Raw genomic sequence first — 88,933 nt, 5'->3', positions numbered from 1 at the left:
GCCGGAGGGTTCTTCACTGTTGTTCCAAGTTCTATACAGTTTCCTTGGCCTTCGTCTATAGTCGCGAGACTCGGCTCCCTCTTTTCCCCTTCGCAGGGCCTTTTTGACGACGCGGCAGGATTCACTTCATGTTGCGGCCTGGATTGTTGCTCGCCCGATCTCCGACCGGTACTTTTGTCGATGCGCTTTTACACACAGATTTCGCCATGTGCAAGCATCCTAGCTACAAAGGCGGCTTGGTCCCTCCTTGGGTTGGACTTTCACCAACTAGATAATGCGTGCCTCTGGGCACGCCAACAAAGAAAAAAGCACTGCCTCCCCCTTGCGGCGGGCTGCAGTGCCTGTAAACATTCAACAACTCCATTACTTCGACACCGGAACCGCATCAAAATACTCTTCCAGCGTAATGCCTCTCTCCGCGATGGATGCGGCAATGTCCTTGCCTACATAACGGACATGCCAAGGCTCATACATGTATCCTGTAATGGCCTGCTTGCCTTCAGGATAACGGATGATGAAGCCGTACTCCGCCGCATGGGCTGCAAGCCAATTGGCTTCCTCTGTTCCGGCAAAACAGCTCTCTGCGGCACATTTGCCGTTAGTGCCGGAAAGGTCGATAGCCAAACCCGTCTGATGCTCGCTGTGCCCAGGTACGGCACTGTAGGTGCGGGCCTTCTCTTCCCCATCTTTGGCTACATAATTGTTGAACAACCGGGTCTGTGTAGCTTCTGAACGGTAGCCGGAAACCCCGGCCAGGTGTACGCCGTCTTTCTTGGCTCCTGCGAACATGTTCTCCAGCGCGGTAGCCGCGGCCTTGCGCATCATGCGCTTTTCAATCTTTTCAGAGAAAATAAACGGCACGTCCGGATAGACCAGGTCAGCTGGCTTATAGCCGTCCGGAAGCTTGTACTGCTTATTAATGATTGCCTCCAGGCTCTCCGGCTCCGCAGCCGTAAGCTCCGCCGACGGGTCGCCTGAACCGCTGCTGCCTGCATCCGAAGGTTTATCAGTTGCAGTTGCGGTTGGTGAAGGTTCTGCACTTGCCTGATTGCCTGAATTGTCCGGCTTGTCAGTTGGTGCAGTTGAAGGCTCGCTCCCCGTGTTCGCGCCTGTCTCCTCCGGAGTATCAGAGGCCACGGCTGAAGGCTCAGGAGCTGTGTTTGGCTGTGCCTGAAGATCATTGCCCGCACCAGCAGCCGCTCCCTCTTCCTGTGAAGCCGAAGGCGAAGGTGAGGTGTATTTACCGATTCCCCAGCCCACAGCGATTACGATGATAAATAAAATAACGATTTTCCCAGTCTTAGACATATGCCGTGTTTCCTCCCAGAAAGGTTGATGAATGTTTCACCTGGTGCTCTATCCATTATAGACAAGCATTGTATCCAAAATGTTTCAAAACCTTAAACATAACTAGCCAGGCCAGCAGGCAGGCGAAAAAAAATGTTACCACAGAACGTCAGCCCGTAAGCTGACCGTCCTAGGGTAACACAATACTGAAATCCAGCGCCTTTATCTGGACGAGCCGCGGCCCCCGCGCGAGCCGCCGGAACCGTTGCCACGGCCGCCACGCGATGAGGCATTTCCACCGCCGCTGCGTCCACCCGAGCCAAAGCCGCCTTTGCCGCCCTTGCCGCCTTGGGAGCCTTTGGAGCCGCCGCGTGAGCCGCCGCCTTTGGCTGGCGCTGCCGAACTCCAGCCGCCGGCGTCATTGCTGCGGGCCACATTCGCTCTATGCTTAGGGCTGGCCTGAGCGCCGCCCGGGTTATACCCGCTGCCCGAGCCTGCCCCTTTGGAGGCTCCATAGCTGAAGCCTCCGGCATCCGCGCCACGCGAGACATTGGCGCTGTAGCCGCTGCTTGGGCCGCCACCCGAACCGGCGGCCCCTCTGCCGCCGCGCGGGCCGGCGGCATTCCCTCCGGCTGCAGAACCTGCAGCCGGGTTGCTGCGGGCGTCGAAGCTGCCGTAGCCGCCGCCCGTTCTTGGCTTCGCCGCGCTTTTGCCGGCGGGCCCGCCGTCCCTTGGCGCAGCCGCGCCATAGGCGCTGCGCTTGCCGCCAGCCGCATCGCCGCGGCTGCGTCCTTCTGCAGGCGCGCCCCAGCCGCCTGCTTCCTTGCCACGGCCGCGTCCGCCCGGCCGTGCTCCGGCCTCAGCGCGCGGTGCTCCGCCGCAGCGCCCCTGGCCGCGCCCGCCGCGTCCAGCGCGGGCCGCTTCCGGTGCAGCGTTCTGGCGTCCGCCGCGAGGCGAACCCCCGCCAGCCTGCACAGAGGTGAATTCGCCTACGCCGAATTCATCCTTCTCGTACCGGCGACGGTCCAGCCGCTGGGAAATGCCGTGCTCGATCAGGTCGAGCCCGGCGCGTTCGCGCGGCGAAGAGAACGTGATCGCCAGTCCCTTGCCGCCTGCGCGGCCGGTCCGGCCGATCCGGTGAATGTAGCTGTCCGCATCCAGCGGCAGATCAAAGTTAAAGATATGGGTAATGCCTTCAACGTCCAGACCGCGGGCGGCGACGTCCGTAGCAACCAAAAGCTGCAGCTTAGCTTCGCGGAACCGCTTCATGACCGCTTCGCGTTTACCCTGCGACAAATCGCCGTGCAGCTCGTCGCAATCATACCCGGCCGCTTGCAGCGCTTCATTCAGCTTGGAGACCCGGCGCTTGGTCCGGCAGAAAATAATCGCCAGGTACGGACGGTCCCGCTCGATCAGGGCGATTAGCGCCTCTTCCTTGTTACGGTCCGAGCATTCCACGACCTGCTGGCGGATATTGTCCAGTGGAATAGGTGAACCGCTTTTAATAATGATATCCAGCGGCTCTTTCATGTAGTTGCTGGCCAGCCGTTTAATCGGATCCGGCATCGTCGCAGAGAAGAGCATCGTCTGGCGGCGGTAAGGCACAGCCGTAATAATCGTCTCCACATCCTCCAGGAAGCCCATATGCAGCATTTGGTCGGCTTCATCCAGCACGAGCATTTTGACTCCATTCAGATCGAGGGTTTCCCGGCGCATATGATCCAGCAATCTGCCCGGAGTCCCGATAATCAAATGTCTGCCGCCTTCCAGTTTGCGCAGCTGCTTCTCCACGTCCTGACCGCCGTAAACCGCCAGAATCTTCACGCCGGTATGGCGTGCCAGCTTGCGTGCTTCTTCCGTAATCTGCAGTGCCAGTTCGCGTGTCGGCGCCATGATGAGCGCCTGCGGATACGCCTGCTCCACACGGATCTTGTCCATAATCGGCAGCAGGAACGCGAGTGTCTTCCCTGTTCCCGTCTTGGCTCTGGCAATAACGTCCAGCCCCTGAACCAGCGGCGGAATGGCTTCTTCCTGAACTGGCGTAGGCTTCACAATGCCCTGACCCTGAAGCAGGCCGTTCAATATTTCAGATACTCCCAATTCTTTAAAACCCGGCATAGTCTCCACCTCACAATTTTCTTTAATGTTGTTCAATTCATAACACTATAGTCATCCATTTTCTGGAGTAATGTAGGCATGTTGCAGTTGCCGCCAGCGGCCTATAGCCACATATTCAAGCAGAAACGAATTCCCGTCCTGTTATGGGACGGAACCATTTCAAACAAAAGCGGAAGAACCCCGTCACCCGGAGCCCTTCCGTCTCACTAGCCGCCCTTTGCCCTGCAGATGTGCGGTCCAAGGTTCGGTTTCTGGGGCAGCAGCGATCCACCGGACGTTCAGACGGCATTCCATTTGCGTTCCATTACACTCTTTACGAATAGCTTCTTATAGGATTAAGAAGTTAACCTATATATTGTACTTGATCCAGCAGGGTTTGTGTGCAACTATCGAAGAATATTTATTCGCTAGAATCTCCCTGACTTGAAGATAGAGTACAGCAGCCACAGAATCATCAGTGCGGCAATTACAGAGCCGATCTCAACAATCGGGAAATCCCAGAGCATAGAGGGCTCTCCGCGAAGCGAGGAAGCGACAATCAGACCAGCCATAATGATGCTGAAGGCAAGGAGTACAATGCTGAAGGATAAGCGGTTTCCTACCCGGCTCAGCTTCTGCTCTATTCCCTTCAGCTCCGGCAGCCCAATCTCTACCTTCAGCTTACCCTTGCTGATCAAAGAAGACAGTTGTCTGGCCTGGGCAGGCAGCTCTACCAGACTTTCTGCAAGATCAGCTACTCCGCTGAGAATCTTGCGCTGGAGGCGGCTGCCGCTGAACCGTTGTCTCACCAGCCGCCTTCCGAAAGGCTCAGCCATCTGCACAATGCTGAAGGCCGGATCAAGATTACCGACGACACCCTCCAGCGTCAGCATCGTCTTGCCCAGCATCGCCAGGTCCGGCGGAATAACCAGCCGGTGCTTGCGGGCGATGCCAAAGAGATCGTTCAGTGCCTTGCCGATGCTTACCTGATTGAAAGGAATATCATAATAGGCTTCACGCAGCCGGTCCATATCATCGTGCAGCGCCAGCCGGTCGGCCTCCTCAGGAATGACACCGAGCCGCAGGATGGCCCTCACCATGGAGTCGGTATTCTTCCGCATCAGCGCGATAATCAGCGCCGACAGGTTGTCCTTCATTTCTTCGCTAAGCCGTCCTACCATACCGAAATCAATTAGTGCCAGCTTGCCGTCATCCATCCTCATGACATTCCCGGGATGGGGATCGGCATGAAAAAAACCATGGATAAAGATCTGATTCAGCATCATCTCCACGAGCTGCTGGGCAAGCGCCTTTAGCTTCACGCCCTTCTGCTGCAGCTCCTCACGATGGTTCAGTGTAATTCCTTCCACATATTCCATCGTGAGTATACGGGTAGAACTGTAATCCCAATAAATTGCCGGGATATAGACCTGATCTTGTTCTGTCAGCTGACCTGCAATCCGTTCCGCATTGCGCCCTTCCTGACCGTAGTCCAGTTCGGCCAGCAAGGCGCGGGAGAATTCCTCGACCATCCGGGTAAGTCCGTATTGTTTCGCCCAGTCCATCCTTCTCTCGGCCAGGGCGCCGAGATCCTGTAGAATCTCCAGATCCCTTGTCATGGTCCGCATGACACCAGGACGCTGTATTTTGACCGCTACACTCTGTCCTCCATGCAGGACGGCCCGGTGGACCTGGCCGATGGAAGCTGCAGCGAGCGGGGCATTCTCAAAGTAACTGAACATCTCATCAATAGACTGATCAAGCTCTTGCTCCAAAATATGGCGCGCAGTTTCCGCCGAGAACGGTGGGACACTGTCCTGAAGCTTCACCAGTTCCTGAATAATGGAATCGGGCAGCAGATCAGAGCGGGTGCTGGCCAGTTGGCCCAGCTTCACAAAGGTTGGCCCCAAATCCTCCAGCACCCGGCGGATCCGCTCTCCGAGCGTCAGACTCTCGTGAACCTCCTGGGTAATCATCCGCCGCGGAAGGGACAGCAGGTGGTAGAGGCCGAGTTCCTCCACCATATAACCGAAGCCATGACGCATGAGCGCCATGGCAATAGACCGGTACCGTCCGGCATGTCTTATACGTACCGCCATTTAATCCGTACGCGTTTCCGGCAATGTCTCCTCCGGGGAAGGAGAGCCTTCCAGTTCGGCCACACGGCGTTCCAGGACTGCAATCCGTGCTTCCAGCTCGGCAACGTCACTCTGGACAGGGATCTTAAGTTCTTTTAGCACGCGCTCAACCTGCTCATGAACCGCAGACTTGAACACGCCGCGCTCTTCCTCGCCCCGCTCCACAAGCCGGTCCACCAGAGCCTTGGATTCGGACGGCGCAAGCTCGCCCCTTTTCACCAGCTCTTCGACTACCTTCTCTACCTTTTCCTTGCTGACAATGGTGAGGCCTACTCCTAAAGAGATTGCTTTCTTGAACAAATCACTCATGGCACTTTCCTCCCAATGATTCCAGTTATGGATAAAGTATACCCTTTAGCGGGCAATTTCACAAAGCTTAAGGCTGCTGAAGCCCGTTGTCAGGATCATTATCTGGGAATCCGTGCTGCCCAGGTGGCTGCCCGGAGGATCAGCTGGCGGATCGCCGGATGGGTGAAGGAAGGCTCATGGTGACCAGGCATCAGAAATACTACCCGCCCAAGCCCGAAGCTATGGCACCAGGCCGCCGGCCGCATCTCACCTTCCGCTTCATACTCTAGCAATATGGTTTTGTCCGTAAATGGGTCGAATTCAAAGGTGTACGGCTCCTCATCAAGCTGAAAATCTTCAATACCCTCCGTAATGTCATGCTCCAGCACTTTGAAGTTCAGCGGAGCATACGGCGGATGACCGGTAAATCTGCCGCCGATCAGCTGCGCCAGCTCGTTACGCTTGGCCAGTGAGATTCCGGTATGCAGGACGATCAGTCCGCCGCCGCCGCTTACATAGCTCAGCAGACCGGCAGTCTGCTGGGGGGAGACCGTCTCATTCCATAATTCATTGTATGCGATGCATAGATCATACCCGGCCAGATGCTCGCTGAGCAGCAGCTTTTTATTCTCCGAACACTGAACAATCAGCAGATCATTCAGGATTTCACTAATTTGTTTATCCACACCCTGCAGCGGATGGAACCGGGGATGGGTATAGTCACCCAAAAGCAGACATTTTCTCTTGTCCATAGGGGGCCTCCTCCTTCTTTCTGTATCTGTAGTAGTAATTAATAGCGTTGTGCTGCGATGTACTTGCCAAGCTCCACGAACATGCTGCCCATCCGTTCATGCTCAGGCATCACAATTCGCGTGATCCCTTCGTCTTTCAAGGACTCCGAGGTAATCCGGCCTACAGAAACAGCCAGTACCTTGTCTGCAAAAGCCTGCACGAGTTCCTGCAGCGTCCCCTGCTCCCTGGCATACTGGGCCAGAAAGCGGAATTGCGGAGCACTCGTGAAGGCTACAGCATCGACTCTGCCTTGAGCGATATCGTCATACAAAAGAGCAAGTGCCCCCGGCTCCGGGGGGGTATGGCGGTAAGGCTCCACTTGAAGGACGGATGCTCCAGCATCCTTCAGCCAGGATACCAGATGAGGGGCCGGATCTCCGTGCAGCTGCACCACAACCGATTTGCCGCGCAGATCCCAGCCTTTGAGGCCCCGTATCACTCCGGCTGTACTGCCGTCGTCATCACGCACCTCAGGCTGTAGCCCGCGCTTCTTCAGCGCATTAACGGTCTTGTAGCCACGTGCCGCTATCGGCGCAGCGGAGAGAACCCCGAGAAAGCGATCCTCCAGCTTCATCTGCAATGCCATATCAAACAGGGCTTCCAGCCCCATCCCGGTCGTCAGAATAGCCAGGTCCGGCGGATGAGCGGTCCAGGCGGTGATTCCCTCCCGCAGCGCCTCATCATCCAGAAACACGGTGCCTTGCGCAGGCCGATGCAGTGCGGTGCCACCCATGTTCTGCACCAGCTTGGCCATTTCCTCCGCTTTGCGCGGACCCGCCAGGGCGACGGTAATCCCCTGCAATTGCTCTGCCATATTCCTTTCTCCCCCTCATCAGCCCAAACATTATTGCTTATCAGTATACTTGCAAAGGGCGGAAAAAGAAAAGATGCAAAGCTATTCTTAGCTTATGATTTTGTCGAATACAACCTAAAACGCCCCACGAGCTTCTGCAATTCTTCAGCAAGATGACTAAGATCGGCCGATGAAGATGCGATCTCCTCCACCGAAGCGAGCTGCTCCTCGGCAGCTGCAGAAATCGTCTCCGTATTACCTGCTGCCTCCTGGGAGATTCCTTGGATTTCGCTAATGGCTGCCTGCATACTGACAGCTTCTGCCGTCAGCGTGCCAACGGCTCCTTTCATAGCCTCAATCTTCTCTGCTGCCCCCTTAACGGCTCTGCGGATGCGGGAGAAGGAACGCCCCGTTGAATCCACCGCAAGAATCCCCTCTGACACCTTGCCCCGGGCATCCTCCATCGTCACCGTTGCCTGCTGCATCTCAGCGTTAATGGAAGAAATCTGCTCCGCAATCCTATGCGCCGATTTCTCTGATTCCTCGGCCAGCAAGCGGACCTCCGATGCCACAACAGCGAAGCCCCTGCCCTGCTCACCGGCTCTGGCCGCTTCTATGGAAGCATTGAGAGCCAGAAGATTCGTCTGGCGGGCAATGCCGGTAAGGACACCGACAATTCCGTGAATCTGGCCGGTGCGGTTATTCAGCTTGTCGATCACACCGCTGAGCTCCTCTACCGTTTCATGAATGCCGTTAATTTTGTCTACAACAGTAATCACAGAGTCATTCCCCTCCGCTGCGGACAGCGAGGTTTTATCCATCATTACCGATACCTGCTCCATGAATCCGGAGATTTGCGCCACTTCGTTTGCGGTTGCGGCTGTACTCTCCGTTCCTTTACGCACACTGTGCACCTGCCGCTCCGTGCCTGCCGCTACTTCCTGAATCGCTATTGTTACATGCTCAATGGCCTTGGTTGTCTGTTCCGCCCCGGCGGTTAATTCTTCTGCGGAGGCAGATACATTGTCTGTCATCTCCTGCACGCTGATGATCATATCGCGCAGATTTACGACCATGGAACGGAAATTATCTGCCAGGAGTCCGATTTCATCTCTATGGAAGTCACCAATATCTTCCGAGAGGTCTCCCCGGGCAATAATCTCTGTTGCCTTGCGCAGACGAGTCAGCGGCTTCAGGATAGAGGACACATTGAAATAGATCAGCACCAGTGCGAGCAGCACCGAGATGGAGATTACGATCAGAGCCTTGTCCCTAATCCCGCTCGTGGCAGCAGTCACCTCATTTTTGCTGATGGTCCCCCCGATTCTCCAGCCGGTGAGTTCGTTTACCTGATACGTCATCTTTTTGGGGGCATCCTTGTAGGTATAATCAAATGAACCGCCCTCTCCTTCAAACATCACTTTCACAAAATCAAGCGAGGATTCCTGCCCAATCTTTTCTGTTGGATGTACGAGAAACTTTTTGCTGCTGTCGATAAGGAAGATGTATCCTTCCTGACCCACCTTAATGTCTGTCAGATTCGCCAGCTCAGCCAGGTTGAGGTTCAGAGTCATCACTCCTCCGCCATCTTCAAGCACAGCGGAAATCGCTACTGCTGTTTCATTATTAACCGTCTGGAAAGCCGGTGAAATCACCGCTCCCTTCCCGTGCTTCAGTGCATTTACATAAGCATTCTCCTTGCGCGGGTCATACCCTACCGGGAACTTGACATCCGCGGCATGCACCATCTTCGCCCGGCTGGTTGCGACATAAATATCCAGCACATCAGGGTGAAGCACGGCATACTCCTTCAATCTTTCTTTTACCGCAGCACCAGCGTCTCCAGACTGTTCTCCATTCAGAGCTGCGGAGGAAACCTTCTTGGCAAAATATTGGATATCATCCATTTTGGATTGAATATTCGCGTCAATGATTTCATTTACTGCCGCTACACTTTCCTTAGCATTGTTCATAAGCTGGCCTTCCACTTTGCTGCTGGCTGAATCGTAGGTTTGCCAGCCTATAATCATGCTCGGTACCAGAAGAACAAGCAAATATGTAGTAATCAGCTTCATACGGATGGTTAAACGGGACTTGTGTTTCATATGCATGTTCACGCTCACTTTCTTTTTGGGTCTTAAGTATGAATTGATCTTCAGCCTAATATATAATTATATATCAGCCAAACAAACCCTTTTTTATTTACCAACTCTTCAGTATTATCATACTAATTTGTAGAATTTTTATATAAACACAGCAAAAAGACCGTTTCCATGAAAACGGTCTTTTCTTATATATGTTCATAATTTTCCGGAATTTAATTTTCACTTCCAGCCAGTGCTTAAGACCTCTTACCCATTTTGCTTCTGCAGGACGGACATACCCCTCCAAACACCACATGCGCATGAGTAATCGAATAGCCTGTCTCCTCACTGACCCTGTCTGTCCATTCCTGCGGCACCTGGGTCATGACCTCATCCACCGCGCCGCAAACCTCGCAGAGAATATGCTGATGATCATCGAGACGGGCATCATATCGGCTGGCGGCCTCACCCAGCTTCAATTCGCGGATCATTTGTTTGTCCGACAGATAGCGTAAGGAGTTATATACGGTCCCATAGGCGAGATTATGTCCCTGCTCTACCAGCCGGTTCATTACTTCTGCGGCAGTGGGGTGGTCATGTGAACCCCGGACAATATCATACACGGCTTGACGCTGGGAGGTCAGATTCAGGGTCTTCATCTTTATCATCCTCTAATTTGTTTTTAGATCAAGTATAAATCCAGAGGATGACATAGTCAATCCGTCAGGTCAGCATGCAGAAATACCGCGCGCATTACTTTCATCAGGCATCCCCCCCCTGCACCAGGGTTTCTTTTGACGGGAGTGTGGTAATAAATGAAATGAGTCTTACAGTGATGGAGGAGATTAACATGAAGGAGAATAGGATGAACAGCACACCACAGTTCCCGCAAAGTCTTCCACAATTTCCGCAATCGTTCTGGAGAGCCAGCAGCGAGATACCTTCCTTTCCACCTCTTGCAGAAAACCACGATACCGATGTTGCGATTGTCGGTGGCGGAATTACCGGGATTACCACCGCCTACCTGCTGACCAATGCAGGATATAAGGTGACGCTGCTGGAAGCGGGAGAACTTTTTGCCGGGACTACCGGATTTACAACCGCCAAAATCACCGCCCAGCACGGACTGATCTATCATGATCTGGTCAAGGATTTCGGGGAAGAAGCAGCCCGGCTCTATTTCCAGTCAAACAGTGAGGCATTGGAATGGATCATCCAAACGGCGCAAGAACTGAACCTGTCCTGCGGACTTACACGCGAAACAGCTTATCTCTATGCCGACAAGGGGGATGAGAAGACGCTGAGGCAGCTGGAGGCGGAGTTCGAGGCCTATGGCAAGATCGGACTTCCGGGTGAATGGCAGGATCATATTTCGCTTCCCCTGAGCGTGGACGGTGCCATTAAGCTTCCGGGCCAAGCCCGTTTTCATCCGCTCCACTATCTTAAGGGACTCCTGGACGTTATTGTGGATAAGGGCGGGATGATCTACGAGCATACGATGATTGGAGAACAAGTGAACAAGGATGGTGGCATGCTTACACTGCATACAGAACAAGGAAAGCTTACCATCAGCTGCAGACATGCCGTGTCCGCATCCCACTTTCCTTTTTATGACGGCGGGGCCCTATATTTCTCCCGTCTGCATGCGGAGCGCTCTTACTGTCTGGCTATTGATCCGGAAACCGACTATGAGGGTGGAATGTATCTAAGTGCCGGAACTCCCGCCCGTTCTCTGCGGGCAGTGGAATGGAATGGCAAAAAGCTGGTCATTGTCGGCGGTGACAACCATAAAACCGGACAAGGCATCTGCACCTTTGGCCATTATGAGAATCTGGAGAAGTTCGCCGGGGAGCTACTGGGCATCCGGGGTATTCCCTTCCGGTGGTCGACCCAGGACCTGGTCACTCTGGACCGTGTGCCTTATATCGGCAAAACAGCCGAGGATGAGGAAATCTATATCGCCACCGGCTTCCGTAAATGGGGCATGACCACCGGAACCCTGGCAGCACGCCTGATCGCAGACGGCATCCAGAGGCACAGCAATCCGTACACAGAACTGTATGACCCCTCGCGCTTCAAGCCCCGGCCTTCGATCAAAAACTTCATCGTCCAGAACGCCAATGTCGCCAAGGAGCTGGTCGCAGGCAAAGTAGAGATTATCCATAAGAAGACGCATGATCTGAAGCCGGATCAAGGTGCAGTCGTCTTTCATGACGGCAAGCGCGTTGGGGCCTACCGCGATCCTGAGGGACATCTGCATCTGGTGGATAGAACCTGCACTCATATGGGCTGCGAAACGGAGTGGAACGAGGGAGAACGCTCCTGGGACTGCCCTTGCCACGGCTCCCGCTTCTCTTTTGAAGGAGAGGTGCTGGAAGGTCCGGCGACACTTCCGCTCACCAGGCTGGAGTCCGGGGAGTAAGCTGAAGCAGACCCCTCCTGTCTGAGACGTGATTCTCCCTTCCCGCTCGGGTATAATGGGAGCTGAATAGCAGCCCTATTAATAAGCATTGCAAAGGAGCGTGACGTTAGATCATGGATTTGAGAGGAAAAAGTATTGTCATTACCGGTGCCGGCAAAGGGATCGGCAAAGCTCTGGCTATGGCACTGGCCAAAGAAGGCGCAAATCTGGGGCTGATCTCCAGAACAGCGGCTGATCTGGAGGCGCTGAGATCGGCGCTGACCGAAGTGTATGATGTCAAGGTAAGCATTGCAGTGGCAGACATTGCTGTGCGCGAGGAAGCAGAGCGGGCCGTAGTTGCCCTGCAGAATGACCTTGGTGCGTTCGATGCGCTGATCAACAATGCGGGTATCGCCAAGTTTGGTACTTTTCTGGAGATGGACCCAGCAGATTGGGAACGCCATATGCAGATCAACCTTTTCGGCAGTTACTATGTGACCCGGGCAGCTCTGCCGGCCATGATTGAGCGCAGCAGCGGCAATATCATCAACATCTCCTCCACAGCCGGAGAGCGTGGCTTTGCCACCGGCTCAGCCTACTGTGCTTCCAAGTTCGCGCTCATGGGTATGACTGAAGCGCTGGCACAGGAAGTCCGTAAGCATAACATCCGAGTGGTTGCACTTACCCCAAGCACCGTTAACACCGGACTGGCGGAGAATGCAGGACTGAAGATCGGCGACGAGGACCGGATGATGCAGCCTGAGGATGTAGCCGAGCTAACGCTGGCCGCCTTGAAGCTGCCGGACCGCGTCTTCCTGAAAACTGCAGGGATATGGACTACTAATCCGCAGTAAACAGGGGAGTTAACCTTTCGAAGGAGGACTGGACATGATCGTAGTAACGAATACCATTAAGGTAAAAGAAGGCCATGGAGATGGCCTGGCCAGCCGCTTTGGCCAAGCTAATGGCGTACAGGACATGCCTGGTTTCATCCGCCTGGAGGTATGGCATGGCGCGCCCAAGAACGGTGTAGAAGAACTGAAAATATGCACCACCTGGGAGGATGAGGACGCCCTCAAGGGCTGGACCACCAGCCCGTCCTTCCGCGAATCTCACCGCGGCGCCGGCAAGAACGAGAACATTATTGAAGCCTCGCTCGACAAATACGAGCTGCTGCTCAGCCGTACGCAAGGAGAGTAAGCTTCCGGGTGGTGGAAGGAGCGCGGATCAGACTTCATCTCGCAGAAACCGGGAGTGGCCTGCAGAAACGCCTTCGCTGCGGAGGCAGCGGCGCGCCCAATAACGGCGTTTCTGCCGTTATTGGCTTCAGTTCCGGCAGCGGCGCGCCCAATAACGGCGTTTCTGCCGTTATTGGCTTCAATTCCGGCAGCGGCGCGCCCAATAACGGCGTTTCTGCCGTTATTTAAGCTACCTAAACAGGGATGCCCCGCTGACCTATACGGTTCAGCAAGGCATCCCTGTTGTTATCCAATAGTATCGGAGATGCCGGGTCACGCCTTACTTAAGGCTCCCTGACCCCCATCTCCCAATATGTTCAGGTACTTATCAAACCTCGCTCACAGACAGCGTCCGATCCAGCTCCTTGTGTTTGCCAGGCCAGAAGGACCAGCGGCCCAAGAGTACAGTAATCGCCGGCACCAAGAACGGGCGGACTATAAAGGTGTCCAGCAGCACCCCAATGGCGGTGATGATGCCGAACTGCACCAGCACTTGAATCGGCAGGCTGGCCAGTACCGCAAAGGTTCCGGCCAGAATGAGCCCGGCTGAAGTAATAACCGATCCGGTTTCATTTACGCCCTCGGCAATGGCTTGCTTCAGCGGCATGACCTTACGCTTTTTCCAGATGTTCGAGATCATGAAAATGTTGTAGTCCTCGCCAAGCGCAACCAGGAACACGAAGGAATACAGCGGGATCGCCCCCTGTATGGCGTCTGCCCCCATCATATAATGAATAATAATCCAGCCCAGTCCTAGCGCAGAGAAGAAGGACAGGATTACAGTGGCTACCAGATAAACTGTCGCTACCACAGACCGCAGATAAATTAACAGCAGTATGGTAATCATCCCGATCACGACGGGAATAATCAGATCCGTATCCCGTTCTCCGATTTCTTTGGTATCGTATTGGGTAGCCGTTTGTCCGCTGATCCATACGCTGTCCTTGGCATGGTCCAGACCGGATTCAGCCAGTGCCTGCTCGGTAGATGCCTGTATCGCAGGAATGTGATTCATGGCTTCCAGGGAATACGGATTGCTCTTGAATTCAATATCATAGCCGAGAATATTCTTGTTAACTGCCCCCTGCTGCGGATCGGATACCTTATCGATATAAGAAATGCCGCCAAGGACAACCTTGATATCCTCTCCGTTCACCTTGCCCTGTGTATCAATCATCAGCTTGGCCGGAGCCAGCTCACCGGGAGAGAACTGCTTGCCGATCAGGTCAAAGCCCTGACGCGACTCCATATCCTTCGGAAAGGATGAGAGGATATCATAAGTAAACTTGATCCCGCTGGAAAAGGACGCGAGGACACTCAGAAGGACCACCGTTATGCCAACAATCGCCCAGGGGCGGGAAACAACCAGATCGCCGATTCCTCTTTTACGCGTCGGATTGGGCTGCGGAGCCGGCTTGCCTTTGGCCTTGGCCCGGGCGGCTTCCATCTGCGGAGTGCGCGGAATGAACGGGAAGAAGGATGTCCGGCCAAAGATCGCCAGCAGAGCAGGTACCAGTGTCAGACTGGCAATCCCCATGATCAGAATCGAGACGCTGAACGGAACCGCAAACCGGTGGTACGCGCCATATTTGGCCAGCAGCAGCGCAAACAGCGCCAGCACAACGGTAAATCCGCTCATCGCGATCGCACCGGAGGAATGGGTGATCGCACGCAACAAGGCGTGGCCCTTATGCTCCTCCACCTTCAGCATCTGACGGAACCGGGAAATCAGGAACAGGCAATAGTCCGTACCTGCGCCGAACAGCAGCACAGTCATAATGGAAATAGCCTGGGAATCCACGGTGATCCAGCCCTCCTGGGCCATTTTACCGAGCACAGGGCTGGTAACTCCATAAGCAAAGCCTACCGCTACCAGTGGGATCAAGGCCAGAATTGGTGAACGGTAGATCAGCAGCAGGAACACCAGCACCAGCACAACCGTTGCGATCAGCAGGGATACGTCGGCGTTCTGAAACAGTCCTGTGGCATCGACGGAAATCCCTACCGGTCCCGTTACCCGAAGGCTCAAATCCTTACTGTCTGTCGTCGCCGCAGCCGGGTCGCCGCCCGTTTCTGCGGTTATAATCTTTTTCAATGCTGTTAAAGCATCACTGAGTTGGTCACTGTCAGCCGTCTTATCAAATAACACAGGTGTGACCAGCGTGCTGCCATCCTCTGACAACGAAGCCTTCAGCGCCTGCGGCGGCAGCTGTCCCAGCGGGGGAACGTAGTTCTGATGTGCCAATGGCTGCTTTTCAAGCTTGCTGTAGATAGTGGTGATATGTACCAGGTCCTTCTCAGACATTCCGCCTTCCCTATGCCATACAAGCAAGGCAGGAACGCCGCTGCCGGCCGGGAACTCCCTTTCTGCAACCACAGACGCACGCACCGACTGCGAGTCCCCAGGCAAGTTCGACGCATTGTTCTGCTCCTGTGAGTTCACTGAAGGCCATAACATGGTGAGTGCTCCTATGACCGCAATCCAGACAACAAGAGTAATCCATTTGGTCTTACTGCCTGCCACCCATTTTCCGTAGCCTGACATTCCTTTCATCCTCTCTTCGTACCCACCAGCCCCAAAATGAACCGCGGGTCATTTTTGTTACCTTTATCATATATACCCTAAAAATTTTAATCAAACCTTTTTTTCAAAAGAACACATTATTCATATGTGTATAGCCTATATCTCTATACTTAACTGCAGGCTCTGTGCTGGATCAGATGTTTTTTGTCATTTGTGTGCACATCAAAAAGCCCCCCATTCCCAGCAAGCACTAGCCTGCTGGAAGGAGGAGCCTCTCGTGCGGCAACTGCCGCAGCTGATGAAACTATTCGTCTATATTATGAGTGCTTAGCCTACATCCGGTAGACCTTCATCGGAGAACTGGCTGTTGTACAGATCGGCGTAGAACCCGCCTGCTTCCAGCAGCTCCACATGAGTGCCTTTTTCAATGACACTACCCTGGTTCATCACGAGGATCAGGTCAGCGTCACGGATGGTGGACAGACGGTGGGCGATGACAAAGCTCGTTCTGCCCTTCATCAGCGTATTCATCGCTTTCTGAATTTGCACTTCGGTCCGTGTATCGACGCTGCTTGTCGCTTCATCGAGAATCAGAATGGAAGGATCGGCCAAAATTGCCCGGGCAATGGTCAACAGCTGCTTCTGCCCCTGCGAGATATTGGACGCTTCTTCGTTCAGGATGGTGTTATAGCCCAGCGGCAGTGTACGAATAAAATGATCGGCATGCGCTGCCTTAGCAGCCCGCACCACATCGGCTTCCGTAGCCCCTTCGCGTCCATAAGCGATATTCTCACTGATGGTCCCGTTGAACAGCCACGTATCCTGAAGCACCATCCCGAATTTGCTGCGCAGCTCGTTGCGCTTCATATGGGTAATATTCACACCGTCAATGATAATCTCACCGCCGCTGATTTCATAGAACCGCATCAGCAGGTTAATCAGCGTGGTTTTGCCGGCACCGGTTGGTCCTACAATAGCAATGGTCTGTCCGGGGCTGACTTCAATATTCATGTCTTCAATAAGAATGGCATCTTCTTTGTAGCCAAATTTCACATGACGGAATTCAACCGAACCCTCTTCTGCATCCGCTGGACGTTTGGCCAGGGAAGTACTGACTTCAGGAATCTCCTCTTCTTCATCCAAAAGCTCAAATACACGCTCTGCCGAGGCAATCGTTGATTGGATAATGTTGGCAATGTTGGCCGTCTGCGTAATTGGCATAGTGAACTGGCGCGAATACTGGATAAATGCCTGAATATCTCCGACATCAATAATCTTCTTGGTGACAAAAATACCGCCGACCACACAGACCAGCACATACCCCAGGTTCCCGATGAACATCATCAGCGGCATGATAATCCCAGAGATGAATTGTGCCCGCCAGCCGGAGTCATAGAGTGAATCGTTAATTTTATTGAACTCACCCAGCGAGTGCTTCTCGCGTCCAAAAGCCTTAACGATACGGTGACCCGTGTACATTTCCTCCACATGCCCGTTTAACTGGCCCAACGATTTCTGCTGGCCGATAAAGTAGGTCTGTGAACGTTTGCTGATCCCCATGATAACCACAAAGCTCAGCGGCAGCGTAATTATGGTGATCAGGGTAAGCCAAGGACTGATGGTCAGCATCATAATAATGACCCCGATAATCGTCACAATGGCCGTAATGAGCTGCGTCAAGCTCTGCTGCAGCGTAGTGCTGATATTGTCCACGTCATTGGTCGCGCGGCTCAGAATTTCCCCGTGGGTACGGGAATCAAAATATTTCAGCGGCAGCCGTTCCAGCTTGCTGTTGATCTGCTCGCGCATATCAAAAACAACCTTTTGCGCCACACCGGACATCACATACTGCTGCATATAGCTAAACAATGCGCTGAACAGGTATAGAGCGCCCAGAATAATCAGAATATCGTTAATATAGCCAAAATCAATCTTGGCACCCGGCACGCCCATCAGCTTGCCATATGCGCCTTCAAACAATTTGGTCGTCGCTTTACCCATGATTTTGGGACTGAAAATACTGAATACTGTACTGGCAATCGCCATAACAAATACGATAATGAGCTGCATCTGACGCGGCCGCAGATAGCGGATCAGACGGCGCAGCGTTCCTTTAAAATCCTTGGCCTTTTCAGGAGGCAGTCCCATACCCGGACCGCCCGGGCCACCAGGACCGCGGCCGCCGCCGAAACCGCCTTGCCGGCGGGGAGCTGATTTGCTTGCACTATTCTGTTCACTCATGCTATTTCCTCCTCTGACAGCTGCGAGGATACGATCTCGCGGTACACTTCACTGTTATCCAGCAACTCGCGGTGTGTGCCCATTCCGGCAATCCGGCCGTCATCAATTACAATGATCCGGTCAGCATCCATAACCGTGCTGACCCGCTGGGCAACAATCACTACGGTCGAATCCGTAGTCTCGCCTTTGAGTGCGGCCCGCAGCTTGGCATCCGTCTTGAAGTCAAGCGCCGAGAAGCTGTCGTCGAACAGATACACCTCAGGTTTTCTTACCAATGCACGCGCAATCGATAGACGCTGCTTCTGGCCGCCGGAGACATTACCCCCGCCTTGGGAAATTTCGGAATGGAAGCCGTCTTTCATGGCGGAGATGAAGTCGAAAGCTTGGGCGACTTTGGCCGCATGGACAATTTCTTCGTCTGTAGCATCTTCTTTGCCGTAGCGGATATTCTCACTAACCGTACCCGTGAACAGTACAGCCTTTTGCGGGATATAGCCAATCTTGCTGCGCAATTCCTCCTGTGTCATGTCCCGCACATCGACGCCATCTACACGCACTGCGCCTTCGTCTACATCATAGAACCGCGGAATGATGCTGAGCAGAGTAGATTTACCTGAACCTGTACCCCCGATAATCGCCGTAATCTCACCGGGCTTCGCACTGAAGCTGATGCCTGAGAGTGCTGGCTGTTCGGCACCAGGGTAGGAGAACGATACATTATCGAATTCAACAAAGCCATGCATGTTGTCCCGTCCATCCTTGCGGGTAGCATTGGCAGTGGTTTGGAGCTGTCCAGCGGTTGGATCTGTAATTTCGGGCTGCATATCCAGCACCTCGTTAATACGAAGCGCAGAAGCGGACGCCCGGGGAATCAGCACAAACATCATGGAGACCATGATCAGGGAGAACATAATCTGCATGGCATATTGAATAAAAGCCATCAGCGAGCCGACCTGCAAATCTCCGTCCCCAATCCGGATGCCGCCGTAATACAGAATGGCAATCATCGAGAAGTTCATGACAATCATCATCAGAGGCATTAGACCTGCCATGATTTTATTAACCTTGATGGCCGTATCCGTGAGATCTTTGTTGGCTTCGGTAAACCGCTCGTTCTCATGATTGATCCGGTTAAAGGAACGAATCACCCGGATACCGGTCAGATGCTCGCGCAGCACACGGTTCAATTTGTCCAGCTTGACCTGAATCGCTTTGAACAGTGGCAGACCCTTCATCCCTATGAAGAGAATCGCACCCACCAGCAGCGGAATAACGACCACAAAGATCAGGGAAAGCTTGGCATCCTCCGATACCGCCATGATGATCCCGCCGATCATCATCATCGGGGCACCGATCATCATGCGGAGCATCATTGTCAGTACGGTTTGTACTTGTGTAATATCATTGGTAGTACGTGTAATCAGTGAGGCTGTTCCCAGCTTGTCAAATTCATGCAGGGTGAAGTTCTCCACATGATTGAACATCCGTGAACGGGTATTCTTGCCGAACCCGGCGGCAACTTTGGCCGACAGGTAACTCGCTATGATGGAGCATAAAGCTCCTCCGGCGGCAACCAGCAGCATGAATCCGCCGATTTTCCAAATATAGCTGCGGTCTCCGTGCACAATCCCTTTGTCAACAATGTCACTCATCAGGGTAGGGAGATACAGGTCGCCCATGGACTGCAGGAATACAAGGATCAGCACGGCTGCGATAGCCAGCTTAAAGGGCTTCAATTGTCTCATTAATTTAATCAAGTTTCTCATCTCCGTTCATTTGTAACCGGTCCAAATTAGGCGGCGGATTGTCCTCAACGAATCTGCGCACCTTCAGCAGCAGCTCCGCCAGTTGGTCGCTTTCGTCTTCGCCCAGATACTCCACCAGGTGATTTAGCGTCTGGTTCATGTGATCCTTTGCCCTGCGGGTAATCATTTCTCCCTGTTCCGTCAGCTTGATCCGCACGACCCTGCGGTCGGTTGCATCCGGCATTCGTTCCACCATGTGCTTGGCCTCAAGGCTGTTAATCAACTGTGTGACGGTTGGGGGGGTGAGTCCCATATAACGGCTGATTTCAGAAACCTTCAGTCCCATGGCACCTTCATGCGATCTTTTTGCGATAGATATTAATAAAGTCATCTCACTTGGCTTATGGCCCTCTACCGTGTGCTGCCAGTGTGTTTTGCGCAACTGCCGGAGTGCGGCAAAAAGCTTGTGTGCGACTGGATTTTCATGATTTATCCCAATGCTTCCACCTCGATTTTAATTAGGTTGCCAAATTATTAAATACTATATTAATTAGGTTACCTAATTATATTTTTGGTTCTGCACTTTGTCAATTCATGAATGCGTTATCAATTATTACGGAATGAAGAACACTTTTATAAACATCAAAGACACAAAAAAACCGCCGGAGTGGCGGTTTTTTTGTGTGCCTGGTTGTCCAACCTGCAACGGATCTTAATAACCCATTCCATGCTCCATTATTGTAAATGATCCGCCTGCTGACCCCGTAGTTTCATTAGACACTCCTGGTCCGATTACAATAAAGCTAAATAATGCCAGAACGCTGAATGCCGTTAACAGTGTTTTCTTCATTTTTTCTCAGCTCCCTTATGGTTTCACCATATTTCTTCTGTTGCTGTTCCGTAGCATAGTTCCTGTACGTCTCAAATAAAGTTACACAATCAATCACGTTGCCCGCACCATTCAGCCGAATGGCCAAATGAAGAGACTGAAGAATAGTCTCTACTCCTTGATTATACTGCCCACGGTCCAGAAGGTACATCGAAATCTGGTAACGCAGACGATATAACCGGTCAATATTAATAGGGTCCATAAATTGCTCAAAGCGCACCATTTCACGGGAAAACTGCGCAAGCACTTTATCGACAGAGAAACCGTAACGGTTCGCAGCCTCGACAATAACTACCAATCCGGGCAAAATCTCACCAGGGTTGTTGGCCAAGAAGGCCGAATATGCCGGAAGAGCCGCTTTATTGCCTATCATCATCTCCAGCGTAAAGCTGTTGGCTACTGCAAAAAGGCTGAAGTCCTTAACCACTTCCCGTCCCTCATCATCCAAAATTTCAAACCAGCTTAGGTCAGCATATCCGGCGGTATACTTCTTCGCTTCCTCATATTTACCTTGTTTGGTAAGTGCGGTTGCCTTAGCCAGATAGCCATGACCATAATAGATGACCAGGGGGCGTTCTAAATCCAATTCTTCCTCACGTCTCTTTGATTTCTTCCGAAGTTGTTCCCTGTAAATCCCATTGGCCAGCGCTCTCAATTCATCGGCGAACTTCTCTACGTCCTTCCACTTATGGAGTGTGAAGCAGACGTTAGCCAGCTTCAGCAGTCCATCGAGCTGCATCTTCTCCGGAAGACGCCCGCGATAGGGCTCAAAGGTAATGACCGCACGGAGCTGTTCCTCTTTATCCACTATGGATTCTAGCGACTTGAAGATGCGGTATTGGCAAATAGCCATTCGTTCGGAATAGCTATCCGGCTCGTTATCTACGATAATCCGGTAAAAAACCAGGGATTCCTGAATCTTCCCGCCTGTAAACAACTTCTCTGCCACGGAGTACAGGATATCCAGTGGCTTGGGGTACTCCATAATCCGGTTCAGAACATCTTCGACACAATGCATTTTGCCGATTTCTGCACAGCGGATCAAAAAAGGTTCTACTCTTCTGCGAGAAATCCGCTCCTCACTGAAGCATTCGTCCACATACAGCGGATACAGCCATCCTTCAGGAAATCCGAAAGCTCTGGTGACTGCATCCAGTTGCCCCAGAGACATCGGTTTAGGAGGATTCCCGTGCAGAATTGCACTCAGACTTCCACGGTTCAGACCGGAAACCTTGGCAAACGAAGCGAGATTATGGCCCGAGCGGGACAGATGCTTCTCAATTTCAGAGCGTATGGTCTTCAACTTTGCCTCCACCCGGCACCTCCTCCGTCAATTTCAAGATGAACCTTCTATTAATTGACATTATAGGTGAAGCTTATAGAAAGCACAACAAAATGACCCGAACAAAATGGGGCCATTATTTTCATAAGCTATTATCCCGGGACAAACTACTGCTGTAACGCAGCTTTATTGCGTATTCTCTGGCTCTTGGTATTCTTTCCGAAGGTGTTCACAGTGTTCTTGCGGCTGCGCAGACTCTCCATCATTTTGTTCTGGGCCAGTACAATATAACCGTCCAGCCGTTGGCTGAGCTCCAGGACTACATGATCGCTGAGACTGCGTTCCTGAGCAACCTCCAACAATTCACATCTAAGACTCTCTATAGTAATAAATAACTCATCTTCTCTATATTCTTTTCCAAGTTCAACCGGAGAATTTTGGTAAAGGTTCACGGTTACTCACCTTCTCTCTATCAACTTCTCCCTTATCATAATTCATGATGCCAAAAAACATATTTTGAAAAAAAAGAAAAATATGTCGATCATCACACAAGTGAAATTTTCATGATAGCGACCGTCCCTCTTCTCCGGGCGGGAGGTAACGTTCTCCCAGAACCCCCATGGCAAAATGAATCCATTCGCGTGCCGCAAAGGATAAATAGCGGTCCCGGCGCCAGATCATGCCCAGCTGCCAGGGAATGACTGGCTCGGTCAACGAAACCACAGAAATCCGTGTGCGGTCCATATCCCGGCAGATGGTCTCCGGCAGAAGGGCAATGCCCATTCCCGCTTCAACCATCCGGCTGATCAAATCCCATTGTGAGCTCTCATAGACGACCTTCGGCTGAAAGCCCACCTTTACGCACTCCGTAATAATCCGGTCATGGAGGGCGAAATCTTCCCGGAATAGCACAAACTCCTCCTCCGCCAGTTCCCGAAGCGGCACAGAGGCGGCTCCTGCCAAGCGGTGGCCTGCCGGCACTAGCAGCTCCAGCTTCTCTTCCACAAAGGTGAAGCAGTGGAACAGCGCCGTATTTACCGGCAAAACAATTGCACCGATATCGAGCAGCCCGGTCTCCACATCATCCTCCACCTTTTTGGCTCCGTCCTCATGCAGGCGGATGGTGACGTCCGGGTAGCGGCGGTGAAATTCTCCGATGACTGCTGGGAAGAAGCTTGCACCCACCATGGGCGGCAGCCCGATCCGGATATGCCCCTTCTCCAGATTGCGCAGACTATCCAGTTCTGAGGAAAGGTTAACGAATGATTCCACGATATTCTGCGCTTTGGTCAGCAGGATCTCTCCTGCATCTGTGAGACGAATACTCTTCCCTTCACGGTAAAAGAGGTCGGCTCCCAGCTCCACCTCCAGACCCCGGATCATTTTGCTAATGGTGGGCTGCGAGATGTACAGCGATTCTGCCGCTTTGGAGAAGCTGTTCAGCCTGGCAACCTGGACAAAATACTGCAGCTGGCGGATATCCAAATTTTTCGCCTCCATGTATAGATAAATGGAATGTCACTTATTCAATCTATTCATTTTACCTATGAAAGAAAAGGATGTAAACTTTCAGTAACAAGGAAAGCACACGCTGTCCTCTGAACGAAAGGAGCGAAGCCTTATGAAAAAGCTTGGCATAGGCTTGCTGCAGGTAGCCGGACTCACCGTATTTTCGATGTTGGTTAATTCCTTAACCCCATATCTCCATATTCCCATTCCCGGAAGCATCATCGGCATGATCCTTTTATTCGCACTGCTGGAATCCGGTATCATCCGTCTGAATTGGGTAGAAGTTGGCGCTTCCTGGCTGCTTGCCGAACTGCTGCTGTTCTTTATCCCTTCAGCTATAGGTGTTATGAATTATTCGAAGCTGCTCGAAGCAAACGGCCTTCAAGTGCTGGGAGTTGTGCTCGTAGGCACTTTTGCCGTTATGGCCAGCTCAGGGCTGCTCACGGGAGCCATATTTAAAGTAAAGGAGCGTAGAGGCTCATGATGACCGGACTGCTCTTGCTTGCACTGACCGTCGCTGTGTACCTGCTGGCGAAGCGAATCTACGCTTCCAGTGGCAAAATGTATACCTCCCCGCTCATCATCACGCCATTGCTGGTTATCAGCTTTCTGCTGATGACGGGAATTCCCTATGAATCCTACAATGCGGGAGGAAAATGGCTTTCGGATCTGCTGCAGCCGGCAACCATCGCCTTTGCAATCCCTCTTCATAAAAACTTCAAGGTACTCAAAAAGCACGCCGCCGAAATTGCGGCAGGCGTGCTGTCAGGAACGGTTATGGCCGTGCTCTCCTCGATGCTGCTGGCCAAATGGCTGCATCTAAGCGGCGCCCTGGCAACCAGTCTGGTACCTCGTTCGGTGACTACACCGATCGCCATGAGTATCTCGCAAAGCATCGGCGGCGTTCCCAGCATTACGGCAGTATTCGTGATTCTGACCGGAGTGCTGGGTACACTGATGGGGCCTTCTGTCCTTCGCCTCTTCCGCATTGACAACGAAATTGCGCGCGGTGTATCGCTGGGAACCGCCGCGCACGGTACGGGCACCTCCAAGGCTTTCGAGCTGAGTTCGCTGACCGGCACCATCTCCAGTATCGCGATGATTCTGACCGCGCTGTTCTCCATAGGGCTTGCGCCGGCTCTCCTCGCGGTTTTCCTCCACTAGGCCGCCCCGGCTTGGGCCACAAGACCTGACAACTTACAGAGCTGTCAGGTCTCTTTGTGTGCATGAACTTGCTTACTCACTGTCTGTTCTTACAGTTTCACCGGCAATCCGCTCTGTGCTGATTCATAAGCTGCACATGTCACCTTCAGCGTCTTGTAGCCGTCTTCGTAGTCACTGAGAATACGCGACCGGTCACCGGTCCGCACGGCATGCAGAAAGGCCTCGCTCTCCACCGCGTAGGGGTTGCCTGAATTGGCATATTCCTGGCTGTCGCCGCTGCGCACCTCAAGCAGACGCTCCGGATTCCAATCCAGCAGTCCTTTGTCATTATAAAAGCTAAGTCCTACCCGGCCCACTTCACCCGGCAGCACGCAGGTATTCGAGATATTCGCAACAATGCCATTGTCCAGCTTCAGGGACACCGTCCCTACATCTGCTACAGTTACGCCCTCATGCTGCTCATGCATGATGCGGTTGCCGAACATGCCGTAGACCTCTGTCACCTCTCCGCCCAGATAGCGAAGCAGATCGACGATGTGGGTGGTCTGCTCGGTAAATTGTCCGCCGGACTGCTCCTGATCGCGCCACCAGGCTACACCCGGCATGCCGCCCATCCACTGTCCGACAATCATCCCCACCTTATCCCCGCTAAGTAATTTCTTCAGCCGGGCAATATTCTCCTGATAGCGGAAGTGGTAGCCAACCGAGGTCAAGAGTCCATGCTCCTTAATATCCTGCAGCAGGCTGGCCGGAATCTCCGTACTCGAGCCCAGAGGCTTTTCCACAAAAAAAGGAATATCCCTGCGGATCAGCGCCCGCTCTATCGTTCCATGAGACTGTGGAGGCACACAAACGTACACCGCATCCAGCTTGTGGGCATCCAACATCTCTGTAATTTCCCCATACCCTTCGGCACTGTAGGCACTAGCCATCTCTTCGCCTTTTTGCTTAGTGCTGCCGCAGATGGCCTGGAGCTTCACATCCTCCATTCCTGCCAGCAGGTCGGCATGCACCTTGGAGAACCAGCCCGTTCCTACAATCCCTATATGAAGTGTCATCATTTTACCTCCCGTAAATCTGGATGTATACCTTTTCAAAGATTATACCCGTTCAGGTGCGGATAAGGTAGTCCCGCCACTCTTCGGGCAGCAGGTCCGCATAAGGCTGGTGCAGGAAACGGTCATCCGCCAGCACGATAATCCCGCTGTCACTCTCGCTGCGGATCAGCCGCCCGCCCGCCTGCTGGACCTTGCACATGCCCGGATAGACATAGGCATAGTCAAATCCGTTCTTGCCTTGGGACTGAAAATAGCCGCGCAGCAGATTGCGCTCCAGCCCGACCTGCGGCAGGCCGACGCCGACAATCATTACACCGTTCAGGCGGTCTCCAGGCAAATCGACACCCTCCGAGAAAATCCCGCCAAGCACCGCAAAGCCAAGCAGCGTTTCCGGGTTGTCCGGACGAAACGAAGAGAGGAATTCCTCCCTCGCCTGCTCGCTCATGCCGCTCCCCTGCACCAGAGTCATGATCTCAGGATACTTGTCCGTAAACACCTCGAAGACGTTCTGCAAATACGCGTAGGAAGGAAAAAACACCAGATAGTTCCCCTTTTTCGCAGCCATCCCCCGCAGTGTATCACTGAGCGGCACCAGAGAATAGGCACGGTCATGATAGCGGGTGGATACCGGAAGCACGGACACCTCCCACTGCTCTTTGTGAAAGGGGGAAGCCACACGCAGGCTATAATCCTCCTCCGCCGAACCAATCATGTCCCGGTAATAAGACATGGGCGAGAGTGTCGCAGAGAAGAGAATCTGGCTGCGGAAGCCCTTGGCCATCTGCTGCAGCAGATGCGAGGGGTCCAGATTGAACAACTTCAGGAATACATCACCGCGCCTTACCTCTGCGTAGGTGACATACCGTTCGTCATAAGTCTTCAATGTGCGCAGCATGCCCTGGACTGCATAATAAGTATCCAGCAGGCTGTCTTCCTCTTCATCCGGCAGAGCTACAAGCGAAGAGGATGGACTCAGCAGTTCTAATTCCGCTTCAGCGGCAAAGGCCTCCAGCAGCAGCGGCAAGTCCTCAGGATATTCAGCCCATTGTCCCTCTCCATCTTCACTACAGCTTTTGCGCAGCGCAATGAAAAAAGCATTCACCGCCTTGGACGCAGCACCAAGCTTGCGGTTTACCGTCTTATACTGCCGCTGCAGGCTCAGAAACGGCGCCTTGGTCAGCGAGGCGGAGAACATTTCCCTGCCCCGGTCGACCAGATTATGAGCCTCATCCACCAGCAGCACCGTCTTCTTCTTCCGTTCCTCCGGCAACCGTTTCAGGCTGATCCGGGGATCATAGATATAGTTGTAGTCGCAGATGACCATATCGCAGGCATAAGCCGCATCCAGCGAGAACTCAAACGGGCATACCTCATGCCTCCGGGCATATCCGGCGATGATCTCCTGTGTCATCAGGGTTTCATGCTCCAGCATGTCCAGCAGCGCCGCATTCACCCGGTCATAATAGCCCTCGGCAAACGGGCAGCCCTCCTTGCCGCATTCCTCCCGGAAGCAGGCCTTCTCCTTGGCCGTCAGGGTGATAGCATGCAGATGAAGACCGCCGGCAACCAGCAGCAGGACCGCTTCCTGCGCCGCAAACCGGGTAACCGTCTTGGCGGTCAAATAGAAGATACCTGATATTATCCCTTCACCCAGTGCTTTTACCGCCGGGAAAAGGGTCGACATCGTTTTACCGATGCCTGTGGGTGCCTGGGCGAACAGATTCACACCTTCGGCAGCCGTCTTATAGACGGCGGCAGCGAAATGCCGCTGACCCTGCCGATAGTCCGGGAAGGGAAAGGTCAGACTCCGGATACTCTCATCCCTCAGCGCCCCATGGCGTATCCTCAGTTTCGCATAAGGTGCATACCTTGCAACCGTGTCAGCGGCAAAGGCTGCAAGTTCTTCGCGGGTAGCCTTCCGGTACAGGCTGCGCTGCTCGTCGCTGCCCCTAAGAACATAGGTGAGCTTCACTTCAATTGAAGCAAGCTCCTGCTCAAGTGTGATCATATAGGCATACATTAACGCCTGCGCCCAATGAACCTCCCGCCCTTCCTGGGTGGAATCCAGAGGTCCGGCAATGGATTTGATCTCCTCTACAATCAGAGTGCCATCTTCTCCGGCTAACAGTCCGTCACAGCGCCCATCGATGATGAACAGAAGGTCCTCATAAGGAATCTCCGTCTTGAGATAGACCTCTTTGCGGTCTCCTTCTTTATATTGCTTCTGAATATGCTGGTGAATACGCGTGCCTTCCGCCATGGCTGAGCCGCTCCGGAAACCCGGTTCCAGGCTGCCGCTGCTGAAAGCATATTCCACGAGTGTTCGTACCGAAAGAAATACCTCTGCACAGTCCATGTTTCTTCCTCCTCCACCGCTAACCCCACCTTATTTCCGCCCTTTTCCTCCGGTATACCACCATTAAGCGTTAATCTTCCAGGCTTCACAGGTCTGCATTTCAAATTGCTCTTTACCGGGTGGCTATACGGCATTTCTGATTTTTGACAATCGTCGCCCAGCGCTGCATAATTAGGTCTATTAATAATGGAATTCTTATCTTGTACCTCTTCCTCCTAGCCGGGAATTGGTGTTTATTATGCAGAAAGAAGGCGAAGCTGTGTCATCCTTACCCGTTAAACGATGGCTGTTCAAACCATTCGTGTTTTTCTCCATTCTTTTTATCCTGAAGAGTTTTCTTGCCTGGGGCGTAATCTTTGGGGATTTGGCCTCCTGGAAAACACTCTTAACAGAGATTCCCTTTGTCTGGGCCTTATTTGCCCTGATCGAACGCTTCGCTTCCAAACGGAAGCTTGGCTATTACATGACGGTTAATCTGCTTGTCACCGCAATCTTTTTTGCCGCCATTATGTACTTCAAATATTACGGCGTCATCGTAACTTACCATGCGGCGGAACAGGTCAATCAGGTCACTGCTGTACGTAACAGCGTATTCTCCCTGATGGATCCGTATTATCTGCTGATCTTTGCCGACATCATCGTCCTGGGCTTCTATTTCTTTATTAATAAGAAGGGCCGGACCTACAAGAAGGATAACATTAATCACCGCAACGGAAAACTCTCGCATAGTCTTCTGTTTGCAGTTTCCCTGGCTCTATGCCTGTTCAATATCCTGCCCAACAAGGCCAGTATGAATGAGATCAAGAAGGCGCAGGAGATGGGCATTCTGAATTATGAGGCGTACACGATTTTTGCCAAAGACAAACCTGAGCTTGTGAATGCCAGTGAAATCACCCAGGATGCGATCAACAAGCTGAAGGGAATAGATACCACCGCAGTCCCACCGCTTCAAGGCATAGCCAAGGGCAAAAACCTCATCATTATTCAATTGGAGTCGTTCCAGAGCTTTCTGCTTGGGCTTAAGCTAGACGGACAAGAGATTACACCGAACCTGAACCATCTGATGGAGAACAGTCTGTATTTCCCCAACTTCTATCAAATGGTCGGACAGGGGAATACATCAGATGCCGAATTTGTAGTGAACTCTTCCTTCTATATTCCGCCGCAGGGTGCGGCTACCATGGCTTATGTAGACAAAGAGCTGCCCAGCCTGCCGCGTCTACTGCAGAACAACGGCTATCAGACAGCTACTTTCCATACCAATGATGTGGAGTTCTGGAACCGCGGTGAGCTCTACAGCGCACTCGGCTGGGAACATTATTACGATCATAAGTTCTTCGGAGACGAGGATTCTTTTTTCTTCGGACCCTCTGACGAGGCGCTCTACCGCAAGACCTCTGATAAGCTGAAGGAAATGGATACGGACAGCAAACCTTTTTATGCACAGGTCATTTCAATGTCTGCCCATCATCCATTCACCATTCCTGAGGAAAAATACAAGATGAAGCTGCCGGAGCGGTATGAAGGTACTTTTGTCGGGGATTATGTCCGGGCCCAAAATTATGCGGACTATGCCTTTGGACAGTTCGTGGATGAGCTTAAGGCAAATGGTGTATGGGATGACAGCCTGATCATGGTCTATGGAGACCATATGGGGTTGCCAATCTATTCACTGGATCATGATGATAAGGAATTAATGACGGAAATTTACGGGCATGACTACGAATATGCCAATATGCTCAACATCCCGCTGATTGTCCATGATGAGGGGACGATTCAGCCTCAGACGTTGGATCATGTCGGCGGCGAAGTGGATATCATGCCAACTGCAGCTAGTCTGCTGGGAGTGTCCATGGACAACAACATTCACTTCGGACAGGACATGACAAGCCAGGCCTATAACCTGCTTCCGCAGCGTTATTATCTGCCTACCGGATCCTTTATCGCCAGCTCCGGGCTGCTGATCCCCGGCAACAGCTTTGAGGATAATACGCAATCCCGTCTGGCCTCGGGAAACAAGTCTCCGGCCGGAACCGAGGATGAGTACAACCGCGCGCTGCGCCTGCGCCAGCTCTCGGACAGCTACGTCACGCAGCTCCCGGATAAAGTTAAGGCTGCAGAATAATACGCCATCCAAAAAACAGTCTTGCCTCAACAGAAATATACAAAAGAAACCTCTCCTTTGAAATGGATATGTAGCAACTCCATTTTACTAAAAGAGTGGTTTCTTTTTTTACGTTTAACCGTTGATCAATCTATATCTCAAAGGCTCGATGCATTCCAAATTTAATGTTGTCCATAATAATATTTGCCACATCAGCCGGGATCATGTGGGGTGAATATTCGTACCACCACTTCACCGTAGTCATTGCAGACGATGCAAACAGACGAGTTAATAACTCTTGTTTTTCTGAAAGCTCCTTTTCCTTCCCCGTTTCCGTTCCCTTCCTGTTTTCACAAAGACATTCCCGGGTCCTTCTTTCAAATAACCGCACCATATCTTCATAGATCAATAACTCCATATTTTTATTCCACAAAATAAGATACCAGTCTTTATGATCATACATAAATTCGAGTTGTTTTCTTAAAGCATTCAGTGATTCATTGGTTTGTTTATTCTCCAGATTAAAAGAGGCTAAATTAACATTGTTTGCAAGGTCTCCAAGTGTTGATTTTACGAGTAATTCTCTCAGCTGGTATTTATCCTCATAATACTTGTAGAATGTAGAACGGTTAATTCTGGCTGCAGCCGTAATATCTCTTACAGAAATAGACGAAAAGGTTTTTTGGCGAATGCATGCTTCAAATCCCCGCTTTATATTTTCAATGGTTTTGATCACGCGCAAGTCTGTAATATCCTTCAATAGGGTTCACACTCCAATATGTTCACAATAATCATAGATTGAGAACAACATATTCCATATGATGTGTTGCTTAAGCAACAATCGGGGCAGGCTTTACTGATATTTTTTATATTTTTCCTTAATTATAATATTCATATAAATAGCCATGCACAAGCATAGAAGGAGAAGTTTGTATGTCCAAGAATCGATTGAGCGCAGTATTGGGGATTGAAAAACCAGTAATCCAGGGACCTATGGCTTGGATATCAACAGCACCCTTGGTGGCAGCAGTTTCTGATAACGGGGGACTTGGTGTACTGGGAGTAGGTTTTGCCCCTGCGGAGTTTATTAAGGAACAGATTATAGCTACGAGAAAACTAACGAGTAAGCCTTTTGGTGTTAACGTTATTATGATTCCTGAGCTATTAGATCATGTAACAAAAGTGGTTCTGGAGGAGAAACCGCCTGTAATTTATGCAGATACCTTACTAGGGCTTGATCTGGAATTGTCCAAAAAGTACTTTTCAATCTGGCATGATTTAGGCCTGAAAGTGATTGTGAAAGCAAGCACAATTCAGGACGCCATTACGGCAGAGCAGGCCGGGGCAGATGCAGTGATTGTAAAAGGCTGGGAAGGAGGAGGACATACATCCTATGAGGCAACCACGGTCCTTGTTCCGCAAGCAGCGAACTGTCTATCCATACCTTTAGTAGCCTCCGGCGGTATTGCAGATGGACGGGGAATGGCGGCAGCAATTGCCCTTGGTGCGGATGGTATTGAAATGGGAACAGTTTTTATGTGTGCTGATGAAACAGTAGTGCATCCAAATGTCAAAAATGCCATGATCAAAGCCGGTGATATGGAGACTGTGATCACAGGATATTCAACGGATGAGCCATGCAGACAATTGAAGAACAAACTCTCTGAGGAAATGATCGACATCGAGAACCAATTCAGCAAAACAGAGGCGGCTGTAAAACTGAAAGAGGTTGCTGAAAGTTCTTTGAAAAAGGCCATGCTGGAAGGTGATGTTGAAGAGAAGGGTGCTGTTATGGCGGGACAAATTGTCCCTTTGATCACTGAGGTTAAAAGCGTTAAGGCTATTATAGATGATGTGCTAAGCGGATATCATGCAACCATCTCTAAGCTAGCTGTATTCGAAGTTTAGATAATTGTTTTAGCGACCCGCGGAAAAGCGGTAGTGTCCGTCTTTGGGCCAGGCACCGATTAACAATGGTCCATTCGCGAAGGATCCTCCCCGAGCACAACCGTCTATCCGGCTCCAAAAACAAGAGCTGTCCCAGCAGCCATTTCATGGCTTATGGGATAGCTCATTTGTTATAAAGTCCTTATTATTTTTATCCGGAACGGCAATTCCCCTCCGAAATTAACGCTCCTGCTGCTCCAGCATCAGATAATAGTCAGCCAAATTGCGCAGCTCCTCCGGCTCCAATATGGCTAAATGCTCGCTAAGCAGCAGCAAGTAGCGGTATCTCGCCTCCTCCAGCAGCTTTTCCCCCTTGGCGGTAAGGGTCACAATGACGGCTCTGCGGTCTTGCTCATCCGGCTCGCGCACACTAAGTCCCAGCAGCTCCAGGCGATCCAGCATCACTGTTACCGCACTTGACTTGACCTCCATTTTGTCCGCAAGCTGGATCACACGGGCATTCTGCTCCTGGGCGATCATACGAAGCAGGCCAAATTGCGGCACGGTAAGTCCCATTTCTTTGTGCAAAGACATCTGTGATGTGATTTTCCGCTGTACCTTCCACATGGATAATCCCAAACGTTCTACCAGCGGATCGATGGGTTGCGACATTCCTTTCAGCTCCAGTCCGTTTGTCCTTGATCAAGCGTAACATTATCACAGTCCATGATTCAATGCTTTTATATATGATTTTTTTTACACGATTCGGCATTTCCCGACACAAAAATACTATATTCTCTCAAGCCGCTCATGAGCTATAATCGTAGAAGTGATACAGTAGTATTGCTGAAAACATTAGAAGTAGGGTTGGTGGTAGAAATAATGAAGCTGGCAACAAAATTAACCTGGATGATGCTTATTGTGTTGCTTTTGGTCGGGTCTTCCATTGGATTCTTTGGTTACCGCACCGCTTATCATCAAGTGGATGAGGCTGCTGGAATCGAGCTGGTGGGCTGCGCCAACATCACGACTGGCCTGATTGATCCCGCAGACATTGCGGCACTTGTTGGTGGAGATAACAGCAAGGTGGCTGCTATTGAAGACCGGATCGGCTGGATTGTGGCTCATAAGCCAATTTTTAAAGAAGCATTCATCCTTTCTCTGGACGGTAAGATTCTCGCCGCCGATGCCAGCATGAAGAAAAGAGGCTACAAAGCCGGTGATTCCTTCTACTTCGCAGAAGAAGATAAAGCTATGATAACTACCATGAAGCATTCTGCATACTCCAAAGTATATACCTACCAAGACACCTCGCTCAAAACCGGATATGGCCCCATTTATCAGGATCATGATCCCAGCAAACCCATTATTGCACTGATGGCTATCAATTTCGACGGACCTTTAATTCAGGAACGGACCAAGGATATTATTGTTCAGCCTTTCATTATCGGCGCATCAATTCTGATCGTAGCCATACTCGCCGCTTATCTGTTAATCCGTCGTATGGTCAGTCCGCTTACCAAGCTGTCCGGTTCTGTGAATACCATCGCCCGAGGCGACCTTACCCATGAACCGCTGCTCTTCAAAAGCAAAGATGAAATCGGGACACTGGCCCGCAACTTCAATGATATGACGTTGAGCCTGCGTGAGCTGATCACCCAGGTGAATGACACCTCCATGCTGGTAGCGTCTTCCTCCCAGGAGCTGTCTGCCAGCGCCCAGGAGACGAACCGGGCCGGCGAACACAGTGTGAATGTTACTATTGAGCTTGCCGATGGCGCGAATACCCAGCTGAAGGACCTGGAAGGCAGCTACAAATCCGTGCAGGATATGTCCCGTTTCATCTCCGAGATCGCCGACAATGCCGACAGTGCGAGGGATACTGCTGCGAGCAACGCCCAAAAGGCCCGTCTGGGCCGGCAGTCCATTGACTCCACAACCACACAGATAGGCGTTATGAGCGGAAGCATCCAGGATCTTTCAGACATTATCACTACACTGGGCAGCCACTCCAAAGAGATTGAGAACATTGTCGGCACGATCGCCAGCATTGCCGAAGAAACCAATCTGCTGGCATTGAATGCGGCTATAGAAGCCGCCCGGGCCGGAGAAGAGGGCCGGGGCTTCGCCATTGTCGCCGGCTCCGTCCGCAAGCTGGCTGAGCGTTCCGCCAAGTCTGCCGGACAAATCGGGGAGCTGGTCAGCCTGATTATCAGCCAGATGGACAATGCCGGTGAAACGATGAGACGCTCTACGGAAGAGATGCAGCAAGGGAAGGAACTGATCGTGTCTGCCGGCCAGTCGTTCTCCGAGATCGAAACCTCAGTCTCTGACATGTCTTCCCAAAGCCAGCAGATTTCTGCGACAGTCCGTGAGCTGGGATCCATCTCAGGCGGGCTGGTAGAAGCGATTCAGAATATTGTCAGGATCTCCAATCATACGGCTGAAGGTGCTGAGACCCTCTCCGCCACTTCCCAGGAGCAGCTTGCAGCGATGGAGGAAGTAGAGTCCTCCGCGGCTTTCCTCTCTTCACTGGCGGAGAAGCTTCAGGTTCTGGTAGAGAAGTTCAAGATCTAGGCTTTCATATACAAGCAAAAAGCGCAGAACCCTCGATGAGGTTCTGCGCTTTTTGCTGCCTGAGGCAGGTTATACCTATGTATTTATTACGCCGTATTCTCAATAAACCATTGGCCCAACTCGCTGACTGGCATCGGCCTTCCGTAATAAAAGCCCTGCATCACCCGGCAGCCCAAGGACTGCAGCAGCTCAATCTGCTCAGGTGTCTCCACGCCTTCGGCAACTACCTCCATGTTGAGATTGCTGGCGATGGCAATGATATTGCTGATGATCGCCTTCTTGGAATGCATCTTGCTCTTGCGGATGAATACCTGGTCAATCTTCAGCGTATTCACCGGAATTTCATCCAGATTGCCCAGAGAGGAGAAGCCTGTTCCAAAGTCATCGAGCGATACCCGCACTCCAAGGTTCCGCAGCTTGGAGAGCTGAGCTACCGTCTCTTCCATATTGTTCATAGCGATGGACTCTGTAATTTCCAGTTCCAAAAAGTGAGGTTCCAGACCGGAGCGGACCAGCGCCTCTTCGACCACATCATACAGGGAGCCGCCTTCAAACATCCGGGCGGACATGTTGATGGAGACGGCAACACTCGCCACCTCCGCTTTGTGCCAGAGCATATTCTGGCTGCATACATCATGCAGCATCCAATAGGTAATCGGCACGATCAGCCCGGTTTCCTCCGCAATCGGAATGAATTCGGCAGGTGAAATAATACCGTGTTCCGGATGCCTCCAGCGCAGCAGCGCCTCCAGCCCGACGGTTACATTCATAAGAGAATCCCATTTAGGCTGATATACTACCATGAATTCAGAACGGGCAAGCGCCTTGCGCAGATCCTTCTCCAGCGACATCCTGCGTAGCTGGTTGCGGTTCATTTCCTGATCGAATACGCTGAACTTATTCTTGCCGGAGTCCTTGGAGGTATAGAGTGCCGTGTCGGCAGCCTTCATCAAGGCAGAGCGGTCAATCCCATGGACAGGAGTCATGCTGATGCCTACGCTCGCTGTGACGTACAGCTCATTCCCCTCAATACTGTACGACTTCTTCACTTCTCCTAGGACATGGTGAGCCTCTTCCCGGGCATCTTCCATGGTGCAGACCGGAAGGGCAATCAGAAATTCATCTCCTCCCAGTCGGAAAACCTTGCCCTTGGTACCAATCACATTCCGCAATCTCTCGGCAACTTCCTGCAGCAGCATATCCCCAATATCATGTCCCAGGGTATCGTTAATGGACTTAAAACGGTCCAAATCGACAAAGAACACTGCTCCTGAGGGCCCGCCAAAAAATTCATTTTTGAAGTACCGTTCCAGCCCATGGCGGTTCGGCAGCTCGGTCAACGGATCATGATAGGCCATGCGCTCCAGCCCGTGCCGGTCCAGAAGAACCGCGCCGCCGGATACCGCAAGCATAAATAAAGTGACAAGAGAAACCCCCGTCAGCAGAATGACATTTGTCTGGACGAGAACAGGCCTCGCACCAAGCCAGCTGTTAACCTCCAAATGACTGGCCCGCAAGCTGATGTAATGCATCCCCGTAACCGCGATCCCGATAAACAGCGAGGAGTACAATTTCCAGCGGCTGAACCCGGGATAATCCTTGAACCTGCGAAAGAGGAACACTCCAGTATATGAGGCCAAACAGGCAACAACAACGGATAGCCCCTGGGTGGGCATCTCATAATGGATTCTCCCCCCCATCTTCATGGAGGACATGCCCAAATAATGCATAGCGGAAATTCCGCAGCCGAGAATCATGCCGCTGAGGAACAAACGCCCCGTACTCTGGCGGGGCATAGTGGCAATCCATAGCGACACATAACTGGCAAGCACACTGATGAGCAGCGACAAAACAGCCATGCCCCCTTGATATCTAACCTCGAAGGGCAGGCGGCTGGCCATCAGCCCCACAAAGTGTATGGCCCAAATGCCGCTGCCAAGCACACAAGCTCCGGAGAGCAGCCACAAGCGTCTTACGTTCCCTGCCGAACGGGAAGCCTGTGAGATCAAATTAAGCGCCGAATAAGCTGCAGAAGCAGCTAGCGCAAAAGATAGTAAAACAATCCATATATTATATTGGATTCCCATTTGATCCATAGTCGACCTCTTTACCCGTTTAATTATCATCGTCGCCGCAGTACATGTATGAAGTAAAAAATATATACGAATATCAGATAAATGGAAGAGTGCGGAAATATAGGCCATCCCTGAAAGTTAACTTTAGCTGTATTCTACCCTGTATTTAGTACACTGTCTAAGTAAATACTGGAACTTGAATCCTTTTTTTAGTGTCGGCAAAAAATGTCCATATTTGCGTGTTCGCATCATGCGCCGAGGGTTGGGATTTGTCCGGACTGCGAACCTTTACGAGGAAAGGCTGCGCGCCAAGCCCATACATTTACAGCTGCCAAAATTACCAAATAGATGTAAACCCCCGGTGAGATAAGAGTGAACATATAATGAAGGCCCGCCATTCCCATCAGGATAAAGATCAGTACAAATCCGCTAACTGAGAACTCCTTCTGCTTCGCCGCCTCGTATTTCTCCGAGAACGGAAGCGCCGGCGGCAGCACCCGGAAGCAGATTAACGCAAATAAAGGTAATGCCAGCATTACAGCGGCCAGATCCGGAAGAATCCGGGCTCCGAACAGCCAGAGGAAAACGGCTGACTCCAGAACAAACAACGGAAGCATAAGCCGCAGCAGCGCGGCCTTAAGCATTCCCCGGTACACGGGAGCTGTTTCGGGCAGCGGAATGGTTCTGTAAATCCAGGCACCCTTGTAGCTGGCAGAATAGCGGAGCATTTGTACTACAGTCAGCAGCAGCAGCGCACTGAGATAGATGAACAAATGGGCTTTGGATTCTGTATGCACCGCCGGATCACTGCTCCACACCTGGTTGAATATGAAGATAAAAGGCAGCACTAACGATAACCCGACAGTCGGATACACCTTTAGTTTGAAATCCCGTTCATTTCTCATCATTGCCCAGGTGAACCGGAAGAACATGGCCTCTGCCTTATCCCGGCATAAAAGTTCTGACAACAAGCGGGGATAGCGGCCACTGTCTTTACCGGCAGCCCCCTGCTCCGCCAGCTTCTGCAGGCTCCGTTCGAACAGCGGCATCAGCTTGATATACGTATATAGCAGAATCAGCGGAATGATGACAGCCAGTACCGCCAGCACCGTAAACTCCGTCCCCCTGCTTCCACCCACCAGTACCTCAAACGGAGCAGCAAACCAGGCAGGTGCAATGAAGTATTGCCACCAGACGGGCTGGAAGGAGCCTGTCAGGTCTGTCATATTGAACAGCCGCGGAACCAGCTGGTACCCTACCGCAATCCCGATGGACAAAATAATTTGAATATAGTTGATGATATCCTTGAGTTTTTCCCCGTCAAAGACCCTCATAATCAGCAAATAGAGCAGCGCGGTAATTACAAGAATAAAGCCATCCATCAGCAGAATTTCCACCGCATAGATCAGAAAAAACAGCACCCCTTGTTTAAACAAGGCAACTACGAGCGAGGGTGCCGTCAGGGTTAGCGTCAGCGAAACCAGATAAATCAGAACGTGGAGGCTCTTAGCCATGTTCAGCGTCCTGCGGTCCACCGGCTTGGAGAACAGAATGTTCTTGTCCCGTAAATCCAGCATGACTGAAGAGAAATCAGAGATCAGGGTGGTCGTGATCATAAACATAACAACTGCAAACAGCACACTCATGGTCAGCATGTAGTTGCTATCAGGTACAACGAAGAGGATCAGCATAAGTCCAAGCAATAGATAAATCCACTGTACCCGGAGAGGCGAACCCTCGGTTTCCTGGCCGCTCTTCTGTGTTCCAAGCACTGTCGGTGTCCGCCTTCCGTCCATGGTCAGCTTTACCTGCAGAATGCTGCGCAGCATCTCATAATCCACACCAGCCCTCTTGAATACGCCCCGCAGCCGGTCAAGCAGCTTCAATACCCGGAAATCATTCATGCGTAGCACCTTCTCCAAGAACGGCCACAAACTCGCCGGCGATATCCCGGTACTTATCGAATCCGGTCAGCTGATTAAAGATATCCTCAAGCGACCCTTCCCTGCTCTGCTCCTGAAGCTCTGCGAAGGTTCCGTCCGCCACAATGTCCCCGCCATTGATCAGGATGATCCGGCTGCTGATTTTCTCCACGACATCCATGATATGCGAGGAATAAAAGATCGTTTTGCCTTGCGCCGCCAGTGAAGCGAAGATTTCCTTCACCACCATGACGCTGTTCGCATCGAGGCCGCTGAGCGGTTCATCGAGGAACAGAATATCGGGATCATGCAGCATGCTGGAGATAAGCAGCACCTTCTGTTTCATCCCTTTGGAATAGGAGGCAATCCGCATATCGTAGGCCTTTTCCAAATTCAGCAAGCCCATCAGCCGTTCTGCCTTGGCGTCGGCTTCATTCCGCTTCATGCCATACAGCTCGCCAATGAATGTCAGATACTCCCGAGCGGTCAGGCTGTCATAGAGTTCGGCAATCTCGGGCACATAACCGATTCTCCGCTTGTAGGCGGTATCTCCGTCTGCGATATCCCTGCCAAAAATCCGTACCGAACCCGTGTAGCCTTCCACCAGACCCAGCATGATTTTTACCGTCGTACTCTTGCCTGCCCCATTCGGTCCGATATAGCCGATAATCTGTCCCCTGTAGACTTCGAGGTCGATCCCCCGCAGCACCATCCGGTCACTGTAATTCATCCATAATCCTGATATCGAAATGACCGGTTCTTCGGTCAGTCCCATAACCTGCGCCCCCTTCAAAATTACGTTATCCAATTCCATATTTATGTAATTATTAACACAAATCCTATTCTATCAAATTTCACATCGTCCACCTATAAAGAATTGCAACATGGGTGAAAAGAAAAAAGGAACGGCCAGTGGCCGCTCCATATAGAATCCCTATATTGTATTCTCACTCTGGCTTCAGACTGATTCTCTCCCGCTGCCGTGCGGATGCAAGGCAGGTTTCAAGCAGCAGCATGTTCTGTACCGGGTCATCAGCGGCAACCGCTGGTTCTGCTCCAAAGACAGCTGCAGCAAAATTATCGGCCTGCCGGACGTACGGATTGGCCCCCGTTGCCCGGGCACGTCTGACTTCCCCTGCGGCGTATACAAAAAATTCAGCATCGTCAAATCTGGCATTGAAAGGCATCGGAATCTCGATCCGCCCTTCTGTCCCGAGCACCTCCAGCAGTTGGCGGTTGTAGGCCCACATGCCGCAGTCGAAGATCAGACTGACGCCGCCCGGGAATTCGACCAGCCCGGAAGCCATCATATCTACATGATCATGCTCAGGGGAAAAGATCGCCTGGACTGTAACCGCCTCCGGCTCGGCGCCGAATAACAGCCGCGCCGCAGTGAGCGGATAGCAGCCGACATCGTACAAGGAACCTCCGCCCCATGCCGATTTGAAGCGGATATTCGAGGTGTCTTCGGCATCGTTGTAGGTAAAAGTTCCCCGTATGGACCGCAGTTCACCGATTTCACCACTGGCGATAATCTGCAGCACCTCGGCAATCCGCGGATGATGCCGGTACATATAGGCTTCAGCCAAATGCACCCCCGCCTTCCGGCTGGCTTCCACCATCTCTGCCGCCTCCCGGCTATTCAGGGCAATCGGCTTCTCGCACAGCACATGCTTGCCGGCTTCCGCCGCGCGGATCGCCCATTCCCGGTGCAGATGGTTCGGGAGCGGAATATATACCGCATCAACATTCGGGTCCGCCAACAGCTCCTCATAGCTGCCGTAAGCCTGCGGCACGCCAAATTCCTTAGCGACGGCACTGCTTTTGTCCAGTCCCCGGCTCGCTACCGCCTGAATCACGCCCGACTCCGATTCCTGTATGGCCGGCATGACCGAGCCTGTCGCGATTTGCGCACAGCCCATGATGCCCCAACGCAGCTTTTGTGTCATCGGTATACACCTTCCCATGTCATAGATTTTCTGGCTGTCTCTATTGAAACAATATCACAGAATCCGGCATATCTCTAATAATGGAGGCGGTTATTACAGCAGGACATTCAGCAGAATTGCCGCACCCAGCACCACAATTCGGGCCACGCTCATCAGTACAAAATTTTTGACGGACAGTATGAAGGTGGTCGCCTTCTCCTGCTTGTGGGCAAACTTCGCAATATTCCGGCGCAGCGGAATCAAGGTCAGCAGCAGGAGCGCGGCCAACACCGGATTCACTCCCAACAGCAGCAGCACGACAAGGTCTACATAGGAGACATAGTACAGCAGCTTGAACAGCAGAAGCGCGTTGCTTCGTCCGATATACACAGGCAGCGTGTACCGCCGGTTGTCCATATCATCCTCAATGTCGCAGATATTGTTGGCCAGCATAATTCCGGCAATCCCTAGAATCGCCGGTATGGAGAACCAGAAGAGATACAGCACTTCCAGGATGTTAACGTGCAGACTGACCCAGCCTTCGGAGAACAGGAGCGTCACCACACTTTGATCGGAGTGAATATAGGCCGAGATGAAAATGATCACAAAACCCATAAACAACCCGGAGAACAATTCGCCCAGCGGCATCCGTGAGATCGGTATCGGACCGAATGAGTACAGAATGCCTATCAGGAAGGACAAGCCGCCCAGCAAAAACACCAGCAGTCCGGTTTCGGCTACCAGCGCAATTCCACCGCCTACCGCAAGCACCAGAAGGACAGCAATGGTAACAACGACCGTACTCTCTTTCAGCTTGTGGCGAACGATAGCATTATGCGTTTCATAACCATAGCCATGAGTTTTGGCCGCTTTTTTAAAATCATAATAGTTGTTGATTGCCGTTGTTGCCATGTCAAAGCTGAGCAGGGACACAAACATCAGTACAAAACGCAGTACATAGAAATCCTCAAACCGGTACAAGGCGTACAAGGTCCCCAGCAAAAAAGGCAGCATGCTTGCCACCTTCGTCGGCAGCTCGACAAATCGTAAAAAACTTTTCACATTCACGTCCATACTTCCTTATCTGTCAAATAAATGCGGGGTAGAACAAGGTTTTTCTCCTTCTATTATCATTTAATAATCATTATCATCGAACTATTATACATCAAAATTCGACACATTAGGGAGAAAAGCGCTGCAAAATATTCCCTAATCGTGGTACACTATTCAATATGGTACTTATTTCCTATTCATTTAAATACATTAAAGGGGAGCATCATGAAGCTACGCAAAAAAATGATCATTTTCACTTTTGTTGTTGCCTTGCTTTCCTTAGGGGTTACTTACCTGCTTCTGCACCTCATCATGCTCAACCGCTTCGAGAAGCTGGATGAAGCCGCTCTGAAGGACAGCCTGGCGGATACACTCTCTTCCTACCAGGAGGATCTGCGGGATATGAAGACCGGATTGCTCAATTATTCACTCCGGGATGAGACGTACCGGTTTGTAGAACCGGGCAGTAAGTCCGAAGGTTCCATTGCGGCAGACGATGCTTTTATCCGCAGCACCTTCAATAGGACAACCTATGAAGTGAATCACTTCGATATGATTGCCCTGCTGGACAAGTCGGGACAGCCTCTATATGGAGGAATATATGATTCAAGCCTCAAGAGAATTTCCCTGTTGACACCGGAGCTTCAAACGCTATTAAGGTTGATGAATAGCCGGATACCTGCCTTTTCCGGTGCAAACGACAGTAAGTCCGGGATCGTGATGCTGGATAAAGGCCCAATGCTAATTACACTCACACCTATAGTCAACAGCCTCAGAGATCAACCGGTAATCGGTACCGCCATTGCCGGAAGAATGCTTCACCAGGAGGAAACCACCCATATCCGGGGGGAAGGCTCCTCCAGTATTCAAATTACAAGAGTGAGCTCAGAAGTACTGGCTCAGAGCAAGGGAAATACACTCTGGATGAGTCCGGTCTCCAACAGCATGATGTCGGCTCACACCATCGTAGATGATCTGTTTGGCAATCCGGGCGTGGTCATCACACTGAAGCAGCCCCGCCGGATCTATGAGAGCGGGCAGGAATCCATCTATAGCTTCCGGATATCCTTTTTTCTGATAACCGCTCTGAGCTGCCTATTGAGTCTGGTCTTCGTGAACCGCTCCATTCTGGAAAGGATGTCTTCACTGATTTCAAATATCCGCGCTATTGGCAGCAGTAAGGATCTATCCATCCGGATCCCCAGCACCGGAAAAGATGAATTCAGTGACGTGGAGCATGAGTTCAACCGGATGATTGATTCTCTGGAACAGGCCCAGGATGAGCTCAGGCAGCAATCCACGCTTGATCCGCTAACCCAGCTGCCTAACCGCTCGCTCTTTTTTGCGAAGCTCAACGCTGCGATTGCCGCCGCGAAGGACAGCAGCCGGCAGATTGCGCTCGTCTTTATTGATCTGGACCATTTCAAGACCGTCAATGATACGCTTGGCCATGATTTTGGTGACGCTATGCTCAAAGAAACGGCCTTTCGGATTACACAGGCTGTCGGCCAGCATGATGTGGTGTCACGCCTTGGCGGCGATGAATTCACCATACTCCTCTCAGACATCCCCGATTCCGCTGCGATGGCCACTCAGCTAACGAGTATTCAGGAGGCTCTCTCCATGCCGCATCATATCCAGGGACACCTCCTCTATAACACAGCAAGCATCGGCATCAGCATCTATTCCCAAAATGGGGAGGACGCGGACTATCTGGTGAAGCAGGCCGATCTGGCGATGTTCCATGTCAAGGAGACGGGGAGAAACAACATTTTTCAATACTCCGAAGACCTGGAAAAGAGCATCCGGCGTAAAAAGGTGTTGTCCCAGCTGCTCCTGTCTGCAGCGGCTAAGGATGAGTTTGAGGTGCATTACCAGCCGATTCTCAGAAGTACGGACCTGGAGGTGCACAAAGTGGAAGCCCTTCTGCGCTGGACTACTCCTTCCCATGGGCCCATTTCTCCTGTAGAGTTCATCCCGCTTGCGGAAACGAGCGGCTCCATTGTCGGTATCGGGGGCTGGGTGCTCCGGCAGGTTTGCACTGATTTACAGAAATTCCGCGAGCAAGGCCTATTCCTAACAGCTGCGGTCAACATTTCAGGAGTCCAGCTGATGCAATCCGGGCTGCTGGATCTGCTGCAGGGTTTGCTGAATGAATTCGGGCTGCCCGCCTCCTGCCTGGAACTCGAAATTACGGAGAGTGTACTGGTCTCCGGTGACAGCATCCTCCAGTCGCTGCAGCAGCTTAGGGCGCACGGCTTCCGTATATCGCTCGATGATTTCGGCACCGGATTCTCTTCCTTGAGCTATCTGCGGCGGTTCCCTGTCGATGTAATCAAAATTGACCGTTCCTTTGTCTCCGAAATGACCCCGGCACCCCAAGGCGACGTGCTGGTCAAAGCCATTATCGAGCTAAGCCATAATCTGGGGCTGTGCGTGGTGTCCGAAGGCATTGAGCTGCCGGAGCAGTTCGATATGCTCCGAAGCCTGGGCAGTGACGAGCTGCAGGGCTTCTATATCAGCAAGCCGGTTACAGCCAGGGAAATCCCTCCCTTATTATCACAGGAAAATTCAGAAAATGAACGGTTCCTTTATAGGCAAGGTTCTGGTGATATGATATGATAGGCAAGCTGATAACAGCACCCGCTCCGGGTGCTGTTATCCTATGCGAACACTTTTGAAAATTGGAGGCATTTATTGTTATGTCAGCGCAATCGCCAAACACTCAATCCGTCAAAATCGTCACCGCCGACCCTAGCGCCATCGGCCTGTTCGGATTGGCTATCGTTACCCTGGTCGCTTCTTCACAAAAGCTCGAAATTACAACAGGTCTTAGCTACTGCATCCCATGGGCAATCTTCCTCGGAGCCTTCGCCCAGCTGTTCGCATCCATTCAGGATGCCAAGCACAACAACACTTTCGGCATGACTGCTTTTGGAGCTTATGCATTCTTCTGGTTCGGCATGGCTGCAAGCTGGCTGATCAAGCTCGGAGTATTTGGAACAGTTCTGGCGGAAGGTGTAGATCCCAAACAGCTCGGATTTGTTTTTCTCGGATATCTGGTCTTCACACTATTCATGACGCTTGGTGCGGTAGAAGCAAACCGGGTGCTGCTCATCATCTTTGTGTTAATTGATTTCCTGTTCCTCGGCCTGACCATGGATTCCTTCGGGGTCGCTGCTGAATTCTTCCACAAGCTGGCGGCCTGCTCCGAAATGGCTATTGGTATTGTATCCCTTTACGGCTGCGGCGCATCCGTGCTTAACGCTCATTTTGGCCGCACCTTCCTACCGGTTGGAGCTCCGCTTGGGATCTTCAAAAAATAGTTTTTCCACCGCAACGGATAAATACAATCTGCTCTAAGGCAGAACGTGTTTATCCGTTTTGATTTTGTAGGAACATTGTAAGCTTTTCCCTTGCACAATGACGATAAAAATGACATGCTATAGAAACACCTGCGACATATATCGACATTTTCCTCTGGTGCAGGAACCCGGGCGAAACCTCTTTCAATCTGACGGCGTAGCTGTTTCTACTTGTGACAAATTTAATGTTGAATTTTTTCGATATCGGAGGCAATCCATGGCTTTCATTAATAAAAAGCCCTTAACCATCATCATCGGCTTCTTAGTCGTGCTTCAGCTGTCTCTGTTCTACTATTACTCTCTATCAGTAGAACGGGAATACCGGGCTGAGAAAGCCGATTTGTCCTCACAAGCAGTCATGCTAACATCGAATATTGAAGAACAAGTTTCGATTGTCAAAGGCGTCAGTTCCTTTATTCAAACGGTCGGCTTTGACGCTGATCCAATACTGATTAACCAATATTTAGTCACCACATACCACAATAATTCTAACAACGTTATGAATATCATGATCGCTCCGGACGGCCTCATCCATTATTTATACCCTCTCCCCGGCAATACAGCAATTCTGGGCAAGAGCCTGCTACTGGATTCGGCACTCTCCTCACCCGGGATGATACAGGAAACGATCCGCTCCCGCGGCATTACCATAGACGGACCACGGATACTGGCTCAGGGTGACTACGGTATGGTGATCAGGCAAGCCATCTATGAAAACAGCGCATTTGCCGGCATTGTCTCCGTCACTTTGAAGATTGACAACATCGTGAACCAGCTCCCGCTGAAGAACACCCAAATTTCAGTTACTGCAGACGACCATACCTTTCTGTTCGGCAACCCTTCCCCTGCGGAAGAAACGCAGCTTACAGTTCCTGTTACCGTCTACAATCAGCACTGGCTTATGAGCATCCCAGTACCCTCACAGAAAAAATGGGAGGTGCTGCGCAGCGTACTCTGGATCGACATCGCCTTCTTGCTGGTCATCGCATTTATTCTGTATATCTTCTGGCATCAGAGCCGCTTCAACCGTGAACTGGAACGGGTGGTCAGCATCCGTACACGCGATCTGCGCGTATCCAAACGTCTGTATGAGAAGCTTGCGCATTACGACAGTCTGACTGAAATACCCAACCGGCGTTATTTCATGGACGAATTCGAACGCTTGCTGCAATCTGCAGAGCTGACCCAGACCTATACGCTGTTCTTTTTCGATCTCAACCGGTTCAAGGAAATCAATGATACCCTGGGACACTCCATCGGGGACCAGGTGATCAAGACCCTTGCCAGCCGGCTGAAAGGTGGCCCGCTGCCCTTCAAACTGTTCGCGCGCACCGGCGGTGACGAGTTCGTCATGATCTTCTCAGACCTTCCCCGGGAGGACATTCGCGTCATTGCCGGCCAGATCAGCGGACTGATCTCGGAGACGCTGCTTATTTCCGGCGCGCATTTGAGCTTATCGACCAGTATCGGTGTCTCCCTGTATCCGGAGCATTCGCTGAACAAGGATGATCTGCTGAAGTTCGCAGACATGTCGATGTATCAGGCTAAAACGCTGGAAGACGCCAATTTCTTCATCTTTGACTGGGAACTGCGCGAGAAGCTGGAGCAGAAGACGATGATCGCCAAATATCTGCACTCTGCTCTGGAGCGTGAAGAATTCGTGCTTCATTATCAGCCGCAGATCAACGCCGTTACCGGTAAAATGATTGGCATGGAGGCGCTGATCCGCTGGAACCATCCCGAGAAGGGCCTGATCGGACCGGGGACCTTCATTGCTGCCGTGGAAGAAGCTGGACTGATGATTCAGCTTACGGACTGGGTCATCCGCGAGGTCTGCCGCCAGCTCTGTGAATGGAGAGCGATGGGCTTGCCGCTGCTTCGGACCTCAATCAACATCTCCAACAGCTGGTTCTACAACCGCAACCTGATCGAGAATTTGCTTGCTGTTCTTGACCATCATGGACTGGAGACCAGTGTGCTGGAGTTCGAGATTACGGAGAGCACTGCGCTCCTTGAAGAGCATTATCCGCTGCTGCAGCAGATGCGCGATCATGGCATAGTCGTCTCGATCGATGATTTCGGAACCAAATATTCTTCGCTGAACTACCTGAAGCACTTTCCCGTGAACAAAATCAAGATTGACCGCACCTTCATTACCGGTATCGGTGTCAGTTCGATTGATGAAACGATTATCAAATCCATTGTATTCGTCGCCTCTCAGCTCGGTTATGATCTGATCGCCGAAGGCGTGGAGACGCAGGAACAGCTTGAATTCCTGATTAAGCATAATTGCCCGCATATCCAGGGCTTCTTGTTCTTCCCGCCGCTGCCTCCCGAAGATATTCATAAGGTTGCTTCATAAGCTATAGCCAGTATAATAAGAAGAACCGGCTGTGCCGTCCTTCAGGGGATGGCACAGCCTGATGTTAAGCCGAAAGGATTTTGAGAAACATGAATACGCTAACAACACCGGAATGGATTGCAACCATTGCCTTCGCTCTAATTCTTGCCCTGATCGCATTTCGCGTCATCCGCGGCATGCCGAATATGGCTGGAGATATTACCGCTTTCCGCAAAAGAACTTTGGTCTGGACACAGGTCGCGCTGGTGCTGACAGTTCTCCAGCTCAACTTCAAGGCAGGGGACTGGCGTTTTGGGATCATTCTTGGCCTCATCGTGCTGTTCACCGGCAGTATTTGGCTGGCCGCCCGCCATTATGACCTACGCCGTCCAGAGGTTGTTGAATCTGCTGAGCAGGATGAAGGTAAAGAATAGCAGAAGCTGCTTGACTTCGACCCTATTATCTTATAAGCAGCTCCCGGCAGGGGGCTGTTTTTGTATAAAGATAAGAATTTATAGGCTTCGCGCAATCCATTCTCCCCATCTTTCTTACTGTTCTACTTGATCAAGACTCCATGGATGCCCAATAAGTTCATGCTCAACTAATATTTTAAATTTGTTGTTCTATACCGTAGATTCTATGTACAATAAGCTAAAATAAACATTTCGTTCTATAGGGAGGCATTCTGTGACACACAAAAACAGCCACGGGGTCTACGGCTTCCGCTTCAGTGAGCCTGACCGTCTGTCACTCTGCCATCTTTTCGCAGTCGGACATGAGATCGTGACGGACTCTTCCTATCACTGGAACGGCATGAGCCGTACGGATGGACCACTGCTGCTGTTCCAATATACCGTAGAAGGACACGGAATGTTCGAGACGGATCTGGAGACCCACCGCATCGGGCCGGGCCGGGCGTTCCTGACTGAAATCCCCGGCAGCCACCGTTATTATCATCCCGGTGATTCAGTGCCATGGGAATTCTATTTCCTGCTCTTCCGGCCGAAGTCCCTCCTGCCTCTCTGGGAAGACATTAAGTCCAAGCTCGGAGCCGCTCCGGCCATTGTCCCCGGCAGCAGGCCGATCCGTATCCTGCGCGACATTGCCCGTGAAGCTCATTCGGGAAGAATTTCAGATCCCTACATGGCCTCCTCCCTGCTGCATCAATTCATGATGGAGCTCGGCAGACTCTCTCTGGGCGGACCACGGGACACAGTGGAATGGCCTGCAGCTATTCGGGATTCCGTCCAATTCATCGACACCCATTACAGCTCCATGATCGGCCAAGAGCAGCTTGCCGGGCAAATGGGACTCTCCAAATTCCACCTGCTGCGTACATTTAGCAAATATGTCGGCCTGACCCCCAATGAATACTTGAACCGGACCCGGATTGAACGCGCTGTAGAACTCCTGGGAACCACCGATTGGAGCATTGAGACCATTGCATCCCAGGTCGGATATTCCAGCGGCAGCTACTTTATCAAGGTCTTTCAAAAGATGACGGGCCAGACTCCAGGCTCTTTCCGGTCCGAAAGCGGCGGGTTGAATTACAGCCGTCTCTTTTTCTGAGTTCCCTCCCTCTGCCTAATTTCAAACCATTAAATCCCTTACTTTATTGTGGAATTCAACTTTTGAGGAAGCATACTTCCTCCCTCCATAACCATACTAAAGACATCTTGGATATCCATGGAGGGATAAGAGGAATGGGTAAACGAATGAACCTGCTGATGTTCAGCGGGGAGTATGACAAGGCAATGGCGGCGCTGATTCTAGCTAATACCGCCCGGGATATTGATGTCGAGGTCACGATGTTCTTCACGTTCTGGGGATTGTTCCTGGTCCGCGATCCGGACAAAATGACACTGGAGGATAAAACGATTTACGAAAAGCTCATGGATGTGATTACCCCTAAGGGGCCGGAGCAGCTTCCGCTCTCGCGGATGAATTTCAGCGGCCTTGGGAAGATGATGCTGGAGGAAATGATTGAGGATCAGGGAGCGCCGAAGCTGATCCACTTTTTGAAGGGAGCCCGCAAAAAAAACATCAAGTTCTACGCCTGTAAGCTGAGTGTTGAAATTATGGGCTTCAAGCCGGAAGAGCTCCTGCCCGAGGTCGAGATCATTGATGCCGCCACCTATCTGAAGGACGCGCTTGAAAGCGATATGCAGCTGTTCATCTAGCCAGATCCTTTCCGACTGGTTCTGGGCTTTAACCTATTTCTGCAAGCGGGCATATACTGGGGCCATACGAAGAAACGGCTTCGCCGGCCACTTAAGGACGGTATCCGTTTCAGCGGGAAATATTAGGATGATTGATGATGTGAAACCCATGCATCCTAATATTTTCAAGAAATTATTGGCTGGAGGGATTGTCCGTGCTGAGTATCCACCGCACTTCTACGGCAGAGGAGCCCGTTTCCTTGCAGGAGCATTTCGCAGCTTTTCGCGAGCATACGATTGGGGGCCGGCATGTGATTTCAACGCCCTATGGCCGGCAGCCGCTGCTCTATGCCGACTGGACAGCCAGCGGAAGGCTGTATGAACCCATAGAGCGTAAAATCCAGGAGAGCTTTGGACCCTATGTAAGCAACCCACACACAGAATCCAATACCACGGGGTTGACGATGACCGGGGCCTATAATGAAGCGCGGAGAATTATCAGGGACCATGTGAACGCCGGACCGGGCGATGCTCTGCTTTTCTGCGGCAACGGCACTACGGGCGCAGTGAATAAACTGATGCGCCTGATGGGCCTGAAACTCCCGGAATGGATGCAGGAAGAGTATCTCTGCCCCCCTGAGGACCGCCCGGTCATCTTTGTCAGTCATATGGAGCATCACTCCAATCTGCTCCCGTGGCAGGAAGGCATCGGTGATGTCGTCACCGTCCCTGCCGGTTCAGATGGAACGATGGATCTGCGGCAGCTGGAGCACCTGCTGATGCTCTACCGGAACCGCCGCTTCAAGATCGGCTCCTTCACTGCCTGCTCCAACGTGACCGGTATTCAGACCCCTTATCACAGGCTCGCCGCGGTGATGCACCGCCACGGCGGAGTTTGTTTTGTTGATTTTGCCGCCAGCGCTCCGTATATCCCCATCAACATGCATCCAGATGATCCGCTGGAGAGGCTGGATGCCATCTTCTTCTCGCCACATAAATTTCTGGGCGGCCCCGGCACAGGCGGAGTACTGGTTTTCGATGCAGATTTAAAGAGAGGCCGTCAGCCGGATGAGCCGGGCGGGGGAACGGTGGTATGGGTCGACGCCTGGGGAGGGCGCCGATATATCCATACGGTTGAAGTCGGTGAAGACAGCGGAACTCCGGGGTTCCTGCAAGCCTTCCGTACAGCGCTGTGCCTGAAGCTGAAGGATGCCATGAACGGAGATGGCGGATTCATGATGGAGAGAGAGCACCAGCTGTGCAGCCGGCTGCTCGCCGGACTTGATTCTATCCCGGGCTGCACGATCCTTGCAGGAGAACACACCCGTCGCCATGGGATCGTATCCTTCAATGTACAGGGGATTCATTATAATCTTGTGGTCAAACTGCTTAATGATCGGTTTGGCATCCAGGCACGCGGAGGCTGCTCGTGCGCAGGACCTTATGGCCATCATCTGCTGGGTCTTGACCGGGAACGCTCGCGTGAATTTATCCAGGCGATTCATGCTGGCGACCAGTCGCTTAAGCCGGGTTGGGTCCGCCTCTCCCTGCACCCTATTATGACTGACGGCGAGGTGGAGCGGATGATAGGCGCCGTCGGCAGCATTGCCCGCCACATTGGCGTATGGCAGCAGGATTACCGTTATAACCACACGACTAACAGCTGGCTCCACTTTGCCGAAGAAGGCGGAACCGGGACGGCTGTCCGCGAATTATTCGCGTTGTAGCGATTCACCGGCAGGAAGATTCTCCTCCCTTACCCGCGCGGCCCGGGCGAACCGGGCCTCAATGGCCTTAACCCCCCAGAGTGAGACTCCGATAAAGAGCAGCACGTAGAGGATTTCCCAGGGATGGCGGATGAACCGTTCCATATCGTTTCCGATATAGGACACTGCAAACACCATGATGGCTTTGCCTGCGCACAGCGCAATCAGGTACGAGCGCAGCCGCATCTGGGCCAGCCCGGCAGCCATATTGATTACGACAAACGGTCCGACCGGGAATATGCTGAGCAGAAACACATAGCTGAAGCCGCTGTTACGGACCCAGGTCATGCTCTTTACAACCTTGGGCCGCAGCGCCCACTTGCGCAAGTAGGGGTGCGAGGCGATTTTACGGATAATCAGGAACGTAGTTACACAGCCCGCAACCAGCCCGAGCCAGGAATACAAAAAACCCAGCCACAGCCCGTACACCGCCCCATTGAGTCCCACGATCGCAATCGTTGGCAACGGCGGCACAAAGGACTTCATAAAGGTGAGCCCGACTCCGGGCAGAGGCCCCAGCGACCGGTATTGCTCCAATAGCTGCCGGAGGCGCTCCTCCGTAAGCCATGACATCATATCTAAATAAAACATAGGATTCCGCTCTCCTCATCCATAGTTGAAATGGCTTAACATTGAGCCTCAATTATACAATACTTTTCGCTGGATGCGGTGTCTTGACGCACATCGGATGGACAAGCGGAGAGAAGCCCGGCACGGGAATAGCCAAAAAAGGCCGCGATCCTAAGATCGCAGCCTTGTAACGCTTCTGACAGCTCAGATATGTGTTTCTATGGCGGTAACTGGTTTGATTCCGGCAAAAAGCAGTGTCGTCACATGCTTGCGCGCATCGGCTGTGAGCAGCAGCAGCTCTTGGGAGCTTTTACCCGGTTCGCTGCTGATGAACTTCACTCTCGCTCCGTCCAGATCCTCCTGGATACTGGTAATGGAGTAACCCTGCCGCAGCAACGTGTCAACCTCCTGCCGTTCCTTGTCGAACTCGGCATATGCAGACATTAGACCACCCCTCCGCTGATTTCTGCTTGAGAGGGACGCGGCGCTTCCGCTTCAAAGCGTTTGCGGTGCAGGTATTTGCCGGACCCTGCCTTGCCTACATACTGCTTGTCACGGATGACGAATTCCCCTCTGCTCAGCACAGAGACGGGCTCACCCTGGACCTCCATGCCTTCAAAGGCATTGTAATCCACGTTCATATGATGGGTACTGGCAGAAAGGGTTCTTTTCACAGCAGGGTCGAAAATAACGATATCCGCATCGCTGCCTACAGCAATAGTGCCCTTCTGAGGGAACAGCCCAAACAGCTTGGCGCTGGACGTTGAAATGATATCAACAAATTGATGAAGAGAAATCCGGCCTTTCTGCACACCTTCGGAATAGAGCACGCTGAACCGGTCTTCAATGGTTGGTCCGCCGTTCGGAATTTTTGAGAAGTCACCCAGACCCAGATCCTTCTGCCCCTTGAAGTTAAAAGAGCACTGGTCGGAGCCGATCGTCTGCAGCGTACCGCTCCAGAGCGCATCCCATAGCACATCCTGGTTCCACGCTTCGCGCAGCGGCGGAGACCAGACATATTTGGCCCCCTCGAAGTCCGGCTTCTCAAGGGCCGTCTGATCGAGTACCAGATACTGCGGACAGGTCTCTCCGTAGACACGCAGCCCTTTCCGGCGCGCTTCAGCGATCTTCCAGGCGGCTTCCGCACAGGTTACATGCACCACATAGAGCTGCGAATCGGTCAGCTCTGTCAGAGAAGCAGCCCGGCCGGTAGCTTCACCCTCCAGCTCCGGAGGCCGGGTCAAGGCGTGGTAGATTGGATCGGTATTACCGGCAGCCAAGGCCTGCTCTACCAGATATTCAATCACATCGCCATTCTCAGCATGGACCATCACTAGTGCGCCTTCCCGCTTGGCGGCCTGCAGCGTCTTGTACAGCACGCCGTCGTCGGCCTGGAACGTGTTCTTGTAAGCCATGAACACCTTCAGCGAGGTGATGCCTTCCTTCTCAATAATCTGCGGCAGTTCGCCGAGCACTGTATCGTTCAGCTCTGAGACCATCAGATGAAAGCTGTAGTCTATGACAGCCTTATCCTGCGATTTCCGGTGCCAGGTATCCACAGCCTGCTGCAGCGGCTGGCCTTTGGCAGTCAGGCAGAAGTCAATAACCGTTGTTGTCCCCCCGTAAGCGGCGGCAATGGTTCCGGTCTCGAAGTCGTCGGCGGTTACCGTGCCGCCAAAGGGCATGTCCAGATGGGTATGGGGATCGATGCCTCCTGGAAAGACATAATTGCCGGAAGCGTCAATGATCTCCGCACCCGGCGCTTCCAGATTCAGGCCAATTCCGGTGATTATCCCGTCTTCCACCAGGATATCTCCTTTATAGGTGTCTGCTGCGGTAACTATAATGCCGTTTTTGATGATCTTCTTCATCCTTATACCACCTCCGCTTCCGAGTACGAGCCGTTCAAACCACTGATCACCTGATTCCGCTGATTCCAGGTTAATGGCGCTGCCCCGCTGTCCAGAGCGACCATATCAATTGCACCGTCTGCCGGACAGACAATCGAACACAGATTGCAACCTACACAGTCTTCCTCACGCACTTGCAGAATCGCCTTGCCCTCGGCATTGGTCAGCATCTCGATACATTGATGCGAGGCGTCCTCGCAGGCAATATGGCATTTATTACAGTTGATGCAGTTATCCTCATTAATCCGGGCCACTACTTTATAATTCAGGTCCAGATCGCCCCAGTTGGAGTATTTGGGCACTGACTTGCCGATCAGCTCTGTGACTGAAGCGAGGCCTTTGTCATCCAGATAGTTGTTCAGGCCGTCGATCATCTCCTCGACAATCCGGAACCCGTGATGCATCACCGCCGTGCAGACCTGGATGCCCGTTGAACCCATTAGCATGAACTCCACCACATCCTGCCAGGTGGAGATGCCGCCGATCCCTGAGATCGGCACACCTACACCGCGGTCGCGGGCACATTCAGCGACCATGCTGAGAGCGATCGGCTTCACCGCCGGACCGCAATAACCGCCGTGCGCCCCTTGCCCGCCCACATTCGGAATGGTATTCCAGCTGTGGATATCCACTCCGGCCAGGCTGTTGATCGTATTAATCAGACTGATCGCATCCGCGCCGCCCTTGACAGCGTGGCGGGCCACCACCGTAATGTCGGTAATATTCGGTGTCAGCTTCACAATGACGGGAGTGGTCGCCACTTCCTTCACCCAGGTCGTCTGGGCCTGCACCAGATCAGGCTGCTGGCCGGAGGCAGCGCCCATCCCGCGCTCAGCCATGCCGTGCGGACAGCCGAAGTTAAGCTCCAGCCCGTCTACACCGACAGCCTCGACCCGCTTGACGATTTCATGCCACTTCTCCTGCTTGGGTTCCACCATCAGGGAGGCGATAATCGCATGATTCGGAAACCTTTTCTTCGTTTCATAGATTTCCTTCAGGTTCACCTCAAGCGGACGGTCTGTGATCAGCTCAATGTTGTTAAAGCCCGCTACGCGCTGTCCGTTAAAATGTACAGCTGCAAAACGCGATGAGGTGTTAATCACCGGCTCTCCGAGCGTCTTCCACACCGCACCTCCCCATCCTGCCTCAAAGGCGCGCTGCACTTGGTAGCCTGTATTGGTAGGCGGGGCAGAGGCCAGCCAGAACGGATTGGGTGACTTGATTCCTGCAAGATCAATACTCAAATCTGCCATTAATGTTCCCTCCCAGTCATGTATGTCCGGCAAGAGCAACCGGTCTTGTATTCGCACAGCAACCCCAATTTATACGGCAGAGCCCAGCACGCTATCCTGAAGGCCCGACATTTGCTTCATAATGGCATAAGCAGCATCCTTGCCCTGCTGGGCAGCGGAGACCACCATCGCTTCACCTTTGCCCGAGCCGAAGACGATATCCCCGGCGGCATAGATCTGAGGATCGGAGGTCAGGCCGGTTCGCTCATCGATCTTAACGACGCCCCACTCGTGCTCCAGGCCCAGTGCTTCAATGAGGTCAACCCGCCGTTTCTGCCCGATGGCCACCACCACCGCATCCACCGGCATGAGGAATTCCGAGCCTTCCACAGGCATCGGTGTCAGACGCCCATCCTTGCCAGTCTCTCCGGTCAGCTTCATCTGTACACACTCCAGAGCAGTCACATTGCCCAGCTCATCCCCGATAATCCGCTTGGGCAGGGTCAGCCAGCTGAATTCCACCCCTTCCTGCTTGGCGAATTCATATTCAAAATCATAAGCCGTCATCTCCGCGAGTGTCCGGCGGTAGACCATCTTCACATTCGCCGCTCCCAGCCGTACCGAACAGGTAGCCGCATCAATCGCTGTGTTGCCTGCGCCAATAACGGCGACCCGCTGGCCCATCAGCTCCAGTGCCGGAATGCCTGTCTTTGTGGTTTCCACGAGTTCTATAGCATCATAGACCCCGGAGAGCTTCTCTCCTTCAATACCCAGCGGCGGAACATAGCCCATTCCCGCAGCCAGTACGATGGCATCATACCCGGCCTTCAGTTCTTCCACGGAGATATCAACGCCCACTTTCACCCCTGTACGGATCTCTACGCCCAGCTTCCCGACCTGCTCCACTTCCCACAGGGATATGGACTGCGGCAGCCGGAACGAGACGATTCCGTGTGTATCCAGTCCGCCCGCAAGCTCCTTCGCTTCATAGATCACCACACCATAACCTTCACGCGCCAGTTCTCTGGCCGCAGACAGCCCGGCCGGACCGCCGCCAATCACCGCGACTCTTTTGCCGTTCGGAACGCCCGCCTTAAATAACTCCACCCCGCTGTTGATCGCCCAATCGGTGGCATAGCGCTGCAGCAGCCCGATTTGGATCGGCGCAGAAGCGTCATTCAGCACACACGCCCCTTCGCACAGCTCCTCCGTTGGGCAGACACGTGCGCAGCTTGCGCCCACCGGATTGGCATCCATGATGGTTTGTGCCGAGCCCTTCAGATTGTCCGTGGCAATACGTTTAATGAAAGAAGGAATATTAATGCTGGTCGGGCAGGCCTTGATGCAGGGGGCATCGTAACAATACAGACAACGATTGGATTCTTCGATCGCACCTTTGCGGGTAAGGCCACGTTCAGCCTCGGCGAAACCCCGCATGAACATATCGGGCGTAAATGTGTTTAACGGAGAAGAGTGCTCCATCCGTATCCCTCCTTCTGTATGAGTGGTTTCCGCTTGAACTGCATGTTTGTGTTATATAATATAACATTATTACGAGTATTGCCTTAATATTTTACTTACTTCTCAGGATTATTGTAGTAAAATGAACAATAAACCTAATTTTATTTCTATTTTCTTTTGGTTTAGGTTAACTATCCTAACACGTTATATTGAAACTATAGTAAATTCCATTTTTCGTTACATTAGACAGATTGTCTAATTTCAAAAGTGTATTTTCTACACCAGGCAGGAAGCCGGTCATACGTCAAGCGAGGGGGAAGTTTATGGATTGGGAGCTTGTATTTACGATTCGTGATGCGCTGAAAAGACCGCTGTTCGCCGAAGCAGAAATCGCCGGTGGAAGAACCGGCCTGGGCCGGGCCATCCGCTGGGTGCATGTGCTGGAGAGCGCGAGCTTTGAAAGTCTGATCCACGGGGAAGAGATGATTCTGACCACCGGCATAGGGGCAAGCGTCGATCTGCCCTCTTCCTTATCTTTTATGCAGAATCTGATTGATAAGAACGCAGCCTGCTTATGCATTGAGCTGGGAGCCTATTTCAGCAGCATTCCGCAGGAAATGATTGATCTCGCCAACCAGCATGACTTCCCGCTGATCATTTTCACCCGCACGGTACGCTTTGTAGATATCACCCTTGACCTGCATTCCCTCATTATCAACCGCCATCACCGCATGCTTCAGGAGCTAGAAAGTATCTCCCGTGAGTTCCACCGTCTGACACTAACCTCTCAAGGTGCGCTCAAGGTTCTGCAATTATTATGCAAAAGCACCCGCACGCAAATTGTATATATGCAGCCGCAAGGGAAACCCCTGTTCTTCCCGGCGCTCCCGCCCGAGGAGCAGACTCCGCTCCTGAGCTTCTTCGAAGCCTTCGGTGAAGAGATGGAAGGCGTGCAGCCGGATGCTGCCCCTTATATCCGCGACTACGGCCACAAGACGATTGCCCTGAAGCCGGTAGGCGCGCTCGATCAGACCTGGGCTTATATTCTGATGGTCTGCAATCACAAGCCGCAGGAATTCGACTGTCTGCTGCTTGACTCTGCCTCACTATCCATCGCACAGGAGCTGCTGCGCACACGGTATATGGAGGAACGGAAGCTATTCTCGGAGAATCTGTGGGTGGATGAGCTGATTGGCGGACGGACCCAGGATGACAACCGGCTTAAAGGGCTGGTCGGTCCCGACTTCAATATCGTGAATGAGCTGCCGTACCGCGTGTGCCTGATCGAAATCGAAAATCCCCGCGACGTGAAATGGAACAGCTCGGAGAACGACTGGGAGTCGATCACCTTTCACCTGTCGCTCATCCTACGCTCCATCTTCGAGAAATACTCGCTGCGCCCGCTGATTACACTGAAGAATAACCGCCTCACGGTTATCGCCCTTGATATCCAGTCCAAGCTGCCGGGCAAGCTGCGGCTGCAGCAGGCACTGGATGCGCTGCAGCACATCCGTTCCGACGAGAAGCTGAAGGACCTGCAGCTCGTCATCGGAGTCAGCAAGTCCCACCGGGGTCTGAAACACGCCTATGCCGGTTACCAGGAAGCCGTACAGGCACTGTCTCTATATTCTTGTTATCAGAAGTCAATTCTGTTCTATGAAGAGCTCGGCGTCTTCCAGCTACTGCTGAGCCTGAATGACGGCAAGACACTGGAGAACTTCATCCGCAGCTATCTCGGCCCGCTGATCGACCATGATATGGCCAAAGGAAGCGAGCTGCTGCTGACCCTGCGCGTCTACCTCGACCACGACGGCTCGAAACAGATCGCCGCCCGGAATTTGTTCATCGTCAGACAGTCCCTTTACTACCGGCTGGACAAAATCACCGAGCTGCTGGGTGAAGACTTCATGCTTCCGGAGAACCGCATCTCCATCCAGGTCGCCCTGCGCGCCTATCAGCTTCTGTATCCCGAGAAATTCACTCTGCCCAGCTCCCGTTCAGCACAGCTGTAACGGTGTCGAGGATGAACTGGATATCCGCATCGGTGGAGGATAGCGGAGGCGCAAGGGTAAGCACATTATTGAAGCCAGCTACCGTATCGCCGTTTTTGCCGATGATCAGGCCTTTCGCTTTGCATTCGGCAATAATCCCCTTAACGACAGCCAGATCAGCGGGCTGCTTGGTGACCTTGTCCGCTACCAGTTCAATGCCAATGACAAGTCCGAAGCTGCGGATATCTCCCACCAGCTTATGGTTCAGCAGTTCAGCGAATCCGGCAGTCAGCTTCTTGCCCAGAATATCCGCGCGCTCCACCAGGTTCTCCTGTTCCAGGATTTCCAGATTGCGCAAGGCAAGCGCACAGGCTGCCGGATTACCGCCAAAAGTGTTCACATGGCGGAAATGCCCGTAGTCGTCACTGTTGTCCTTGAAGGCCTCGTAGATATCCTTGCGGACGGCCGTTGCCGACAGTGGAAGGTAGGCACTGGTCAACCCTTTGGCCATGGTGATTATATCCGGTTTCACGCCAAAATTCTGATGCCCGAATTTGCGGCCGGAACGCCCGAAGCCGCAGATCACCTCGTCAATAATCAGCAGGACTCCGTGCTTGCGGCAAATCTCCTGAACCCGGTCCAGATAAACCTGGTGCGGCACAATGACGCCGCCGCCGGTAATGACCGGCTCAATAATAACTGCCGCTACCGTCTCCACGCCTTCCCAGACGATCGTATCCTCAATAGCCTGCGCACTCTGAAGGTTGAATTCCTCCACGGTCATTCCCGCTGGACGTCGGTAGCTGTCCGGCGGGGCTACATGCAGAAACCCGCCGCTCAGCGGCTCGTATTTATATTTCCGCTGCGCCTGGCCGGTGGCCGAGAGCGCACCAAGGGAGCTTCCATGATAGCCCCGGTAGCGGGCGATGAATTTATGACGGTAATGCTGGCCGATCTGCTGCTGGTATTGGCGGGCGATTTTGAAGGCTGCTTCATTGGCTTCTGACCCGCTGTTGGAAAAGAAAATAACATAGTCGCCTTCCAGCCATTCATTCAGCTTCTCAGCTAGGGCAATTGCCGGCATATGGCTCTGCGTGAGCGGGAAATACGGCAGGCTAAGGAGCTGATTGTAAGCCGCCTCTGCCAATTCTTTGCGTCCATAGCCAACATTCACACACCACAGGCCGGACATGCCGTCCAGAAACTTGTTGCCGTCAATATCCGTCACCCATGAGCCGCTTGCTTCTACTGCGATCATCGGCGGATTCTTTTCATTGTAAGGGGTAATATTATGCCACAAATACTGCTGATCCTTTTGAATGGCCCGCTCGCTATCGTTCCCCAGGCTTTGCATGGCACTCTCTCCTCTCAACATTCCATAGTAGTCAATAACGTGCGGTAACCATTTTCTTGCGGGTATAGAACTCTACGCCGTCCCTGCCGTTCGCATGCAGATCTCCATAAAAGGATTTCTTGTAGCCCGAAAAAGGGAAAAAGGCCATCGGCGCAGGCACGCCCAGGTTAACCCCCAGCATTCCCGCATCAATCTCTTCCCGGAATTCCCGGATCGCCTTAGCGCTGTCCGTATAGATGCAGGCTCCATTGGCAAAAGGGGACTGATTGGTCACGGCAATGGCCTCGGCCAGATCTTTGACCCGTACCACAGCCAGCAGCGGCGCAAAAATTTCATCCTGCCAGATCGTCATGCCCGGCTGCACACGGTCGAATATGGTCGGCCCGATGAAGTAACCCGCTCCGGCTGCCGCATGGTCCAGTCTGCCGTCCCGCACCAGCTCCGCCTGTTCCTTAATCCCCGTTTCGATATAAGCGATCGTACGCTCCTTGTTCGATTGGCGTATCACCGGGCCAAGAAAGACTCCCTCATCCTTGCCGTCGCCGATCTTCAGGCCATCAGCAGCTTCACTCAGGCGGCTTACCAGCCTATCTGCGATCTCCTCATGCACAACCACCACAGAGCAGGCCATACAGCGCTCACCTGCTGAGCCAAAGGCGGCGGAAATGATGTTTTTGACCGCGTTATCGAGATCGGCATCAGGCAGTACTATGGAATGGTTCTTAGCCCCTGCCAGGGCCTGCACCCGTTTGCCGAACGATGTTCCGTGCTTATAGACATACTCCGCAACCGGCTGGGAGCCTACAAAGGAAATAGCTTTGACTTCCTCGTGCTCGAGCAGACCGTTCACCACCTCATGCGCCCCGTGCACCACATTCAGCACCCCAGGCGGAAATCCAGCTTCCGCAAACAGCTCGGCCAGCCTGTTCATCAGCAGCGGCGTACGCTCGGAGGGCTTCAGGACAAAGGTGTTGCCGCAGGCGATCGCCAGCGGGAACATCCAGCAGGGCACCATCATCGGGAAGTTGAATGGCGCAATGCCGCCGACCACCCCAAGCGGGTACCGGTACATACCTGACTCGACACCGGTAGCAATGTCCGGCAGCTGACTGCCCATCATCAGTGTGGGAATGCCGGCGGCAAATTCCACACATTCAATGCCGCGCTGCACTTCTCCAAGCGATTCCTCCAGGCTTTTGCCGTTCTCCAGCGTGATCAGTCCGGCCAGCTCGTTCCAGTGCTGAACCAGCAGCTGCTGGTACTGGAAGAAATAGCGGGCCCGGCGCGGTACAGCAACCTTTTTCCAGGAAGAGTACGCCTCTGCCGCCGCTTTCACCGCATCATCCAGCTCCTCCCGGCTGGAGAGCGGCACATAAGCGATGACCTCACCGGTCGCCGGATTGAATACTTCTTCCTGCTGTCCGGAGGAGGACTCCACCCACACCCCATTTACGTAGTTCTTTACTTTCTCCGTTTGCCTTACAAGCAGAGACATCTTCTGCACCTCTTTCCGCCTTCTGGGCTGCTGATTATAATAGATGACCGCCCATCCGGCGGTCATCTATAGGAATATGAGTGTATCCGCGTTATTTTGCCGCCATCTCCACAATTTCGTTCGTATAGGCTTCATCCACCTTGGATGCCGTCTTGATGACGCCGAACTTAAGGGCAATATCTGCCGTCTGCTGGAACGCCGCCGCATCGGTATAACCCATTTTGGAAGCGTCGAAGCCTTCCGGCTGAATCAGCTTGGCAACCTCGGTCATCATCGTCAGCTGATGCTCCCGGGTGGTGCTGCCCTTCTCAGCCAGCTTCATGACACTGTCAACCGCCGCTTCCGGATCGGCAATCGCGTCCTTCCAGCCTTTCAGGGAAGCACGGACAAACTTGGCGGCTGTTTCCTTGTTGGCTTCAAGCCATTCCTTGTTGGCGAAGAGGTTGTCTTCCAGCATAGCCACACCTTCATCATTCATGTCGATTACATTCAGATCCTCTGCCTTGATACCCGATTCCAGCACGACCTGATATTCGTTATAGGTCATGGCCGAAGCCGCGTCGATCTCCCCGCCGAGGAACTGGTCCATCGTGAAGCCCTGCTTGGTAAATTTCAGGTCCTTATTCGAATCCAGTTTGTATTTATCGAAGAGTGCCAGAATCTCGAACTCGTTGCCGCCCATCCAGTTGCCGACCTTCTTGCCCTTCAGGTCAGCCGGTCCGCTGATGCCTGCATCCTTCTTTGATACCAGCACCAGTCCGCTCTTCTGGAAGATTTGCGCAATCTGCACCAGCGGCATTTCCTGCTCCTGGCTGGTCAACAGACTGGCGACCCAGTCTACGCCGATATCCGCCGATCCCCCTGCGACCTGCTGCTCCGGCACAATGTCCGGACCCCCGGGCAGAATTTCAACTTTCAGCCCTTCTTCCGCGTAATAGCCCTTGTCCTGGGCTAGGAAGTAACCGGCGAATTGAGCCTGAGGCACCCATTTCAGCTGCAGCTTGACCGTGACCGGATCTGCAGCGGGTTCCGTTGTTGCCGCCGCTTCCGGCGATGCAGAAGCCTCTGTTCCGGCCGTCGCCTCAGCCGCCGGAGCCGCATTGTTATTATTGCCGCCACACCCTGCCAGCAAAGAAATCATCATGATAAACGCCGCTACCAGCACCCCGCCACGAAACTTGCCCTTCTTCCTGTTCATCAAAATAACTCCCCCTACCCGTTTGAGTTTTCATTTCGGCAAAAGCCACAGCATGGTTACCAGCGTGATGCTCTATGCATACGGCCTGCGGAGGGGTTCTCTGTCTCCCTCTTCGCAGGAACCGGATGTAACGAATTCAGGTATCAGGACCGCTGAGAGGAGTGCCACTTGATGAACACCTTCTCCAGCCGCTCCACAATCAGGTAAAAGAGGACTCCGGCAATGGCTGCCAGCACGATACAGGACCAGCCGAGCGGCATTTTGGCCACTTTGATGGAATTGGAGAGCAGGTAGCCGAGGCCCCGCGAGGAGAAGAAGAATTCCCCGACAATAGCTCCGATCATACTCGCGGTAGCATTGATCTTCAGCGCGGTGAACACATAAGGCAGACTGTTCTGGATCCGCAGGTAGCGGAATACCGCCGGCTTGCCGGCTGCATACGAATGCATCAGATCCAGAGCAAGGGGGTCAACCGCAGCCATGCCCTTGTAGGCATTAATAGCCATCGCCGCCATCGTTGTCGCTGTAACAATTGCGGCCCGGGACCCGATGCCGTCCCCGAACCACAGGTTCATAATCGGAGCAAGCGCCACAATCGGCACAGCGTTCAGCGCAGCCACCAGGGTCAGGCTTCCTCCGCCCCAGCGGGGCCAGGCCGTTGCCGCCAAGGCGATCAGGAGGCCGCAGGCCGAACCGATCAGCATCCCCACCACTGCCTCGGTCAGCGTATAGCCGGTATAGGAGAGCAACAGGCTGAAATGATCCCGTATTGCTTCTGCGATGGCCGAGGGCAATGGAAGCTGATATTTCTTGAGATCAAAGAGCTTGTGGAAGACCTGAACCTCCCAAAGGATCAGAAACAGCACACCGGCCAGCAGGGGCAGAATCACACCCGGATTCAGCCATTTGGATGGCCGCCGGGGACTTCGACGTTTATCAGGATCTGTTGTAATTTCGTTGTTAGTTGATGTGATTGGAGCCGTTGCTGCTTCTTTGCCTGATGATGCAATGAATGGTATATCCCGCACAGTAGTATTGCTCTCCATCAGCGGCTGCCCCCTTTCGGACGGAATTCCGGTTGCCATGGCGCTACCAGGCGTTCCACCAGACTCATCAGCCAATAGCTGGCCATCCCCAGCAAGGCTCCAACAAGCACTGTTGACCAGAACATATACGTATGGGAGGGACCGTAATAGAGATTACGCAGCATGATGACACCGATGCCATGCTGTGCGCCCATGAGCTCCACGAGGATTGCCCCGGTTACTGCGAGCGGAGCTGCAATCTTCAGTCCGCTGAAGAGGCCCGGCAGTGCAGCCGGGAAGCGCAGCTTCCAGTACACTGCCCAGGGCTTGGCAGCATAGGAGTGCATAAGCTCCACCGCCGGCAGATCCACGCTCCGCAGCCCGCGGAGCATATTCAGCGCGACCGGAAAAAAGGTGATGTAGCCGGAGATGATAATCCGCGACACCTGTTCGTCGCGCACAATGCCATAGATGATCGGGGCCAGGCCCAGAATCGGAATCATCTGCGAGGCAACCGCATAAGGGAAGGCAAGCTGTTCAATCGTCTTCGAGAGACTCATCAGCACCGCGAGGACCACTCCGGCCACTGCACCGATCAGAAATCCGACACCTGCATTACCAAAGGTGGCTCCCCCCTCCTTCAAGAGCGTGCCGCTGTACTTCCATAAGGTCGCCGCCACTTCATGAACGTAAGGCAGCTTGGATTGGGCCAGCGGCGTCTTCGCCACATTCAGCAGCCACCAGGACACCGCCTCCCATACCACCAGCAGACCGAAGATCCAGACGAACAGCGGCAGCACGCGGTCCCGCATAAACGTACTGTTCCCCTTCATCTCTACACCCCTTCGAAGCTGTCGCGGATATGGGCGATCAGTTCAAAAAACTGCGGACTGTTTCTCATCTCCGCCGTGCGCGGACGAGGGAGTGGAATATCCACAATCGCGGACAGCCTGCCCGGATGCGGAGATAACACGAACACGCGGTCCGAGAGAAAGATCGACTCGGGAATGCTGTGGGTTACGAAAACAATAGTGCTCTGCACCTTGTTCCAGACGGACAGCAGCTCCTCATTCAGACGCTCGCGGGTGAATTCATCCAGCGCCGAGAACGGTTCATCCATCAGCAGGATCTCCGGCTCCATCGACAGCGCTCTGGCGATGGCAACCCGCTGCTGCATCCCTCCGCTGAGCTGCCACGGATATTTGTCTGCGAAGCCCTGCAGGCCTACAAGATCCAGCAGTTCCAGCGCTTTGTCCTCACGTATGGATTTCTTCACACCCATCAGTTCCAGAGGCAGTGTAATATTATGCTTCACCTTCCGCCAGTCATACAGGACCGGACTCTGGAAGACGATGCCGTATTTTTGGGCCAGACGGGCTTCGCGGGCACTCTTGCCGGCCACCGTAACGTCCCCGCCGGTTGGTGTTATAAGATCTGCCATCAGTCTCAGCAGTGTAGTTTTGCCGCAGCCGGACGGGCCGAGCAGAGAGACGAACTCTCCCTTGGCAATATCCAGGCTCACTTGATGCAGCGCAAGCACATCGGCTGTATCGGTCTGGTAGCGCATCTCTACGTTCTGCAGCTGTATTTCAGGAATTCTTGCCGCGACTAATGACATATCCAGCTCCCCCTTCACTCCTGAATCGGATTTTATTTTCTTATTTATGTTATATAACATAACACAAGTTCGCGCATAACGATTACTTTCCTTCATCCATGTAGGATTAACTAACATGTTACACTTTGCTCCGGTGACTCTCACTAGACAAAAAGTAAAATAGCGTCTGAAAAATTCCGTCACTTTGTCTAGGTGGAGCCTATACAGTATTAAAAATTGAGACTTTTTCCGATAAAGTAGGTATATATCATCATGCGGACAACCTTCATACCAATGATTACACGATCTATGATTGATGCTATCTCACTATATCTTTCGACGATTAGGAGACAATCTGCCTATGCTCAACGCTTATGTCCATCCATGGAGGTCTGAACGATGGGATCCATGATTTCGAATTATATTGTGATTGTTGCGATCTCCGGTGTGCTGAATGTGCTGCTGGCTCTTTTTGCCTATTATAAAAGAACCGATTTCGCAGGAACCCGGGCCTTCATCCTCAGCTCCTTCACTTCAGCAGTCTATACCTTCGGCTTCGCTCTGGAGCTGTCGGGCCGGACCATGCCGGAAATCAGCTTCTGGATTAATGTCGAGTATCTCGGACTGCCCTTCATTGCTCCCTCTAGTCTGATTATGATTATGTATTTTGTTGGACTGGAGCGGCTGATCCAAAAAGGGCTGGTTACCTCGCTCTATGTCATCCCCTTCATCTCCGTCCTGCTCGTATGGACCAACGATTATCATCACTTGTTCTATCAGTCAATGCATTTCCGGGAAGGTGCGCCTACACCGCTGATCGATATCGTGATGGGACCCTGGTATATTGTTCAGGGCAGTCTGACTTTTGGCTGTATGCTTGCGGGCATGTGCCTGATTCTCTGGCAGTGGAACCGGATGAAGCGCGTCTACCGCAGACAGCTGTCCATCATCTTCATCGGGCAGTTTCTCCCGGCTCTGGGGGCATTCCTCTATTTAATGGATGCAACCCCTTATGGGATGGACCCCGTACCCGTGATTATGAGTGTAACCTCGACCCTCTATATATGGGCTATTCTTTCCAGAGGTATGCTGACCGCCGCTCCTATCGCCCGCGAGAATCTCTTCGAGAGCATGCGCGACGGTGTGCTGGTTACGGATCTCTCCGATATGCTGGTGGATTACAACCAGGCCGCTATGGACATGCTGCAGGATCTGGATGCCTCAGCCATCGGCAAGCCTTTGGCCCAGCTCTTCCTTCCAGCGGGGCAGGATGCCGTTGACTATGTCATGAACTCCGATCCGCAGCTCAGTGAAGAGCGTGAGCTGGGCTGGAATATCCACGGTGAAACCCGTTATTACCAGGTCAGATCCTCTCCGGTGCAGAAGCACGATGGACATCTGGTGGGAAGGATGATTATGCTGATTGATGTCACGGAGCGGACACTGCTGCAGGAGAAGCTGCTCCAGCTGGCCACCACCGACAGTCTCACCGGTATTTACAACCGGATGCATTTTATGGAGCTCAGCCGACAGCTTTTGGAGGAAGCTTCACTCAACCTGACGCCGGTCTCAGTGATTTTGCTGGACATCGACTTTTTCAAAAGCATCAACGACCGATATGGCCACCATTATGGAGATATGGCACTGCAGCATATTGTAGCCGTATGCAGCAAGCATTTGCGGGAGGGTGATATTTTCGGGCGTTACGGGGGAGAGGAGTTTGTCCTCTGTCTTCCAGGAACCCCGTTGAAGCAGGCCGCTCTGTTATCTGAAGCGATTCGTGAGGATATTGAGCGCAGCTCCGTCTATACAATTTCCGGGTCCATTCATGTAACAGCAAGCTTCGGAGTGGTGGATTCCTCAAGCAAGAACCTCTCTCTCGAAGAACTGCTCTCCGAAGCCGATCATGCCCTATATACCTCCAAGCGAAATGGGCGTAATGCGGTTCACGTATCCAGCGGCTCCTCTATCACCCATTTCACACCGGTATAAGCGGACCCCAATGATTGCCTGCCGGCGGTGCCACAGCAACGGCGTTTCTGCCGTTGTTTCGGGCAAACCCGTCGGCGGCGCTCCAACAACGGCGTTTCTGCCGTTGTTGCGATGCTAAAACCGTCCTTCACTTAACAGCATAGCCGTTGCGAATTTCCAGTTTAGAGTTGCACGGATGGCCTCATTAGACGCGGCGCCGAGCGAATTGGAAAAAGTGAACTTAATTCGTCCTCACCCACTTCTAAGTAAGCACATGTTGGAAAAAGTAGAACTAATTCGTCCGATTTCCTCCCTTTCAGGTGAATTCGCTTAAATTAAGTCTACTTTTTCCTACTATTCTCTCCGCAGAAGGCTTTTTCGTCTGATTAAGTGGACTAATTCCAACATCAGCAGTTCCTCACACGCTACCCCTTTATCTTTCCTAGTAAGTACAAATGTACAAATCCGTCCATGGGACGTTACATTTCCTATAACAACAATAAGACCCCATTTCTAAGCAGGCTTATCGCTTGCAAAGAAACGGGGCTGTTCTGCGTTAGGCATCTGCCGTTAACGCGCATTATTTATGATGGGCTTTATTTACTCATTTACTCCCGGCCAGAAAATACTCCACACCCTGCAACAAATCAGCCGGCAGCTCCTGGAGCTTCAGATAATCCTTCAGCTCCTTCACTACGCGTTCACGGTTATGCCCGAAAACATCCACAATCCGGGCCAGCCGTTCCCACGGTGCCAGATCGGCACGAAATTCCGCTGTGCTCATCGGTACGCCGTGCGATTCCACAACCCACTGGGCATTATAGCCGTAGGCAAGTCCAAGTAAATTCAGAAAGCCTGTGCTGCTATATTGGCGGGGACCACCGTATACGGAAGGGCCCAGGGCATCCCCCAGAAAGAGGACGTTGTCTTCCTTCACGTGAAGAATACAGGAATCTGCCGAATGGTCACCGCCCACATGGCTCAATTCACAGGTGACTCCACCCAGATCCACATTAATGCTCTCCGTAAATACGATATCCGGCTTCACAACCGTTATGTTCCTGTTGTCCCCGTATTCCAGACGAATATGTTGTGCACTCTCTTCACTGAGGGTTCCGGTTAGAACCAGTTCCTCCAGATCATCGTCCGACCAGCTGCGCCCGGCAAGACTACCCAGCACTTCTGCCGTTCCTTCATGGGCAATGACTGGCACCTTCCAGGCGGACATGCCAAAAGAATGGTCCCAATGCCAATGCGTCAGAACGATTAGCTCCGGCTGTCTCATACCGCGCTTGGCCATTTCCTGGCGGAAGAGCTCCGCGTGGGCTGGCGAATTCCCTGCATCCATCAGCAGGGTGCGCCGTTCCCCCGTAATTGCTGCCAAGATAGGCCGGTCGGTCTCATGCTCCGCATGCATGATCAAAATGTGCGGACTGAGTTGCTGAAATTCATGCTTCATGTATAGCTTCCTTTCTGTGTCCACCTTTATGGCAATGAATAGAGATTACTCTGTATCGTATATCTGCTGCATGATTGGGTGATAACAGCTCCCATAACCCTATAACTGGCTCCGCCGCTTGAACCGCAGCTATATTTCCATGTTGCCTGAATTCCAAATATTAATCAACTGCCTGTTGTTTGTGAATAGCGGTTTTCAGTTTAATAAGAGTTAGCCGATTCATTTAAGCACAGTTCGAGCAGAAGAGGGGGAGATTCCATGATCAAAATCGGGCTAACGGGCTTTGGAGATCACGAGGAGCTGTACGGCAAAATTAAACCGGCTGAACGGCTGCCTGTCTATAGCGCTCATTTCCCCATCGTGGAGATCGACAGTTCTTTCTATGCGGTGCAGCCGGTCAGGAATTACGCCAAATGGGTAGCTCAGACCCCGGATGAATTCCAGTTCATCGTCAAGGCATATCAGGGCATGACCGGACACTTGCGCGGTAAAAAGAATTACTTTGATACCTCTGAAGAGATGTATCACGCTTTTCATGCCTCGATAGAGCCTGTACGGGCAGCCGGAAAGCTGGCTATGGCTCTTTTTCAATTCCCGCCCTGGTTCGACTGTACCAAGGACAACGTGGAGTTTCTGCGCGAGGCCAAGGAAAGGATGCTGGATGTTCCCTCCGCAATTGAATTCCGCAACGAATCCTGGTACAGCCCTGAAATGCGTGACAACACACTGGGCTTCCTGGAGAAGGAGGGCTGGATTCATACAGTGGCAGATGAGCCGCAGGCCGGGTCCGGTTCGATTCCAATCGTGCCGGTGTCCACTTCCTCTGATGCAACTTATGTCCGGCTGCACGGACGCAATATCAGCGGCTGGAACCAGAGCAGTCACCCGGATTGGCGCAAGCTGCGCTACCTGTACCGCTACAGCACCGAAGAGCTGACGGAGTGGCGGGACCGGCTGCTGGAGCTTGAAAAAACATGCCGCGAGCTGTATGTTGTGTTTAATAATAACTCTGGCGGAGACGCCACTGACAATGCAAAAGAGCTGCAGTCGCTGCTCGGAATCGATGGCGGCCTGGCTCCGCGCCAGCTGGATTTATTCTGAATTGCCCGGGTGATGCCTGGAGGTCTACATAATCTCTTCCACTCCTTGCTGAAGCACTAAGCGATACAATACAACCTATCCATCCGTTTCATATCTATGAAGGAGGCTACAGGAAATGAAGAGAAACCATACTATGATGCAATTTTTCGAATGGCATGTCGCAGCGGACGGAGAGCACTGGAAGCGGCTGGCCCAAATGGCTCCTGAGCTGAAAGCAATAGGCATTGATTCCGTATGGGTGCCTCCGGTAACCAAAGCCGTCTCCGCTGAGGATACGGGCTATGGGGTGTACGATCTCTATGATCTGGGCGAGTTCGATCAAAAAGGGACCGTCCGCACGAAATATGGCACCAAACAGGAACTGATCGACGCTATTGCCGAGTGTCTCAAGAACGGCATTGCCGTGTATGTAGACCTCGTCATGAATCATAAAGCAGGCGCAGATGAAACCGAGGTCTTCGAAGTGATTGAGGTAGATCGGAATGACCGCAATAAGGAGATCTCCGAGCCTTTTGAAATCGAGGGTTGGACCAAGTTCACGTTCCCTGGGCGCGATGACGAGTACTCCTCCTTCAAATGGGATCACAACCATTTCAACGGCACCGACTTCGATGCCAAAGGGAAACGAAGCGGAGTCTTCCGGATCAAGGGAGAGAACAAAAACTGGAATCAGAACGTGGATGACGAGTTTGGCAACTACGATTATCTTATGTTCGCAAACATTGACTACAGCCACGAGGAAGTCAAGAACGAGATGCTGGAGTGGGGCAAATGGCTGGTGGATACGCTGCAGTGCAGCGGCTACCGCCTGGATGCCATCAAACATATCAATCATGAATTCATTAAAGAATTCGCAGCAGAAATGACCAGGAAACGCGGCGAGGACTTCTACATCGTCGGGGAATTCTGGAACTCGAATCTCGAAGCTTGCCGGGAATTTCTCAATACGGTTGACTATCAGATTGACCTGTTCGATGTGTCACTGCATTACAAGCTGTATGCGGCTGCACTTGGCGGCAGAGACTTTGATCTGACACATATTTTTGACGGCACGCTGGTGCAGACCCATCCCGGCAATGCCGTGACCTTCGTGGACAACCACGATTCCCAGCCGCATGAAGCACTGGAATCCTGGGTCGGGGACTGGTTCAAGCAGAGCGCCTATGCCCTCATTCTGCTGCGCCGTGACGGATACCCCGTAGTCTTCTACGGAGATTATTACGGTATCGGCGGACCTGCGCCGGTAGATGGCAAAAAAGAAGCCATTGATCCCCTGCTATACGCCCGCTGCCATAAAGCCTACGGTGAGCAGGATGATTACTTCGATCACCCGAACACCATCGGCTGGGTGCGCCGGGGCATCGAAGAGATGGAAGGCTCGGGCTGCGCCGTGGTCATCTCGAACGGAGACAACGGCGAGAAGCGCATGTTCCTCGGTGAAGAGCGGGCTGGGGAAGTATGGGTCGATTTCACCCATAACCGCGGGGAGTCTGTAACGATCGGTAAAGACGGCTGGGCGACGTTCCCGGTGAACGGCGGAAGTGTCTCCGTGTGGGCGCTGCCGGATGCGGAAGAAAAGAAGCCCGCCGCAGAGGCTCAGAATGCCGATCCGAAGGGTACCACGGACAGCGGTACTACGGACGAAGGTACTACAGACAACGGGAATACGAACGGCGAACCTGTCACCGGGGAAAAAGGTAAATGATGCAAAACAGTTAATTTCCGCTTGGAGAATCATAGGAACACTCCCACCTCAGCGATGCTGTGCAGCTTGGATGGAAATATGCCCTATCCGCTATGTAAACTGAAGTGTGATGCACCCTAATGCGAGCGGACTGAAATGGAAAAAGTAAACCTAATTTGCGCTGTCTCATTCCACGCGAGCTTTACTGGTAAAAAGTACACCTAATACTACTAAATTGCTCCATATGTAGGGAATCCATCGAAATTAGATGGACAAAATCCCACTAGTCACCAATGCGGATAGAATTTCGACAAATTTAGTTTTACGAATTCCACTTAGCATATATTTTCACCTATGCACACCGTTCGTTGACCAGTCCGCCATGTGAATAACGCGAGCGTTTCTGTACAAACACGCTAATTCCATTCAGGCTTATCACATGCTGGTACACAAAATTATTTTTTTGAGCCGACTTATAAGATTGCACCAGGCAAGTTCAGCTGGTCCAACAGTCCGGCAAATCCGGCAAATCCGGCAAATCCAGCCCATTTCAACACTGCCGCTCAGCGGCAGGAGTACCTGGGGCTTCACACAAATAGGTGACCCCGGCCATGGCCGGGGTCACCTATTTGTGTGATCTCTTATGTTGTCAGGAACCATCCATTAACGGTTGACCGCTGATTTTCCACCTTCGGTCCAAGTGTCCGGTTCCGTATTCAGGATACGCTCAATCGGATAGACTCTCCATACGGCGGTTACAACGGCAGCACTCAAGACCGCCTTGATAAGGTCACCGGGGATGAACGGCCACATGCCTGCCGTTAATGCCTTGGAGAGAGAAGTCATGCCCGTAGAGTGGGCCAGCCACCATACACCGCCGGGATACACAAGAAGTGCACCGAACAGGAAATTCACCGCCAGCAGCTTCACAAATGTGTATTTATTCTGCCCGATACGCTGCGCAGACAGGCCGATCAGGAAGGCCACCACCGGCCAGGAGAAGATATAGCCTGCCGTTGGTCCAACGAGGACGGACAAGCCTCCGCTTCCGCCCAATACGGGAAATCCGGCTGCAGCCAGCCCAATTACAATCAGCACGGCCAAGGTGCCATAGCGTGCGCCCAAAATGGAACCGGCCAGCATGACTGCCAGCGTCTGCATGGTGATAGGTACGGCTGAGAAAGGCAGTGATATTCTTAAATAGCTAAGTGCGATCATGACTCCGGCGAATAGGGCACTGAAGATCAGGCCGCGAGTCGTCCATTTTTTCATGAGCTGGATTACCCCCATTTTTTTAGGATCACTATATCATCCCCCACCCGATACATCAATCTTAAAATATTTGCTATAATGGGTAGCAATTATCGACTACAGCAGTTAAGGAAGCAGGCACGACAATGATTAGAGCGGAGCAATTGACCTTGTCTTACCGGGACGGCCAGCGCAGACTGCCGGTATTGAAGGGGATTTCCATACATATCAATCGGGGCGAATGGGTGGCCCTAACCGGAGCCAACGGCTGCGGCAAAAGCTCGCTCATCCGCACATTTAACGGTCTGAAGATCCCAACCGGGGGCAGTCTGTCTGCAGCCGGTCTGGATCTGCGTTCACCGGGCAACCGCACAGCTGTCAAGCAGCATATTCAGCTGGTATTTCAGAATCCCGAAGCACAGACGATCGGCTCCACACCGTTTGAGGACATTGCTTTTGGACTGGAAAACCGCGGCTTAAGCAGGGAGGCGATGCTCGCACAGATTGAGAAGGTTCTGCACCAGGTCGGGCTGACTCATAAAGCAGAGGCCGATGTCGCCACCCTCTCGGGTGGTGAACGGCAACGCCTGGCGGTCGCCTGCTGCCTCGCACTGGAGACGGAAATGATCATTTTTGATGAAGTAACCTCCATGCTCGATCCGGCCGGACGGCGGGACATCCTGGAGCTGGCCCGCAAGCTGTGGGAACAGGGGACGACGGTACTCTGGGTGACCCAGCGGATGGAGGAGCTGGCCGAAAGCCCGCGTGTTGCCGTCATGAGCCAAGGCAAAATACTGTATGACGGAGACACGCGGACGCTTTTCTATTCAAGCGGGCTGCCGGATGCTCTCGGCTGGCCCTCCGCGCCGGCCGTCCGTATCGGACAGCTGCTGCAGGCCAAGGGCTGGCCTCTGCACAGCCTGCCCTTGACCGAGAAGGACTTGGAGGCGGTTCTGTGAGGATTCAGGCGAACCACGTATTCTTCAGCTACGACAGACTCCCTGTCCTCACAGATATTAATCTGGACATACGCGAAGGTACGCTGACTGTTCTGTGCGGGGTCACGGGCAGCGGAAAGTCTACGTTGCTGCGCCTCTTGTCGGGCCTTGCAGAGCCGGCTGCCGGCACGATTCTCCTGGACGGCGGCCAGGCTGCTGCCGGGAACGTCTCCATGGTATTCCAGCAGCCGGAGACGCAGCTGTTCGCAGGCAGCGTGCACCAGGAGCTGGAATATGGCCTAGCTGAGCGCGGAGTGCCGGGGCCGCAGCGGCTGGAGCTGATCCGCAGCGCGCTTGCCAGAGTCGGACTGCCCTACGATGAATTCGGCGGGCGCTCGCCCTTCCTGCTGAGCGGCGGCGAGAAGCGGCGGCTCTGCATCGCCGCCGCTATCGCTTCCCTCCCCGGGCTGCTCGTCCTTGACGAGCCCACAGCCGGACTGGACCCGCAGGCGGCCGGGTCCCTGCTGGAGCTGCTGCACGGGCTTCGCCGCAGCGGCTTAACCCTGGTCATCGGCACTCATGACCTTGACAGCTTCCTGCCCATCGCAGATGAGGCGATTGTAATGTCCCAGGGCGCCGTCCATTATAGCGGGCCGGCCTCTACCCTGTCTGCCGATCCGCTTGTGCTGACCGGCGCAGGGCTGGAGCCCCCCGCCTATTCGCGGCTCGGGCACAGACTCCGGCAGCGCGGCCTGCTGGCTGAGCTGCCGGACAGCCTGGACAGCCTGCTCGCAGCGCTTGCAGAGCAGCCGCTTCCCGCACCGCCGGAGGAGGCCCCTCCGGCTTCGGTGCAGATCCCCCGCCTAAGCTGGAGCGGCGGGGAGAACTTGCTGCCCGCCAAAGGGAATATGGCCGGTCGGTCTTCCGCTGCCACGGATATACAAACAGCCTCTGCACGGAAGCCGTGGCAGAGGCTGGACCCCCGCGTCAAATGGCTGGGGATGGTGCTGGGCACACTGGCCGTTCTGGGAATGCAAGCCCTGCTGCCGCTGCTGCTGGCCTCAGGGCTGATTACTGGACTCATGCTCTCTGCCCGCATTCCCTGGCAGAGGACGATCCGTTTCTTCCGTCCGTTCCTGCTGATGTTCCTGTTCCTCTGGCTGCTGTCCGCGCTCACCTGGAGTTCTCCGGATTATAAGCTGGGGCCTGTGGGCCTAAGCCTTGCCGGTATGGAACGGGGCGGACTGAACGTGCTCCGCTTTCTGTTGCTGGTTGCACTCGGTTTCCTGTTCACGGAGACTACCACCGGCGCCCCCTTGCGGGAAGCGCTGGAATGGGGGATAGCCCCGCTCAAAAAGCTGGGCATCCGTACCCGCAACTGGTCGCTGGCGGTGTCCGTCACACTCCAGTTTGTGCCCTGGATTCTCGATAAGCTGGCCCAGCTGCAGCTGGCGCTGAACTCGCGGGGCAGAAAAGCCCGCGGAATGGCCCGCTATACGCCGCGGCAGGTTGCCCTGCTGATTGTCCCCTTGCTCATTCTGGTCATCGGGATGGGCGATGAACTGGCTACCGCAGTTGAATCCCGGGGCTATGACCCTACTAAAGAGCGGACGCCTGCCTACCTTCTGTCCTGGCAGAACCGTGATACGCTCGTCATGCTCTGTATCCTGCTGGCAGCCGCCTTGTTGTGGACGGTCTCGCGGTTCAGCTAAGAATATAACTCAGCATGTATTCCATGTGCGGGTCCGGAGTATGTAACAGAGGGTCTTGCCGGGTCCAGACGCCTGAGATGCCCAGCTCCCGGCACGCGAGCTCGAAGCTGCATGCCGCAATCCCGATATCGATCCGCTGCATCTCAAACCCCAGCTTGTTGCCGCTGTAATTTGGCGTAGGCAGGTAATAGAAATGCACCTGTTTCCTGTCTTCGGACAGCACGACTCTCCAAGGCTGCTTGTTGGAAGCCGACGGGCCCAGCCGGACCATCTCCAGCGGTCCGGCCAGGCTGCCTGCAGCCTCGCGGGTCAGCTCGCGGCCGAATCCGCCATCCTGGAACAGCTCTTCCCAGGGCTTCCTTTGATTCGATTTGGCGATATATCGCATCGCCGAGTCCAGCAGACGCTGCTTTTCGCTTGCATAGCCCAGCGGGGAGATGCAGGGGATAAGTTCTCCCGGCGCAAGATCAATTTCGCGGGAAAAGGACTTACGGTTAAAGGTACCGCCCATCCAGCAGGTTCCAAGGCCCAGGCCGGTCGCATGAAGAATCAGCTTGTGAAAGATATAGCCGAACTCCAGCAGCGCCGTCTCTCCGTTCTGCACCACACCCACCAGATACGCCTGCGGGTTCTTGATGACCCCGTAAGCGCCAAGCTTAACGCCTGTTGCCTCCGCCACACCTCCTTTGACTGTGATCCATTCCACAGAAGCCTTTCCGCCCAAAGGTCCGCGCAGATTCTCCTCCTGTGCCAAATATTCCATTACCGCTGCGCGGGCCTCTTCCCGGATCGGTGTCTGTTCATAAGTGCGGACCGATTTGCGTTTCTCCATAATCTCCATGATGGCGGTTCCCATAATTGTATCCTCCTTTTCATATCAAGCGGACCTGAATCACTTGTTTCTAAATAAAAAGATGGCGCCTGCATCGCGCAGTAGCCATCTCCAATGATGTATATCTATGTTTGCTTGTTCGCGCTCATGAATCCGGTAAAATCAGTATTGCCGATTTCCGCCTAATCGTCCAGGACATATAGCACATGAAGTTTATTTCCGGTCCTTCCCCTCTTCCGGGTAACGGGAGACAAGCCTTACCAGATCAAGTGTCAGAATTGACAGCGTAACCGCGGCCGGATAGGCCAGATATCTGGGTTCCCACTCCGGATTGAACTTCTCCTTATAGCGGCGGAGCCCGGAAAAACCGTACCAGTGGCCACCCCGTATATAAATCAGATGAGCCAGCTTTTCTTCCCGCAGCGCTCCTGAATTGTGCCCTACGCTGGACAGCGGGGCATTGCCCAGATTGAATCTGCTGCTGCCCTGTTCTTTGGCCCACTCCAGCAGACGGAGGAACAAATAGTCCATTGTGCCATTTGGCGTTTTCTTCAGGTGACGCATGAGATCGATTGAAACCGTATTCCCCCCATCATATCCCGGTGCAATGGAGGCAAAAGCCAGCACAGCGCCCTCCTTGCTCCTCAGCAGCGCAATAGGTGCCAGCTGGAGGTACGACGGCTTGAACCAGCCGAGAGAGTAGCCTTTTTCCTTTCGGCCGTTCAGCCATTCCTCAGAGATCCGGCGCAGCTCGTCCAGCAACGCCTCGGAATGAGGCGAAGCCACCACCTCGAATACATATCCCTCCCGCTCAAAGCGGCTTCTTACACTCCGCAGGTCGGAATTCCTTTTGCCACTGAGAGTGAAATTGGCCAGCGGCACCATCGCCTCTTCCCCCAGCTTGAAAAAACGGTAGCCCTGCTCATGATAGACCGGCAGAAAAGCCGGAGTGGCCTGATAGAACACCACAGCAAGCCCGTATAAATCCGCAGCCTGCCGAAATTCACTAATGCCGTCATTGATCAAGTCCAGCGGGCCCAGAGGATCACCCAGTACGACCAGCTTGTCCCGCGCCCGGGAAAAAGCAAACAGCACCTTGCCGCTTTGGGCCCAGTAAAAGCTCTTATCACCCAGGAACAGCATGTGGGTTAAGGCATTCCCGGGATTGCCCTCTAGAAATTTGCTCAATCTGTCCATATCCTTATCCGCGAACAGCTCATCCACCTTGTGGTTAGGCCGAAGGGTAAACAGCATCGTAAGCAGAATCCAGGAGAACACCAGCCCGCCTGCAGCGGTAACCGCCACGTTGCTGTGACGCTGCAGCCACTCGGGATCGACACCCCGGGGAAGATGCTTCAGGAAGCCCCGATGCGCATAGCTGCCCAGCCAGTAGTAGAGCAGTGCTATGAAAGTCGTCAGCGCCAGCCACCACACGGTATTCTGCCGGCTTACCGGCACACTGACCCGGTAGAAGCGCGCCCGTGAGATCCACAGGATGAGCGCTACGAGCAGCAGGAACAGGGCCTCTTCATAATCAAAGCCCTTCGTAAAAGTAAATACAGCTCCCACGAACAGCAGCACGCTGGTCCAAACATAGGCTCTGCGGACCCGCAGCGAAATTCCGCGCGACAGCAGAATGAGCATGAATCCGATCAGCACGGAGAGATGATGCGATATCCGCATCACCGGCAGCGAGAGCAGATCCTCCGTAAGCCTCAGCCGGTACAGGAGCTCGGGCGTGGCTGCTGACAGCAGCAGAATAAGTCCGCTGACAAGCACCAGCTTGCCAAGTGCCCAGACGCCAAGATCGCTCAGGAACGTATATTGGCCCGGCCAGCCCCAGATTTTCTGCCAGCGGTTAAGCGAAGGCTCAATGTTCGCTGTACTACGGTCGGGGTCCTTTTTACTCTGAAGCCCGATTTCCAGTGCGGCCAGTCCCAGGCCAATCAGCCAGGGAATCAGATAATAAAACAGTCTGTAAATAACCAATACGGCCATCGCCTGATCACTCCGGTATCCCAGCTGCGTAAGCCCGAGCAAGGCAATCAGATCGAAAGCGCCGATACCTCCGGGAGCCATGCTGAGAATGCCGGCAATCGCGGCAATTACATAAATACTAAAAACGGTCACGAAATCTACCCCGCCGAGCAGGTGGTTCCCGATCGTCCAGAACGTGATTCCCGCGAACAGCCACTCCAGAAAGGAAGCGCCGACGGAAGCACCTACGGTCAGCCATGGCGTTCGGCCCTGGTCCCGGTTAATCCATCTGGCGAACAGCGACGAACGCTGAACAATAATGAAAAACGGCAAATACAGCGCCATGCCCCAGACTGCGAACACCAGCCAGTGATGCTTGTGCAGCAGCGCGGCCGCCGGAAGCAAGCCAATGATATTGCCCCAGGAGAGCAGCGACAGCCCCGTGATCATCAGCGGTGAGAGAAACACGATGGCGGGCGTAAGAACGGCGGCAGGTATACCGCTTTTTTTGTAGAGAAGCGTCCGTAGGCCGACCCCCGCCAGACCCGCAAACCCGATCAGATTGTTGAAGGTATTCGCAATCCACGAGTAACGGAAAGTGCTCCAGCCCCCGATATTCAGCCGGAAATGGCGCCGGATCAAATAATCATAGCCGCTCATGACGGCAACAGCGAGCAGCGCGACCCCCATCATCTGGGCAATGGCCTCCGCGGGCACACGTTTTAGTTCACGGAGGATCAGTCCCAGATGCACCTGCTTCAGCTCATGCTGTCCCTCCAGATATACAAGAGCTATGATTGCAATCGGTATAAGCGCTCTTACCGCCCTGAGCCGGTAGACCGCTACAATCAGTCTTACGATTTTGAAACGTTCGAGTGTCTGGATCTTGGAGTGCATGTCTTCTCCTGCCTTTACTGCCGGATGATGGACTTAATAAGCCTCTTGCCCTTTTTCATTTCTCCATTATACCAATTCTATGGATGAAAGGCTCATTTTGGAGTGTTTCAAAGGTTAGACTACCCGCAAGTCCCATTACCCTGCACTACAGCGTTAAAAAAATCCATGGCACACCAAAAAGAGGACCCTCTCACGGCAAAGGTGTCCTCTCTTCAGGGGCTGCTTACGATTCAGTTGCTTACTCGCTTTGACAGAACTACACCCGAATGTCAAATCTTCCTTCGCTGTCTGTAGTGGCTGTCGCAATATCCTGCGCGCTTGCAGGCACAAGCGTTTTGCCGCCTGCCGGTTTCTCCGGCGGAGCTGCATTGCCGCTTGCCGAAGAGGAACTCCCGCTCTGAGACTTCTGGGCAATTTGTGCTTCGATCTGTTTGATCTGCTGCTCCAGCTGCTTGGTCTTCGTCTCCTTGGTCTTCTCATCGTCTTTGCTGGAATTAACCTTTTCCAAATCGGCTTCCAGCTTGGCCTTTTGCTTCTCCAATGCAGCGGTATCCGATGCGCTGGAGGAAGTGTAAGCGGTGGAAGATGCCGATGATACAGATGAAATATTCATGCTTGTCCCTCCCTTCACTTTTCCAAGTATAGGCGGTTTAGCCGGGAGGAACGTTAAAATGCGCTGAAAGTTTGCTGAAAGGCATCCGGCCTACCGGGAGATACAATGCACCCATGCATGTAAGCCGAAGACTATATTTTCCCCTGATGGGCCGATACTTCCCCCGAGTTGCCGGGTCCAGCACCTTTTTTTCGCCGGTTCACAAGGGTAACACTCATCAGAATAATCACGAGCCCGGCGATGGTATTGGCATAAACCTGCTCATGCAGAAAAATCACACCCCAGACCAGACCGAATACAGGAACCAGAAAAGTTACGCTGACGGTCTTCACGGCGCCGACATTGCGGATCAGGCGGAAATACAACAGATAGGCTATGGAGGTACAGAAGATGGACAACCCGAGAACCGAATAGACAGCCGGTGCCGACGGCAGATGACGGGGTGCAAAAACAATAGCCAGCGGCAACAGCACCACTGCTGCTCCAAGCTGCTGTCCGGCGGCTAGCGTCAGGGGCTCGAGGCCGTGGCCTACCCGGGAGGCATATAACCCGCCGAACCCATAGGAGAGGGCGGCCCCCAGAGAAAAGAAGACGGATAACAGAATCTTGCCCTCCATTGGAACAGGACTCCAGCCTACCAGAACACCCACTCCAAGCAGCCCGATCACAAGGCCTGCCGACTTGGTGAGTCCCGGCTTCTCCTGCTGGATTCCCCAGGCGGCAAGCGCTGTGAACATTGGGGTTGTGGCATTAAGGATGGCTGCCAGAGAGGCGCTCAGATGCAGCTCCGCCAGGCAGATCAGCGTAAAGGGAAGGGCGGCATTGACCGCCCCAAGCAACAGGAACTGCTTGGCGTGCCGCCAGATGCCCAGTTTCTGACGCTTCAATGCCGCATACAGCAGCAGGACGGCAGCAGCCAGCGTGACACGGAGCTCTGTCGTAAATACCGGTCCCAGCTCAGGCGAAGCGATTCTCATGAACAAAAAGGAAGCGCCCCAGGTAAAAGCCAGCAGCAGCAGAGTTCCAAAATCCTTGCGGCTCACCGGGCACCTCCCGGCTTGCAGAGCAGGAGATAGGACAGAATGGAGCACAGGCCGGTCCCCGCGATGACCATTGCCATGGGCAAGGCAGTCTCACTGCCGCCAAGTCCGACAAGGGGAGCTACACAGCTGCCAAGCAGCAGGGGCAGCAGTCCTAGAAGTGCCGATGCGCTGCCTGCTGCCTCGCCCTGATCCTGCATGGCCAGGGAGAAGCTGGTTGTTCCGACCATGCCCACACTGGAAACCACGGCGAACAAGCAGATCAGGATGGGCACGAGCCCGCCTCCGGACAGAACGGTCAGCAGCAGCAGTACACCGCCCAGCGTGCAGAGCAGCAGGCCGCCCACCAGAAATCTCTGTTCACCGAATCGTCCGGCCAGTCTGCCGGCGACCTGACCCGAAAGGATAATGCCCAGTCCATTTACGGCAAAAATCAGGCTGTACATTTGCGGAGATACCCCAAAAATATTCTGCAAAACAAAGGATGAACCGGAAATATATGCAAACATGGCGGCAGAGACAAATCCCTGAGAGAGGGCATATCCCATAAATCTTCCATTGCCAAGCAGGACAGCGAACGTACGCAGCGTACCGCGAAGCCCGCTCCTGGAACGCCGTTCTTTGGGCAAGGTCTCCGGAAGCCGCAGCAGAATTGTGGCAAAAAAGATCAGGCCGGCGGCAAACAGCACCACGAACACCCCTTGCCACGTTGTCACTCTGAGCAGCTGGCCGCCGATGACCGGGGCCAGGATCGGACCTAGTCCATTGACAATCATCAGCAGGGAAAAGAATTTGGTTAACTCCGAGCCGCTATACAGGTCACGCACCGCCGCGCGCGAGATCACGACTCCTACCGACCCGGCTAACCCCTGGATAAACCGCAGCATCACCAGCAGCCCGATGGAAGGGCTGAACGCACACAGCAAGGAGGAGACTGCATACACCACCATGCCAATGAGCAGTGGGGTGCGGCGGCCATATACGTCGCTCAAAGGTCCGGCTACCAGCTGACCCGAGGCCAGTCCCAGCAAAAAAAAGGTCAGGCTGAGCTGCACCAGCGCAGCTCCGGCGCCAAAATGTGCCCCCAGCGCCGGAAGTGCGGGCAAATACATGTCAATGGACAACGGGCCAATCGCGGAGATAGCCCCCAGAATGACAGCGATCTGCAGCCGCTGCTTCCGTGACGGTCCTTCCGCTTCCAGCACCCTACTATCGATTTTTGTAATCATAAGCAATAATGTCAACCTTTCTGTAGCAATGTAACCTTCATACTACCGATCCTGGTTGGATTATTCAATGCAAAAAACCGCCCGCAGGGGCTTTCAAGTGGCTGATACAGTCACTTGGCAGCGGCCCTGCAGGCGGTTATACAGTCAGACTTGGCGGAAATTACTTTGCTGTTTCAGCCAATCACGGGCACTTTCAGCTTCGGCTGAGCTGAGGCGGTGACCCTGATTGCCCCAATGCATGGTTACCTCTGCACCTGCCTCCCGCAGCAGAGATTCGAGTTCCCCGGTTTCCTCCGCGCGGATGATCGGATCATTTGTGCCTGCTCCGATGAACACCGCAACATCCTTCAAGGATGGCAGGTTCACCCCGCGCAGCGGTACCATCGGATGCAGCAGCACAGCGGAACGGAAGATACTTCCGTAGTGGAACAGCAGGCTGCCGGCGATATTTGCACCGTTGGAGTACCCTACAGCCACCAGATTGCCGGAATCAAAACCATACTTTGCCGCTGCCTCATCCAAAAACTGCTTAACCTCATGGGTGCGGAAGATCAGGTCCTCCTCATCGAAGATGCCTTCAGCCAGCCGCCGGAAATAACGCGGCATGCCATTCTCCAGCACATTCCCCCGGATACCCAGCACCGAAGCACCAGAGGCCAGCAGTTCAGCCAGCGGTAGCAGATCCTGTTCATTGCCGCCTGTACCATGGAACAAGACTAATGTCGGCAAGCGATCATCGGTGCCTTTACGGAAGATATGAATCATCCCTGGTTCACCTCGATTTCGCGGACTTCAAAAGGCGTCAGGTTCTCTTCGATCACCGCACGGTGCGGCTCGAACCAGGCGGGAAGCATCAGCTTCTGTCCCAGCGCATCCGGTGCTTCATCACGGGCAAAGCCTGGAGGATCGGTTGCGATCTCGAAAAGAATTCCGCCTTCCTCACGGAAGTAAATAGCGTTGAAGTACTGGCGGTCCTGCACCGGCGTCGGCTGATAGCCATGGCTCTGCACGTGACGGCCCCATTCCAGATGCTCGGCATCATCTTTGGCCCGCCATGCGATGTGATGGACCGTACCCGTGCCTCCTGCTCCGTGCGGAACCGGCGTTGCCTTCAAATCAATGATGTTGCCCAGATCGCCGGTCGATTGGTAGCGGATGTATCCGTCACCTTCAGCAATGCGCTCGAGGCCGAGTGTACGGGACAGGGTATCTGCTGTTTTTTCCGGATCTGTACTGTAGAGAACGGCACCGCCGAACCCTTTGATGGCATGCTCAGGCGTCACACCGCCAAAGGACCATGTGCTTGGCGCCCCTTCTTCACGTTCAACAAGTTCAATCCGCAATCCGTCGAAATCAGCAAACGAGAGGTAAGACTCGCCAATCCGGCTGACTTCGGTCACCGGGATCTGATAAGCAGCCAGGCGCTGCTTCCAGAATTCCATGGAGCCTACCGGCACTGCATAAGTGGTTACACCCACCTGACCGCCGCCGATGCGGCCTTTGCGGCCCTCAGACCAGGGGAAGAACGTAATGATTGTGCCAGGCGCACCCTGTTCATTTCCGAAATAGAGGTGATATACCTCGGGAGCATCGAAATTGATGGTTTTTTTCACAAGGCGCAGTCCGAGAATTCCGGCATAGAAATCAGCATTGCGCTGTACGTCTCCAACAAAAGCAGTAATATGGTGAATACCTTGAGTTTGCATAGTCATTATAATTACCTCCTGAAATGTTATGTGCAAGAATGATGTTTCAGCGAAAATCAGTTAAAGAACAACGCGTCCAGCGAGATCGATCCCGGTCCGGCCAGTGCAACACCCACCGCAACCACCAGTAGCGTCAGAGGGAACTCGATACCATTCGCTGTGGACCAAAAGCCATTCGGAGCATGTACCTTAACAATGGCGCCCAGCATAGCTGCGGCAATCAGTACGGCAGCCAGAGGTGTCAGCAGCCCGGCTGCGAACAGCAAACCTCCGACAAGCTCCATCAGTCCGGCCAACACCGCCATCAGTACCCCAGGCTTAATCCCAATTGACTCCATCCAGCCACCGGTCCCTTTTGGACCATAGCCGCCGAACCAGCCGAACAGCTTCTGTGAACCATGCCCGATAAACGCAATCCCGATAACCAATCTCATCAACAATAAACCTACACTAACCATTTTAAACACGCTCCATTCTCTTTGTTTTAATTATCTTAACGTTAAGATATTAGGTAAAAATTTTTGGTCTTGCTGTTGTTCCTGACGAACTCTGCTTTCTTATACAATGAGGTTGTTCCTCCGCTATTCCTTGGCAAGGCGTATCTGCTACTCTACCTGCTGTCAGATGCCTTTTGTCTATACGCCTTTGCCAAGCTTCTTCAGCAGTTGAATGGCCTGATCCTTCTCTTCTCCGTTCAGACCACCCATCATACTATGAATGGAATGGACATGACGGGGGAAAATATCATCGAACAATTCGCGTCCCGCATCCGTAATCTCTGCGTAAGTTACGCGCCGGTCCTCGCTGCAGGGAACACGCTTCAACAATCCCCTCTTCTCCAGCTTATCGATGTTATAAGTAATACTGCCGCTGGTGACAAGGATCTTCTCGCCGATCTGCTGCAATGGAATCCGGGTTCTGTGATACAGCACCTCCAGCACCATAAACTCCGCCGAAGCGAGCCCGTGGCTCTTCATATCCTTCACCGCCTGATCCATCAGGCTCTTATACGCCTTAGACAGGACAACGAACAGTTTCAGCGATGCTGCCTGATCTGCAGCCTCTCTATCGGCCGCTATGCTTAATGTCTCCTTGGAATCACTCATCCTTGTTCACCTCCCATCACTTTTTCGTTTATCTTTAAATTAAACATCTTTAAGTTAAGATAAATATAATCCAATCCAGATCACTTGTCAACACCTTCTGCAAAAAATAAATCACCGCGGTTTGACCTGCCTCTAAAAACGGCGTATCCTTTTCCTTGGAAAAGCCGGCTGAAGCCTTGGATATTGATCCGCTGAACTTATGCTTATAGTAAAGTGACTTCTTATAGAAGGAGGCTGGATGATGGAAGCATTCGATAGACAAGCTCCAGGCCCGCACGGTGAAGCAGGGCTTCTACCTGACGCTCCGCGCATCCTGATCGTGACGGCAGTTGCAGCAGAGCAGGACGCGGTCCTGCGCGGCCTGAAGGGCAGCAGCAGGTTCCATGTCATCGCGGCGGGCGCCGGCACCGCCGCAGCGGCGGCTGGAACCGCCGCTGCTCTGGCAGCCGGGAACTACGGCTGCGTCATCAGCGCCGGGATCGGCGGCGGCTTCCCGGGCCGTGCGCCCGTAGGCTCGCTGGTCGTCGCCAGCGAGATGCTTGACGCGGCCCTCGGCGCAGAGACGCCGGAGGGCTTCCGCAGCGCTGCCGAGCTTGGCTTCGGCAGCGTGTCCGTGCCGGCTGATAGCGGCACGGTGCAGGCTCTTGCGGCCGCGCTGGCAGCGGCCGGACTTGCGGTAAGCACGGGAATCGTGCTTACCGTGTCGACGGCGACCGGCACCGCCGGGACGGCCGCCGTTCTGGCCGCGCGCCATCCGGAGGCGGCGGCGGAAGCGATGGAAGGCCACGGGGTTGCCGTGGCCGCCCAGCGCTTCGGGATCGCGGCGCTGGAGCTGCGCGCGATCTCGAACCCGGTCGGCCCGCGTGACCGGGCCGCGTGGAAAATCCCTGAAGCGCTCGATGCGCTCGCGGCAGCAGCCGCTATACTACTGGAGGTGCTGTAATGTCAACAGAGCTGAATATAGCTTTTTCCCCTTGTCCTAATGATACTTTCGTATTTCATGCCTGGGCTCATGGCTTAGTTCCGGATGCGCCCAAGCTGAATGTAACGTTTGCCGATATCGATATCACCAACGGATTGGCTGCGGATGGCACCGGACCGGAGGTGCTCAAAATCTCCTTCGCTGCGCTCCCCTGGGTGCTGGAGAAGTACAAGCTGCTGCCCTGCGGCGGCGCTCTTGGCCGGGGCTGCGGCCCGCTGGTTCTGACCCGCAAGGGCGCTGGCGCTATCAAGCATCCGCGTGAACTGTCGGGACGCCGTATCGCCGTTCCCAGTGAGCGCTCGACCGCCTATCTGCTGTTCCGGCTATGGGCGGCACAGCAGGTGCCGGGCGGCCCAGCCGAGATTGTCGTCCTGCCCTTCGACGAGATCATGCCTGCGGTACGTGACGGGCAGATCGATGCAGGGCTCGTGATTCATGAAGCCCGCTTCACTTATCCGTCCTATGGCCTGAACCTGCTGACCGATCTGGGCAGCTGGTGGGAGAGCGATACCGGGCTGCCCATACCGCTTGGTGCAATTATCGCCCGCCGCGACCTGGACCATGAGGCCATTACCGGCTGGGTCCGCAGCTCACTGCAGTATGCGTGGGATCACCCCACCGATTCCAGAGAATATGTGCTGGACCATGCCCAGGAGCTCTCGCCGGAGGTCGCCAAGTCGCACATTGATCTTTATGTCAATGAGTTCACGATGAACCTCGGAGACGACGGCTACGCCGCAATTTCAGCGCTGCTAAACCGCGCTGCCGCCGAAGGTTTAGTTCCGGCGGTTGACCCCTCGCTGCTGCGGTAGCGTACAGACAACATCCCTGCCGGCTCCCGGACCGCGTGTCAACGCTACGGGAGCCGGCTTATTTTATAACCTGACGGCTGTATGACTACTAATCCTATACTGCAAGCCGAGGCTTGGGTATTTGCCGGCTACAAACGATTTTTATGCTGGCAATCTAGCACCCGCACCCGTATACGTACTCATACTCGTACACGCTCACGTTCACTGTACTCTAACATTTGTCCGGCATAAACGCTGGGAAATCAGCTTCATTTCTCTCCCTGCCATTTGGCATGGCGTCTTAGACTCCTTACAATAGAAGTATTGACCAGCATTTGCGAGGAGGTTTTTGATTATATGATCCCTACCGGCAACAGCAAGCCTAATATTGAACGGTTCCTGGGGTATCAGGACGACTACGACCGCTACCGGCCCGAAGCTCCGCCCATCGTGACCGGGCTGCTGACCAATTACCTGGGCCGCAGGCCTTCACGGGTGGCCGATGTGGGCTGTGGAACCGGGCTGTCCACCTTTCTATGGAAGGATGCCGCGGATGCCGTAACCGGAGTGGAGCCTAACCCAGATATGCTTGGCAAAGCGCTGGAGAAGCTGCATCTCCTCGGCAGCGGGGCAGAAACCCTGTCGTTTGTCCAGGGGTTCTCCAATCAGCTTCCTTTTCCGCCCTGCAGCGTAGACATTATCACCTGCTCGCAGTCGTTCCACTGGATGGACCCGGCCAGCACGCTACAGGAGATCTCCCGCTGTCTGTGTCCGGGCGGCGTATTCGCCGCATATGATTGTGATTGGCCGCTTGCCCTGCAGCCGGATATTGAAGTTCGCTACAATCAGCTGATCGCTGCAGCAGATGATCTGCTGGCCGAGCTACAACCCGCAGCCGAACAGGCGCATAAATGGGACAAAGCAGGCCATTTAGCCAGAATAAAAGCCAGCGGTGCATTTTCTTATGTGCGGGAAATGGTGTTTCATAACATGGAGGACTGCGATGCACAGCGTTATGTCGGACTTACGCTCAGTCAAGGCGGTATCCAAACCGTGCTGAAGCTTGCTCCTGCCGCCCTAGCACAGGATATTGCAGATTTCACAGCAAAGGTGGAGCAATTTTTCCAAGGCCGGACACTGCCTGTGCTGATCAGCTACCGGATGAGGATTGGGGTAAAGTAGCCGGTGTTTGCGGTGTTTGCGGTGTTTGCGGTGTTTGCGGTGTTTGCGGTGTTTGCGGTGTTTGCGGTGTTTGCGGTGTTTGTTTTAGCCCTATCCGCTTGTTTGACCTATAATTCGTGCTTAACCTGTACTTCATGTTTGACCTATACTTTGTGCTTAACCTATACTTATTGAAGCGAGACGAAGAACGTCCCGGTTGCCCTCCAAGGGGAAGCCGGGGCGTTTTCTATTTTTCCAGGGAGAGTGAATCTATTGATATTTGAAGAAGCACATCTGCAATTTATCAAAGGACATTTGACGGACAGACCTGCGGGAGAACGGCGGGGAAGGCTGGAGAGAGGTCATCAGCACGCGGAAACCTTATTCCTGCGCAATGTCTGGTGGCCGCTTCGGGGCACTTTTACAGGGCTTCATCCCGAATACGAGGTGACCGACTGGAGAGGAAGATCCTATTTTGCCGATTTCGCCTGGCTGCCCGGGTATGTGAAGCTGCTCATCGAAATCAAAGGCTTTGCGTCACATGTGCGTGATATGGACAGGCAGAAATACTGCAGCGAGCTCAACCGTGAAACATTTCTGTACGCCATGGGCTACCATGTGATTTCTTTTGCCTATGATGATGTGGAACAACGCCCAGAACTCTGCATGACCTTGCTGCGTATGGTTCTAAGTAAATACCAACCGTCTGAAGCGCCTGTATCGCGCGTTCAGCTGATGGAGCAGGAGGTCATCCGGCTGGCCGTTCAACTGGCACGTCCCATCCGCCCCTTGGATGTGGAGGAGCATTTCGATATTACCTACAAAACGGCGATTCGAATACTTCGCAGTCTGACCGAAAAAGGCTGGCTACTCCCTTCCCCGGACGCCGGGCTGCAAAGAATTGTCCGTTACCAGCTGGTACACGGGGTTCTGGAGTACTTTCATTAGTTGTATTAAGTAGTTTTATTTAGTAGTTTTATTTAGTAGTTTTATTTAGTAGTTTTATTTAGTAGTTTTATTTAGTAGTTTGATTATCGGCGGACTATCGCCAATGGATGCACGAGTTTGTGGGTTTGCGGGTTTGCGGGTTTGCGGGTTCGCGGGTTTGCGGGTTCGCGGGTTCGCGGGCTGCAGTGGTTATGTTTCGAGTAACCTACATGCTATGTACCAGATGGGCCCCTTTATCCGGTTGCTTGTGCTCTCCGATTGTCAGGCTGCGGTCACGTTCAATCAATGATCAACAGTGAAGCGCATTTGTCCTTTAGCCAACATTAGCCAACATTCAATCTCAGAATTAGGTGGAAAAAGGAAATCTACTTTGTACATTTATTTAGTTTCAGGACGTTTATGTGGAAAAAGTAAACTTAAATAGCATCATTTTACTCGAACTTTTGATTTTCGGCTGTTTTAAGTATACTTTTTCCCACTAGCACCCCTTCAAGAGGTGGCACATGGCATTTATATGGAGAAATTCCAACTAAATTGAATACGAAGAATCTACTGAGCAAAGAAAAATAACTCGCCGGTAAAGGGCCGAAGTTTTCAATGGTTAAGGATTACGGGGGTACGGGGGTACGGGGGTACGGG

At 53.1% G+C, this 88,933-nt stretch carries 72 protein-coding genes; 26 read left to right on the top strand and 46 right to left on the bottom strand.

Going from position 1 to position 88,933, the window contains the following annotated elements:
* Window positions 1-363: 363 nt before the first annotated feature.
* From A3844_RS16940 to A3844_RS16905, 8 genes are all read right to left on the bottom strand, one after another.
* Complete coding sequence (locus tag A3844_RS16940; RefSeq protein ID WP_083606903.1) at window positions 364-1,308, bottom strand: M15 family metallopeptidase; 945 nt, start codon at window positions 1,306-1,308, stop codon at window positions 364-366.
* Window positions 1,309-1,509: 201 nt separating this feature from the next.
* A complete protein-coding gene (locus A3844_RS16935; RefSeq protein WP_083606902.1) occupies window positions 1,510-3,405 on the bottom strand; it encodes a DEAD/DEAH box helicase in 1,896 nt (631 codons plus the stop codon).
* A gap of 407 nt (window positions 3,406-3,812) precedes the next feature.
* On the bottom strand, window positions 3,813-5,483 hold the full coding sequence (locus tag A3844_RS16930; RefSeq protein WP_074108024.1) for an ABC1 kinase family protein: 1,671 nt from the start codon (window positions 5,481-5,483) through the stop codon (window positions 3,813-3,815).
* Complete coding sequence (locus A3844_RS16925) at window positions 5,484-5,831, bottom strand: phasin family protein (RefSeq protein WP_074087370.1); 348 nt, start codon at window positions 5,829-5,831, stop codon at window positions 5,484-5,486.
* A gap of 98 nt (window positions 5,832-5,929) precedes the next feature.
* Complete coding sequence (locus A3844_RS16920; protein WP_074101983.1) at window positions 5,930-6,562, bottom strand: ThuA domain-containing protein; 633 nt, start codon at window positions 6,560-6,562, stop codon at window positions 5,930-5,932.
* A gap of 38 nt (window positions 6,563-6,600) precedes the next feature.
* Window positions 6,601-7,416, bottom strand: a complete 816-nt coding sequence (locus A3844_RS16915; RefSeq protein ID WP_074108023.1) for a uroporphyrinogen-III synthase — start codon at window positions 7,414-7,416, stop codon at window positions 6,601-6,603.
* Between the two features lie 92 nt (window positions 7,417-7,508).
* Window positions 7,509-9,506 carry a methyl-accepting chemotaxis protein gene (locus A3844_RS16910; protein ID WP_083606901.1) on the bottom strand — a complete coding sequence of 666 codons (1,998 nt, stop codon included), beginning with the start codon at window positions 9,504-9,506 and terminating at the stop codon, window positions 7,509-7,511.
* A gap of 230 nt (window positions 9,507-9,736) precedes the next feature.
* Entirely contained in the window at window positions 9,737-10,138 is a 402-nt protein-coding gene (locus A3844_RS16905; RefSeq protein WP_074101984.1) for a Fur family transcriptional regulator, read from the bottom strand.
* Window positions 10,139-10,329: 191 nt separating this feature from the next.
* Between A3844_RS16905 and A3844_RS16900 the strand changes: the two genes are divergently transcribed.
* The 4 genes from A3844_RS16900 (at window position 10,330) to A3844_RS16885 (ending at window position 13,307) form a co-directional block, all read left to right on the top strand.
* Window positions 10,330-11,901, top strand: a complete 1,572-nt coding sequence (locus A3844_RS16900) for an FAD-dependent oxidoreductase (protein WP_244169791.1) — start codon at window positions 10,330-10,332, stop codon at window positions 11,899-11,901.
* 113 nt (window positions 11,902-12,014) lie between these two features.
* Complete coding sequence (locus A3844_RS16895) at window positions 12,015-12,734, top strand: 3-ketoacyl-ACP reductase (protein WP_074087374.1); 720 nt, start codon at window positions 12,015-12,017, stop codon at window positions 12,732-12,734.
* A 34-nt stretch (window positions 12,735-12,768) separates the two neighbouring features.
* Window positions 12,769-13,080, top strand: a complete 312-nt coding sequence (locus A3844_RS16890; protein WP_074108022.1) for an antibiotic biosynthesis monooxygenase — start codon at window positions 12,769-12,771, stop codon at window positions 13,078-13,080.
* Between the two features lie 8 nt (window positions 13,081-13,088).
* Entirely contained in the window at window positions 13,089-13,307 is a 219-nt protein-coding gene (locus A3844_RS16885) for a hypothetical protein (RefSeq protein ID WP_074108021.1), read from the top strand.
* A gap of 139 nt (window positions 13,308-13,446) precedes the next feature.
* On the opposite strand, the gene A3844_RS16880 is transcribed toward A3844_RS16885, so the two are convergent.
* The 7 genes from A3844_RS16880 to cidR form a co-directional block, all read right to left on the bottom strand.
* Window positions 13,447-15,672: an MMPL family transporter gene (locus A3844_RS16880; RefSeq protein WP_074108020.1), complete on the bottom strand. Its 2,226-nt coding sequence runs from the start codon at window positions 15,670-15,672 to the stop codon at window positions 13,447-13,449.
* Window positions 15,673-15,969: 297 nt separating this feature from the next.
* Complete coding sequence (locus A3844_RS16875; RefSeq protein WP_074087377.1) at window positions 15,970-17,883, bottom strand: ABC transporter ATP-binding protein; 1,914 nt, start codon at window positions 17,881-17,883, stop codon at window positions 15,970-15,972.
* A complete protein-coding gene (locus tag A3844_RS16870; RefSeq protein ID WP_074108019.1) occupies window positions 17,880-19,640 on the bottom strand; it encodes an ABC transporter ATP-binding protein in 1,761 nt (586 codons plus the stop codon). The genes A3844_RS16875 and A3844_RS16870 overlap by 4 nt, the downstream gene beginning before the upstream one ends.
* Window positions 19,633-20,019, bottom strand: a complete 387-nt coding sequence (locus A3844_RS16865) for a MarR family winged helix-turn-helix transcriptional regulator (RefSeq protein ID WP_083606900.1) — start codon at window positions 20,017-20,019, stop codon at window positions 19,633-19,635. Before A3844_RS16865 ends, A3844_RS16870 begins: the two co-directional genes overlap by 8 nt.
* A gap of 412 nt (window positions 20,020-20,431) precedes the next feature.
* Entirely contained in the window at window positions 20,432-21,832 is a 1,401-nt protein-coding gene (locus A3844_RS16860; RefSeq protein WP_074101989.1) for a DNA-binding protein, read from the bottom strand.
* Window positions 21,833-21,966: 134 nt separating this feature from the next.
* Window positions 21,967-22,251, bottom strand: a complete 285-nt coding sequence (locus tag A3844_RS16855) for an aspartyl-phosphate phosphatase Spo0E family protein (RefSeq protein ID WP_074087381.1) — start codon at window positions 22,249-22,251, stop codon at window positions 21,967-21,969.
* A gap of 109 nt (window positions 22,252-22,360) precedes the next feature.
* Window positions 22,361-23,284 (bottom strand): cidABC operon transcriptional activator CidR, encoded by a 924-nt coding sequence (gene cidR, locus A3844_RS16850; RefSeq protein ID WP_143192096.1) that lies wholly within the window; start codon window positions 23,282-23,284, stop codon window positions 22,361-22,363.
* A gap of 136 nt (window positions 23,285-23,420) precedes the next feature.
* On the opposite strand from cidR, the gene A3844_RS16845 reads away from it, so the two are divergent.
* Both A3844_RS16845 and A3844_RS16840 read left to right on the top strand, forming a co-directional pair.
* Entirely contained in the window at window positions 23,421-23,792 is a 372-nt protein-coding gene (locus A3844_RS16845) for a CidA/LrgA family protein (RefSeq protein ID WP_074087383.1), read from the top strand.
* Window positions 23,792-24,472 (top strand): CidB/LrgB family autolysis modulator, encoded by a 681-nt coding sequence (locus A3844_RS16840; protein ID WP_074087460.1) that lies wholly within the window; start codon window positions 23,792-23,794, stop codon window positions 24,470-24,472. Before A3844_RS16845 ends, A3844_RS16840 begins: the two co-directional genes overlap by 1 nt.
* Window positions 24,473-24,561: 89 nt before the next feature.
* Here the strand turns inward: A3844_RS16840 and A3844_RS16835 are convergent, their stop codons facing one another.
* Complete coding sequence (locus A3844_RS16835; RefSeq protein ID WP_074101990.1) at window positions 24,562-25,530, bottom strand: Gfo/Idh/MocA family protein; 969 nt, start codon at window positions 25,528-25,530, stop codon at window positions 24,562-24,564.
* A 52-nt stretch (window positions 25,531-25,582) separates the two neighbouring features.
* On the bottom strand, window positions 25,583-27,886 hold the full coding sequence (locus A3844_RS16830) for a helicase C-terminal domain-containing protein (RefSeq protein WP_074108017.1): 2,304 nt from the start codon (window positions 27,884-27,886) through the stop codon (window positions 25,583-25,585).
* A gap of 238 nt (window positions 27,887-28,124) precedes the next feature.
* Between A3844_RS16830 and A3844_RS16825 the strand changes: the two genes are divergently transcribed.
* Window positions 28,125-30,011 carry an LTA synthase family protein gene (locus A3844_RS16825; protein WP_074108016.1) on the top strand — a complete coding sequence of 629 codons (1,887 nt, stop codon included), beginning with the start codon at window positions 28,125-28,127 and terminating at the stop codon, window positions 30,009-30,011.
* A gap of 130 nt (window positions 30,012-30,141) precedes the next feature.
* Here A3844_RS16825 and A3844_RS16820 read toward each other — a convergent pair whose 3' ends face one another.
* The gene (locus A3844_RS16820) at window positions 30,142-30,750 is read right to left on the bottom strand and encodes a TetR/AcrR family transcriptional regulator (protein ID WP_074108015.1); all 609 of its coding nucleotides are present in this window, start codon (window positions 30,748-30,750) and stop codon (window positions 30,142-30,144) included.
* A gap of 173 nt (window positions 30,751-30,923) precedes the next feature.
* Here A3844_RS16820 and A3844_RS16815 point away from each other — a divergent pair, with 173 nt between their 5' ends.
* The gene (locus tag A3844_RS16815; protein ID WP_074108014.1) at window positions 30,924-31,898 is read left to right on the top strand and encodes an NAD(P)H-dependent flavin oxidoreductase; all 975 of its coding nucleotides are present in this window, start codon (window positions 30,924-30,926) and stop codon (window positions 31,896-31,898) included.
* 219 nt (window positions 31,899-32,117) lie between these two features.
* Here A3844_RS16815 and A3844_RS16810 read toward each other — a convergent pair whose 3' ends face one another.
* On the bottom strand, window positions 32,118-32,549 hold the full coding sequence (locus A3844_RS16810; protein WP_074087389.1) for a MarR family winged helix-turn-helix transcriptional regulator: 432 nt from the start codon (window positions 32,547-32,549) through the stop codon (window positions 32,118-32,120).
* 210 nt (window positions 32,550-32,759) lie between these two features.
* Here A3844_RS16810 and A3844_RS16805 point away from each other — a divergent pair, with 210 nt between their 5' ends.
* Window positions 32,760-34,454: a methyl-accepting chemotaxis protein gene (locus A3844_RS16805; RefSeq protein WP_074108013.1), complete on the top strand. Its 1,695-nt coding sequence runs from the start codon at window positions 32,760-32,762 to the stop codon at window positions 34,452-34,454.
* Between the two features lie 86 nt (window positions 34,455-34,540).
* On the opposite strand, the gene A3844_RS16800 is transcribed toward A3844_RS16805, so the two are convergent.
* The 5 genes from A3844_RS16800 to A3844_RS16780 form a co-directional block, all read right to left on the bottom strand.
* On the bottom strand, window positions 34,541-36,550 hold the full coding sequence (locus A3844_RS16800; protein ID WP_074108012.1) for a putative bifunctional diguanylate cyclase/phosphodiesterase: 2,010 nt from the start codon (window positions 36,548-36,550) through the stop codon (window positions 34,541-34,543).
* A 227-nt stretch (window positions 36,551-36,777) separates the two neighbouring features.
* A complete protein-coding gene (locus A3844_RS16795; RefSeq protein ID WP_074108011.1) occupies window positions 36,778-38,433 on the bottom strand; it encodes a hypothetical protein in 1,656 nt (551 codons plus the stop codon).
* Window positions 38,426-39,226 (bottom strand): ABC transporter ATP-binding protein, encoded by an 801-nt coding sequence (locus A3844_RS16790; RefSeq protein ID WP_074108010.1) that lies wholly within the window; start codon window positions 39,224-39,226, stop codon window positions 38,426-38,428. Before A3844_RS16790 ends, A3844_RS16795 begins: the two co-directional genes overlap by 8 nt.
* 172 nt (window positions 39,227-39,398) lie before the next feature.
* On the bottom strand, window positions 39,399-40,400 hold the full coding sequence (locus A3844_RS16785; RefSeq protein ID WP_074108009.1) for a Gfo/Idh/MocA family protein: 1,002 nt from the start codon (window positions 40,398-40,400) through the stop codon (window positions 39,399-39,401).
* A gap of 93 nt (window positions 40,401-40,493) precedes the next feature.
* Window positions 40,494-41,447, bottom strand: a complete 954-nt coding sequence (locus A3844_RS16780; protein WP_074108008.1) for a 1,4-dihydroxy-2-naphthoate polyprenyltransferase — start codon at window positions 41,445-41,447, stop codon at window positions 40,494-40,496.
* A gap of 210 nt (window positions 41,448-41,657) precedes the next feature.
* Between A3844_RS16780 and A3844_RS16775 the strand changes: the two genes are divergently transcribed.
* From A3844_RS16775 to A3844_RS16745, 7 genes are all read left to right on the top strand, one after another.
* Window positions 41,658-44,054, top strand: coding sequence for a bifunctional diguanylate cyclase/phosphodiesterase (locus tag A3844_RS16775; protein WP_074108007.1), 2,397 nt, complete (start codon window positions 41,658-41,660; stop codon window positions 44,052-44,054).
* Window positions 44,055-44,134: 80 nt separating this feature from the next.
* Window positions 44,135-44,758 carry an acetate uptake transporter gene (locus A3844_RS16770; protein WP_074087397.1) on the top strand — a complete coding sequence of 208 codons (624 nt, stop codon included), beginning with the start codon at window positions 44,135-44,137 and terminating at the stop codon, window positions 44,756-44,758.
* A gap of 256 nt (window positions 44,759-45,014) precedes the next feature.
* Window positions 45,015-47,159 carry a putative bifunctional diguanylate cyclase/phosphodiesterase gene (locus tag A3844_RS16765; RefSeq protein ID WP_074087398.1) on the top strand — a complete coding sequence of 715 codons (2,145 nt, stop codon included), beginning with the start codon at window positions 45,015-45,017 and terminating at the stop codon, window positions 47,157-47,159.
* An 89-nt stretch (window positions 47,160-47,248) separates the two neighbouring features.
* Window positions 47,249-47,572, top strand: a complete 324-nt coding sequence (locus A3844_RS16760; RefSeq protein ID WP_074108006.1) for a hypothetical protein — start codon at window positions 47,249-47,251, stop codon at window positions 47,570-47,572.
* 253 nt (window positions 47,573-47,825) lie between these two features.
* Window positions 47,826-48,707 carry a helix-turn-helix transcriptional regulator gene (locus A3844_RS16755; RefSeq protein WP_074087400.1) on the top strand — a complete coding sequence of 294 codons (882 nt, stop codon included), beginning with the start codon at window positions 47,826-47,828 and terminating at the stop codon, window positions 48,705-48,707.
* A gap of 134 nt (window positions 48,708-48,841) precedes the next feature.
* Window positions 48,842-49,318, top strand: a complete 477-nt coding sequence (locus tag A3844_RS16750) for a DsrE/DsrF/DrsH-like family protein (protein ID WP_074087401.1) — start codon at window positions 48,842-48,844, stop codon at window positions 49,316-49,318.
* A gap of 194 nt (window positions 49,319-49,512) precedes the next feature.
* Complete coding sequence (locus tag A3844_RS16745) at window positions 49,513-51,024, top strand: aminotransferase class V-fold PLP-dependent enzyme (protein WP_143186292.1); 1,512 nt, start codon at window positions 49,513-49,515, stop codon at window positions 51,022-51,024.
* Here the strand turns inward: A3844_RS16745 and A3844_RS16740 are convergent.
* From A3844_RS16740 to A3844_RS16720, 5 genes are all read right to left on the bottom strand, one after another.
* Window positions 51,010-51,654, bottom strand: a complete 645-nt coding sequence (locus tag A3844_RS16740; protein WP_074108005.1) for a TVP38/TMEM64 family protein — start codon at window positions 51,652-51,654, stop codon at window positions 51,010-51,012. The two genes, A3844_RS16745 and A3844_RS16740, sit on opposite strands and share 15 nt — an antisense overlap.
* A gap of 183 nt (window positions 51,655-51,837) precedes the next feature.
* Entirely contained in the window at window positions 51,838-52,077 is a 240-nt protein-coding gene (locus A3844_RS16735) for a hypothetical protein (RefSeq protein WP_074108004.1), read from the bottom strand.
* Window positions 52,077-53,504 carry a dihydropyrimidinase gene (gene hydA / locus A3844_RS16730; protein ID WP_074108003.1) on the bottom strand — a complete coding sequence of 476 codons (1,428 nt, stop codon included), beginning with the start codon at window positions 53,502-53,504 and terminating at the stop codon, window positions 52,077-52,079. Before hydA ends, A3844_RS16735 begins: the two co-directional genes overlap by 1 nt.
* A 2-nt stretch (window positions 53,505-53,506) precedes the next feature.
* Window positions 53,507-54,796, bottom strand: a complete 1,290-nt coding sequence (gene preA / locus A3844_RS16725; RefSeq protein ID WP_074108002.1) for an NAD-dependent dihydropyrimidine dehydrogenase subunit PreA — start codon at window positions 54,794-54,796, stop codon at window positions 53,507-53,509.
* A 69-nt stretch (window positions 54,797-54,865) separates the two neighbouring features.
* Window positions 54,866-56,257: an NAD(P)-dependent oxidoreductase gene (locus A3844_RS16720; RefSeq protein WP_074102005.1), complete on the bottom strand. Its 1,392-nt coding sequence runs from the start codon at window positions 56,255-56,257 to the stop codon at window positions 54,866-54,868.
* Window positions 56,258-56,559: 302 nt separating this feature from the next.
* On the opposite strand from A3844_RS16720, the gene A3844_RS16715 reads away from it, so the two are divergent.
* A complete protein-coding gene (locus tag A3844_RS16715; RefSeq protein ID WP_074108001.1) occupies window positions 56,560-58,248 on the top strand; it encodes a PucR family transcriptional regulator in 1,689 nt (562 codons plus the stop codon).
* Here A3844_RS16715 and A3844_RS16710 read toward each other — a convergent pair.
* The 6 genes from A3844_RS16710 to A3844_RS16685 form a co-directional block, all read right to left on the bottom strand.
* A complete protein-coding gene (locus A3844_RS16710) occupies window positions 58,214-59,581 on the bottom strand; it encodes an aspartate aminotransferase family protein (RefSeq protein WP_074108000.1) in 1,368 nt (455 codons plus the stop codon). The two genes, A3844_RS16715 and A3844_RS16710, sit on opposite strands and share 35 nt — an antisense overlap.
* A 31-nt stretch (window positions 59,582-59,612) precedes the next feature.
* Entirely contained in the window at window positions 59,613-61,076 is a 1,464-nt protein-coding gene (locus A3844_RS16705) for a CoA-acylating methylmalonate-semialdehyde dehydrogenase (protein ID WP_074102007.1), read from the bottom strand.
* Between the two features lie 91 nt (window positions 61,077-61,167).
* Window positions 61,168-62,274, bottom strand: a complete 1,107-nt coding sequence (locus A3844_RS16700) for an ABC transporter substrate-binding protein (protein ID WP_074087411.1) — start codon at window positions 62,272-62,274, stop codon at window positions 61,168-61,170.
* Between the two features lie 143 nt (window positions 62,275-62,417).
* Entirely contained in the window at window positions 62,418-63,320 is a 903-nt protein-coding gene (locus A3844_RS16695) for an ABC transporter permease (RefSeq protein WP_074107999.1), read from the bottom strand.
* Window positions 63,320-64,132, bottom strand: a complete 813-nt coding sequence (locus A3844_RS16690; RefSeq protein WP_083606897.1) for an ABC transporter permease — start codon at window positions 64,130-64,132, stop codon at window positions 63,320-63,322. Before A3844_RS16690 ends, A3844_RS16695 begins: the two co-directional genes overlap by 1 nt.
* Before the next feature lie 2 nt (window positions 64,133-64,134).
* Window positions 64,135-64,917 (bottom strand): ABC transporter ATP-binding protein, encoded by a 783-nt coding sequence (locus tag A3844_RS16685; RefSeq protein ID WP_074087412.1) that lies wholly within the window; start codon window positions 64,915-64,917, stop codon window positions 64,135-64,137.
* 378 nt (window positions 64,918-65,295) lie between these two features.
* Here A3844_RS16685 and A3844_RS16680 point away from each other — a divergent pair, with 378 nt between their 5' ends.
* Window positions 65,296-66,888 (top strand): histidine kinase N-terminal 7TM domain-containing diguanylate cyclase, encoded by a 1,593-nt coding sequence (locus A3844_RS16680; protein WP_074107998.1) that lies wholly within the window; start codon window positions 65,296-65,298, stop codon window positions 66,886-66,888.
* A gap of 583 nt (window positions 66,889-67,471) precedes the next feature.
* Here A3844_RS16680 and A3844_RS16675 read toward each other — a convergent pair.
* Window positions 67,472-68,326, bottom strand: a complete 855-nt coding sequence (locus tag A3844_RS16675) for an MBL fold metallo-hydrolase (RefSeq protein WP_083606896.1) — start codon at window positions 68,324-68,326, stop codon at window positions 67,472-67,474.
* Window positions 68,327-68,584: 258 nt separating this feature from the next.
* On the opposite strand from A3844_RS16675, the gene A3844_RS16670 reads away from it, so the two are divergent.
* A complete protein-coding gene (locus A3844_RS16670) occupies window positions 68,585-69,427 on the top strand; it encodes a DUF72 domain-containing protein (protein ID WP_074107997.1) in 843 nt (280 codons plus the stop codon).
* Between the two features lie 115 nt (window positions 69,428-69,542).
* Window positions 69,543-71,132 carry an alpha-amylase gene (locus tag A3844_RS16665; RefSeq protein WP_083606895.1) on the top strand — a complete coding sequence of 530 codons (1,590 nt, stop codon included), beginning with the start codon at window positions 69,543-69,545 and terminating at the stop codon, window positions 71,130-71,132.
* A 642-nt stretch (window positions 71,133-71,774) separates the two neighbouring features.
* On the opposite strand, the gene A3844_RS16660 is transcribed toward A3844_RS16665, so the two are convergent.
* Window positions 71,775-72,383 carry a biotin transporter BioY gene (locus A3844_RS16660; protein ID WP_074107996.1) on the bottom strand — a complete coding sequence of 203 codons (609 nt, stop codon included), beginning with the start codon at window positions 72,381-72,383 and terminating at the stop codon, window positions 71,775-71,777.
* A 125-nt stretch (window positions 72,384-72,508) separates the two neighbouring features.
* Here A3844_RS16660 and A3844_RS16655 point away from each other — a divergent pair, with 125 nt between their 5' ends.
* Both A3844_RS16655 and A3844_RS16650 read left to right on the top strand, forming a co-directional pair.
* The gene (locus A3844_RS16655) at window positions 72,509-73,321 is read left to right on the top strand and encodes an ATP-binding cassette domain-containing protein (protein WP_074107995.1); all 813 of its coding nucleotides are present in this window, start codon (window positions 72,509-72,511) and stop codon (window positions 73,319-73,321) included.
* Complete coding sequence (locus A3844_RS16650; RefSeq protein WP_074107994.1) at window positions 73,318-75,012, top strand: ATP-binding cassette domain-containing protein; 1,695 nt, start codon at window positions 73,318-73,320, stop codon at window positions 75,010-75,012. The genes A3844_RS16655 and A3844_RS16650 overlap by 4 nt, the downstream gene beginning before the upstream one ends.
* Here A3844_RS16650 and A3844_RS16645 read toward each other — a convergent pair.
* The 9 genes from A3844_RS16645 to A3844_RS16605 all read right to left on the bottom strand — a co-directional run bounded on the left by A3844_RS16645 (window position 75,005) and on the right by A3844_RS16605 (window position 84,412).
* Entirely contained in the window at window positions 75,005-75,868 is an 864-nt protein-coding gene (locus tag A3844_RS16645) for a nitroreductase family protein (protein WP_074087418.1), read from the bottom strand. The genes A3844_RS16650 and A3844_RS16645 overlap by 8 nt on opposite strands.
* 189 nt (window positions 75,869-76,057) lie before the next feature.
* The gene (gene mprF, locus A3844_RS16640) at window positions 76,058-78,718 is read right to left on the bottom strand and encodes a bifunctional lysylphosphatidylglycerol flippase/synthetase MprF (RefSeq protein ID WP_074107993.1); all 2,661 of its coding nucleotides are present in this window, start codon (window positions 78,716-78,718) and stop codon (window positions 76,058-76,060) included.
* A gap of 256 nt (window positions 78,719-78,974) precedes the next feature.
* Window positions 78,975-79,331 carry a FlxA-like family protein gene (locus tag A3844_RS16635; RefSeq protein ID WP_074107992.1) on the bottom strand — a complete coding sequence of 119 codons (357 nt, stop codon included), beginning with the start codon at window positions 79,329-79,331 and terminating at the stop codon, window positions 78,975-78,977.
* 131 nt (window positions 79,332-79,462) lie between these two features.
* Window positions 79,463-80,374 (bottom strand): DMT family transporter, encoded by a 912-nt coding sequence (locus tag A3844_RS16630; RefSeq protein WP_074107991.1) that lies wholly within the window; start codon window positions 80,372-80,374, stop codon window positions 79,463-79,465.
* Window positions 80,371-81,600 (bottom strand): multidrug effflux MFS transporter, encoded by a 1,230-nt coding sequence (locus tag A3844_RS16625; RefSeq protein ID WP_074107990.1) that lies wholly within the window; start codon window positions 81,598-81,600, stop codon window positions 80,371-80,373. Before A3844_RS16625 ends, A3844_RS16630 begins: the two co-directional genes overlap by 4 nt.
* A gap of 144 nt (window positions 81,601-81,744) precedes the next feature.
* Window positions 81,745-82,365: an alpha/beta hydrolase gene (locus A3844_RS16620; protein ID WP_074107989.1), complete on the bottom strand. Its 621-nt coding sequence runs from the start codon at window positions 82,363-82,365 to the stop codon at window positions 81,745-81,747.
* Complete coding sequence (locus A3844_RS16615) at window positions 82,362-83,312, bottom strand: ring-cleaving dioxygenase (protein WP_074107988.1); 951 nt, start codon at window positions 83,310-83,312, stop codon at window positions 82,362-82,364. The genes A3844_RS16620 and A3844_RS16615 overlap by 4 nt, the downstream gene beginning before the upstream one ends.
* A gap of 50 nt (window positions 83,313-83,362) precedes the next feature.
* Entirely contained in the window at window positions 83,363-83,764 is a 402-nt protein-coding gene (locus A3844_RS16610; RefSeq protein ID WP_074087425.1) for a DoxX family protein, read from the bottom strand.
* A gap of 177 nt (window positions 83,765-83,941) precedes the next feature.
* The gene (locus A3844_RS16605; RefSeq protein ID WP_074107987.1) at window positions 83,942-84,412 is read right to left on the bottom strand and encodes a MarR family winged helix-turn-helix transcriptional regulator; all 471 of its coding nucleotides are present in this window, start codon (window positions 84,410-84,412) and stop codon (window positions 83,942-83,944) included.
* Window positions 84,413-84,653: 241 nt separating this feature from the next.
* On the opposite strand from A3844_RS16605, the gene A3844_RS16600 reads away from it, so the two are divergent.
* The 4 genes from A3844_RS16600 to A3844_RS16585 all read left to right on the top strand — a co-directional run bounded on the left by A3844_RS16600 (window position 84,654) and on the right by A3844_RS16585 (window position 88,294).
* On the top strand, window positions 84,654-85,355 hold the full coding sequence (locus A3844_RS16600; RefSeq protein WP_208619439.1) for a futalosine hydrolase: 702 nt from the start codon (window positions 84,654-84,656) through the stop codon (window positions 85,353-85,355).
* A gap of 11 nt (window positions 85,356-85,366) precedes the next feature.
* Window positions 85,367-86,206, top strand: a complete 840-nt coding sequence (locus A3844_RS16595) for a 1,4-dihydroxy-6-naphtoate synthase (RefSeq protein ID WP_074108025.1) — start codon at window positions 85,367-85,369, stop codon at window positions 86,204-86,206.
* A gap of 336 nt (window positions 86,207-86,542) precedes the next feature.
* Window positions 86,543-87,367: a class I SAM-dependent methyltransferase gene (locus A3844_RS16590; RefSeq protein WP_074107986.1), complete on the top strand. Its 825-nt coding sequence runs from the start codon at window positions 86,543-86,545 to the stop codon at window positions 87,365-87,367.
* A gap of 243 nt (window positions 87,368-87,610) precedes the next feature.
* A complete protein-coding gene (locus A3844_RS16585; RefSeq protein ID WP_341864896.1) occupies window positions 87,611-88,294 on the top strand; it encodes a hypothetical protein in 684 nt (227 codons plus the stop codon).
* Window positions 88,295-88,933: the final 639 nt, after the last annotated feature.

Origin of the sequence: Paenibacillus helianthi (assembly GCF_001909055.1) — a bacterium.
GTDB lineage: Bacteria > Bacillota > Bacilli > Paenibacillales > Paenibacillaceae > Paenibacillus_AQ > Paenibacillus_AQ helianthi.
The sequence above is the reverse complement of the archived record's forward strand: the minus strand, read 5'-3'. Positions and strand labels throughout refer to the sequence as shown.

Bases quoted from the DNA above. Each gene is read 5' to 3' on its own strand.
- A3844_RS16940 (WP_083606903.1), bottom strand. From the start codon at position 1,308: ATGTCTAAGACTGGGAAAATCGTTATTTTATTTATCATCGTAATCGCT.
- A3844_RS16935 (WP_083606902.1), bottom strand. From the start codon at position 3,405: ATGCCGGGTTTTAAAGAATTGGGAGTATCTGAAATATTGAACGGCCTG.
- A3844_RS16930 (WP_074108024.1), bottom strand. From the start codon at position 5,483: ATGGCGGTACGTATAAGACATGCCGGACGGTACCGGTCTATTGCCATG.
- A3844_RS16925 (WP_074087370.1), bottom strand. From the start codon at position 5,831: ATGAGTGATTTGTTCAAGAAAGCAATCTCTTTAGGAGTAGGCCTCACC.
- A3844_RS16920 (WP_074101983.1), bottom strand. From the start codon at position 6,562: ATGGACAAGAGAAAATGTCTGCTTTTGGGTGACTATACCCATCCCCGG.
- A3844_RS16915 (WP_074108023.1), bottom strand. From the start codon at position 7,416: ATGGCAGAGCAATTGCAGGGGATTACCGTCGCCCTGGCGGGTCCGCGC.
- A3844_RS16910 (WP_083606901.1), bottom strand. From the start codon at position 9,506: ATGCATATGAAACACAAGTCCCGTTTAACCATCCGTATGAAGCTGATT.
- A3844_RS16905 (WP_074101984.1), bottom strand. From the start codon at position 10,138: ATGAAGACCCTGAATCTGACCTCCCAGCGTCAAGCCGTGTATGATATT.
- A3844_RS16900 (WP_244169791.1), top strand. From the start codon at position 10,330: ATGAAGGAGAATAGGATGAACAGCACACCACAGTTCCCGCAAAGTCTT.
- A3844_RS16895 (WP_074087374.1), top strand. From the start codon at position 12,015: ATGGATTTGAGAGGAAAAAGTATTGTCATTACCGGTGCCGGCAAAGGG.
- A3844_RS16890 (WP_074108022.1), top strand. From the start codon at position 12,769: ATGATCGTAGTAACGAATACCATTAAGGTAAAAGAAGGCCATGGAGAT.
- A3844_RS16880 (WP_074108020.1), bottom strand. From the start codon at position 15,672: ATGAAAGGAATGTCAGGCTACGGAAAATGGGTGGCAGGCAGTAAGACC.
- A3844_RS16875 (WP_074087377.1), bottom strand. From the start codon at position 17,883: ATGAGTGAACAGAATAGTGCAAGCAAATCAGCTCCCCGCCGGCAAGGC.
- A3844_RS16865 (WP_083606900.1), bottom strand. From the start codon at position 20,019: ATGACTTTATTAATATCTATCGCAAAAAGATCGCATGAAGGTGCCATG.
- A3844_RS16845 (WP_074087383.1), top strand. From the start codon at position 23,421: ATGAAAAAGCTTGGCATAGGCTTGCTGCAGGTAGCCGGACTCACCGTA.
- A3844_RS16840 (WP_074087460.1), top strand. From the start codon at position 23,792: ATGACCGGACTGCTCTTGCTTGCACTGACCGTCGCTGTGTACCTGCTG.
- A3844_RS16835 (WP_074101990.1), bottom strand. From the start codon at position 25,530: ATGACACTTCATATAGGGATTGTAGGAACGGGCTGGTTCTCCAAGGTG.
- A3844_RS16830 (WP_074108017.1), bottom strand. From the start codon at position 27,886: ATGGACTGTGCAGAGGTATTTCTTTCGGTACGAACACTCGTGGAATAT.
- A3844_RS16825 (WP_074108016.1), top strand. From the start codon at position 28,125: ATGCAGAAAGAAGGCGAAGCTGTGTCATCCTTACCCGTTAAACGATGG.
- A3844_RS16815 (WP_074108014.1), top strand. From the start codon at position 30,924: ATGTCCAAGAATCGATTGAGCGCAGTATTGGGGATTGAAAAACCAGTA.
- A3844_RS16810 (WP_074087389.1), bottom strand. From the start codon at position 32,549: ATGTCGCAACCCATCGATCCGCTGGTAGAACGTTTGGGATTATCCATG.
- A3844_RS16805 (WP_074108013.1), top strand. From the start codon at position 32,760: ATGAAGCTGGCAACAAAATTAACCTGGATGATGCTTATTGTGTTGCTT.
- A3844_RS16800 (WP_074108012.1), bottom strand. From the start codon at position 36,550: ATGGATCAAATGGGAATCCAATATAATATATGGATTGTTTTACTATCT.
- A3844_RS16795 (WP_074108011.1), bottom strand. From the start codon at position 38,433: ATGAATGATTTCCGGGTATTGAAGCTGCTTGACCGGCTGCGGGGCGTA.
- A3844_RS16790 (WP_074108010.1), bottom strand. From the start codon at position 39,226: ATGGGACTGACCGAAGAACCGGTCATTTCGATATCAGGATTATGGATG.
- A3844_RS16785 (WP_074108009.1), bottom strand. From the start codon at position 40,400: ATGACACAAAAGCTGCGTTGGGGCATCATGGGCTGTGCGCAAATCGCG.
- A3844_RS16775 (WP_074108007.1), top strand. From the start codon at position 41,658: ATGAAGCTACGCAAAAAAATGATCATTTTCACTTTTGTTGTTGCCTTG.
- A3844_RS16770 (WP_074087397.1), top strand. From the start codon at position 44,135: ATGTCAGCGCAATCGCCAAACACTCAATCCGTCAAAATCGTCACCGCC.
- A3844_RS16765 (WP_074087398.1), top strand. From the start codon at position 45,015: ATGGCTTTCATTAATAAAAAGCCCTTAACCATCATCATCGGCTTCTTA.
- A3844_RS16760 (WP_074108006.1), top strand. From the start codon at position 47,249: ATGAATACGCTAACAACACCGGAATGGATTGCAACCATTGCCTTCGCT.
- A3844_RS16750 (WP_074087401.1), top strand. From the start codon at position 48,842: ATGGGTAAACGAATGAACCTGCTGATGTTCAGCGGGGAGTATGACAAG.
- A3844_RS16740 (WP_074108005.1), bottom strand. From the start codon at position 51,654: ATGTTTTATTTAGATATGATGTCATGGCTTACGGAGGAGCGCCTCCGG.
- A3844_RS16735 (WP_074108004.1), bottom strand. From the start codon at position 52,077: ATGTCTGCATATGCCGAGTTCGACAAGGAACGGCAGGAGGTTGACACG.
- hydA (WP_074108003.1), bottom strand. From the start codon at position 53,504: ATGAAGAAGATCATCAAAAACGGCATTATAGTTACCGCAGCAGACACC.
- preA (WP_074108002.1), bottom strand. From the start codon at position 54,796: ATGGCAGATTTGAGTATTGATCTTGCAGGAATCAAGTCACCCAATCCG.
- A3844_RS16720 (WP_074102005.1), bottom strand. From the start codon at position 56,257: ATGGAGCACTCTTCTCCGTTAAACACATTTACGCCCGATATGTTCATG.
- A3844_RS16715 (WP_074108001.1), top strand. From the start codon at position 56,560: ATGGATTGGGAGCTTGTATTTACGATTCGTGATGCGCTGAAAAGACCG.
- A3844_RS16710 (WP_074108000.1), bottom strand. From the start codon at position 59,581: ATGCAAAGCCTGGGGAACGATAGCGAGCGGGCCATTCAAAAGGATCAG.
- A3844_RS16705 (WP_074102007.1), bottom strand. From the start codon at position 61,076: ATGTCTCTGCTTGTAAGGCAAACGGAGAAAGTAAAGAACTACGTAAAT.
- A3844_RS16700 (WP_074087411.1), bottom strand. From the start codon at position 62,274: ATGAACAGGAAGAAGGGCAAGTTTCGTGGCGGGGTGCTGGTAGCGGCG.
- A3844_RS16695 (WP_074107999.1), bottom strand. From the start codon at position 63,320: ATGGAGAGCAATACTACTGTGCGGGATATACCATTCATTGCATCATCA.
- A3844_RS16690 (WP_083606897.1), bottom strand. From the start codon at position 64,132: ATGAAGGGGAACAGTACGTTTATGCGGGACCGCGTGCTGCCGCTGTTC.
- A3844_RS16685 (WP_074087412.1), bottom strand. From the start codon at position 64,917: ATGTCATTAGTCGCGGCAAGAATTCCTGAAATACAGCTGCAGAACGTA.
- A3844_RS16680 (WP_074107998.1), top strand. From the start codon at position 65,296: ATGGGATCCATGATTTCGAATTATATTGTGATTGTTGCGATCTCCGGT.
- A3844_RS16675 (WP_083606896.1), bottom strand. From the start codon at position 68,326: ATGAAGCATGAATTTCAGCAACTCAGTCCGCACATTTTGATCATGCAT.
- A3844_RS16670 (WP_074107997.1), top strand. From the start codon at position 68,585: ATGATCAAAATCGGGCTAACGGGCTTTGGAGATCACGAGGAGCTGTAC.
- A3844_RS16665 (WP_083606895.1), top strand. From the start codon at position 69,543: ATGAAGAGAAACCATACTATGATGCAATTTTTCGAATGGCATGTCGCA.
- A3844_RS16660 (WP_074107996.1), bottom strand. From the start codon at position 72,383: ATGAAAAAATGGACGACTCGCGGCCTGATCTTCAGTGCCCTATTCGCC.
- A3844_RS16655 (WP_074107995.1), top strand. From the start codon at position 72,509: ATGATTAGAGCGGAGCAATTGACCTTGTCTTACCGGGACGGCCAGCGC.
- A3844_RS16645 (WP_074087418.1), bottom strand. From the start codon at position 75,868: ATGGGAACCGCCATCATGGAGATTATGGAGAAACGCAAATCGGTCCGC.
- mprF (WP_074107993.1), bottom strand. From the start codon at position 78,718: ATGCACTCCAAGATCCAGACACTCGAACGTTTCAAAATCGTAAGACTG.
- A3844_RS16635 (WP_074107992.1), bottom strand. From the start codon at position 79,331: ATGAATATTTCATCTGTATCATCGGCATCTTCCACCGCTTACACTTCC.
- A3844_RS16625 (WP_074107990.1), bottom strand. From the start codon at position 81,600: ATGATTACAAAAATCGATAGTAGGGTGCTGGAAGCGGAAGGACCGTCA.
- A3844_RS16620 (WP_074107989.1), bottom strand. From the start codon at position 82,365: ATGATTCATATCTTCCGTAAAGGCACCGATGATCGCTTGCCGACATTA.
- A3844_RS16615 (WP_074107988.1), bottom strand. From the start codon at position 83,312: ATGACTATGCAAACTCAAGGTATTCACCATATTACTGCTTTTGTTGGA.
- A3844_RS16610 (WP_074087425.1), bottom strand. From the start codon at position 83,764: ATGGTTAGTGTAGGTTTATTGTTGATGAGATTGGTTATCGGGATTGCG.
- A3844_RS16605 (WP_074107987.1), bottom strand. From the start codon at position 84,412: ATGAGTGATTCCAAGGAGACATTAAGCATAGCGGCCGATAGAGAGGCT.
- A3844_RS16600 (WP_208619439.1), top strand. From the start codon at position 84,654: ATGGAAGCATTCGATAGACAAGCTCCAGGCCCGCACGGTGAAGCAGGG.
- A3844_RS16590 (WP_074107986.1), top strand. From the start codon at position 86,543: ATGATCCCTACCGGCAACAGCAAGCCTAATATTGAACGGTTCCTGGGG.